Origin of the sequence: Amycolatopsis sp. cmx-4-61 (genome assembly GCF_046548775.1) — a bacterium.
Taxonomy (GTDB): domain Bacteria; phylum Actinomycetota; class Actinomycetes; order Mycobacteriales; family Pseudonocardiaceae; genus Amycolatopsis.
In genome coordinates, this window is sequence record NZ_JAEBEI010000003.1 from 227132 (window position 1) to 337398 (window position 110267).

General features: G+C 72.0%; 109 protein-coding genes and 1 pseudogene (2 of these 110 running past the window's edge). 48 read left to right on the top strand and 62 right to left on the bottom strand.

What is annotated here, in order from left to right:
- The 6 genes in view from ACLJOU_RS13430 to ACLJOU_RS13455 are tightly spaced (at most 43 nt apart) and all read right to left on the bottom strand, a layout consistent with a single transcriptional unit that may run on beyond the window.
- Positions 1 to 775 carry the 5' portion of a class I SAM-dependent methyltransferase gene (locus ACLJOU_RS13430; RefSeq protein WP_410567101.1) on the bottom strand. 374 nt of this gene lie to the left of the window's left edge, so the window shows 775 of its 1149 coding nt (coding positions 1-775); its start codon is at positions 773 to 775; its stop codon lies off the left edge, out of view.
- Between the two features lie 14 nt (positions 776 to 789).
- Positions 790 to 3852 (bottom strand): AMP-binding protein, encoded by a 3063-nt coding sequence (locus ACLJOU_RS13435; protein ID WP_410567103.1) that lies wholly within the window; start codon positions 3850 to 3852, stop codon positions 790 to 792.
- A gap of 36 nt (positions 3853 to 3888) precedes the next feature.
- Complete coding sequence (locus tag ACLJOU_RS13440; RefSeq protein WP_410567590.1) at positions 3889 to 5073, bottom strand: nucleotide disphospho-sugar-binding domain-containing protein; 1185 nt, start codon at positions 5071 to 5073, stop codon at positions 3889 to 3891.
- Positions 5073 to 6266 carry a nucleotide disphospho-sugar-binding domain-containing protein gene (locus ACLJOU_RS13445; RefSeq protein ID WP_410567105.1) on the bottom strand — a complete coding sequence of 398 codons (1194 nt, stop codon included), beginning with the start codon at positions 6264 to 6266 and terminating at the stop codon, positions 5073 to 5075. The genes ACLJOU_RS13440 and ACLJOU_RS13445 overlap by 1 nt, the downstream gene beginning before the upstream one ends.
- Position 6267: 1 nt before the next feature.
- Positions 6268 to 7395 (bottom strand): glycosyltransferase, encoded by a 1128-nt coding sequence (locus ACLJOU_RS13450; protein ID WP_410567107.1) that lies wholly within the window; start codon positions 7393 to 7395, stop codon positions 6268 to 6270.
- A gap of 43 nt (positions 7396 to 7438) precedes the next feature.
- A complete protein-coding gene (locus ACLJOU_RS13455; RefSeq protein ID WP_410567109.1) occupies positions 7439 to 8599 on the bottom strand; it encodes a nucleotide disphospho-sugar-binding domain-containing protein in 1161 nt (386 codons plus the stop codon).
- A gap of 143 nt (positions 8600 to 8742) precedes the next feature.
- Here ACLJOU_RS13455 and ACLJOU_RS13460 point away from each other — a divergent pair, with 143 nt between their 5' ends.
- Positions 8743 to 9876, top strand: a complete 1134-nt coding sequence (locus tag ACLJOU_RS13460) for a glycosyltransferase (RefSeq protein WP_410567111.1) — start codon at positions 8743 to 8745, stop codon at positions 9874 to 9876.
- Between the two features lie 418 nt (positions 9877 to 10294).
- On the opposite strand, the gene ACLJOU_RS13465 is transcribed toward ACLJOU_RS13460, so the two are convergent.
- The 5 genes from ACLJOU_RS13465 to ACLJOU_RS13485 all read right to left on the bottom strand — a co-directional run bounded on the left by ACLJOU_RS13465 (position 10295) and on the right by ACLJOU_RS13485 (position 15450).
- Positions 10295 to 11104 (bottom strand): ABC transporter permease, encoded by an 810-nt coding sequence (locus tag ACLJOU_RS13465; RefSeq protein ID WP_410567113.1) that lies wholly within the window; start codon positions 11102 to 11104, stop codon positions 10295 to 10297.
- Positions 11101 to 12078 (bottom strand): ABC transporter ATP-binding protein, encoded by a 978-nt coding sequence (locus ACLJOU_RS13470; RefSeq protein WP_410567115.1) that lies wholly within the window; start codon positions 12076 to 12078, stop codon positions 11101 to 11103. The genes ACLJOU_RS13465 and ACLJOU_RS13470 overlap by 4 nt, the downstream gene beginning before the upstream one ends.
- On the bottom strand, positions 12078 to 12908 hold the full coding sequence (locus ACLJOU_RS13475; RefSeq protein WP_410567117.1) for a class I SAM-dependent methyltransferase: 831 nt from the start codon (positions 12906 to 12908) through the stop codon (positions 12078 to 12080). The genes ACLJOU_RS13470 and ACLJOU_RS13475 overlap by 1 nt, the downstream gene beginning before the upstream one ends.
- A gap of 10 nt (positions 12909 to 12918) precedes the next feature.
- The gene (locus tag ACLJOU_RS13480) at positions 12919 to 14097 is read right to left on the bottom strand and encodes a nucleotide disphospho-sugar-binding domain-containing protein (protein WP_410567119.1); all 1179 of its coding nucleotides are present in this window, start codon (positions 14095 to 14097) and stop codon (positions 12919 to 12921) included.
- Between the two features lie 177 nt (positions 14098 to 14274).
- Entirely contained in the window at positions 14275 to 15450 is a 1176-nt protein-coding gene (locus ACLJOU_RS13485; protein ID WP_410567120.1) for a nucleotide disphospho-sugar-binding domain-containing protein, read from the bottom strand.
- 200 nt (positions 15451 to 15650) lie between these two features.
- Here ACLJOU_RS13485 and rfbH point away from each other — a divergent pair, with 200 nt between their 5' ends.
- Together rfbH and ACLJOU_RS13495 are read left to right on the top strand one after the other, a co-directional pair.
- Positions 15651 to 16958, top strand: a complete 1308-nt coding sequence (gene rfbH, locus ACLJOU_RS13490; RefSeq protein WP_410567122.1) for a lipopolysaccharide biosynthesis protein RfbH — start codon at positions 15651 to 15653, stop codon at positions 16956 to 16958.
- 491 nt (positions 16959 to 17449) lie between these two features.
- A complete protein-coding gene (locus tag ACLJOU_RS13495; protein ID WP_410567124.1) occupies positions 17450 to 19303 on the top strand; it encodes a BTAD domain-containing putative transcriptional regulator in 1854 nt (617 codons plus the stop codon).
- A gap of 357 nt (positions 19304 to 19660) precedes the next feature.
- Here the strand turns inward: ACLJOU_RS13495 and ACLJOU_RS13500 are convergent, their stop codons facing one another.
- The 18 genes from ACLJOU_RS13500 to ACLJOU_RS13585 form a co-directional block, all read right to left on the bottom strand.
- Positions 19661 to 20773, bottom strand: coding sequence for a nucleotide disphospho-sugar-binding domain-containing protein (locus ACLJOU_RS13500; RefSeq protein WP_410567126.1), 1113 nt, complete (start codon positions 20771 to 20773; stop codon positions 19661 to 19663).
- Positions 20774 to 20804: 31 nt separating this feature from the next.
- The gene (locus ACLJOU_RS13505) at positions 20805 to 23162 is read right to left on the bottom strand and encodes a PEP/pyruvate-binding domain-containing protein (protein ID WP_410567128.1); all 2358 of its coding nucleotides are present in this window, start codon (positions 23160 to 23162) and stop codon (positions 20805 to 20807) included.
- A complete protein-coding gene (locus ACLJOU_RS13510) occupies positions 23159 to 24178 on the bottom strand; it encodes an NAD(P)-dependent oxidoreductase (RefSeq protein WP_410567130.1) in 1020 nt (339 codons plus the stop codon). The genes ACLJOU_RS13505 and ACLJOU_RS13510 overlap by 4 nt, the downstream gene beginning before the upstream one ends.
- A gap of 5 nt (positions 24179 to 24183) precedes the next feature.
- Positions 24184 to 24567 carry a SchA/CurD-like domain-containing protein gene (locus tag ACLJOU_RS13515; protein ID WP_410567132.1) on the bottom strand — a complete coding sequence of 128 codons (384 nt, stop codon included), beginning with the start codon at positions 24565 to 24567 and terminating at the stop codon, positions 24184 to 24186.
- 17 nt (positions 24568 to 24584) lie between these two features.
- Entirely contained in the window at positions 24585 to 25304 is a 720-nt protein-coding gene (locus ACLJOU_RS13520; protein ID WP_410567134.1) for an SDR family NAD(P)-dependent oxidoreductase, read from the bottom strand.
- Between the two features lie 10 nt (positions 25305 to 25314).
- Entirely contained in the window at positions 25315 to 25776 is a 462-nt protein-coding gene (locus ACLJOU_RS13525; protein WP_410567136.1) for a DUF1772 domain-containing protein, read from the bottom strand.
- 9 nt (positions 25777 to 25785) lie between these two features.
- Complete coding sequence (locus tag ACLJOU_RS13530; RefSeq protein WP_410567138.1) at positions 25786 to 26091, bottom strand: antibiotic biosynthesis monooxygenase family protein; 306 nt, start codon at positions 26089 to 26091, stop codon at positions 25786 to 25788.
- The gene (locus ACLJOU_RS13535; protein WP_410567140.1) at positions 26088 to 26420 is read right to left on the bottom strand and encodes an antibiotic biosynthesis monooxygenase family protein; all 333 of its coding nucleotides are present in this window, start codon (positions 26418 to 26420) and stop codon (positions 26088 to 26090) included. The genes ACLJOU_RS13530 and ACLJOU_RS13535 overlap by 4 nt, the downstream gene beginning before the upstream one ends.
- 11 nt (positions 26421 to 26431) lie before the next feature.
- Entirely contained in the window at positions 26432 to 27166 is a 735-nt protein-coding gene (locus ACLJOU_RS13540) for an SDR family NAD(P)-dependent oxidoreductase (protein ID WP_410567142.1), read from the bottom strand.
- 17 nt (positions 27167 to 27183) lie between these two features.
- Positions 27184 to 27633, bottom strand: coding sequence for an anthrone oxygenase family protein (locus tag ACLJOU_RS13545; protein ID WP_410567144.1), 450 nt, complete (start codon positions 27631 to 27633; stop codon positions 27184 to 27186).
- A 4-nt stretch (positions 27634 to 27637) separates the two neighbouring features.
- The gene (locus ACLJOU_RS13550; RefSeq protein ID WP_410567146.1) at positions 27638 to 28105 is read right to left on the bottom strand and encodes an SRPBCC family protein; all 468 of its coding nucleotides are present in this window, start codon (positions 28103 to 28105) and stop codon (positions 27638 to 27640) included.
- A gap of 1 nt (position 28106) precedes the next feature.
- Positions 28107 to 28352 carry an acyl carrier protein gene (locus tag ACLJOU_RS13555; RefSeq protein WP_410567148.1) on the bottom strand — a complete coding sequence of 82 codons (246 nt, stop codon included), beginning with the start codon at positions 28350 to 28352 and terminating at the stop codon, positions 28107 to 28109.
- A 24-nt stretch (positions 28353 to 28376) separates the two neighbouring features.
- Complete coding sequence (locus tag ACLJOU_RS13560; protein WP_410567150.1) at positions 28377 to 29591, bottom strand: ketosynthase chain-length factor; 1215 nt, start codon at positions 29589 to 29591, stop codon at positions 28377 to 28379.
- Between the two features lie 8 nt (positions 29592 to 29599).
- Positions 29600 to 30859 carry a beta-ketoacyl-[acyl-carrier-protein] synthase family protein gene (locus tag ACLJOU_RS13565; protein WP_410567152.1) on the bottom strand — a complete coding sequence of 420 codons (1260 nt, stop codon included), beginning with the start codon at positions 30857 to 30859 and terminating at the stop codon, positions 29600 to 29602.
- A complete protein-coding gene (locus ACLJOU_RS13570) occupies positions 30856 to 31275 on the bottom strand; it encodes a cupin domain-containing protein (RefSeq protein ID WP_410567154.1) in 420 nt (139 codons plus the stop codon). The genes ACLJOU_RS13565 and ACLJOU_RS13570 overlap by 4 nt, the downstream gene beginning before the upstream one ends.
- Positions 31275 to 31571, bottom strand: coding sequence for a TcmI family type II polyketide cyclase (locus tag ACLJOU_RS13575; protein WP_410567156.1), 297 nt, complete (start codon positions 31569 to 31571; stop codon positions 31275 to 31277). The genes ACLJOU_RS13570 and ACLJOU_RS13575 overlap by 1 nt, the downstream gene beginning before the upstream one ends.
- Positions 31572 to 31742: 171 nt before the next feature.
- Positions 31743 to 32297, bottom strand: a complete 555-nt coding sequence (locus tag ACLJOU_RS13580; RefSeq protein ID WP_410567158.1) for a PadR family transcriptional regulator — start codon at positions 32295 to 32297, stop codon at positions 31743 to 31745.
- A 125-nt stretch (positions 32298 to 32422) separates the two neighbouring features.
- The gene (locus ACLJOU_RS13585; RefSeq protein ID WP_410567160.1) at positions 32423 to 33901 is read right to left on the bottom strand and encodes a peptide MFS transporter; all 1479 of its coding nucleotides are present in this window, start codon (positions 33899 to 33901) and stop codon (positions 32423 to 32425) included.
- A 174-nt stretch (positions 33902 to 34075) separates the two neighbouring features.
- Here ACLJOU_RS13585 and ACLJOU_RS13590 point away from each other — a divergent pair, with 174 nt between their 5' ends.
- Positions 34076 to 35092, top strand: coding sequence for a methyltransferase (locus tag ACLJOU_RS13590; RefSeq protein WP_410567162.1), 1017 nt, complete (start codon positions 34076 to 34078; stop codon positions 35090 to 35092).
- Positions 35089 to 36681: an FAD-dependent monooxygenase gene (locus ACLJOU_RS13595; protein ID WP_410567164.1), complete on the top strand. Its 1593-nt coding sequence runs from the start codon at positions 35089 to 35091 to the stop codon at positions 36679 to 36681. Before ACLJOU_RS13590 ends, ACLJOU_RS13595 begins: the two co-directional genes overlap by 4 nt.
- A 306-nt stretch (positions 36682 to 36987) precedes the next feature.
- Here the strand turns inward: ACLJOU_RS13595 and ACLJOU_RS13600 are convergent, their stop codons facing one another.
- Together ACLJOU_RS13600 and ACLJOU_RS13605 are read right to left on the bottom strand one after the other, a co-directional pair.
- Entirely contained in the window at positions 36988 to 38553 is a 1566-nt protein-coding gene (locus ACLJOU_RS13600) for an FAD-dependent oxidoreductase (RefSeq protein WP_410567166.1), read from the bottom strand.
- Positions 38550 to 39533 (bottom strand): tyrosine-protein phosphatase, encoded by a 984-nt coding sequence (locus tag ACLJOU_RS13605; protein ID WP_410567168.1) that lies wholly within the window; start codon positions 39531 to 39533, stop codon positions 38550 to 38552. Before ACLJOU_RS13605 ends, ACLJOU_RS13600 begins: the two co-directional genes overlap by 4 nt.
- Before the next feature lie 224 nt (positions 39534 to 39757).
- On the opposite strand from ACLJOU_RS13605, the gene ACLJOU_RS13610 reads away from it, so the two are divergent.
- The 4 genes from ACLJOU_RS13610 to ACLJOU_RS13625 are packed head-to-tail and all read left to right on the top strand — an operon-like array spanning position 39758 to position 43441.
- The gene (locus ACLJOU_RS13610; RefSeq protein ID WP_410567170.1) at positions 39758 to 40624 is read left to right on the top strand and encodes an LLM class flavin-dependent oxidoreductase; all 867 of its coding nucleotides are present in this window, start codon (positions 39758 to 39760) and stop codon (positions 40622 to 40624) included.
- Positions 40621 to 41277: an SDR family NAD(P)-dependent oxidoreductase gene (locus ACLJOU_RS13615; RefSeq protein ID WP_410567172.1), complete on the top strand. Its 657-nt coding sequence runs from the start codon at positions 40621 to 40623 to the stop codon at positions 41275 to 41277. The genes ACLJOU_RS13610 and ACLJOU_RS13615 overlap by 4 nt, the downstream gene beginning before the upstream one ends.
- Before the next feature lie 8 nt (positions 41278 to 41285).
- Positions 41286 to 42494: a cytochrome P450 gene (locus ACLJOU_RS13620; protein ID WP_410567174.1), complete on the top strand. Its 1209-nt coding sequence runs from the start codon at positions 41286 to 41288 to the stop codon at positions 42492 to 42494.
- Complete coding sequence (locus tag ACLJOU_RS13625) at positions 42488 to 43441, top strand: Gfo/Idh/MocA family protein (protein WP_410567176.1); 954 nt, start codon at positions 42488 to 42490, stop codon at positions 43439 to 43441. The genes ACLJOU_RS13620 and ACLJOU_RS13625 overlap by 7 nt, the downstream gene beginning before the upstream one ends.
- 61 nt (positions 43442 to 43502) lie before the next feature.
- Here the strand turns inward: ACLJOU_RS13625 and ACLJOU_RS13630 are convergent, their stop codons facing one another.
- A complete protein-coding gene (locus tag ACLJOU_RS13630; protein ID WP_410567178.1) occupies positions 43503 to 44228 on the bottom strand; it encodes a class I SAM-dependent methyltransferase in 726 nt (241 codons plus the stop codon).
- 55 nt (positions 44229 to 44283) lie between these two features.
- Positions 44284 to 45234 carry an NAD-dependent epimerase/dehydratase family protein gene (locus ACLJOU_RS13635; protein WP_410567180.1) on the bottom strand — a complete coding sequence of 317 codons (951 nt, stop codon included), beginning with the start codon at positions 45232 to 45234 and terminating at the stop codon, positions 44284 to 44286.
- Positions 45235 to 45363: 129 nt separating this feature from the next.
- Here ACLJOU_RS13635 and ACLJOU_RS13640 point away from each other — a divergent pair, with 129 nt between their 5' ends.
- Positions 45364 to 46422, top strand: a complete 1059-nt coding sequence (locus ACLJOU_RS13640) for an NAD-dependent epimerase/dehydratase family protein (protein ID WP_410567182.1) — start codon at positions 45364 to 45366, stop codon at positions 46420 to 46422.
- Between the two features lie 51 nt (positions 46423 to 46473).
- Here ACLJOU_RS13640 and ACLJOU_RS13645 read toward each other — a convergent pair whose 3' ends face one another.
- Positions 46474 to 47355 (bottom strand): helix-turn-helix transcriptional regulator, encoded by an 882-nt coding sequence (locus ACLJOU_RS13645; RefSeq protein WP_410567184.1) that lies wholly within the window; start codon positions 47353 to 47355, stop codon positions 46474 to 46476.
- A gap of 116 nt (positions 47356 to 47471) precedes the next feature.
- On the opposite strand from ACLJOU_RS13645, the gene ACLJOU_RS13650 reads away from it, so the two are divergent.
- Positions 47472 to 48377 carry an oxidoreductase gene (locus ACLJOU_RS13650; protein ID WP_410567185.1) on the top strand — a complete coding sequence of 302 codons (906 nt, stop codon included), beginning with the start codon at positions 47472 to 47474 and terminating at the stop codon, positions 48375 to 48377.
- A gap of 94 nt (positions 48378 to 48471) precedes the next feature.
- Here ACLJOU_RS13650 and ACLJOU_RS13655 read toward each other — a convergent pair whose 3' ends face one another.
- On the bottom strand, positions 48472 to 49998 hold the full coding sequence (locus tag ACLJOU_RS13655) for an FAD-dependent oxidoreductase (protein ID WP_410567187.1): 1527 nt from the start codon (positions 49996 to 49998) through the stop codon (positions 48472 to 48474).
- Positions 49999 to 50081: 83 nt separating this feature from the next.
- Here ACLJOU_RS13655 and ACLJOU_RS13660 point away from each other — a divergent pair, with 83 nt between their 5' ends.
- The 7 genes from ACLJOU_RS13660 to ACLJOU_RS13690 all read left to right on the top strand — a co-directional run bounded on the left by ACLJOU_RS13660 (position 50082) and on the right by ACLJOU_RS13690 (position 57161).
- The gene (locus ACLJOU_RS13660) at positions 50082 to 50702 is read left to right on the top strand and encodes a TetR/AcrR family transcriptional regulator (RefSeq protein WP_410567189.1); all 621 of its coding nucleotides are present in this window, start codon (positions 50082 to 50084) and stop codon (positions 50700 to 50702) included.
- A 218-nt stretch (positions 50703 to 50920) separates the two neighbouring features.
- Entirely contained in the window at positions 50921 to 51553 is a 633-nt protein-coding gene (locus tag ACLJOU_RS13665) for a DUF6000 family protein (RefSeq protein WP_410567191.1), read from the top strand.
- 190 nt (positions 51554 to 51743) lie between these two features.
- Complete coding sequence (locus ACLJOU_RS13670; RefSeq protein WP_410567193.1) at positions 51744 to 52700, top strand: quinone oxidoreductase family protein; 957 nt, start codon at positions 51744 to 51746, stop codon at positions 52698 to 52700.
- A gap of 26 nt (positions 52701 to 52726) precedes the next feature.
- The gene (locus ACLJOU_RS13675; RefSeq protein WP_410567195.1) at positions 52727 to 53350 is read left to right on the top strand and encodes a TetR/AcrR family transcriptional regulator; all 624 of its coding nucleotides are present in this window, start codon (positions 52727 to 52729) and stop codon (positions 53348 to 53350) included.
- A gap of 216 nt (positions 53351 to 53566) precedes the next feature.
- Positions 53567 to 54715 (top strand): M48 family metalloprotease, encoded by a 1149-nt coding sequence (locus tag ACLJOU_RS13680; RefSeq protein ID WP_410567197.1) that lies wholly within the window; start codon positions 53567 to 53569, stop codon positions 54713 to 54715.
- 286 nt (positions 54716 to 55001) lie between these two features.
- On the top strand, positions 55002 to 55694 hold the full coding sequence (locus ACLJOU_RS13685; protein ID WP_410567199.1) for a TetR/AcrR family transcriptional regulator: 693 nt from the start codon (positions 55002 to 55004) through the stop codon (positions 55692 to 55694).
- Positions 55695 to 56075: 381 nt separating this feature from the next.
- Positions 56076 to 57161 (top strand): glycosyltransferase family 39 protein, encoded by a 1086-nt coding sequence (locus tag ACLJOU_RS13690; RefSeq protein WP_410567201.1) that lies wholly within the window; start codon positions 56076 to 56078, stop codon positions 57159 to 57161.
- Between the two features lie 583 nt (positions 57162 to 57744).
- On the opposite strand, the gene ACLJOU_RS13695 is transcribed toward ACLJOU_RS13690, so the two are convergent.
- Positions 57745 to 58755, bottom strand: a complete 1011-nt coding sequence (locus ACLJOU_RS13695) for a hypothetical protein (protein WP_410567203.1) — start codon at positions 58753 to 58755, stop codon at positions 57745 to 57747.
- Positions 58756 to 58783: 28 nt separating this feature from the next.
- Positions 58784 to 59338: an RNA polymerase sigma factor gene (locus tag ACLJOU_RS13700; protein WP_410567205.1), complete on the bottom strand. Its 555-nt coding sequence runs from the start codon at positions 59336 to 59338 to the stop codon at positions 58784 to 58786.
- Between the two features lie 283 nt (positions 59339 to 59621).
- On the opposite strand from ACLJOU_RS13700, the gene ACLJOU_RS13705 reads away from it, so the two are divergent.
- Positions 59622 to 60158, top strand: coding sequence for an AAA family ATPase (locus ACLJOU_RS13705; protein WP_410567207.1), 537 nt, complete (start codon positions 59622 to 59624; stop codon positions 60156 to 60158).
- A gap of 58 nt (positions 60159 to 60216) precedes the next feature.
- Here the strand turns inward: ACLJOU_RS13705 and ACLJOU_RS13710 are convergent, their stop codons facing one another.
- From ACLJOU_RS13710 to ACLJOU_RS13720, 3 genes are all read right to left on the bottom strand, one after another.
- Entirely contained in the window at positions 60217 to 60621 is a 405-nt protein-coding gene (locus ACLJOU_RS13710) for a ribonuclease domain-containing protein (protein ID WP_410567209.1), read from the bottom strand.
- A gap of 260 nt (positions 60622 to 60881) precedes the next feature.
- Positions 60882 to 61694, bottom strand: a complete 813-nt coding sequence (locus ACLJOU_RS13715; protein ID WP_410567211.1) for a hypothetical protein — start codon at positions 61692 to 61694, stop codon at positions 60882 to 60884.
- Positions 61695 to 61902: 208 nt separating this feature from the next.
- Positions 61903 to 62511 (bottom strand): TetR family transcriptional regulator, encoded by a 609-nt coding sequence (locus ACLJOU_RS13720; protein WP_410567213.1) that lies wholly within the window; start codon positions 62509 to 62511, stop codon positions 61903 to 61905.
- A 106-nt stretch (positions 62512 to 62617) separates the two neighbouring features.
- Here ACLJOU_RS13720 and ACLJOU_RS13725 point away from each other — a divergent pair, with 106 nt between their 5' ends.
- Positions 62618 to 63109 (top strand): nuclear transport factor 2 family protein, encoded by a 492-nt coding sequence (locus ACLJOU_RS13725; protein ID WP_410567215.1) that lies wholly within the window; start codon positions 62618 to 62620, stop codon positions 63107 to 63109.
- Between the two features lie 171 nt (positions 63110 to 63280).
- Here ACLJOU_RS13725 and ACLJOU_RS13730 read toward each other — a convergent pair whose 3' ends face one another.
- Both ACLJOU_RS13730 and ACLJOU_RS13735 read right to left on the bottom strand, forming a co-directional pair.
- Positions 63281 to 64711: a carboxylesterase/lipase family protein gene (locus ACLJOU_RS13730; RefSeq protein WP_410567217.1), complete on the bottom strand. Its 1431-nt coding sequence runs from the start codon at positions 64709 to 64711 to the stop codon at positions 63281 to 63283.
- Positions 64712 to 64736: 25 nt separating this feature from the next.
- Positions 64737 to 65654: an MBL fold metallo-hydrolase gene (locus tag ACLJOU_RS13735; protein WP_410567218.1), complete on the bottom strand. Its 918-nt coding sequence runs from the start codon at positions 65652 to 65654 to the stop codon at positions 64737 to 64739.
- A gap of 137 nt (positions 65655 to 65791) precedes the next feature.
- Between ACLJOU_RS13735 and ACLJOU_RS13740 the strand changes: the two genes are divergently transcribed.
- The gene (locus ACLJOU_RS13740; RefSeq protein WP_410567219.1) at positions 65792 to 66694 is read left to right on the top strand and encodes a helix-turn-helix domain-containing protein; all 903 of its coding nucleotides are present in this window, start codon (positions 65792 to 65794) and stop codon (positions 66692 to 66694) included.
- Between the two features lie 55 nt (positions 66695 to 66749).
- Here the strand turns inward: ACLJOU_RS13740 and ACLJOU_RS13745 are convergent, their stop codons facing one another.
- Positions 66750 to 67880: an FAD-dependent oxidoreductase gene (locus tag ACLJOU_RS13745; protein WP_410567220.1), complete on the bottom strand. Its 1131-nt coding sequence runs from the start codon at positions 67878 to 67880 to the stop codon at positions 66750 to 66752.
- An 85-nt stretch (positions 67881 to 67965) separates the two neighbouring features.
- On the opposite strand from ACLJOU_RS13745, the gene ACLJOU_RS13750 reads away from it, so the two are divergent.
- Positions 67966 to 68715, top strand: coding sequence for a TetR/AcrR family transcriptional regulator (locus ACLJOU_RS13750; protein ID WP_410567221.1), 750 nt, complete (start codon positions 67966 to 67968; stop codon positions 68713 to 68715).
- Between the two features lie 146 nt (positions 68716 to 68861).
- On the top strand, positions 68862 to 69182 hold the full coding sequence (locus ACLJOU_RS13755) for a hypothetical protein (RefSeq protein WP_410567222.1): 321 nt from the start codon (positions 68862 to 68864) through the stop codon (positions 69180 to 69182).
- Between the two features lie 95 nt (positions 69183 to 69277).
- Here ACLJOU_RS13755 and ACLJOU_RS13760 read toward each other — a convergent pair whose 3' ends face one another.
- The 3 genes from ACLJOU_RS13760 to ACLJOU_RS13770 form a co-directional block, all read right to left on the bottom strand.
- On the bottom strand, positions 69278 to 69682 hold the full coding sequence (locus tag ACLJOU_RS13760; protein ID WP_410567224.1) for a hypothetical protein: 405 nt from the start codon (positions 69680 to 69682) through the stop codon (positions 69278 to 69280).
- 89 nt (positions 69683 to 69771) lie between these two features.
- Positions 69772 to 70326 carry a hypothetical protein gene (locus tag ACLJOU_RS13765; RefSeq protein ID WP_410567225.1) on the bottom strand — a complete coding sequence of 185 codons (555 nt, stop codon included), beginning with the start codon at positions 70324 to 70326 and terminating at the stop codon, positions 69772 to 69774.
- 19 nt (positions 70327 to 70345) lie between these two features.
- The gene (locus tag ACLJOU_RS13770; RefSeq protein ID WP_410567227.1) at positions 70346 to 70945 is read right to left on the bottom strand and encodes a hypothetical protein; all 600 of its coding nucleotides are present in this window, start codon (positions 70943 to 70945) and stop codon (positions 70346 to 70348) included.
- Positions 70946 to 71540: 595 nt separating this feature from the next.
- On the opposite strand from ACLJOU_RS13770, the gene ACLJOU_RS13775 reads away from it, so the two are divergent.
- Positions 71541 to 71834 (top strand): hypothetical protein, encoded by a 294-nt coding sequence (locus ACLJOU_RS13775; protein ID WP_410567228.1) that lies wholly within the window; start codon positions 71541 to 71543, stop codon positions 71832 to 71834.
- On the opposite strand, the gene ACLJOU_RS13780 is transcribed toward ACLJOU_RS13775, so the two are convergent.
- The 4 genes and pseudogenes from ACLJOU_RS13780 to ACLJOU_RS13795 all read right to left on the bottom strand — a co-directional run bounded on the left by ACLJOU_RS13780 (position 71789) and on the right by ACLJOU_RS13795 (position 75712).
- Positions 71789 to 72634 carry a hypothetical protein gene (locus ACLJOU_RS13780; protein WP_410567592.1) on the bottom strand — a complete coding sequence of 282 codons (846 nt, stop codon included), beginning with the start codon at positions 72632 to 72634 and terminating at the stop codon, positions 71789 to 71791. The two genes, ACLJOU_RS13775 and ACLJOU_RS13780, sit on opposite strands and share 46 nt — an antisense overlap.
- A gap of 77 nt (positions 72635 to 72711) precedes the next feature.
- The gene (locus ACLJOU_RS13785) at positions 72712 to 73602 is read right to left on the bottom strand and encodes a hypothetical protein (RefSeq protein WP_410567604.1); all 891 of its coding nucleotides are present in this window, start codon (positions 73600 to 73602) and stop codon (positions 72712 to 72714) included.
- Between the two features lie 283 nt (positions 73603 to 73885).
- Positions 73886 to 74614, bottom strand: a pseudogene (locus ACLJOU_RS13790) (ArnT family glycosyltransferase); the annotation flags it as partial.
- A 132-nt stretch (positions 74615 to 74746) separates the two neighbouring features.
- Positions 74747 to 75712, bottom strand: coding sequence for a TIGR03557 family F420-dependent LLM class oxidoreductase (locus ACLJOU_RS13795; RefSeq protein ID WP_410567230.1), 966 nt, complete (start codon positions 75710 to 75712; stop codon positions 74747 to 74749).
- A gap of 139 nt (positions 75713 to 75851) precedes the next feature.
- Between ACLJOU_RS13795 and ACLJOU_RS13800 the strand changes: the two genes are divergently transcribed.
- On the top strand, positions 75852 to 77435 hold the full coding sequence (locus ACLJOU_RS13800) for an FMN-binding glutamate synthase family protein (protein ID WP_410567232.1): 1584 nt from the start codon (positions 75852 to 75854) through the stop codon (positions 77433 to 77435).
- A gap of 57 nt (positions 77436 to 77492) precedes the next feature.
- Positions 77493 to 79634 carry an FUSC family protein gene (locus tag ACLJOU_RS13805; protein ID WP_410567234.1) on the top strand — a complete coding sequence of 714 codons (2142 nt, stop codon included), beginning with the start codon at positions 77493 to 77495 and terminating at the stop codon, positions 79632 to 79634.
- 227 nt (positions 79635 to 79861) lie between these two features.
- On the opposite strand, the gene ACLJOU_RS13810 is transcribed toward ACLJOU_RS13805, so the two are convergent.
- Both ACLJOU_RS13810 and ACLJOU_RS13815 read right to left on the bottom strand, forming a co-directional pair.
- Positions 79862 to 81448, bottom strand: a complete 1587-nt coding sequence (locus ACLJOU_RS13810; RefSeq protein ID WP_410567235.1) for an FG-GAP-like repeat-containing protein — start codon at positions 81446 to 81448, stop codon at positions 79862 to 79864.
- 94 nt (positions 81449 to 81542) lie between these two features.
- Positions 81543 to 83015, bottom strand: a complete 1473-nt coding sequence (locus ACLJOU_RS13815; protein WP_410567237.1) for a trypsin-like serine protease — start codon at positions 83013 to 83015, stop codon at positions 81543 to 81545.
- A gap of 727 nt (positions 83016 to 83742) precedes the next feature.
- Between ACLJOU_RS13815 and ACLJOU_RS13820 the strand changes: the two genes are divergently transcribed.
- Complete coding sequence (locus ACLJOU_RS13820; RefSeq protein ID WP_053731577.1) at positions 83743 to 84099, top strand: VOC family protein; 357 nt, start codon at positions 83743 to 83745, stop codon at positions 84097 to 84099.
- Positions 84100 to 84102: 3 nt separating this feature from the next.
- Here the strand turns inward: ACLJOU_RS13820 and ACLJOU_RS13825 are convergent, their stop codons facing one another.
- Entirely contained in the window at positions 84103 to 84939 is an 837-nt protein-coding gene (locus tag ACLJOU_RS13825) for an alpha/beta fold hydrolase (protein WP_410567239.1), read from the bottom strand.
- 1020 nt (positions 84940 to 85959) lie between these two features.
- Here ACLJOU_RS13825 and ACLJOU_RS13830 point away from each other — a divergent pair.
- The 5 genes from ACLJOU_RS13830 to ACLJOU_RS13850 all read left to right on the top strand — a co-directional run bounded on the left by ACLJOU_RS13830 (position 85960) and on the right by ACLJOU_RS13850 (position 89226).
- Positions 85960 to 86847 carry an SDR family NAD(P)-dependent oxidoreductase gene (locus tag ACLJOU_RS13830; protein ID WP_410567241.1) on the top strand — a complete coding sequence of 296 codons (888 nt, stop codon included), beginning with the start codon at positions 85960 to 85962 and terminating at the stop codon, positions 86845 to 86847.
- 65 nt (positions 86848 to 86912) lie between these two features.
- Positions 86913 to 87494 (top strand): TetR/AcrR family transcriptional regulator, encoded by a 582-nt coding sequence (locus tag ACLJOU_RS13835; RefSeq protein ID WP_410567242.1) that lies wholly within the window; start codon positions 86913 to 86915, stop codon positions 87492 to 87494.
- A 132-nt stretch (positions 87495 to 87626) separates the two neighbouring features.
- Positions 87627 to 87986 (top strand): hypothetical protein, encoded by a 360-nt coding sequence (locus ACLJOU_RS13840; RefSeq protein ID WP_410567244.1) that lies wholly within the window; start codon positions 87627 to 87629, stop codon positions 87984 to 87986.
- A 68-nt stretch (positions 87987 to 88054) separates the two neighbouring features.
- Positions 88055 to 89005, top strand: coding sequence for an SDR family NAD(P)-dependent oxidoreductase (locus ACLJOU_RS13845; RefSeq protein WP_410567246.1), 951 nt, complete (start codon positions 88055 to 88057; stop codon positions 89003 to 89005).
- Positions 89002 to 89226 carry a DUF6480 family protein gene (locus ACLJOU_RS13850; protein WP_410567248.1) on the top strand — a complete coding sequence of 75 codons (225 nt, stop codon included), beginning with the start codon at positions 89002 to 89004 and terminating at the stop codon, positions 89224 to 89226. The genes ACLJOU_RS13845 and ACLJOU_RS13850 overlap by 4 nt, the downstream gene beginning before the upstream one ends.
- Positions 89227 to 89231: 5 nt before the next feature.
- On the opposite strand, the gene ACLJOU_RS13855 is transcribed toward ACLJOU_RS13850, so the two are convergent.
- Together ACLJOU_RS13855 and ACLJOU_RS13860 are read right to left on the bottom strand one after the other, a co-directional pair.
- Entirely contained in the window at positions 89232 to 89777 is a 546-nt protein-coding gene (locus ACLJOU_RS13855; RefSeq protein ID WP_410567250.1) for a hypothetical protein, read from the bottom strand.
- A 174-nt stretch (positions 89778 to 89951) separates the two neighbouring features.
- Positions 89952 to 90779: a hypothetical protein gene (locus ACLJOU_RS13860; protein ID WP_410567252.1), complete on the bottom strand. Its 828-nt coding sequence runs from the start codon at positions 90777 to 90779 to the stop codon at positions 89952 to 89954.
- 217 nt (positions 90780 to 90996) lie between these two features.
- On the opposite strand from ACLJOU_RS13860, the gene ACLJOU_RS13865 reads away from it, so the two are divergent.
- Positions 90997 to 92664 carry a discoidin domain-containing protein gene (locus ACLJOU_RS13865; protein ID WP_410567254.1) on the top strand — a complete coding sequence of 556 codons (1668 nt, stop codon included), beginning with the start codon at positions 90997 to 90999 and terminating at the stop codon, positions 92662 to 92664.
- Positions 92665 to 92710: 46 nt separating this feature from the next.
- On the opposite strand, the gene ACLJOU_RS13870 is transcribed toward ACLJOU_RS13865, so the two are convergent.
- On the bottom strand, positions 92711 to 93958 hold the full coding sequence (locus ACLJOU_RS13870) for an FAD-dependent monooxygenase (RefSeq protein ID WP_410567256.1): 1248 nt from the start codon (positions 93956 to 93958) through the stop codon (positions 92711 to 92713).
- 103 nt (positions 93959 to 94061) lie between these two features.
- Between ACLJOU_RS13870 and ACLJOU_RS13875 the strand changes: the two genes are divergently transcribed.
- Entirely contained in the window at positions 94062 to 94679 is a 618-nt protein-coding gene (locus tag ACLJOU_RS13875) for a TetR/AcrR family transcriptional regulator (RefSeq protein ID WP_410567258.1), read from the top strand.
- Positions 94680 to 94706: 27 nt separating this feature from the next.
- Here ACLJOU_RS13875 and ACLJOU_RS13880 read toward each other — a convergent pair whose 3' ends face one another.
- Positions 94707 to 95057 carry a DoxX family protein gene (locus tag ACLJOU_RS13880; protein WP_410567260.1) on the bottom strand — a complete coding sequence of 117 codons (351 nt, stop codon included), beginning with the start codon at positions 95055 to 95057 and terminating at the stop codon, positions 94707 to 94709.
- 176 nt (positions 95058 to 95233) lie between these two features.
- On the opposite strand from ACLJOU_RS13880, the gene ACLJOU_RS13885 reads away from it, so the two are divergent.
- From ACLJOU_RS13885 to ACLJOU_RS13905, 5 genes are all read left to right on the top strand, one after another.
- The gene (locus ACLJOU_RS13885; protein WP_410567262.1) at positions 95234 to 95659 is read left to right on the top strand and encodes a MerR family transcriptional regulator; all 426 of its coding nucleotides are present in this window, start codon (positions 95234 to 95236) and stop codon (positions 95657 to 95659) included.
- A 143-nt stretch (positions 95660 to 95802) separates the two neighbouring features.
- Positions 95803 to 96711 carry an alpha/beta hydrolase gene (locus tag ACLJOU_RS13890; protein ID WP_410567264.1) on the top strand — a complete coding sequence of 303 codons (909 nt, stop codon included), beginning with the start codon at positions 95803 to 95805 and terminating at the stop codon, positions 96709 to 96711.
- Positions 96690 to 97694 carry an AraC family transcriptional regulator gene (locus ACLJOU_RS13895; protein ID WP_410567266.1) on the top strand — a complete coding sequence of 335 codons (1005 nt, stop codon included), beginning with the start codon at positions 96690 to 96692 and terminating at the stop codon, positions 97692 to 97694. Before ACLJOU_RS13890 ends, ACLJOU_RS13895 begins: the two co-directional genes overlap by 22 nt.
- Positions 97695 to 97812: 118 nt before the next feature.
- The gene (locus tag ACLJOU_RS13900; RefSeq protein WP_410567268.1) at positions 97813 to 98655 is read left to right on the top strand and encodes an NAD(P)H-binding protein; all 843 of its coding nucleotides are present in this window, start codon (positions 97813 to 97815) and stop codon (positions 98653 to 98655) included.
- Entirely contained in the window at positions 98648 to 99187 is a 540-nt protein-coding gene (locus ACLJOU_RS13905) for an anthrone oxygenase family protein (protein WP_410567270.1), read from the top strand. The genes ACLJOU_RS13900 and ACLJOU_RS13905 overlap by 8 nt, the downstream gene beginning before the upstream one ends.
- A gap of 650 nt (positions 99188 to 99837) precedes the next feature.
- On the opposite strand, the gene ACLJOU_RS13910 is transcribed toward ACLJOU_RS13905, so the two are convergent.
- Positions 99838 to 100005, bottom strand: coding sequence for a hypothetical protein (locus tag ACLJOU_RS13910; protein WP_410567272.1), 168 nt, complete (start codon positions 100003 to 100005; stop codon positions 99838 to 99840).
- A gap of 137 nt (positions 100006 to 100142) precedes the next feature.
- On the opposite strand from ACLJOU_RS13910, the gene ACLJOU_RS13915 reads away from it, so the two are divergent.
- From ACLJOU_RS13915 to ACLJOU_RS13940, 6 genes are all read left to right on the top strand, one after another.
- Entirely contained in the window at positions 100143 to 100439 is a 297-nt protein-coding gene (locus ACLJOU_RS13915; RefSeq protein ID WP_410567274.1) for a hypothetical protein, read from the top strand.
- A gap of 174 nt (positions 100440 to 100613) precedes the next feature.
- The gene (locus ACLJOU_RS13920; protein WP_410567276.1) at positions 100614 to 101558 is read left to right on the top strand and encodes an endonuclease/exonuclease/phosphatase family protein; all 945 of its coding nucleotides are present in this window, start codon (positions 100614 to 100616) and stop codon (positions 101556 to 101558) included.
- 181 nt (positions 101559 to 101739) lie between these two features.
- Positions 101740 to 102195, top strand: coding sequence for a DUF5994 family protein (locus ACLJOU_RS13925; RefSeq protein WP_410567278.1), 456 nt, complete (start codon positions 101740 to 101742; stop codon positions 102193 to 102195).
- Between the two features lie 279 nt (positions 102196 to 102474).
- Positions 102475 to 102693, top strand: coding sequence for an RGCVC family protein (locus ACLJOU_RS13930; protein WP_410567594.1), 219 nt, complete (start codon positions 102475 to 102477; stop codon positions 102691 to 102693).
- Between the two features lie 10 nt (positions 102694 to 102703).
- Positions 102704 to 102862: a DUF6307 family protein gene (locus ACLJOU_RS13935; RefSeq protein WP_410567280.1), complete on the top strand. Its 159-nt coding sequence runs from the start codon at positions 102704 to 102706 to the stop codon at positions 102860 to 102862.
- A gap of 201 nt (positions 102863 to 103063) precedes the next feature.
- Complete coding sequence (locus ACLJOU_RS13940) at positions 103064 to 103483, top strand: DUF6292 family protein (protein WP_410567282.1); 420 nt, start codon at positions 103064 to 103066, stop codon at positions 103481 to 103483.
- Between the two features lie 194 nt (positions 103484 to 103677).
- Here ACLJOU_RS13940 and ACLJOU_RS13945 read toward each other — a convergent pair whose 3' ends face one another.
- Together ACLJOU_RS13945 and ACLJOU_RS13950 are read right to left on the bottom strand one after the other, a co-directional pair.
- A complete protein-coding gene (locus ACLJOU_RS13945) occupies positions 103678 to 103929 on the bottom strand; it encodes a hypothetical protein (RefSeq protein ID WP_410567284.1) in 252 nt (83 codons plus the stop codon).
- 886 nt (positions 103930 to 104815) lie between these two features.
- Positions 104816 to 105277, bottom strand: a complete 462-nt coding sequence (locus ACLJOU_RS13950) for an ATP-binding protein (RefSeq protein WP_410567286.1) — start codon at positions 105275 to 105277, stop codon at positions 104816 to 104818.
- Positions 105278 to 105426: 149 nt separating this feature from the next.
- On the opposite strand from ACLJOU_RS13950, the gene ACLJOU_RS13955 reads away from it, so the two are divergent.
- Both ACLJOU_RS13955 and ACLJOU_RS13960 read left to right on the top strand, forming a co-directional pair.
- Entirely contained in the window at positions 105427 to 106245 is an 819-nt protein-coding gene (locus ACLJOU_RS13955; protein ID WP_410567288.1) for a SigB/SigF/SigG family RNA polymerase sigma factor, read from the top strand.
- Positions 106246 to 106301: 56 nt separating this feature from the next.
- A complete protein-coding gene (locus ACLJOU_RS13960) occupies positions 106302 to 107495 on the top strand; it encodes an AI-2E family transporter (protein ID WP_410567290.1) in 1194 nt (397 codons plus the stop codon).
- A 66-nt stretch (positions 107496 to 107561) separates the two neighbouring features.
- On the opposite strand, the gene ACLJOU_RS13965 is transcribed toward ACLJOU_RS13960, so the two are convergent.
- Positions 107562 to 108365, bottom strand: coding sequence for a hypothetical protein (locus ACLJOU_RS13965; protein WP_410567292.1), 804 nt, complete (start codon positions 108363 to 108365; stop codon positions 107562 to 107564).
- A gap of 82 nt (positions 108366 to 108447) precedes the next feature.
- Positions 108448 to 109083, bottom strand: a complete 636-nt coding sequence (locus tag ACLJOU_RS13970) for a TetR/AcrR family transcriptional regulator (protein WP_410567294.1) — start codon at positions 109081 to 109083, stop codon at positions 108448 to 108450.
- A 64-nt stretch (positions 109084 to 109147) separates the two neighbouring features.
- Between ACLJOU_RS13970 and ACLJOU_RS13975 the strand changes: the two genes are divergently transcribed.
- Positions 109148 to 110267, top strand: the 5' portion of a protein-coding gene (locus tag ACLJOU_RS13975; protein ID WP_410567296.1) for an FAD-dependent monooxygenase. It continues 425 nt past the right edge of the window; 1120 of the gene's 1545 nt are visible here — the first part of the coding sequence; it begins with the start codon at positions 109148 to 109150; its stop codon lies off the right edge, out of view.

Genomic DNA, 110267 nt, shown 5'->3' on the forward strand with positions numbered 1-110267 from the left:
TGGCCAGCGCGTCGAGCTGGGCCGGGTCGTTCTGGTCACCGCGCACCACGGTCAGCCGCGGTCCGGAGAACCGGGACTTGTCGAAGTAGTCGAGCCCGAACACCGAGGCCCGCGGGAAGTAGCGGCGCCACATCTTCAGCGAACCGCCCCCGGACTCCTCGTCCTCGTAGCCGCCGACGCCGATTTCCAGCAACCGCAGCGGTTCCTCTCGCAGCGGCGCGAAATGCCGCTCGTAGTGCTGGGTGAACCAGTGCGTCTGGCCCCACTTGTCCGAGCCGTACCGGACGGCCAGTGCCCCCAGGTCCGGCGCCCGCGCCGACAGCGCCGCGGTGAGGGTGGCCGACGCCGCCGCGATGGAGGGCTGGCGTTCGCGGGGCGGGAAGCCGGTGTCCATCGCGGTCGCCAGTTCGTAGGCGCGGGCGGGCGACGAGCGCCCGCGCGAGGGACCCCACAGTTCGGTGATCAGGTCCACGGCGTCGTAACGCAGCCGGACGTCGCAGCCGGGGTGCAGTCCCGGCAGCACGCGCACCGGCTCGCCGGCCCGCAGCACCCACGTGTGGTCCGCGGCCTCGCGGCCATCCGAAACGGACAGTCCGATGTGGATTTCCAGTGGGTTCGCGGGCGGGTCGAGCCGCAGCGTCCACTCGGCCACCGCGAGCTCGGCGACCCGGGCGAGGCCGAGCGCGTCCAGCGCGGCCCGTACCTCGTCCGGGCGGCCGCTCGCGGCCCGGATCAGGGCTTCGATATCGGGCGTAACGGTCTTCTCGAAAGTCACAGTCTTTTCAAGTGTCACAGTTTTCCCTCCAGGGCACGGACGACCTGCGTCACGTGGTCGATGAGCCGGTCGGCGAGGCCGCGGGCCTGCTCCTCGCCGATCGCGTCGGTCCGGTACCGCAGCACCCCGCCGACGGCCGGGTGCGGCCAGAGCTCCAAGGTGATCTCCGGCAGGGCGTTGCGCGGCGGCACCCGGACCAGCTCGGCCCGCGCGTCGCCGAACCGCACCGCCGCCGGGGGCATCTCCTCCTGCAGCAGGTAGGCCTGCAGCAGCGGATGCCGCTGGTGGCCCTCGGGGATCACCGGCATCACCGCGGTGAGCGGCACCAGCGGGGGCCGCATCACCTCCTGCAGCTGCCGCGCGGCCGCCGCGGCGAGCTCGGCCGGGTCGTCGATCTCCGCGGGCGGGCGCATCGGGACCATGCTCGCGAGGCACCCGATGACGTCGCCGGCTTCCTCGGTGAACCGGCCGGTGGTCGGCAACGCGACCGCCGGTGACGGCTCGCCGGTCAGTTCCCGCAGGAGCAGCACGTAGGCCGCGTAGAAGATGGCCATCACGGTGCCGCCGACCGCGGCGGCGGCCCGGCCGACCGCCGGCAGCAGCACCTCGTCGATGTCGAGGCCGACCTCGGCCGCCGGCCCACCCCACGGCCGGGGGCCGGGCAGCGGGAACTGCAGCTCCGGCGCGTCGGCCATGGCCGTCTGCTTGGTGTAGACCGCGACCGGGTACCGGTCGCGGTACTGCTCCCACTGCTCGGCCGAAACGCGGTAGTAGCTGGCCGGCCACTCGGCCAGGCCGGACCGCCCGGCGACGAAGGCGTCGTAGGCGCGGACCAGGTCCGCGGCGAAGACCTGGCCGGACCACCCGTCGAACGAGATGTGGTGGATCCCTACAGCGAGCACCGATTCGGTGGCGGACACCGGGTAGTACGCGGCCCGGATGGGGAAGTCGGCGCCCAGGTCGAACGGGCGCATCACCCAGGCACACGCGTCCCGGACCGCCTCCGCCGTCGTGGCCGCCGGGCGGTCGGTCAGCAGCCCGGCCAGTTCGGCGGCCGGGTGGATCCGCACCTTCGGCGTCCGGCCGCCCTCGGCGAACCGGGCCCGCAGCACCTCGTGCCGGGCGACGACGTGGTCGAGCGCCCGGGCGAGCGCGGTCCGGTCGACGGCGCCGCGCACCCGGTAGATCACCGGCACGACGGCTTCCTCGAGGTGGCCGGCCTGCTTCTGGGCGTGCCAGAACTCGGCGACGGTGAACGGGACGTGGGCCGGCTCGTACGCGGTCTCCGGTCCGGGGTCGTGGTGACCGGCGACGCCGGGCTCGAGGGCCGGCGCCGTGGTCACGGCCGCGGCGATGGCCCGCGGGGTGCGCGCGGCGAGGATGTCGGGCACCACGACCAGCCGGCCGAACAGCGCGCCGATCCGCGTGGAGATGCGGATCGCGGTGAGCGAGGTGGCGCCCCGGTCGAAGATGTCGTCGTCGACGCCCACCCGGTAGCCGAGCACCTCGGAGGCGATCTCCCGCAGGGTGGCTTCGAGGCCCACGCCGTCGTCGGCGGACGCCGCGGTGCCGGCACCCGCCGCTTCGGCGAGGGCTCGCTGGTCGAGCTTCCCGTTGGGCAGCTTGGGGAACTCCGCCACGGGGACGACGACGTCGGGGACGAAGCCGGCGGGCAGGACCGCGGCGACGGCCTTGCGCACCAGCTCGGGCGGCACGCCCTCGCCGACGTAGAACGCGGCCAGGCTGGTCTTCACCGCCCCGTCGAACGGCAGCGGCACCACCACGCCCGCGGTGACGCCGGGCACCGCCTCGATGATCCGCTCGACCTCCTCGGCTTCGATCCGGACCCCGCGGACCTTGAGCTGCCGGTCGCGACGGCCGACGAACACCAGCCGGCCCTTTTCGTCGAGCCGCGCCAGGTCGCCGGTGAAGTACGCGCGGCGGGGCACCCCGTCCAGGGCCAGCGTGGCGAACCGTTTCGCCGTCTCGGCTTCGTCGCCGACGTACCCGAAGCACACGCCGTCGCCGACCGTCACGATCTCGCCGGTCTGCCCGGCCGGGACGATCCGGCGGTCCTCGTCGAGCAGGTACACCGAGGTGTTCACCGACGGGGTGCCGATCGGGACTTCGTCGCCGAAGTCCGGGTCCGTGGTGGCCCACGCGGTGGTGCTCACCGTGTTCTCCACGGGTCCGTAGGCGTTGACCACCCGCAGGCCGGGATGCGCGCGCAGGCACTTCTTCACGTGCGTGGCCGAAGCCCGCTCGCCGCCGACGAACAGCACCCGCGCGCCGGCGAAGCACTCGACGTCGTCGTCCACCAGCGCGTTGAACAGCGTCGACGCCATCGCGATGAGCGTCACGCCCTCGTCGATCCGCGCGCGCACCTGCGGGCCGCTCAGGTGTCCGCCGTCGTGGAGCACGGCGGTGCCGCCCTTGATCAACGGCACCCAGAGCTCGAAGGCGAACACGTCCCACGCCGGGTTCGCCTGCTGGAGCGAGACGATCCGGCCGTCGTGCCCGTGCCGCCGGTCCAGGGCGGTGCGGGCGACGCCGCTGTGCGGTGCGAGCGCGGCCTTCGGCACGCCGGTGCTGCCGGAGGTCAGGAACACGCAGAACGGCGCCGTGCCGTCGAGTCCGTGCGCGGGCACCGGTGCCCCGCCCGGCAGTGCGTCGATGTCCAGTGTGGACACACCGGCGAACGGCTCGTGGCTCAGCAGCAGCTTCGCCCCGGTCCGCTCGATCAGCTGCCGCACCCGGTCCAGCGGCCAGTCCGGGGGCGCACAGGCGTAGGCGGCGCCGGTGCGCAGCACGCCGAGCAGCACCGCGACCAGGCGCGGGGTGCGCGGCGCCCGGACCGCCACGATGTCACCCGGGCCGACCCCGGCCGCCGCCAGCGCCGAGGCCGCCTCCGCGGCGTCCGCCACGAGCTCGGCGTAGGTCACTTCGGTTTCCCGCCACCGCAGCGCCACGGCGTCACCGCAGCGCTCGGCGGTGCGCGCGACCAGCTCTTCGATGCGCGCGCCACCGGAATACGCCTCCCGGGGGCCGTGCAGCACGGACAGCGTCTCTGTGGTCATCTGTTCCTCCTTGGCGGCCATCCTCGGCACGCGGCCTCAAGCGGCGGTCGACGCCGCTTCGCGCAGCGGCAGGCGGGCGGCGATCTGGTTCGGTGTGGGCAGCTCGTGCAGCTCGGCCGAAAGCTTCCGGGCGCCGTCGTCGAGGGAACCGGCCAGGACGGCGGCCACCTTTTCGGTCAGGAGCGCCTCGAAGCCGTCGCCGGGGAAAACGAAGTCGGCCGCACCGGCCGCGGCGAGCTGACGGGCGTTGAGGATCAGGTCCGCGCGCTGGGGCACGACGACCTGGGGCACGCCGGCGGCGACCGCCGTCAGGAGCGTGCCGAGGCCGCCTTGGGAGACCACCGCGTCGCAGGTCGGCAGCAGCGCGTGGAACGGCAGTCCCCGCACGACCCGCACGTTCGGCGCGACCGCCTCGATCGCCTCCCCTTCGGCCGCCGGCACGGCGGCCACCACCTCGGCGCCGAGCCCGGCGAGGGCTTCGACGACCCGGCCGGTGACGACGAGTTCCTTGTCGAACCGCCCGTTCGACAACCCCCAGGTGACGCAGATCCGCTTGCCGCGCCGCGGTTCGGTCAGCCAGCCGGGCAGCACGCCGGGGCCGTTGAAGGGCACGTACCGCATGGGCAACCGGGTCACCTCCGGTACGCCCGGGACCGGCCCGCCCGGCACCAGCTGCACGCTCGGCGGGCACGGATCGACGGTGACCTCCCCCAGCGGTTCCACCCCCGGCAGGCCCCACCGGGCGCACAGGTCCGCCAGTGCTTCGTCCTCGAACTCCCGGGTGAGGCAGGCGTAGTCGATGCCCCAGGTGTGCCGGACCGCGGGCACGCCGAGCAGCTGCGCCACGATCGGCCCGGCGTACGTCGTCGCCTCGAACACCACCAGGTCCGGCTGCCACGCGCGGGCGAAGTCGTGGAGCCCGCCGGTCATCGCCTCGGCCGCCGCGACCCCGAGCCAGCAGTTGCGCGGCCCGAACCGGCGCATCTGCGCCCATTCCACGAGCTGGGCGTCGTGCCGCCGCGCGCGCTGCACGTACTGCCCCATCAGCGCGGCGGTGTCGACGTCGGTGCCGACCGCGACCGCGGGCAGGCCGGTGCCCCGCACCGCGGGCACCAGTCCCGGCTGGGTCGCCACGACCACCTCGTGCCCCGCCGCGCGCAACGACCACGCCAGCGGCACCATCGGGTAGAGGTGGGTCGTCCAGTTCCACAAGGTGAACATCACCCGCACGGGCCGCTCCCTTTCACCCCGGCCAGTTCCGGCAACCCGGCGGCCACTTCGGACAGTGCCGGCTGCGCGGCGGCCTCCTCGGCCAGCGCCGCCGCGGCCTTCTCGTGCGACGCCGAACCGAGCACCCGCAGCACGGCGGCCCGCACGGAATCCGCGGTCGCGGCGTCGAGCGGGACCAGCTCTCCCGCGCCGGCGTCCGCGATCGTCCGGCTGTTGAGCACGTGCTCGCCGAAATGCGGCACGCACACCTGCGGCACGCCCGCCGTGACGGCCGACGCGACCGCACCGGCGCCACCCTGGGAGACGATCAGGTCGCAGCTGGGCAGCAGCAGGTGCAGCGGCAGGTTCTCGGCCACCCGGACGTTCGCCGGGAGCACGCCGAGCCGCGCGCGGTCCCGGGGCGACACCGCGCAGACGACCTCGGCGTCGACGTCGGCGAAGGCGCCCAGCACCTTGTCCACGCCGAACGCGCGCTCGCCGAGCACGTGCGCGATGGTGCCCCAGGTGACGCAGATCCGCTTGCGGCGCGGGGGTTCGAGCAGCCAGCGCGGGACGGTGCCGGAGCCGTTGAACGGCAGGTGCCGGGCGAAGAGCCGGCGCACGTCGTCGCGGCGCTGAAGGCTCGGCGGGCACGGGTCCAGCGTGGCCGTCCCGAGCACGTCGAGGTCGTCGAGGCCGAGCGCGGCCCGGTGGGCGGCGAGCGCCCGCGGCGCGAACCCGGTGAGGTACGAGCTGTAGTCCACGCCCCAGATCTGGCGCACCGCGGGCACTCCGCACGCGGCCGCGGCGAGCGGCCCGGCGTAGGTGACCGCGTCGAACACCATGAGGTCGGGTTGCCACCGGCGGACGAGCGCGACCAGGTCGTCCTGCATGACCTTCGCGATGAGCGCGTAGACCGCCAGCGGCTGTTCACCCGCCGCGCGGGCGGCCGCCCAGTCCGTCAGCTCGCCCGCCGCGGCCTCGTCGGCCAGCGGCGAGGCCCAGTAGTACTTTTCGATGATGGGCAGCACGTCGAAGTCGGCTCCGACGGCGGCGGCCGGCAGACCTCCGCGCGTCACCCCGTGGACCGCGCCGGGTGGCACCGCGACGAGCACCTCGTGGCCGGCGGCCCGCAGGGACCAGGCGATCGGCGTGAGCCAGAAGTAGTGCGTGGGCCAGGCCCACGAGGTCAGCAGGACGCGCACGTCAGCCTCCCACCGCGGCGAGCAGCCCCGCACCCGCCGCGGCCGGGTCCGGCAGCGCGCGGGACTCCTCGCGCAGGGCGGCCGCGGCCTCGGTGAACGAGGGGTCGGCCAGGAGCTCGGCGAGGACGTCCCGGATCGCTTCGACGGTCGCGTCGGCCGCGCCGACCCGCACCCCGGCACCGGCGCCGGCCAGCTGGGCCGCGTTCGTCTCCTGGTCCGGGATGAGCGGCAGGCACACCTGCGGCAACCCGGCGAGCACGGTGGTGAGGGCACTGCCCGATCCCCCCGGGTGGACCACCAGGTCACAGCCCGGCAGCACCAGGTTGAGCGGTTGCATCACGACCGTCTGCCAGGTCTTCGGGTACTCCGGGCCGAACGCCTCGGCGCCCGAGGTCGCGAACACGACGTCGAGGCCCAGGTCGGCGGCGGCGGCGAAGACGAGCGCGGGGAGCGAGCCGGCCGCGCCGAACTTCCCGCTGGTCGTCCCCCAGGTGACGCAGAGCCGGGGCACCGCTCGGCGGTCTGCGAGCGTGCGTTCGTAGACCGCGGTGCCGTTGTAGGGCCGGTAAGCCATCCGCACCGGGGTGTACTCCACCGGCAGCTGCAGGCCCGGCGGGCACGGGTCGAGCGTCGGGGTGTCCCCGCTGATCACGCACGCGCCGGCGCCGAGGCGTTCGTACAGGCCGGCGAAGGCGGTTTCCTCGAACATCCGCAGCGGGTAGGTGAAGTCGACGCCCCACAGGTGCCGCACGGACGGCACGCCGAGGGCGGCGGCGACGGCGGGGGCGGCGTAGGTCGTCGGGTCGTGCACGATGACGTCCGCGCGCCAGTCGCGGGCGAACCGGAGCAGGTCGCCGGCCATCGCGTCGGCGACCGGGACGAACATGTCGAGCGGGGTCCGCCGCTCCCGGCGCGGTTTCGCACCGTCCATGAAGGACTTCATCCGCGGTGCGAGGTCGACGTCGGCGCCGATCCGGGCCACCGGCAGCCCGGTCCGGGTCGCCACCGGCACCAGCGACGGCGGGCAGGCGAGCACGACCTCGTGCCCGGCGAGCCGCAGTCCCCACGCCGTCGGGGCCATCGGGAACAGGTGCGAGGGCCAGGCCCACGACACGAACAGCAAGCGCATACGGCCTCCTCGGCCGGCGACGGCCGTCGGGCGGATCACGGGGTCACCGGCTGCCGGCCAGCGCGAGCAGTTCGCCGACCGTCTCGTCGAGCGTGGCCTGCGCGGCCACCTCGGACCGCAGCCGCCGGGCGGCGCCGGCGGCCGCCTCGTCGGCGAGGACCGCGTCCACCGCGGCCCGCACCGACTCCGGGTCGTCGTCTTCGACCAGGACACCGGCGCCGGTGGCGGCCAGCCGCTGGGACGGCACGAGATCCGGGAAGTACTCGGGCACCACGACCTGCCGGACGCCGGCCGCGACCCCGGTCATCATGGATCCGGCGCCGCCGCGGGAGATCAGCACCGCGCTGCTCGGCAGCACCAGGTGCAACGGGAGGTTCTCGACCAGGCGGACGCCGTCGGGCAGGTCCGCGCCGAGGGCGTCCGTGCTCGACACCGCGACCACCAGGTCGAGGTCCGGCCGGGCGATCGCCGCCACGAGCGCCCGCATCCGCCGCGCCGCGGCGGACCATTCGCCCGCTCCCTTGAACTGCGGTGAGACGCCCCAGGTGAACACCACCCGGGGGCGGCGCGGCTCGGTCCACAGCCAGCCCGGCACGGCGCCGGCCCCGTTGTAGGGCACGTACCTCGTGCGCAGGACGCGGCCGGGCACTTCGACCTGCAACGACGGCGGGCACGGGTCCACGGTGGCGCTGCCGGCCGAGTCGAAGCCGCCGATCCCCAGTTTCCCGCACAGCTCGGCGAAGGCCACGTTTTCGAAGGCACGGGCTTGGGAGTGGAAGTCGACGCCCCACAGCACGCGCACGTGCGGCAGGCCGAGTTTCGCGGCCACCAGGGGCGCGGCGTAGGTCGTCGGCTCGTAGAGCACGAGGTCCGGCGCCCAGCGGCGGCAGAACGCCTCGAGGTCGTCGGCCATGTCTTCGGCGAGCGCGACCGACAGGCCGAGCCGCTTGCCGGTGCCGCGGCCCGGGGTGGGTTCGGCATCCGGGCCCGGCCGGATCGGGCGCAGGGCGCGGGCCAGCAACGCCGTGTGGTCGCCGCCGCCGCCCACGGACACCGCGGGCAGCCCCGCGCCGGTCACCGCGCCGGCCAGCCGGGGCTGCGTGGCGAACCTGACGTCGTGTCCCGCCGCGCGGAAGGCCCACCCGATCGGGACCAGGGGCCGCACATGGGACGGCCAGGCCCACGAGACCAGCAGCACGCGCACGTCGGTCCACCTCCGCCCAGTAGTGGGGGTCACCGTCGCCAGACCGGCTGGAGTCCGGGTCCAGGATGGGTGGGTTGCGGGCCGGTGGGCGGCGGCGAAGGAGGTTCGAGCCGTTCCCGAGGCGGGGACGAGACCGTGCGGGCATGCGAATTCTGTTCTGCACGTGGGCGTGGCCGACGCACTACCAGCCCATGGTGACCCTCGGCTGGGCCTTCCGGGCCGCGGGCCACGACGTCCGGGTCGCGAGCCAGCCGTCCCTCGTCCCGGTGATCCGGGCGTCCGGGCTGCCCGCGGTGGCCGTCGGGCGGGACGAGGAGATCGAGCCGACGGTGGCCCGGCTGCTGGCGGAGGACCCCCGGGTGCGCGGCTCGGGCAAGGAGTCCCGCACGGTGTCCGCCTACGCCGGGATAGCGGAGAAGATGGCAGGCCCGCTGCTGACGCTGATGCGGTCCTGGCGGCCGGACCTGGTGGTGTTCGAGGAGAGCACCTACGCCGCGGCGCTGGTCGCGGCCGCGCTGGGCGTGCCCGCCGTGCGCCACCTGTGGGGCGTCGACATCCTCTCCTACGTCCGGTCCTTCGAACCCGCGGCGCTCGCGGCGACCGCCGCCTCCCTCGGACTGTCCACAGTGGACGTGGCGGGCGCGGTGACCGTGGACCACTGCCCGCCCACCCTGCAGGTGCCCGGTGACTTCACCCGGCGGCACATGCGCTACGTCCCGTTCAACGGCGCGACGGTGCTGCCGGCGTGGGCGGCCGGGCCGCGGACCCGGCCGCGGATCTGCGTGACCTACGGCACGACCAGTTCCCAGCTGGCGTTCTACGAATGCGTGATCGACCGGCTCGTCCACGCGGTGGCGGGGCTGCCGGTGGAGGTGGTGGCGACGGTGGCCGGCGACGACCTGGCCGCGCTCGGCCGGGTGCCGGACAACGTCCGGATCGTCGAACGGATCCCGCTGCACGCCCTGCTGCCCAGCTGCGACCTGCTGATCTCGCAGGCGGGGCCGAGCACCGCGCTGACCGCGGTGTCCTGTGGTACGCCGCAGCTGATGATCCCGCAGTTGCCCGACCAGCGGCTCATCTCGACCCTGGTGTCGGCCGCGGGCGCGGGCGTCAAACTCGACCTCGCCGAGGCGGACACCGAGACGATCCGGACGGCGGCGGCCGAGATCCTCGGTGATGCGGCGTACCGGGACGCTGCGGCCGGGTTGGCGCGGGAGAGCCGGGAACAGCCCAGTCCGGCTGAGGTTGTTGATGGGCTCGTGGCTCTGGCTCGTTGAGTACGGGCCGCGGGAGGTTCCTTGCTGCGGCGGGTTTTCTGCCGCGGCGGGTTTCTGCCGCGGCCGCCCTCTGCCGCGGCGGATCTTGCCGCGGCCGCCCTGCCGCAGCGGGAATTGCCGCGGTCGCTTTCTGCCGCGGCCGCCCTCTGCCGCAGCCTGCGGGTCCGACCTCCCCCGCCCCTCCGTTTGGATTTTCAGCCGCCGCTCGGGTTTGTCAAGGCGGGAAAGCGTGCCTTGACAAACCCGACCGTCGGCTGAACAGCAGGCAGGGATGAGGGGCGGGGGAGGTCTGGTGACGTTGTGGTCTTCTTGCGCTGCCGGCCGGCTGTTTGCGTGTCCTCCTCCGCGCGAGGATCCCGGCCCGAGCCGGGCCGGGATCCTCGCGGTTGGGTGGCCACCGTGCGTGGTACGGGTGCGCTCAGCCCAGTACGGCTCGGTGGAACGCCCGCAGGCCGAACCAGCCCACGGCGGCCGTGCCGCCCAGGAGCACCGCCAGGACCACCCAAGCCGACAGGTGGGGTACGTCCGGTGTCAATGCCGCCCGTAGCGCCTCGCTCAGGTACACCACCGGGTTGGCCAGTACCGTGATCTGCAGCCAGCGCACCGAACTCAGTGCCGCCCAGGGGTAGTACACGCAGCCGAGCATCATCAGGGGGATCATGATGATGCTGAACAGCACGTTCACCTGCGCGGGTTCCACCACCGAACCGAGCAGCAGGCCGAGGGCGGCCGAGAACACCGAGCCCAGTACCAGCATCAGCACCAGCAGGGGCCAGTCCGAATAGGACAGATCCGGAGCTTGGCCCGGTGCGTGCAGGAACGTCACGATCGGCAGCACCAGCACCGCCGCGAACAGCGATTGCACCGCGCCGCTGACGATTCGCTCCACCCCCACCGCCCACACCGGGACCGGGGTGAGCAACCGGTCCTGGATGGACTTCGGGTAGGACAGCTCCGTGATCAGCGGCACGGTCACGCCCAGCAGTCCGGCGAACAGCATCGAGTTGGCGAGGATCCCGGGTGCCAGTACCGTGCCCGACGTCCCGCCGATGCCGCCGGAGATCGAGGGCAGCACGTAGGAGAACACGAACACCGTCAGCAACGGCTGGACCAGTACCCGGCCGAGCAGCCCGCCGAGCTGCTTGCGGAACACGACGTAGACGTCCCGTGCGAGGAAGGCGAAGAACACCCGGGCCGGGGACACCGCCGGCGTTGCGATCGTGGTCATGCCCGGTACGCCCTTCCGGTCAGGCTGAGGAACGCGCTTTCGAGGCTGGGCCGGGCCGTGGTCACGTCCAGCAGCCGGCGGCCCGCCGCGGCGCCCAGGGCGACCAGCTCCGCGATCAGCCCGTCGGTCTCGGCCGTGGACACCCGGACCGAAGCGCCGTCCCGCACCACCGGCAGTGCGCCGAAGTCCAGTTCGGACACCGGTCCGTCGTAGGTCGCGGTCACCAGCGAGACCCCGCCCGCGGAGGCGATCAGCGCCGACACTTCGTCGCACACCAGCACGCGGCCGCCGTCGATGATCGCCGCCCGGCGGCAGAACCGCTCGGCCTCCTCGATGTTGTGCGTGGTGAGCACGATCGTCTGGCCCGAGGCGTGCAGCTCGCCGAGCACGTCCCAGACGTTGACCCGGCTGTGCGGATCGATGCCCGCGGTCGGTTCGTCGAGGAAGAGGATCTCCGGCCGCTGCACCAGCGCCCGTGCGATCATCATCCGGCGCAGCTGCCCGCCCGAGAGCTGGTAGAACATCGCGCCCCGGCGGTCGCCGAGGCCGAACTGCTCCAGCAGCTCGTCCGCGCGCCGCCGCGCCGCCGCGCGGGTGCCGCCCCAGTACCGGGCCCGGTAACGCAGGTTCTCCTCGACGGTCAGCTCCCGGTCGACGGAGTTGGTCTGGCTCACCAGGCTGATCCGCCGGCGCACCTGGACCGGCTCGCGCGCGGCGTCGAAGCCGGCGATGCGCACGCTGCCGGAGGTGGGCCGCACCAGCGTCGTCAGCATGCCGATCGTGGTCGACTTCCCGGCGCCGTTCGGGCCGAGCAGGCCGAAGAACTCCCCCGCGCGGACGTCGAGGTCGATCCCGGCGACCGCCTCGACCGGGCCCCGTTTCGCCGGGTAGACCTTCCGCAGCCCCGTCGCCGTCACCACCGAGGCCGTCCGCCCGGCCACGACGGGCCGGGCGGGGGTTCGCAGTCCCGCCATCACACGGGCTTGCGCAGCACGAGCGACTGGCTCATCACCGGGTACATCCCGGAGACGAGCACTTCCGGCAGCGACTTCACCACGTGCTCGAAGTCGAACTCCGGCGTGCCGAGCAGTTCCCGCGGGTCGCCGGTCTCCAGCTCCAGCCCGCTCGCCTCGATCAGCGCGCCGACGTCCTGGTTGATGCCCCACATGTTCTTCTCCAGCACGCCGAACGGCCGGAGGTCGAGGAACGCGTCCACCGTCAGGACCAGCTTGCCGCCCGGCTTCAGCAGCCGCGTGCTCGCCCGCACGATGTCGGCGCCTTCGGCGAGGTCCACGTGCTCCAGGACGGACAGGCACAGCACCCGGTCGAACGACTCCGGCTCGAGGTCCGCGTCCTGCAGGCGGGCCGCGACCAGCTCGACGTCGGTCCCGAAGGTGGTGTTGAGCAGCTGGTGCTCGCGCGGCGACAGCGGCAGGTAGCCGGGGTCGGTCCAGACGTTGTAGTCCTCACGGGCCGACGGGTCGACGTTGACCACCGAACAGCCTTCGAGCGCGGCGACGAACTGCAGGCCGCTCAGCCCGCTGCCGACGTCGAGCACCCGCATGCCCGGGGTGAACTCCGCGACGGCGAATGCCCACGGGTACTCGTGCACCCGCGTGCCGCTCGCGTACTGGAAGGCGAACGGGCCGTAGTCCGGGTTCGCCGGGTCGGCCAGCGCCTCCAGCGGCCGCTGCATCGGCCGCTTGCCCTCGGCGAGCAGCCGCGCGGACCGGTGTCCGTAGGGCGCGCCCCACTTCTCGTTCCAGGCCGCGAACTCGGCGGGAAGATCCTTGCGTGCCAGCATGGTTCACCTCTCAGACGGTGGCGTGCTCGCGTGCGGCCAGACGTTCCAGCACCGGCACGATCTCGGTGGGCGCGGGCTGGGCGTTGGCCTCGTCGGCCAGCCGCCGGGCGTCGGCGCGCCATCGCGGGTTCTCGAGCAGGTCGGTGACCAGCCCGCGGACGGTGTCGGGCCCGGCGTCCTCGGGCAGCAGCACCGCGGCCGCCCCGGTCGGCGCCAGCTGGTTCGCGACGAACGCCTGGTCGGGGAACTGCGGCACGATGAGCTGCGGGACGCCGTTGACGACCCCGGTCATCGTCGTGCCGTTGCCGCCCTGGTGGATCATCAGGTCGCAGGTCGGCAGCAGCAGGTGCAGCGGCAGCGCGTCGACCACCCGGATGCCGTCGGGGATCGGGCCGAGGTGTTCGCGGTGCGAAGGCGCGACGGTGACGACGACCTCGGCGTCGACGCCGGCGACCGCCTCCAGCATCTGCCCGGCCAGCACCAGGTTGGGGTTCACCTTCGCCAGGGTGGTGCCCCAGGTGATGCAGACCCGGCGCCGCGACGGCGGCTCCAGCAGCCACTCCGGCACCTCGGCCGGTCCGTTGTAGGCGATGTAGCGCATGAGCTGCTTGGGGTAGTCCGTCGGGAGCTGGATGCTCGGCGGGCACGGGTCGACCGTGAGCGTCCCCTGTGGACTGAACTCGGTGACGCCGAAGCGCTCGGCGAGCGGGCGCAGGAGGACCGGCTCGATGTCCCGGCCGCGGTAGGCGATGTCCGGCGCCATCAGCACCCGCACGTTCGGCACCCCGACCGCGGCGGCGGCGATCGGGCCGGCGTAGGTGGTCGGGCCGTGCACGACCAGGTCCGGCTGCCAGGCGCGGGCGAACTCGACCAGGCCGTCGACCATGGTCTCGGCGATGTCGGCGAACATCTGCAGCGCGCGTTCGCCCTTGGGCTTGCGCAGCTGCTTCCACAGCTCCACCGTCGCCGGTGCGTCCCGGTCGATGTGCATCGTGTCGCGCGTCAGCTGGCTGAAGTCGCAGTCCTCGCCGACTTCGACGGCGGGCTGGCCGGACATGGTGATCGCCTCGGCGAGGGCGGGCGGACCGGCGACCCGGATCTCGTGCCCCGCGTTGCGCAGCGCCCAGGCCAGCGGAACCATCGGGTAGTAGTGCGGGGGCCACGCCCACGCGGAGAACAGCACGCGCATTCGCGTACTTCCTTTCTGAGACGCCGAATGTCCAGACTGTGCCGATCGTTCCCGATCGGACCACAGTCACGGCCGAACGACTTCCGTAGCAACGGTTACGTGCCGCGCGGGGGGCGGCCTGCTTTCGGTCCGATCAGGAACTTCGCAGCCGGGCTTGGGGCACGGCTGGAGGATCGCTCACCTCCCGGCGAGCGACCGCAGGTCCGCGACGAGCTCGGCGGGGGCGGGCCGGCCCTCGTTTTCCAGCCGCGCCCGGCGCGCCGCCGCGGCGAACCCGCTCCGCTGCAGCACGTCGAACACCGCGCCGGCGACCGCCGCCGCGCTGAACTCCGCGGCCGCCAGCGCGCGGCCCGCGCCCGCGGCCTCGAGCCGCCGCGCGATCGCCAGGTGGTCCGGCAGCTGCCCGACGGCGACCTGGGGCAGCCCGGCGGCGAGCCCGGTCAGGACGCTGCCCGCCCCGCCCTGCGACACCAGCACGTCGCAGTGGGCGAGGAGCCGGTCCAGCGGCGGGTCGACGAACACCGACACGGTGGGCGGCAGGTCGCCGAGCAGCGCGCGCTGCCGCGCCGAAACCGCCAGCACGACGTTCACGTCCAGCTCGGCCACCGCGCGGGCGGTCTCCCCCGCGAGGAAGTACTGCGGGCCGAGCAGTTCCATCGTGTGCCCCCAGGTGACGCACACCCGGGGCCGCGCCACCGGGCCGAGCACCACCTCGGCCCGCTCCGGACCCGAGCACGGCAGGTAGCGGACCAGCCGCCGCGGCAGGTCGCCCGGAGCGTGCAGGCACGACGGCGTCGGGTCGATCGTGGTGCCGGCGAGCGGGTCGACCGGGCCGACACCGAGCCGTCCCCCGATCGGTTCCAGCAGGCCGGGGAGGAACCGGGCGGCCCGCGCCACCAGGTCGGGCCCGTAGAGGTGGCGGACCGACGGGATCCCGAGCGCGGCCGCCACCAGCGGCCCGGCGAACGCCGTCGGCTCGGCGACCACGAGGTCGGGCCGCCAGGCCTGGGCGAACCGCACGGCGTCGCCCGCCATCTCGTCGGCCAGCCGCGCGAACAGCTTCAACGCCCGGGGCACCCCGTCGGCCGGCGGCTCCGGCGCGGGCCGGGCCTCGACGGGCAGGACGAACTTCCGGAACTCCGGCAGCACGTCGACGTCCGGACCGGCGGCGACCGCGGTCAGCCCGAGCTCGGTGATCGCCGGGCCGAGCGCGGGCTGCCCGAGCACTCTGACCTCGTGCCCGGCTCCGCGCAGCGCCCACGCGAGCGGGGCGACCGGATGCAGGTGGGTGCGCCAGCCCCACATGACGAACAGCACGCGCATCGCCCTCGGCCGCCGGCCGCCAGTGCTCACACTTCCTCCAGCACGTCACGTCCGCGGCACCCTTGCGCGCGGGCGACCTCATTGATCACGGCCACACCGGACCAAGCCGCCATCGGGCCGCACTGGATTCGCCGTCCAGCCGCCCGCTCGCGAGCCGGGGTCGAGCGGGTCTATAGCCACCATCGCGACACTTCGGCAGCTTTCCGTCACCCGAGCGCAGGGGATACGACATGGCCGATTCAGCGAGATCGCTCCTGCTGGAGCAGGTCCGCGGCTACCACGACGCACAGGCCCCCGGGCCGCAGAAGTTCGTCCCCGGCGAGACGCCGATCCTGTCCTCGGGCGCCGTGCTCGACGCCGACGACCGCGTGGCGCTGGTGGGGGCCGCGCTCGACCTCCGGATCGCCTCCGGCGGGATCGCCGCCAAGTTCGAGTCGTCGTTCGCCCGGACCCTCAAGCGGCGCAAGGCGCTGCTCACCAACTCGGGCTCGTCGGCGAACCTGCTGGCGATCAGCGCGCTGTGCGCGCCCCAGCTCGGCGACGCCCGGCTGCGGCCCGGCGACGAGGTGATCACCGTCGCGGCCGGGTTCCCGACCACGGTGAACCCGATCCTGCAGCACGGCCTCGTCCCGGTGTTCGTCGACATCGAGCTCGGCACCTACAACACGACGGCCGAACGGGTCGAAGCCGCGTTCTCGCCGCGCACCCGCGCGATCATGATCGCGCACACCCTCGGCAACCCCTTCCCGGTCGCGGAGATCGCCGAGCTCGCCGAGCGGCACGGGTGCTACCTGATCGAGGACAACTGCGACGCCGTCGGGTCGACCTACCAGGGCCGGCTGACCGGGACGTTCGGCAAGTTCGCCACCGTGTCCTTCTACCCCGCCCACCACCTGACCATGGGCGAGGGCGGCTGCCTGCTGACTTCGGACCTGAAGCTGGAGCGGCTGGCGAGGTCCCTGCGCGACTGGGGCCGCGACTGCTGGTGCGAGCCCGGCGAGGACGACCGCTGCCTGCGGCGGTTCGATTTCTCGCTGGGCGAGCTGCCGCCGGGCTACGACCACAAGTACGTGTTCTCGCAGCTCGGGTACAACCTCAAGAGCACGGACCTGCAGGCCGCGCTCGGGCTGAGCCAGCTGGCGAAACTGCCCGACTTCATCGAGGCGAGGAAGCAGAACTGGCGGCAGCTGCGCGAAGGCCTCGACGGCTTGCCGGGCCTGCTGCTGCCCGAGCCAACCCCGGGCAGCGACCCGAGCTGGTTCGGGTTCGTGATCACGGTGCGCCCGGACGCGGGCTTCACCGCCGGCGAGGTGATCGCCCACCTGGAGGCCAACGCGATCCGGACCCGGCGGCTGTTCGCCGGCAACCTCACCCGGCACCCGGCCTACCTCGACCGGCCGCGCCGCATCTCCGGCTCGCTGACCAACAGCGACATCGTCACCGAGCGGACGTTCTGGATCGGCGTGTACCCGGGCATCACGCCGGAAATGATCGAGTTCGTCATCGGCACCCTCAAGGAGTTCGTCGCCACCCACTGAACGAGCCTCCCCCGGCGCCTCTCGGAACTCCCCCGGTTCCGAGAGGCGCTTTTCTTTTTCATACTGTGACGACTTAAGATAGAATTGATATTCACGGCAATTCCCGCCGTCGCGAACACCGGGAGTGTATTTGTATTCACTGCTCGTGACACACCCGACTATCCGGATAAAACGGATCTAACGGGAAAGACGGGCGAATACGTGCGAATCCTCGGGAGACCGGGGTCGTCGCTGCTCACCGGGACTTCACCGCCTCCCAGCCGGTCGCCCTGAGGGTCTCCTCACCAACGTTTGGCCGTCTCGGGGAAATCTTGACACCGCCACGAGCGGCGAATACTGTCAGCCGCACGGTGCGAAAGTGCTAAATCTGGGGTGAGGGCAGCCCTTTTGCACCGAACTGGGGATAGCGGTCGACTATTTCGCCGTTCCGTCGGATAGTCGAATCACCATCCTCCGGTTACATGTTCTTATGCCTACCGCTGGGGGAAGTCATGAGATTCAATACCCTGGGCACCTTCGAGGTGACCCACGAGGACCGGCTGCTCACACCGACCGCACCGAAGCAGCGCAGCGTCCTGGCGCTGCTGGTCCTGTGCCACGGCGGCCTGGTGCCGGTCACCTCGCTCATCGAAGAGATCTGGCCGGAGAACCCGCCGGCGAGTGCACTGACCACCTTGCAGACCTACATCTACCAGTTGCGCAAGCTGTTCTGCGCCGCCGGCAACAGCCACGACGGCGTGCTGGTGACGAAACCGCTGGGCTACCTGGCCCGGATCGCGCCGGGAAGCGTCGACGCCGACGAGTTCGAGCAGCTGGCCGGCACCGCCAAGGACGCGCTGGAGGCGGGTGACCCGCTGCGCGCCTCGCAGCTGCTCCACCGGGCGACCGCGCTGTGGCGGGGCGACGCGTTGTGCGACGTCCAGCGTGGACCGCTGCTCGACGCGCACGCCGCGAAGCTCAACGAGGCCTGGTTGCAGGCGCTGGGGATGCGGGTCGAGGCCGACCTGCAGATCGGCAGGCACCGCGAGCTGGTCGGCGAGCTGCGCGGGCTGATCGCGAAATACCCGCTGCACGAGGACCTGTACGCGAAGCTGATGCTCGCGCTGTACCGGTGCGACCGGCGATCGCAGGCGCTGCAGGTCTACCACGAGGTCCGGCGCTGCCTCGACGACGAACTGGGGATCGACCCCTCGCCGACCCTGCAGCGGCTGCACCAGAGCGTCCTCTCGGACTCCCCCTCGCTGCGCCAGGTGGCGCCGGCGGTGCGGGCGGGGACCGTGCCGGCGCCGCGGAACATCGTCCAGGCGCAGCTGCCCGCGGACCTGTCGGACTTCACCGGCCGGACCGCCGAGCTGGCCGAGCTGGACCGCCTCCTCACCCCCGAGGGGTCGGCCGGCCGGACGTTCGCGGTGACCGGGATGACCGGGGTGGGCAAGACGGTGCTCGCGGTGCGGGCCGCGCACGCGGCCCGGTCGCGGTTCCCGGACGGCCAGCTGTTCGCCGAGTTCGGCCCGGACACCGAGCCGGTCGACGTCCTCGGCGGTTTCCTGACCGACCTCGGCGTTCCCGCGGCGGACGTGCCCGCGGGCGAGGCCGAGCGCGCCAAGCTGTTCCGGACCAGGACCGCCGGCGGCTGCGGGCTGATCCTGCTCGACAACGTCTCGTCGGCCGCGCAGATCCGGCCGCTCCTGCCCGGCGGCCGCTGGGTGGTGCTGGCCACCGGACGGCGGCTCACCGGCTCGCTGCCGGGGGTGGTGCCGATGCTGCTGGAGCCGATGTCCACCGACGACGGTGTCGCACTCATGTCCAAAGTGGTCACCTCGCGGAACATCCTGCACGAGCGCGGCACGGTGGCCGCGGTGGTCCACCGCTGCGGCGGTCTCCCGGTGGCGCTGCGCGCGCTGGGCGAGCGCCTGTCGGTCAACCGGCACTGGCCGGTGACCAAGCTGGCGGCCCGCATCTCCGGCGACGACGGGCTGCGCCCGGAGCTGCAGGCCGCGGGGGTCGACCTGCACGGGCCGTTCCGGGAGGACCTCGCCGCGCTCGAGCCACGGGACCGGCAGGTGCTGACCCGGCTGTGCGAGTCCGGACTGGACTGCTTCACGGCGAAGAACGCGGTCGCGGTCGTGGAAGGCAGCGAACGCGAGGCGGAGGACGCCCTCGACCGGCTGGTGGCGGCGAACATGCTGCGGGTCCGGGTCCAGGAAGACGGCCCGGAGTTCCACTACTCCCTGCCGCCCCTGTTCAAGGACTTCTGCAAGGGGACGGAACGGCCGTCGCACCTGCTCCAGGTGGTCGCCACCATCCCCCGCGAAGCGGAGGCCGGGATCGCCGTCCCCGGCTGAACGGGCGACCGGGACCGGCGGAGTGGGTTCGTGGAGGACCACCCCGCCGGATCCGGCGAACCACGGGCCCGCCACCCGGACGGGCGAACACGGTGATCGGAACGGCCGACACGGGGTACTCCCCGGCGTGTCGGCCGTTCCCGTCTGTGTGCGGCCGGTCCGGCCATCCCGGCCGGCACCTGGTGCCGCGCATCCGAGGTTCGTTGACGGCGACCCGGCTCAAGCGCCCCAAGGCGGCCTTGGGTGCGTCTCACGCACCGAAGGCCACCCTGGGTGCGTCTCACGCACCGAAGGCCACATTGGGGCGCTCGGGACCCGCGACGGCGGGCAACCTCTCCCCCGCCGGCACCGCCCGCCTCACCGGACCAGGAACTCCAGCTGCGCCACCACGGCCGCCGGGGCCGGACGCGAACGGTTTTCCGCCGCGATCTCCGCCGCCCGCCGGGCGTAACCCGCGTCCGCGAGCACCCCGGAAGCAGCCGAAGCCACCGCCTCCGGCGTGAGCTCGGCCGCCGGGAGCAGGACGCCGGCACCCGCGGCCGCCACCCGTCCGGCGTGCGTGACCTGGTCGCCCTTGAACGGGACCACCAGCTGCGGCACCCCGCAGGCCGCGGCCGTGAGCGCCGTGCCCGCGCCGCCCTGGTGCACGACCAGCGCGCAGCCGGGCAGGATCGTGTGCAGCGGCACCGATTCCAGGACCCGGACGCCGGTGGGCAGCTCGCCCAGCAGTGGCCGCTGGCCGCGGGCCACCGCGACGAGCACCTCGGCCCCGCAGCGGAGGAGCCCCGCCAGCGCCACCCGGACCGGGTCCAGGTTGCCCGTGGTACCCCCGAACGACGCGCCCCAGGTCAGGCAGACGCGGGGACGGCCCGCCGGGGCGGCCGATCGGGGGATCACGGCCGAGCCGTTGTAGGGGATGGTGCGCAACGGCCAGGCCGACTCCGGGGTCTCCAGCTGCAGGGCCGCCGGGCACGGATCGATCGTCACCGTGCCCGCCGGGTCCGGCTCGCCGAGGCCCCACTCGTCCCACAGCGGGGCCAGCAGGGGCCATTCCCCCGCGCGCTGGGCGTAGGTGTGGTCGACCCCGTAGAGCACGCGCGCCGACGGGATGCCCGCCACCGCGGCCGCGACCGGGCCCGCGTACTCGCGCGGGTCGAACAGGACGGCGTCCGCCCAGTCACGGGCGACCGCCACGAGCGCGCCGGCCCAGCCCTGGGCGGTCAAGCGGAACATCCGCATCGTCCGCTCGGTGCGGTCGCCCGCGCGGGGGTCGAACCCCTGCCAGGCCACCGTCCCGTCGACGTCCTCGCCCAGGGGCAGCACCGGGAGCCCGGTGCCGCGCGCCGCGGCCGCGAACGACGGCGCCGCCGCCACCCGCACCTCGTGCCCGGCGGCCCGCAGCCCCCAGGCGAGCGGCACCATCGGGTAGAGGTGGGAGACGGCGGGATAGCTGGTCACCAGGATTCGCATGGAACACTCCGGGGAAGAAGGACGTGGCCGGTCACGATCTGTCGAGGACCTCGACCGCGCCGGTCGTCCCGTCCACGGTGACCAGCTGGCCGTCGCGCAGGACCTCGGTCGCGTTGCCGGTCGCCACCACGGCCGGGATGCCGTGCTCGCGCGCGAGGATCGACGGGTGCGAGAGCAGCCCGCCGGTGTCGGTGATCAGTGCGCCGATGCCGCCGAACAGCACCGACCACTGCGGGGTGGTCTCCGGGCAGACCAGCACGTCGCCGGGGCGCAGTTTCGCGAACTCGCGCTCGCTGATCACCACCCGCACGACGCCGGTGTACCGGCCCGCCGACGCCGCCGTCCCGCGCAGCAACCGGTCGCCCGCCGCCGCCCGGTGCCCGGCGCCCAGTTCGGACACCGAGTCGATCCACAACATCGGCTCCAGCACCGCGCGATCGGCCGGGGCCAGCTCGGCCAGCACCGCCTCCCGGTCGGGCCCGCTCTGGTACTCGCCGTAGGTCTGCGGGCCGAGGTGGGCCTGCGACCACGCCTGCTGTCCGGCGCGCAGCGACACCAGGTCGTGCTGCGCCGCCCCGGAAGCGAAGGCGGCACGGGCTTCGTCCAGGGTGAGCAGGAAGATGTCGTCGACGTCGCCCAGCTGTCCGCCCGAGACGAGCCGGGCCGCCATTTCGCGCAGCGCGTACCGGACCTGCGCCCAGGCGACGTGCGCCTCGAACCCGGTGTCGTCGCGCAGCGGGAACGCGCGTTGCGCGCGGGCCAGCGCGCGTTCGAACCGGGCGAGCTCCGCTCCGGACAGCCGGGCGCGGGCCGCCACGACGGTCACCTCGCGCTCGGCGACCGCCGCCGCCGCGGCGGCCTCCGGATCGGTGCCCGCGTCGAGCCGGTCCCGGATCAGGCTCAGCACCAGCCGCGGCTGTTCCGCCAGCGACGGCTCGGCGAGGTCCGCGCCGAGACAGCGCTGGCCGTACTCGACGAGGTAGGCGTCGAACGCTTCGGCGAATTCGCCGGCCGGCTCCCGGAGCACGCCCGGGTCGCGCTCGGCGAGGCGGGCCAGCTGGGTCAGCTCTCGCGCGGGCTCGGCCGCTCGGCCGGGGAGCCCGGTCAGCATCGGGAGGATCTCCGCGGCGCCCCAGCCGAGCAGGTCCCGGCAGACGACACCGAGCTCGCCCCAGACCATGCTGGACACGCCGCCGACGAGGAAGTGCAGCCGCTGGGCCTCGTAGGCCAGCTCGACCCGCCGGTCCAGTTCCGCGAGCAGCTCCGGCCCCGCCAGCTCGCCGAGGACCACCGACCGGACTTCGGTCAAGGCGGCGCGCAGTCCCGGGAGCCACTCCGCGTACCACCGGTCGACGATCTCGCCGTGCTTGTCGGCCCGGCCGGCCTCGACCACCTCCCGCGCCCGCTCGCGCACCGCGTCCACCGAGGCCAGCGGCACGATCCGCACGTAGGACCAGCCGCCGAGGTTGCGCACCTCGACCCGCTCGCCGAACGCGTAGGTGAACAGGTTCGAGCTGGTCCGGTTGACCGCCCGGATCAAGGTGGAGGTGTTCATGGGCGACAGCGGCTTGAGCGTGTACCCGCCGCGGAGCCAGAACCCCGGCGGCACCTCGAACTCGACCGCGACCGGCTCCGGCCCCGCGGCGGGCAGCGCCGTGATCGGGCGCGCCTGCAGCAGGACGACGTCGTCACCGGCCCACGCCCATTCGATGTCCTGCGGCGAGCCGGCGTCGGCCTCGACCCGCCGCGCCAGGTCCGCGACGCGGCCGGCCTGCTCCGCGGTCAGGATCCCGTGCGGTCCCCGGACCAGGGCGGGCGTGTCCGTGACGGCCCATTCGTCCGGCACGACCCGGCCGGAGACCAGCTGGTCGCCGAGCCCCGGCACGGCGTCGACGCGGACCGTGCCCCGCGCGCCGGTGACCGGGTCGGCGCTGAACGCCACTCCGGCGGCGACGGCCAGGACCAGGGGCTGGACCAGCACGGCCAGCCCCGGCCGGTCCGCGCGGCCGCGGTACTCGCGCAGCCGGGCCGAGTCGGCCGACTCCCAGCAGGTGCGCACGGCCGCGACGAGCTCGTCGAACCCGGACACCCCGAGCACCGTTTCGTACTGCCCGGCGTGGGACTGCTCGTCCCCGTCCTCGGCGACGCCCGAGGACCGCACCGCCAGCGGCACTTCGCCGAAGTGGCCGGCCACGGACCGCAGCGCGGCCAGCACACCGGCCGAGAACTCCCCCGCCTCGAACGCGGCGACGGTGAGCACCAGCCCCGGCGGCACCGGGAACCCGGCCTGCCGCAGGCCCGCCAGCCGGGCGGCCTTGCGCCCGGCCTCGGCCACCTCGAGGCCGGGCTCGTCCAGCGACCGGACGAGCGCGGACTGGGTGAGCGTCACGCGGGACCTCCCGGGGTCTCGATGAGGATCGCGGCATCCGGGTCGGCGGCGGAGTCCGCGTCGGCGGTGTCCGCGTCGGCGGAGTCCGCGTCGGCGATGTCAGCGTCGTCCATGTCAGTGCGGACCGCGGCCGCCCGGCGGCCGAGGCCGGTCGCCTCGTCCGCGATGTCGATGAGGATCGCGGCGTCCGCGTCGCCCGCTCCGGCCGCGACCACGGCCTCGTACGCCACCGCGGCCGCGGTCAGCACCGGTGTGCCGACGCCCGCTTCGGCCGCCGCGGCGGTGCCCAGCCTCAGGTCCTTGGCCATCAGCGCGGACCGGAACGCGGCCGGCTCGTACCGGCGGGACCGCATCAGCTCCGCCCGGAACGACAGGACCTTCGAGCTGAAGCCGCTGGCTCCGATCGCCGCCAGCAGCCGGTCGCGGTCGAGCCCGGCCGCCACGCCGTAGTTGACGGCCTCGGCCAGCGCCGCGACCTGGCCGCCCAGCAGGAGGTTGAACACCAGCTTCGTGGTGGCCGCGTTGCCGGCCGGGCCGAGGTAGGACACGTCGCGGCCGATCGCCGCCAGCACGTCGTCCACCGATTCGACGCCCGGGCGGGCTCCGGCGGCGAGCACCCGCAGCTCCCCGGCCGCGGCCTGCGCCGGGTTGCCCAGCACGCACGCCTCGATCCGGGTCACCCCGGCGGCCGCGAGCCGGGCGGTCAGCGCCCGGGAGTACCCGGCCGACACGGTCGAGGTGTCCACGACGACCAGCCCGGGCCGGATCGCGGGCCCGGCCGCGGCCAGCACCGCGTCCACCGCCGGCTCGTCGGCGAGGCTCAGCAGCACGCGGTCGGCGCCGGCCACCGCGGCCTCGGCCGAAGCGGCGAGCTCGGCGCCGCGGTCGAGCAGCGGGGCCGCCTTGGCGGCGGTGCGGTTGTGCACCAGCACCCGGTAACCGTGGTCGAGCAGGCTCGCCGCCATGCCCGAGCCCATCACGCCGAGGCCGAGCACGGCGATCGTCTTGGTGTCCATCGGCCTCAGCCCGCGGCGAACGCGGCCGGCGGCACCGAGATCTGCGAGATGCACCGCATCACGCTCTTGGCGAAGTGCTGCCGGAAGCCTTCGGGCGTCTCGGTGTTGCGCTCCGAAGCGAGGTACGGCTTGAGCTGCTCCTCGACCTGGTGCACCCCCTCCTGGCGGGCCATGTGCCTGCCGATCTGGGAGAAGTCGCCTTCGTAGTGGATGAACCGGACCAGCTGCGCGTCGCGGATGAACACCGCGGTGCCGAGGAGCCGGCCGACCTCGGTGCCGCTCTCGTCGCGCATGATCGGCGAATCGGCCCGCTTGAAGTTCGCGAAGATCTCGGCGATCTCGTCTTCGAAGCCGGGCTTGATGTCGTAGGTGATGGCCGCGTAGGGCATGGCAAAAGCCTCCTGGTTCACATTCCGCCGTCGACGGCCAGCAGCGCGCCGGTGACGTAGGCCGACAGGTCACTGGCGAGGAACAGCACCGCGCCGGCGACCTCTTCCGGGGTGCCGAGCCGGCCCAGCGCGGTCATCCGCTTGACCCGCTCGGCGACCGGCGGCGGCAGCTCGTCGCCGGTGTCGATCACGCCCGGCGCGATCGTGTTGACCCTGATCCCGCCGAACTCCTTGCACAGCGACCGGGTCAGGCCGACCACGCCCGCCTTCGCCGCGGTGTAGTGGGCCGTGCCCGCCATCCCGCGGAACGCCACCGAGGCACCCACGTTGACCACGCTCGCGCCCTCGGCCAGCAGGGGCACGCACGCCTGGGTGACCAGGAACATCGACGTCAGGTCGGTGTCGATCAGCCGGGTCCACTCGGCGAGGTCCAGTTCGGCCAGCGGGGTGTGCCCGTGCACGCCCGCGTTGTTCACCAGCACGTCCAGCCCGCCCAGCTGCTCCCGGCAGGTTTCCGCGACGCGCGCCACCTCCGCCGCGGAGGTCACGTCGGCGCGCACGACGCTGCCGCCGAGCTCGGCGAGCTCCCGCCGCAGCGACTCCGCGGCGGCGGTGTCCTCCCGGTGCACGGCGACCACGGTCGCGCCGGCCGACGCCAGCCCGAGCGTCACGGCCCGGCCGATCCCGCGGGTGCCGCCCGTGACGAGCGCCCGCTTGCCCTTCAACCCCAGTTCCACGATTTGCCTCCTATCCGGTCGCGACCACGGCGATCGCGTTGACCAGCAGCGCGGCGATCGCGAGACCGGTCCGCAGCAGGTTCCAGTTGCGCCACCGCGGGCGCGGATCGTCCCAAGTGGACGGGACGGTTTCGAGCGTCTTGACCGACCGGTTGATCGGCACGTTGGCCAGGTGCGACACCGCGGACACGCCGAGCAGCAGCACCACCGCGAGTCCGAAGAGGACCGGCGCGCCGGTGATCGCCAGCACGGCGTCGGCCACCGCGGTCCCCAGCACGGTCAGCGGCATCACCGGGTCGTAGTTCTTCCCGATCAGCCGGTGGGCGGCCACGTACTGCTCGGGCTCCATCCCCCGGAACGCGGGCACCACGCTGAGCGCCACGCAGAACAGCACGCCGGCCGCGATCCCGCTGCCCGCGAGCACGAGCACCTCGAGCACGGCAACCACAATGGCCTCCACAATGGCATCCACAACGGGCTCCTAGTAGCTGGCCACGACCTGGTAGAGACCGAACGCGCTGCCCCGCGAGGCGTCCTGGTAGGGCCGCAGCGGCGAGGTCGTGCCGCGGTGGTCCGGTCCGGTCTCCCACTCCCGGAAGGCGTCCAGGTCGGCCCACTCGCTCATCACGACGAACGAGCGGGCCTCGCCCAGCGACTGCATCAGCTCGTTGCCGAGCAGGCCCGGCGTGCCGGACAGTTCGGCGCTGATGCGGTGGTAGGCCTCGGTGACGCCGCCGGCGTCACCCTCCGGCGCCGAGGCGTAGATCAGCACCCGGACCCGGCTCACGCCCGGGCCCCGGCGCCGGCCCCGGTCAGGTTGTGCACCACCCGCATCGTCTGCATGGAGCCCTTGCTGCGGTACGGGTGCAGCTTGCCGCGGTGCACCACGTGCTCCTCGCTGCGCTCGTACTCGCGGAAGAGCTCCTCGTTGACCCAGTCGCTGACGATGTAGTAGACGCCCTCCTCCTCGTCGCCGCGGGAGAGCCACTGGCCGAGGTTGGCGCGCTGGCCGGTGATCGTGCCGGCGCTCTCGTACCAGACCTTCTCGAACTCCTCGCCCTTGCCGGGCAGGACCTCCATCCGCAGCATGACGCGGAAGACCTCGTTGTCGGCCATCGTGTTCCCTTTCAGATTCCGCCGTCGACGTGGACGGTTTCGCCGGTGATGTAGGACGACAGGTCGCTGGCCAGGAACAGCACCGCGTTGGCGATCTCCGCCGGGCTGCCCAGCCTGCCGATCGCCGTGAGCTGGTGGTAACGCTGCTTGACTTCGTCCGGCAGCGGGCGTTCCGGCGTCTCGATCACGCCGGGTGCCACCACGTTGACCCGGATCCGGCGCCCGCCCAGCTCCTTGGCCAGCGACCGCGCGAGCCCGATCAGCGCCGACTTCGACGCCGTGTAGTGCGCCCGCAGCGGGATCCCGACGGTCGCCACCCGGGAGCCGATCAGCACGATGGACGCGCCGTCGGACAGCAGCGGCAGCGCCTTCGAGATCAGCAGGTAGGCCGCGGTCAGGTTGGTGTCGAGGACGCGCTTCCACTCCTCGAGCGGCAGCTCGCCGAACGGGATGTGGCTGATCGCCCCGGCGTTGCTGACCAGGACGTCCAGCCCGCCCAGCCGCGTCCGGCACTCCTCCAGGAGCGTGTCGACCTGCTCGGGCCGGGTGACGTCGGCGAGCACGACGTGGTGTTCCCCGCCGATCTCCTTGAGTTCGCGGGACATCCTGGCGGCGGCTTCGGCGTCCGACCGACCGCAGGTGACGAGGCCGGCGCCCGCCCCGGCGAACGCGTGGGACAGGCCGCGGCCGATCCCCCCGGTTCCGCCGGTGACCAGCACCCGTTTGCCGTCGAGCCTGATGCTCATCTCTCTCCTTCGAAGTGTCAGTACAGGACGGCGATGCCGTCGACGAGCAGCGCGGCCGCCATCAGGACCGTGCGGGCGGTGTTCCACGCCTTCCAGCGCGCCCGCGGGTCCCGGCTGGGCCAGTCGGGGGGTTCGTCCGCCGGGTCGAGCTTCAGCACGAACCGGTTGATCGGCACGGCCTTGGCGACCGACACCGCGATCACCGACGCGACGAGCACGGCGGCGACCACGAACCAGGCGCCCGACGGCGCGGTGATCGCGGCGACCACGTTGGCCAGCAGCGCGACCGCGTTGATGATCGGCATCGCCGGGTCGTACCGCGGCTGCAGGTACTGCACCATCTCGACGTAACGCCGGTAGGACAGCACCTGCATCATCGGCGCGAGCCCGACGGTGGTGCAGAACATGTCGCCCGCGGCGATCCCGCCGCAGACCAGCGCCAGCAGCGCGGCGATCTGGTAGCCCATGAGCTCAGGCCGGCACTTCGGCTGCGCGCGCCGCCTGCTCGAGGAGCTGCTTGATCCTCGCCTGCTGGCGGACGCTGTTCCCGTTGATCCGGGCGGCCATCGCGTGGTCGTCGAGCGGGGCGCCGGGCTTCATCTCGAAGTCCTGCACCCAGCGCAGCCGCACCCCGCCGGCGACCTCGGTGTACTCCCAGAACAGCGTCATGTACTTGAACGGGCCGGTCTCGACGCGGTGCGACAGCGTGGTGCGGGCCGCCTCGTCGAGGCGCCGTTCGGACACCCACGCCCACACCTTGCCGTTCTCGTCCGGGTGCAGGGCGAGCCGGAAGGTGATCCGGTCGTCCCGGCGGTCGAGCACCGTGGCCTCGCCGTACTCGTCGAACAGCTCGGTCCACGACTCGACGTCGTTGGTCCGCTGCCAGACCAGCTCCATCGGCGCCTCGATGAACACGCTGTTGTCCGTGTGCGCGGCCATGTCAGGCGATCCCGACGGGGTTGTTGATGTAGCCCAGCAGCTGCCGCAGCGTCATCGACTCGGCGGTGACCTCCTCCGGGATACCGCGCCCGGACCGCTGCTGCAGCCGGGCCGCGATCTCGAGCACCGCCAGCGAGTCGTAGCCGAGGTCGGCCATCTCGACGTCCAGGATGTCGCCGTCCAGGTCGACGGACTCGTCGGTCCCGCACGTGCGCAGGACCTGTTTCAGATCTTCGAGCGTGAGCACGTTCTCCTCCTTCGTGGTCAGGGATCAGCGGGTGAGCACGAGCGCCGAGTTGAACCCGCCGAAGCCCCGGGCCAGCACCAGCGCGGTCCGCACCCGGGCGGGCCGGGGCTCGGAAACCAGGTCGAGCTCGTAGGCGGGGTCGGTGACGCCGACGGTCGGCGGCAGGACGCCGTCCCGCATGGCCAGCAGCGCGCAGGCGACGTCCAGGGGCGCGCCGCCCGCGGCCAGCCGCCCGGTCATCGTCTTCGGCACCGTGACCGGCACCCCGCGGCCGCCGAACACCCCGGCCAGTGCCGCGGCTTCCTCGGCGTCGCGCTCCCGCGTCCCCGCGCCGTCGGCGAACACGACGTCCACATCGGACGGCCGCAGGCCCGCGTCCGCCAGCGCGCCGGTGATCGCCCGCAGCAGCCCGCCGGGGCGGCCGGAGCCCGGCCGGGGATCGAACGTCGCCGCGTACCCCGCGACCCGTCCGTACACTTCGGACACTCCGCGAGCGCGGGCGGCGCTCTCGTCCTCCAGCACCAGGATCGCGCCGCCTTCGCCCGGCACGTGGCCGGAGGCGCGCACGTCGAACGGCCGGTACTCGTCGCGGGTGAGCTGCCCGCCGGCGCTCTGGCACACCAGCGCGTACGGCGACAGCGCCGCCTCGGTGCCGCCGGTGACCACGGCCTTGGTGCCGGTGCGCAGCATCCGACGGCTCTGGGCGACCGCGTCCAGGCCGCCCGCCTGCTCGGCGACGACGACCCCGTTGGGGCCGCGCATCCCGTGCCGGATGGACAGCTGGCCGGTGGTCGCCGCGTAGAACCACGCGATCGACTGGTACACCGACACGTATTCCGGGCCGGCGCTCCACAGCCGCTCGATCTCCCGCTGGCCGAACTCGTTGCCGCCGGAGGAACTGGCGGTGATCACGGCGAGGTCGTAGTCGTCGAAGTCCCGCTCGCCCGCGGCGCCGATGCCCGCGTTCCGCAGTGCCTCCTCGGTCGCGGTCATGGCGAGCCGGGTCCAGCGGTCGGTCTGCACGGTGATCCGGTTCGGCAGGGAGTCCGCCTCGTCGGGCACCGCGCCGACGTGCGAGACCGGGTAGCCCGTGGCGTCGAACCGGGTCACCGGCGCCAGCCCGCTCCGCCCGGCCAGCACGTTCGCCCAGAAGTCCTCGACGCCGACGCCGTTGGGCGCGACCACCCCGATCCCGGTGATCACCGGGGCCGCCGCCGCGATCTCCGTTTCCGCTGTCATCACCGTTGTCACACCGGCTCCCGGGTCAGGACGACGGCCGTCTGGAACCCGCCGAAGCCGCTGCCGACGGTGAGCACGGTGTCCAGCCCGGTCTCCCGGGCGACGTTCGGCACGTAGTCGAGATCGCACTCCGGGTCGGGCTCGTGCAGGTTCGCCGTCGGCGGCACGACCTGGTGCTCCAGCGCCAGCGCGCAGGCCGCGACCTCCAGCGAGCCGATCGCGCCGAGCGAGTGCCCGATCATCGACTTGATCGAGCTGACCGGCACGCGGTAGGCGTGCGCGCCGAGGCTGCGCTTGACCGCGGCGGTCTCGTGCCGGTCGTTCTGCTTGGTGCCCGAACCGTGGGCGTTGACGTAGCCGACGCGCTCGCCGGGCAGGCCGGCGCGGCGAAGCGCGACGTCGATGGCCTCGGCCAGCTCGCGGCCGTCGGGCTTCAGCCCCGTCATGTGGTAGGCGTTCGCCCTGGTGGCGAAGCCGGAGACCGCGCAGTAGACGTGCGCGCCGCGCCGCCGGGCGCTCTCGGCTTCCTCGACGACGAAGACGGCGGCGCCTTCGCCGAGCACGAAACCGTTGCGCGTGCGGTCGAACGGACGGGACGCACGCGCGGCGTCGTCGTTGTCGGGGGACGTGGCCTTGATCGCGTCGAAGCAGGCGACGGTGATCGGCGAGATCGGCGCGTCCGTGGCGCCGGCGAGCATGACGTCGGCCTCGCCGGACTCGATGAGCCCGGCGGCGTGGCCGATCGCGTCGAGCCCGGAGGTGCAGCCGGTGGAGATCGTGGCGACCGGGCCCTGTGCGCCGCAGCGCCAGGCGACTTCGGCCGCGAAACTGCTCGGGACGAGGTACTCGTACAGCTGCGGGGCGGCCTTGGTGGGGTCGACCACCCAGTCGCGGCCCCCCGCGGAGACGGTGAGGTACTCGTTCTCCAGCCCGATGGTGGCGCCGACGGCGCTGCCGATCGTGACGCCGAGCCGGTACGGGTCGAGCGCACCCGGGTCCAGGCCGCTGTCGACCACGGCTTCGTCCGCGCAGACGAGCGCGAACTGCGCCGCGCGGTCGAGGCGCCCGGCCTCCTCGGCGGTCAGGCCGTTGAGCTCGCCCTCGAAGTCGCACTCGGCCGCGATGCGCGAGCGGAACCCGGACGCGTCGAAGGCCGAGATCGGCCGGGTCGCGGTGCGCCCTTCGGTGAGCAACGCCCAGAAGGCCTTGGTGCCGATCCCGCCCGGGGCGACGACGCCGATGCCGGTGATGACCGCGGTCCTCGTCACGGTGCCCCCACGGCCGGCTGGGCCTCGGCCGGCGCCGGCAGCTCCTCGGTGTCGACGTGGCCGAGCTCCGGGCGCGGGGCCAGCGGGCACAGGTGGAACACCGCCTCGGCGGGCTCGCCCGTGTGGTTCTCCACCCGGTGGCGGGCGTTCTTCGGCACGACCAGGCCTTCACCCTGACGCAGGACGTGGGCCGTGCCGTCGACGCGGGCGGTCAGCTCGCCGCGCGTGACGTAGAGGAACTCCTCGGAGTAGGGGTGGTAGTGCTCCGAGACGAACTCGCCCGGACGCAGGGTCAGCACCCCGAGGAAGCCGGTGGTGGCCCCGGCGGTCTTGGGCCCGAGGACGACCCGCAGCTCGCCGCCGCGGCGGCGGTTGGGCTCGGCGTCGGCGTAGGAAGCCACCTTCAGCTGCCCCATCAGGCGGCCCGCCAGCTGTAGAAGCGGTGCGCCATCGCGTCGGCCGGACCGCGCCAGGTCTGCGGGTCGTACGGGGTGATGAACGCGTCGAGCTTGGTGTTGATGTCGGTCCACAAGGGACTCTTGCGCGCCTCGGCGAGCCCTTCGGCCAGCGGCCGTTCGGCCTCGATGAGGTGGAAGTACAGGCCCCGGTAGGAGAACAGCGACCGCGCCGTCACACCCACCGTCGCCGGGAGCTCCCCGGCGTCGGACTCGCCGAATATCCCGGCCACCGATTCCGCCGAATCCGGATCCATGCGTGCCACGATGAGAGTGCGTTCCACCCGTGCCGCCCTTCCTGAAGCGAGTCCCGATGTTTTTCGCGGGCAGGGACGATGCTCGTCGGCCGCATTCGAGAACGGTTCGAACTCCGGTCGCACTTTTGCCGGGGCCGCGTTTTCGCGCGGGCGGCGCGCGGAATTCGCCGCTCAGCCCGCCCGGACCGGTTCGTCCTTCATCGTGGCGAGCACGCGGCGCAGCCAGTCCAGCTCGGCGTGCCCCACGGCGCACAGGTAGTCCAGCTCCATGACGCGCTTGAACTCCAGGTGCGGGCCCGCGGCCGCCAGCTGGGCGGCGTACTCGGCGAGCAGGCCTTCGAGCCGGATGCGGCGCTGCCGCAGCGCCGACACCTGCAGGTCGGCGTCCAGGTTCCCGAGCAGCGACAACGCCGCGCCGAAGGCCGGGATCTCCTCCGGCGTGGTGACCAGGCGGGACAGCTGCGTCGCCATCTCCTCACCGCCGTCGGGGGTGATGCGGTACACCGTCCGCTCCGGGCGGCGCCCCTCCCGGGTGGTCTCGACCGGCTCGATCAGCCCGTCGGCCTGCAGCCGCTCGATGGCCCGGTAGATGCTGCGCGGCAGCCCGGGGACGATGTTGTCCTTGTGCCGCTGGCGGATCAGCCGCAGCATCTCGTACGGGTGCCGGTCGCCCTCGTTGAGAAAGCACAGCACGGTCAATGCGGCGAAATCCCGGGATCGGTTCACGGCACTTCCTTTCCGAAGTATTTCGTTCCGCACTATTTCCCCGGCCGGATCTTTCGGAGCACGGGAAGGCGGACAACGGGAGGAGCGCCGATTCCGCGGGGAATCGGCGCTCCTCGGGCGGGGATTCAGCGGGCCGCGACGGCCACCGCGGGCGCGGCGGGTGCTCCGGTGGCGGGTACGGCGAGCCGGGCGGTCAGCGACCGCCGGGCGAGCACGAGCGCGAGCCCGGAGCCGAGGCCGGCGCCCGCCAGCACGAGGTAGTAGACGGGGCGCGGGAGCACCGCGGACAGGTGCACGAGCTGGCTGCCGATGCCGGCGCCGAAGGCCGAGCACATCCAGTACAGCCCCATCGTGCGCCCGGCGAAGGTCGACGGCGCGACGTCCACCGAAGCGCTGAGGCCGACCGGCGCGAGCACCACCTCGCCGAGGGCGAGCAGCAGGTAGACCGCGATCAGCCACCAGGGTGACACCAGGCCGCCCGCGGCGAGCCCCGACGCGGCGCTCATCAGCAGCATCGACCCCGCGGCGGCGGCCAGCCCGAGAGCGATCTTCACGGGCAGCGAGATGCGCTCGCCCGCGCGGGTCCACAGCACCGCGAGCACCGGCGCGAGCACGAGCATGAACAACGGAGTCGCGGAGGCGAACCAGCCGGCCGGGATCGTGAACCCGCCGAGCCGCCGGTCGGTCGCGTGCTCGGCGAACAGGCTGAGCAGGGAGTTGCCCTGGATGACGAACATCCAGAACAACGCGGTCGCCGCGAGCACCCAGCCGAACGCGGTCACCCGGCTCCGCTGCGGCACGCTCAGCGCGGGACTGCGGCGCAGGACCAGGAAGTAGGCCACCGGCGCGACCAGCGAAAGCAGGCCCATGGCGATCACGACGTGCATCAGGGTGAACGTGCCCGCCAGCACGTCGGCGACCGCCAGCGCGGCGACGACGCCGGCGGAGATCCCCGCGATCAGCGCGGCCTTGCGGCGCTCGGCCGCCGAGGCCGGGTGCCCCGGTTCCCGCCCCAGGTCGCCGAAGGACCGGCTGCCCAGCACGAACTGCGCGACCCCGAAGGCCATGCCGACGCCGGCGGCGGCGAACCCGAGGTGCCAGTCGACGGTCTCCCCCAGGAACCCGGTCACCAGCGGCGCGACCAGTGCGGACAGCTGGATGCTGACGTAGAACAGCGAGAGGGTCGACTCGCGCTGCGCGCTCTGGCCGGGTCCGTGGAACCGGCCGAGCAGCGCGAGCATGTTCGGCTTGAGCAGCCCGGTGCCCGCGGCGATCAGCCCGAGCCCGACCCACGTCGCGGCGGCGGCCGGGACGAGCATGGTGAAGTGCCCGAGCGCGATGCCCGAGCCCCCGATCACCACGGCCCGGCGCTCGCCGAGCACCCGGTCGCCGAGCCAGCCGCCGGGCATGGCGGCCATGAAGACGAGACCGACGTACGCGCCGAAGAGCGCGGCTGCGGTTCCCATCGGCAAGCCGAGCCCGCCGCGGGCGGGTGGGGCCGCGGCGTAGAGCGCGAGGATCGCGATCATGCCGAAGAAGCTGAAGCGTTCCCACATATCCGTGAGGAACAACGTGACGAACCAGCGCGGGCGACCTAGGACCATGCGGCGAGCATGCGGCGGCCGCTTCGAGCACGACTGGAGAAGGACTCGCGGCCTCGCGCGCGCGGCCGGCCACGCGCGCGAGGCCGTCCGGCCGAACCGGACCGCACGCGGACCCGAGTCTTTTTCGAGCGCCCGGTGGTGTTGTTCGGCCCGACGCCCCGAAAGGAGACCGATGTGAGCGGTCCGTCCACTTTGAACGACATCAACCGGCTGGGTATCGCGTTCGCCGAAGCGAAGGTCGTGCTGGCCGCCGTCGAGCTCGGCCTCTTCACCAGGCTGGGGGCCGGGCCCGCGACCCAGGAGGAGCTGTGCGCCGCGCTCGGGCTGCACCCCCGCGCGGCCCGGGACTTCCTGACCGCGTTGACCTGCACCGGGCTCGTGCACCACGAGGACGGCAAGTACGCGGCGAGCCCGGCCGCCGACACCTACCTCGACAAGACCAAGCCGACCTACGGCGGCGCGTTCCTGGAGCGCGCGAACCGGATGATGTACCCGGCGTGGGAGAACCTCTCGGGGCTGCTGCGCACCGGCGAACCGCAGCTGGCCGGCCGCGAAGACCAGGCCGCCGCCTTCGAGAAGATGATGGGCAACCCCGACCACCTGCGGAACTTCCTGCGGATGATGGACGCCGTTTCCGGGCCGCTGGCGCCGGAACTGGCGACGAAGTTCGACTGGAGCGCCCACCGCACGGTGCTCGACGTCGGCGGCGCGCGCGGCAACCTGCTCGCGCAGGTGCTCAAGGCCCACCCGCACCTGACCGGGACGGTGTTCGACCTGCCCCCGATCGAGCCCATGTTCGACGAGCACATCGCCGGCTTCGGGCTGACCGACCGGGCGCGGTTCGCCGGCGGCGACGCGTTCACCACCGAACTGCCCGCGGCCGACGTCGTCGTCACCGGGCACGTCCTGCACGACTGGGGCCCGGCCGAGCGGACCGAACTGGTGCGGCGGATGGCGCGGGCGGTCAACCCGGGCGGTGCGCTGCTGATCTACGACATGCTGCTGGAACCGGCCCCCGCCGACCCGTGGAACACGCTGATCAGCCTCAACATGCAGCTGCTCTCGCCCGGCGGGTCCGAGTACACCCTCGCCGAGTGCCAGGAGTACCTCGCCGCGGCCGGGCTGTCCGATGTGGACACCGTGCGCCTCGGCGACCACGACACCCTCGTCATCGCCCGGAAGCCCGCATGAGCTCCGCACGGGTGCCCGTCCTCGTCGTCGGCGGCGGCCCGGTCGGCCTGTCCACCGCGCTGTTCCTGACCCGGCACGGCATCGCGCCGACACTGGTGGAGCGCCGCGACTCCACGTCGTGGCTGCCGCGCGCACCGGGCATCCAGGCCCGGACGCTGGAGATCTTCGCCGCGGCGGGCATCGAAAAGGAGATCCGCGCGCTCGAGATGGGGGACTCCCACCCGTACTTCGAGGGCGGCATCCTCCGCACCCCGACCCTGGCCGAGATCGGCACCGCCGAGATCGTCGAGTCGCCGTCCCTGGACGGCGCGGAGATCAGCCCGCAGCGGGTGATGGGCTGCGGCCAGGACCGCTACGAGCGCGTGCTGGCCGAGGCCGCCCGTGCGGGCGGCGCGACGCTGGAGTTCGGCACCAAGCTCGTCTCCTTCACCGCCGGGGAGGACGGGGTGACCGCCGAGCTGGAGTCCGTCGCCGACGGCACGCGGCGGACGATCGAGGCCGACTACCTCGTCGCCGCCGACGGCGCGAGCAGCTTCGTCCGGCGCACGCTCGGGATCCCCCAGGAGGGCCGGGGCACGGTCTTCCACGCCCTGAGCATCTACTTCCGGGCCCCGCGCCTGGAAAGCGTCATGCACGACCGCAAGTTCATCCTGGCCTACGCCACCAAGGGCCCGACGGTGATGACGTTGTCCCGGCTGCACGGGTGCGACCCGTGGGCCGGCGCCGCGCTGTACGACCCGGCCGAGGAGTCGGCGGCCGACTTCACCGAGGAGCGGTGCGTGCAGGTCGTGCGGGACGCCGCCGGGGTGCCCGACCTCGAAGTCGAGATCGTCGGCACCGTGCCGTGGGAGGGCGCCCAGCGGGTGGCCACCACGTTCCGGTCCGGGCGGGTGCTGCTCGCCGGGGACGCCGCGCACGTCCACCCGCCCGCGGGCGGGTTCGGCGCCAACACCGGCATCCACGACGCGCACAACCTGGCGTGGAAGCTCGCGGCCGTCCTGCGCGGCTGGGGCGGGGAACGGCTGCTCGACAGCTACGACGCCGAACGCCGTCCACTGGGGACGGCCATGGCCGACCAGGCGTTGCTGCGCAACCGGATCCGGCACGGCCACGCCTCGGAAGCGGACCGGGCCCGGATGGTCGACGACATCATCGTCACCCTCGGCTACCGGTACGCGTCGTCGGCGATCGCGGTCGAGGACGACGACGCCCCGGTGCTCACGCCGCGCCTGGAGCTGACCGGCCAGCCCGGCACCCGGGCCCCGCACGTGTGGCTCCGCCGCGACGGCAAGCGCGTTTCGACGGTCGAGCTGTTCTTCGGCTCGTACGTGCTGCTCGCCGGCCCCGACGGCGAGAAGTGGCACGACGCGGCCACGGTGGTCGCCACGGAGACCTCGGTGCCGTTGCGCTCGTTCCGGATCGGCCGTGAGCTGGTGGAGGACGAGGGCGCGGACTGGGCGAAGGCCTACGGGGTCGCGCCGGACGGTGCGGTGCTGGTGCGCCCGGACGGGTTCGTCGCGTGGCGCACGACGGAGGCCGGGCAGGACCCGAAGGCCACCCTGCACGCGCTGCTGGAATCCCTGGTCTGACCGTTCCGCGGGGGGGTACCGGCGCCGTCGCGGCAGCTCCCGCAGCGGCCACCGTGCCGCCCGGAAGCCCCCCGATGAGCCTCGCGCTGGGCCGGCACCCGAGCGCCCCAATGTGGCCTTCGGTGCGTCAGACGCACCGAAGGCCGCCTTGGGTACGTCTGACGCACCCAAGGCCGCCTTGGGGCGCTTGGGGCGAGGGACGGGACTCAGCCGATCGGGCCCGAACCTCCCCGGCCAACCCCGAACAACTGAAGCGCCTTCGCCGCAAGATTCCGGCGAAGGCGCTTCAGTGTGTTCAGCGATGTATCAGACCGTCACCGGCTCCCGGCAGTGCAGTGCCGCCAGCACGTCGCCCAGATCCTCCGGCGTGAAGCCGGATTCCCTGCGCCAGGCCACGAACCCGTCCGGACGGACCAGCAGCGCGCCGGTTCCGGTGATGCCGTGGCGGGCCTGCTGGGTGCCTTCGAGCACGAACGAGCGGAGTCCGGTGTCCACCGCCGTGCCGGTGAGCAGGACGTACTCGCGGCCGTAGCGGTCGAGGGTGGACCCGCCGCCGAGCGGCACGTGCGGCGCCCGCGTGCCCGGCTGTCCGGTCAGCTCCGCGGGCTCCAGCGCCACCGGTCCGTCGCCGTCGGCGAACGGGCCCGGGTAGCGGTACCCGAACACCGCGGCGTCGTAGGGCACCAGTGCGTGCCCGGCGGGCGCGGCCACCTTGGCCCCGCCCCGCGCGTTCATCAGCAGCAGCGCCTGCCCCAGCGTGAACTCCGCGACCGGACGGCGCTCGGCGTCGTAGGTGTCCAGCAGCGCCTCCCCCGCCCGGCCGCTCAGCACGTGCGCGAGCTTCCAGGCCAGGTTGTGCGCGTCCTGGATGCCGGTGCCGGCGCCGAACGCGCCGGTCGGCGGCATGACGTGCGCGGCGTCGCCGACGAGGAACACCCGCCCGGCGCGGTAGGTGTCCGCGACGAGCGCGCCGACTTCGTAGCCGAGCACCCGCACGCCGTTCTCCAGCTGCGGGACGAGCGAGACCGGCAGGTCCGGCACGCCGGTCGCGGCCCGGATCGCGGCCACGCAGCGCTCGTCACCGAAGTCCTCGATGCGCTCGCCGCGCTCGGGGAAGTACGGGGTGTTGAACACCCAGCGCCGGTCGCCGCCGTGCGGGAACAGCACCGTGCCCTCGGCGGGCGTGGTGAGGTGGCACGACGCGACGAACCGGCCGTTCGCCGGGTCGTGGCGACCGCGCATCGGCCCGGACAGGTCGGCGTCGAAGACCATGCTCGCGACGTGGCCGATCCGGCCGGGACCGTGCCGGCCGATGCCGAGCAGCGACCGCACGGTGCTGCCGTTGCCGTCGGCGCCGATCACGTAGGCGGCCCGGATCGCGCGTTCGCCATCCACAGTGGACACGGTGGCGGTGACGCCGGCTTCGTCTTGCTCGAGGCCGGTGAGCCGGTGCCCGAACCGCACGTCCGCGCCGAGCTCCTCGGCCCGCTCCCGCAGCACGCGCTCCAGCCGGTCCTGGTCGATCATCCCCCAGCCGGACGGGCTGACCTCGGCACCGCCACCCGCGTCGGCGGGCGGTCGCTGTTCGGTGCGGCTGAGCTCCTCGCCGGCCAGGGTCACCGCGCGCAGGAGGTACACCGAGGGCAGTTCGCTCACGTAGCCGCCGCTGTCGGTGACCGCGGACGCGAGACCGACCTGGCGGAGCAGCTCCGCCGTCCGGGGGTTGATGCTGCGGGCCCGCGGGTGGATCAGCGTCCCGGAATGCCGCTCCACCACGGCGGTGCGCACGCCGAGCCAGGAGAGGAAGGTGGCGGCGGCGAGCCCGGTCAGCCCGCCGCCGGCCACCAGGACGTCCACAGTGGTCGGCTTCACCGCGGGGCCTCGAGCAACGCGTGCCGCAGCTGCCGGGTCAGCTGGTCGGTGACCCCGAGCGCGGCGAGGTAGTTCGGGAACGACCCGTAGTCGAGGTTGACCTGGTCGTAGGCCGCGTCGAGGTAGGCGCCCGTGGTGCCGGAGGACAGCAGGTAGTCCTGGCGGATCACGTCGTCGGGCACCCCGAGCACCTTCAGCAGGAGCACCGTCATCCAGCCGGTGCGGTGGTTGCCGCCGGTGCAGTGGTAGAGGACCGGCCGCTGGCGGGCGTCGGCGATGTGGGTCAGCGCGTCGACGAACTGGTGACCCAGGTTCGGGTTCGACACCAGCAGCCGGTAGTTGTCCATGATCAGGTCGCCGGTGGACGGCGGGGTCTTCGGGTCCGGCGGCACCGCCTGGTCCGGGTCGCCGACCGGCTCCGCGACGTGCGTGACGCCGGCCGGGATCGGGTCCGGGCCCTCCGCAGTCGCTTCCGCGGTCGAGCGGAAGTCCACGTCCTCCCTGATCCCCAGGCCGGCGAGCTCGTCACGGCCGGTCGCGGTGGCGGGCGTCAGCCGCGCGGTGCGGAAGATCGTGCCCCACCGGATGCGCAGCCCGTCCGCGGCCGGGTAGCCGCCTAGATCGCGGGCGTTCTTGACGCCGTCGAGGTCGACCAGCTTCGCGGCCACTCCCTCGCCGAGTCTCGCCCCGCCGGGCACGATGACGAAGTACCAACGGGACATCGGCGCCAGGCCGGTCACGGTCACCGCCCCCGTGGCGTCCTTCGCGACCAGCACGCCGTCCTGGGCCTTTTCGATCGGGTGGGTGGCGGCGTACACCGACGCCGAGCGGACGTCGTTCGCGGGTGACCAGCTCAGCTGGTAGCTGCCGTCGGCGGCCCGCACCGCCGTGGCACCGGCGATCGGCAGCGTCCGCGGAGCACAGGCGAGCGCGGAAGCACCGCCGGTCAGGACGGCGGTGGCGGTGAAGACGGCCGTCACCACCCCACCTCGCCGCAGGGACAAGCGCAACATAACGGTCTTCTTCCTCTGGATGGATACACGAGCGGGACACGCGCGCGGCCCCAGGCTCGTCACCACCGGTCGAAGCGCGTTGGGACCCGGCTCGACGACCCGGCCGGGAGTCCCAGCCGGGTCCCAACGAGGTTCGAGTCCACGCACCGACCATGCGGGGCGAAGCTGCCACCGGAAGACTGGAGACCGGCATGCGGATCGGGGTCGGCCTGCCCGCGATGGTTCCGGGCACCCGCGGCGCGGACCTGCTCGGCTGGGCCGTGACGGCCGAGGCGAGGGGCTTCTCGACGCTCGGGGTGCTCGACCGGATCGTCTACCCGAACCACGAGCCGCTCACCACGCTGGCGGTCGCGGCCGGAGCGACGCACCGGATCCGCCTGTCCACGACGGTGCTGCTCGGCGCGACCCGCAACCCGGTCGTGCTGGCCAAGCAGGCGGCGACCCTGCAGGAGCTGTCCGGCGGGCGGCTGGAGCTCGGGCTCGCCGCGGGCGGGCGGCGCGACGACTTCGACGTCACCGGCACGTCGTTCACCCGGCGCGGCCGGAACCTGGACGAGCTCATCAGCACCCTGCGCCGGACCTGGCGCGACGGCGAAATCGGCCCCGCCCCCGCGACGCCTCCGCCGGTGCTGCTCGGCGGGCACTCCGAGGCGGCGATGCGGCGGGCCGCCGCGAGCGCGGACGGGTGGATCTCCGGCAGCGGCTCGGCCGAGCCGTACGCCGACCGGCTCACCCGGCTGCGCAAGGCCTGGGCCGAGGCCGGCCGCACCGACGAACCCCGGCTGGTCGCGCTGGCCTACTTCGCGCTCGGACCGGACGGGAGCACGCTGGCCCGGGCCTACCTCGGCGGGTGCTACCGCGGAATGGGCCGCTACGCCGAGCGGGTCATCGGCGAAACGCTGCTCACGCCGGAGGCGCTCGCCCGCACCGCCGCCGAATACGCCGACGCCGGCTGCCAGGAGCTCGTGCTCTTCGCGTGTTCGGCCGAGCTCCGCCAGCTCGACCTGCTCACCGAGGCCCTGTCCGGGGCGGGCCTGCTCGGTGCGGTGCCGTCTTGAGGGCGCTGGTCACCGGGGCGGGCCGCGGCATCGGGCTCGCCGTCTGCCGTCACCTCGCCGACGCCGGCTTCGAGGTCGTCGCGTCGGCGCGGCGCCTCGCCGACGCCGAGGCCGCGGGCACCGGCCGGGCCGTGCGGCTCGACGTCACCGACGCCGGCTCGGTGGCCGCCGCGCTCGAGCAGGCCGGCCCGGTCGACATCCTGGTGAACAACGCCGGGGTGCTCCTCGACGCCGGTGCGCCGCCCGAGTCCGTCCCGCCCGAGCTCGTCGCCGAAACCGTGGCGGTCAACGCGCTCGGCGCGCTGCGCGTGTCCCAGGCCGTGCTGCCGGGCATGTTCGACCGCGGCTGGGGCCGGATCGTCATGGTGTCGAGCGGCACCGGGGCGTTCAGCCACGGCCTGTTCACCGGCGCACCGGCCTACGCGTTGTCCAAGACCGCGCTGAACGCCGTGACCGTGCTGCTCGCGAACTCCGCGCGCGGCCGCGGGGTGCTGGTCAACGCGGTCAACCCCGGCCGGGTGCGCACCCGCATGATGCCCGAGGCCGACGGCGACCCCGCGGCCGCGGCCGCGGACATCGCCTGGGCCGCCACGCTGCCCGACGACGGGCCGACCGGCACCTTCTTCCGTTCCCGCGAACCGATCGATTGGTGAGGATCCCGATGACCGAAGCCGTGACGGCACTGCCCGCGTTCCCCTTCCGCGTGCGCACCCCCGGGGAGGCGCTCGACGAGTACGCGAAACTGCGCGCGGAAGCGGCGGTGACCCGGGTGCGGCTGCCCGGCGGCCACGAAGGCTGGCTCGTCCTGCGCCACGCCGAGGTCCGGACCGTCCTCACCGACCTGCGGTTCAGCAAGGAAGCGATGACCAGGCCGGACGCGCCGAGGCTGATCCCGGTGCACCGCGGCTCGCGGTCGCTGGTGAACCTCGACCCGCCGGACCACACCCGGTTGCGCAAGCTGGCCTCGCGCGAGTTCACCCAGCGGCGGGTCGACACGCTGCGGCCGCGGGTCGAGGAGATCACCGCGGGCCTGGTCGACGCGATGCTGGCCGCCGGGACCACCGCCGACGCGGTGACCGCGCTGGCCCTGCCGCTGCCGATCACGGTGATCTGCGAACTGCTCGGCGTCGAACCCGCCGAGCAGGCGCAGTTCCGGCAGTGGGGCGACAAGGTGCTCACCGTCGGCGGACCGGGCGCGGACGCCGACGCGGCGCGCGAGGCCGCCGGCGCGCTCATGGGCTACCTCACCGGGCTGATCGAGCGCAAGCGCGCCCGGCCGGGCGAGGACCTGCTGACCCGGCTGCTGCAGGCCCAGGAGGACGGCGACTCGCTCGACGACGAGGAACTGCGCACGCTCGCGATGACGATCCTGATCGCCGGCTACCACACGACGGTCAGCGCGGTGTCGCACCTTCTCGTGCACCTGCTGGAAGAACCGGCGCGGTACCAGTCCATCGTGGACGATCCGGGACTGATCGGCACCGCCGTCGAAGAGGCCTTGCGCTACAGCCAGGTCGCCGGCGGGTTCGGTTCGCTGCGGATCGCGCTCGAAGACGTCGAGCTCGGCGGGGTGACGATCCGGGCGGGCGAGCCGGTGATCCCGCTGATCAACTCCGCGAACCGCGACGAATCCGCGTTCGCGGCGGCGGACGAGCTCCGGCTCGACCGCACCGACAACCCGCACCTGGCCTTCGGCGCGGGCATCCACTTCTGCCTCGGTGCCGCCCTCGCCCGGCTGGAACTGCGGGTGCTGCTGGAAACCCTGGTGGCCCGGCGGATCCCGCTCGCGCTGGGCACGCCGGTGGACGAGCTGCGGTGGCACCTCGCGACCGCGTTCCCCCGCCCGGCCGAGCTGCCGATCCGATGGTGACCGCGCCGAGGTTCGGCATCCTGGGCTGCGCCGACATCGCCGCGCGCAAGACGGTTCCGGCGATGGCCACCGCGGGCCTGCCGGTCACCGCGGTGGCGAGCCGGTCGGCGGCGAAGGCGGCGGCCTTCACCACCCGCTTCGGCGGCGAGGCGGTGACCGGCTACGCGGCGCTGCTGGAGCGGCCGGACGTCGACGCGGTGTACATCCCGCTGCCGATCGCGCTGCACCAGGAATGGGCGGAGGCGGCCCTTGAAGCGGGCAAGCACGTGCTGGTGGAGAAAACGGCGACGATCGGGGCGGCCGCGGCCGCGCGGCTGGTCGAGCTCGCGACCGCGCGTGGGCTGGTGGTGATGGAGAACTTCGCGTTCCCCCACCACTCCCAGCACGCCGAGGTGGCCGAGCTGGTGACCAAGGGCGTGGTCGGCGAGCCCCGCCTGGTCACCGCGGACTTCGGCATCCCGCCGACGGCGCCGTCCGGGATCAAGTACTCCGCCGCCCTCGGCGGCGGCTCGCTGCGCGAGACCGGGTGCTACCCGATCCGGGCGTCCTGGCCCTACCTGGGCACCGCCGAGGTGGCCGGCGCGGTGCTCGTGCGCTCCGGCGACGTGGACCTGTCCGGCAGCGCGCTGCTGAGCGACGGGAAGGTGGCGGCCCAGTGCTCGTTCGGGTTCGAGCACGCCTACCGGAACACGATGTCGGTGTGGGGCAGCGAGGGCCGGCTGACGCTGGACTGGGCGTTCACCCCGCCGGCCACGACGCGCCCGGTGCTGCGCCTGGAGTCCCAGGACGTGCGGGAAGAGCGGACTCTCCCGGCGGACGACCAGTTCCGCAACGTCCTGCGGCACTTCGCGAGCCTGATCGGCGACCCCGCCGGACGCGCCCTCGAGTACGAAACGCTGCTCACCCAGGCCCGGCTGCTCGACGAGGTCGTCGCCCGGGCGTCGTGAACCCGCCGGTGCGCTGAGGTCGTGGGTGGCGAGCGGACGCCCGCCACCCACGACACCGGCGTCAGGCCGTGGCCACGAAGGACATGAAGTGCGGGTGCACGTCCAGCTCCAGCACCTCGGTGAACACCTCGTTCAGGATGGCGGTGCCTTCCGCGCTGGTCAGCAGCTGCGTCCGGTACGCGCCGGTCTTCATCCGCCCGCCCGAGGCGCGGATGACCACCGCCGTGCTGAAGAACGCCGCCGTGCGGCGGAGGTGGTTGAGCGTGCCGTAGCGCTTGCGCTCGAAGTCGTGGAAGTTGTCGCCCGTCCAGAGGTTCCCGACGAAGATCCCGCCCGGCGCCATGAACGTCTTGAGCCGCTCCAGCACTTGGCGGACGTCGCCGAGGTGGTGGATCGCGTCGACGCACATCACCAGGTCCGCGGTGCCGAGGTCGTGCTCGGCCCAGAAGTCGCCCAGCACGAGGTTGAGGTCCTCGTGCTGCACGCGGCCGCGTACGATCTCGAGGCCCTGCTTGGAGATGTCGAGCGCGGTGATGCTCTTCGCCGCGGTGCGGGTCGCCGCGAGACCGGTGAACTCACCGGTGCCGCAGGCGAATTCGAGCACCCGCCCGGTGTCGGCGCCGTACTTTTCGAGGTACTTGCCGATGGTGTCCTTCTGGCTGAGGAAGTGCTCGCGCAGCAGCGGGTGCTGCTCCGCCGCCGCCCGGTCCCAGAACCGCGCCGCCCAGTACTTCCGGCCGTCCGGCGGCACGTTGTCGAGCAGTACCTTGCCGGAACGGGCGAGCATTTCAGCTAACATTCGGTCCCTCGCTCTGCAGTCGGGTTACTCCGGAACAGCCTGGTCAGATCGTCTCGAAAATCGTTTGGAGCTCGTTGACCCCGGCGGTGACGGCCGCGCCGGCGAGCCACGACCGCCAGGTCGCCGCCACGCCTTCCTTCAGCGACGTCTCGGGCCGCCAGCCCAGCACCCGCTCGGCCGCGCCGACGTCGAGCCAGACGTCCTGCCGGTCGAACAGCCGGCTCGGCTGGAACTCCACCCGCAGGTCGAGCGCCACGACCGAGCGCACCACGTCCAGCAGGTCCGACAGCGAGGTGCGCACGCCGGAGCCGATGTTGAGGATCAGGGGTTCCGCGGGCCCGGCGCCCCGCAGCCGCCGCATCACGTCGACGACGTCGTCGACGTAGACGTAGTCGCGGGTCGCGGTGACGTCGCCGATCAGCCGCAGCGGCCGGGAATCCAGCGCGGCGGACAGCCAGTGCGCGAGCACGCCCTGCCCGCGACCGGTCGGCTGGCCCGGGCCGTACACATTGGACATCCGGAGGATCACCGCCGGCAGCTCGCCCGCGTGGCTCAGCAGTTCCTCTTCGAGGGCGATCTTCGCCCGGCCGTAGGCACCCGAGGGCTTCAGCGGCGAGGTTTCCGCGTACGGCGGGGCGAACGCGGGGTCGTACACGGTGCCACCGGAGCTGGTCAGCACCACCGTCGGCGGGTTGTCCCGGCGGCGCAGCCGGTCGAGCAGGGTGCTGAACAGCACGTGGTCGGCCTCGGCCAGCTCCGGATGGGTTTCCCCGAGTGCCGGGTTGATGCTGGACGCGAGGTAGAACACCGTCCCGGCGCCGGCGATCGGGGCGGCCAGCTCGCCGTCGCACAGGAACCTCGACTGCCGCGTGAAGCACGCCGTCCGCACGCGCGCGAGGTCGAGCGTCGCCGAAAGCCGGCGTCCGATGAACCCCGCACTCCCGATCACCACCACCGTGTCGGTAGCGCCGTCCGCGACCACCCGACCAGACATGAGCACCACAGCCTCTCCCCACATCCGCGACCGGACGGCAGGACGGTATGGCGCGCGGGTCCAGCCGCATTCGAGTCCGGGCCGAGCACCGCCGAAGACCGTGGGAAGCCACGAGACGCAGGAGGCGGAATGCGAGTTCTGGTCACGGGCGGCGCCGGGTTCATCGGCCGGAACGTCGTCGAAGCACTGGTGGCCGGCGGGCACGAGGTCCGGGTCCTGGACGCGCTGCTCCCCCACGTGCACCCGGCCGGGTCACCGCCGGAGTTCCCGGACGGCGTCGAGTTCCGGCACGGCGACCTGCGCGACGAGTCCACAGTGGTCTCGGCGCTGCGCGGGGTCGACGCGGTGTGCCACCAGGCCGCGATGGTCGGCCGGGGCAAGGAAATCCGCGACGCGGCGCAGTACGTGACGTGCAACGACCTCGCCACCGCGCGGCTCGTCACCGCCATGACCGAACTGGGCCTCGGCAAGCTGGTGCTCGGGAGTTCGGTGGTGATCTACGGCGACAGCCGGTACGACTGCCCGGTGCACGGCCGGGTCCGGCCCGGCCGCCGTCCGAAGGAAGCCCTCGACGCGGGCCGGTTCGAGGTGACCTGCCCGGAATGCGGCCTGACCGTCGTGGACAGCCCGGTCGAAGAGGACGATCCGCTCGACCCGCCCCGCAACGTCTACGCGGTCACCAAGCTGGCCCAGGAACACCTGGCCGGCGCGTGGGCCCGCGAGACCGGCGGCCAAGCGGTCGCCTTGCGGTACCACAACGTCTACGGGCCCGAGATGCCTCCCGGCAGCCCGTATTCCGGCGTGACGGCCGTCTTCCGCACGGCGGTGGAGCGCGGCACGGCGGCCCGCGTGTTCGAGGACGGCAAGCCGTGCCGCGACTTCATCCACGTCCGCGACATCGCGACGGCCAACGTGGCCGCCCTGACGGCGACGCACCCGGGATTCCGCGCCTTCAACGTGGCCACCGGCGACCCCCGCAGCATCGCGGAGGTGGCGGCCGCCCTGGCCGCGGCGGCCGGAACGCCACCGCCGGTGATCACCGGCGAGTACCGCATCGGCGACGTGCGCCACATCGTGGCCTCACCGAGGCGGATCAAGGCGGAGCTGGGCTGGCTGCCCTCGATCGGCTTCGACGAAGGCATGGCGGAATTCGCCAGGGCCCCGATGCGCGCCCCCGTTCCGGCCTAGTTCTGGGTCGTAGGCGCCTGACCTCGCCCGCGCCGCGTGCCGCGTTGGCTGTCATCCGGGAAGCTCGCCGGCGAGTGCGGAGCGGGACGCGTGCAACGACGCGAGGAGCCGGAGCCGGTCCGCGTCGGCGCTGCCCGGCTCGGCGGTGAAGACCAGCATGACCGGTCCGGGGTTGCCGGGCAGCGGATAGGTGTCCCAGTCCAGGCGGATGTCGCCCACCTCGGGCACCCGGAAGGTCTTGGTACCGCGCACCGACTCGCGGATGTCGTGGCGCGCCCACATCTGCCGGAACTCGGCGCTGCGGATGCTCAGCTCGCCGACGATCGCGGTGGCGCGGGGGTGGGTGGGGTCGGCGGCGACGGCGGCGCGCAGCATGCCGAGGTAGTCCAGCGCCTGCCGTTCCCAGTCCGGACAGCTGCCCCGGCCGGTCCGCGCGTCGTCGAACAGCAGCAGGAGCATGTTGAGCCGGTCCGGTGGGTAGCCGTCCGGGTCGCCGAGCAGCGCCTCGGCCATCGGGTTCCAGTCGAGCAGGTCCAGGTGCCTGCCGAGGACGACCGCCGGCGTGTCGATCACCCGCAGCAGCCGGTGCGTGCGGTCGGGCACCCGCTCCGGCTCGCGGCGCGCCGGGACGGGCGCCGGTCGGCGGGCGGCGTGGCCCAGGGTGAACAGGTGACGGCGTTCCTCGTCGCCGAGGCCGAGCGCGCCGGCGAGCGACGCCAGGACGTCGTCGGACGGGCGGACATCGCGGCCTTGCTCGATCCGCTGGTAGTAGTCGGTGCTCAGCCCGGCCAGCAGCGCCAGCTCCGCACGCCGCAGCCCGGTGACCTTGCGCCGGCCGCCCGGCTCCAGGCCGACGTCACGCGGACGCAACCGGGTGCGCCGGGCGCGCAGGAATTCACCGAGCTCGCGAGCGTAGGGATGCGGACTGCTCATGCCACCAGTGTGGCTCCTCCGCGCGTGCCCAAGGTGGTTCTCGCAGACCCACCGAGTCCGCCCGGACTGCTCCTAACGTCGTCGGCACAGCGCACCGACCCTCCCAGGAGCCACAGATGACCGGATGGACCACCGACCGCATCCCCGCGCAGCACGGCCGCGTCGCCGTCGTGACCGGCGCGAACTCGGGCCTCGGCCTGGTCACCGCCACCGAACTGGCCCGCCACGGCGCGCACGTCGTCCTCGCCGTCCGCGACACCGCCGCCGGCGAGCGAGCCGCCAACCGGATCGACGGCGACACCGAGGTCCGGGAGCTGGACCTGGCCTCGCTGGACTCGGTACGCGCGTTCGCCGCCAAGCTGGCCGCCGCCCACCCCGCGATCGACCTGCTGGTCAACAACGCCGGCGTGGTCCTGCTCGGCCCGCGCCGCACCTCGGCCGACGGCTTCGAGCTGCAGTTCGCCACCAACGTGCTGGGCCACTTCGCCCTGACCGGCCTGCTGCTCGGCAACCTGGCCGCGGCCCACGAGGCCCGGGTGGTCAACCTCAGCTCGATCACCCACCGGAACGCCCACCTCGACTTCGAGGACCTGATGTCCGAACGCGGCTACCGGGCCACCACGGCCTACGGCAGGTCGAAGCTCGCCACCACGATCTTCGGCGTGGAACTGGACCGCCGCCTGCGTGCCGCCGGATCGCCGATCGCCGGCGTGCTGGCCCACCCCGGACTCACCCGCACCAACCTGACTCCGCGTGCCTGGGAACACCGCGGCCGGGCCGGGCGGGTGATCGCGCGGCTCGGCCTGCTGGCCACCCAGCCGGTGGAACGGGGTGCGTTGCCGCAGCTGTACGCCGCGACCGCAGCAGACGTGCGGGGCGGCCAGTTCTTCGGCCCGCGCGGGCTCGGGGAGACCCGCGGCCCCGTCACCGAGGCCCGGCTCAGCCGGGACGCCGCCGACCCCACCATCGGCAGGCGGCTCTGGACCGCGGCCGAGGAACTCACCGGCATCAGCTACCTCTGAACCCGCCACCCCACTGGCCGGCCTGCCGAGGTCATCAGCCGATCGGTGAACTACGTGAGCGCCGGGGCTCCGGGAACGCAGCCTGCGCCGGGCGTCAGCCGAACGCGGCGAGGTAGTCCGTGACGGCCTGGAGGTCGCCGGCGTCGGAGATCAGCCCGATGTAGCCGTCGGGACGGATCAGGACGAGGGTTCTGCCGGAGGGGCCATAGGCGGCCGCGAGGGTGCCGGCGGTGTCCGCGATCTCTCCTTCGCCGGCCGGCTGCGCGACGACGTGAAGCACCCGAGCTGCGGTTCCGGGAAGCGGCGTTGCCGGCGGCGGGCCGAAGTCGAGGAGGGTGAACCGGCCCCCGCCGATGAGGCCGAAGAGGCGGTGGACTCCGTCGACGGCGGCCAGGCCGGTCGCGTCGGGGGCGCGGTCTCCGGCGCGGAGGTTCGCCTGCTCGTCGCGGTCGTCGCGGGCCAGGGCGGATCCGCGGTACCCCACGTCCAGCTGGATCGTGCTCGCGTCCCGGTCGATCGGGACCGCGTTGGTCCGCATGGTCTCGGCCAGCCGCGTGTTCGAGAGCGCGAGGACGTGCGCGGCGACCGGGCGACGCTCGGCTTCGTAGGTGTCGAGCAGGGCGGGCGGCGCGCCGTCGTTCACGACGGCGGCGAACTTCCAGGCGAGGTTGTGGGCGTCTTGGATTCCGGTGTTCATGCCCTGCCCGCCGGCCGGCGAGTGGATGTGCGCGGCGTCGCCGGCCAGGAAGGCGTTCCCGACGCGGTAGTGCTCGACCAGCCGGATGTTGGCGCGCCACACCGAGGTCCACTCGGGTTCGTGGAGGCGGATGTCGGCCCGGCCCGTTCTCTCCTCGAGGGTCGCCTGGAGGTCCGCGAGGCTGAGCCGGGCCTCCGCGCCGGGCGCGAGGGTGGCGGCGTACTGGAACACCTCGGTCGAGGGAAGCGGGCAGAGACTCATGACGCCGGCCGGGTGACGCCAGGTTTCCCACGCGGCACGGCTCAGACCGGAAACGGGAAGATCCGCCAGGACCATCCGGACGTCCTCGCGTGTCTCGCCGGCGAACGCGACGCCGGTCTGTTTGCGGACGGTGCTGTGTCCTCCGTCGGCACCGACGAGCCACCGCGCGGCGACGGTCGTGGCCGTGCCGTCCGTGACGATCTCGGCCGTGACGCCGTCGTCCGTCTGCGTGAAGCCGGCCAGCGCGGTGCCGAACTCGACCGCGCCCCCGAGCTCGTCGAGCCGGAGCCGGAGCGCCTCCTCGACCCGCCACTGCGGCGTGATCAGGCTCGCCGCGTACGGGATGTCCGGCCGGTCCGCCAGGGACTCCGGGATCGCACCGCCGTGCGTCACCCGGCCGTCGGGACCCGTCGAGTTCATCGGGACGGCCAGCTGACCGTTCGCCAGCACCCGCTCGGCGATGCCGAGGTCCTCGAAGATCTCCAGAGTGCGCGGTTGCACGCCCTTGCCGCGCGAGCCCGGCCGCGGACCGGGCGCCGCATCGATCAGGCGGAACGGAACGCCGCTGCGTGCGAGCTCGACGGCCAGCGTCAAACCCGTCGGGCCGGCACCGACGACCAAGACCGTGGTGGAACCCGCTACGGCTTTGCGCGGCTCACTCATCACATCTCCCACAAAAAAGGAATCCCTTTCTTGAACTCTAACTCGGGTTGCGCGAGAAAGGCAAACCTTTCTAAGATGGCGGGGTGGCCGCCCCGGAGACCGATCCCGCCCCACCGGCGACCCGGCGGCATGGAGCGGCGCTCGAAGCCGCCATCCTCGACGCCGGGTGGGACGAGTTGGCCGAGATCGGTTATGCGCGCCTGACCATGGGATCGATTGCCAAACGCGCCCGCACCAGCGAGCCCGTCCTCTACCGCCGCTGGGCGAACAAGGACGAACTCGTGCTCGCCGTTCTCGACCGGTACCGGGCGACGCACCCCGTGGCCGTGCCCGACACGGGCGATCTCCGCGACGACCTGATCCACTACTTGACGGCGCTCGGCGACTCCCTCGCCGGCTTCTTCGCCATCGCGGCGGCCGCGGCGTTCTCGGGGCTGCTCGCCGCCACCGGCCTGTCGCCCGCGGACATCCGCGCACAGGCCATGGGAGACCAGCTGCTCCCCCAGACGCGAACGATCTACCGGCAGGCCGCCGCTCGCGGCGAGCTCGACCCGGAAGGCATTCCACCGGCGGTGCTCGCCCTGCCGTTCGACCTCGTGCGGCACGACCTGCTCATGGACCTCGAACCCCCCGGCGCCGAACGCGTCCGCTCGATCGTCGACGAGATGTTCCTGCCCCTCGTGCGGGCCCACCGCACGAGCTGAGGCCCGGCGTACCGCGGGCCCGGCCTCCGCGGCCTGCGACACCGCCTGCCTCGGCGCCTCGCGAACGTCCGCTCATACCCCCGGCCGACCACTTCGACCGGCACCAGATGCCGCTCGTCGTGTGTCCGAGACGAACTACCCCTACCACCCCGAGCCGGAAGCGCCGACACTCGGGAAACCGCTGGCAGAACCCCGGCAACAGCGGCACGATGGCAGCCGTGCACCGCCCCGACGACGTCCCCGCGCTGGCGGACCTGATCCCGCGCTACATCACGCCGGGACGGCGCTACCTCCGACTCGGCGGAGGACTGTTGCGTTCCGACGTCACCGACCGCGCGGCGTTCCTGCGGGAGCTCGCCGAGGTGGCCAGGCAAATCACCGACACAGAACTCCAGGTGCTACTGGACGACGGTGGATGGCGCGAACGCACAACCGCCGCGTGGTTCATCGCCGTAGCCGGCCGGAGCCGGTTCCGCGACAAGCTCGGCTCCCTTCTTCTCGCCAGCGAAGGCCCCCGGGCCGGCCGGGCGTACTGCATGGCCCTGACCCGCCTTGGCACCGAAGCCGACGCGGCCCACCTCATCGCCTACCTCGACCGATATCTGCTCCGGCCGGACCTCGACTACGACCAGTCCGAGGCCCTCGGCGCACTCTTGTGCCTCGACAAGGCACTCGGCACCGGCCACGCCACACGCTTCGTCGAACCCGGCGGTCTCTGGTGGCAGTTCTGCGCCGCGCTACCCGCCGGCAGCTGGGTACCGTCACCGCAGGGCGCACAGTGGTCCATCAGCCAGATGTGCGCAGTAGCAAGGGAAAGCGCGCACGCCGGACCATCCGACGATCGCCACTGACCCGACGACCTCGGTTCCGGATGCCGCTGGGCGCGGGGGATTCGGTCCGCTCATATCGCACGGCGACTGGTGCGCGAGTCGCGGCAGTGCGGACCCGGCAACAAGCCGGGTCTTCCCCACGCCGAGGGCGTGATCACCCCTTGACGAGCACTCGACTTCGACATAACGTTCCGATGCGGATCGGAACGTTATGGCGAAGGGAGATGCTGTGCGAGCAGCAGTTGTGCAAGCGTCCGGAGAACTCGACCTGATCGACGTGCCGGAGCCCACGCCCGGACCTGGCCAGGTACTCGTCGAGGTCGACGCGATCGGCGCTGGCTACGTCGACGTCATGCTCCGCCGAGGCGAGTACCGGGGAATTCCCGGCCCCGGCTCCGTGCCCGGCGCTGAGGTCGTCGGCCGCGTTCAGGCGGCGGGACCGGGGGCACGCGGTGACCTGGTCGGGCAGCGAGTGCTGGCCGTCCCCGGCTTCGGCGGCTACGCGGAGCAGGTCGTCGTCGACGTCGGCCGCGTCCTGCCCGTGGCGCAGGATGCCGATGCCTCCCATGCGGTCGCGCTGGGCGTGAACGCCCTTGTCGCCGAGATCGCGCTCCAACGCGCGGGAACCTCGGCAGGCGAACGCGTTCTCGTTCGTGGCGCGGGCGGCGGGATCGGCGTGCTGACCACACAGATCGCGCACGCCCGCGGAGCCGAGGTCACCGCGGTCACTTCCTCCCCGGCCCGCGGTGAACGTCTGCGGGAGCTGGGTGCCGCGCGGATCGTGGACCGGACCACTGCCGTTCCGGATCAGACCTACGACGTGGTCGTGGACACGGTCGCGGGCCCGGATACGGGGAGGTACCTGGGTCTGCTGCGCGACAACGGACGCTATGTGCTGTGCGGCGCCGCCGGTGGCGCCCCGGCGGAAGACGTCCTTCCTACGCTGATCCGCCGGTTTCACAAATCGCCGACGTTGCTGGCACTCAGCCTGAACTCGGTGACGCCAGCGGAGCTGAGCCGCTCCTGGCAGGAGATCACGGCGCTGTGGAAGCGAGGACTGCTTTCGCCCGTGGTCCACCGGCAGCTCACGCTCGGCGAGGCCGGGCACGCCCTGGAACTGCTCGAACGCGGTGCACCGTTCGGCAAGGTGGTCCTGTTGCCTCGGTAAGGTGGCCGACCGAGCAGGGAGGTGGGATGGCACGCCGACGTGATGACCGCATCGACCACGCCGTACTGGCCGCGGTGTCCGAACTGGTTCGCGAGGTCGGCTACTCGGCGCTGACCATGGAGGCCATCGCCACCCGCGCGGGTACCACCAAGCCCGCCATCCGCCGGCGCTGGCGGAGCCAGCAGCAGCTGGTCGTCGCGGCCATGGCGCGCGACCGTGTCGGCGTCGTGGAGATCGACACCGGCTGCGTCCACTGCGACATCGTCGGGCACTTGGACGCCTTGCGCGCCGGCTTGGCCGACCCCGCGCTCAGCCGCGTGCTCCCCGGGCTGCTGGCCGATCTGGCCGACGATCCCCAGCTGCGCGAGGAGTTCCTCGCCGTGGTCTGGGAACCCCGCAGGCAGGCCTGCCTGGTTTCCCTGCGCGGAGCACAAGAACGGGGCGAGCTGAACCAACTGGGCGATCTCGACCTCCTGATGGACCTGTTCGCCGGGCCCATCGTCTTCCGGGCGCTGTTCCACCCCGCCGAGATGGGGCCGGATTTCGCCGAACTCGTCACCCACGCGGTGCTCGCCGGGGTAGGCGGCGCCGAGACGCCCCACTGCACGAACGCCGCGGGCCGGCTGACACGACCGGCCAGTGGCCGGTGAGCTCGGCCGGTCCGGTCGGCTGCGCCGTCATGTCCACGCCGTCGGAACGACGCGGCGCCGCCTAATACTTTCGGCCGAGGTCCGCACGGCGAAAACCCTTCGAAAGGCGTGAGCCATTCCGGGGTTCCTCTCGCGGCACCGGTTCCGCCGTCGATCACCGCCCTACGGTGGCGGTGCTTCGTGATCTTGAACCGGAACCGAAGAGGGGATTTCACCTTGCCCAACCGGACCAGATTCCTCGGCAGAACGCTCGCGGCGGCGGGCACCGCGGTGGCGCTCGCGCTCGCCACGGCTGTTCCCGCGGCCGCGGACACACCGGCCACCGTCGAGCAGGACGTGGCGCAGCTGTTCCAGGACGTCGTCGATCTCTACAACGGCCTGCCCGGCAACGCGCTGCACGGCGTCGACCGGCTCATCGAATCGCCCATCCCGCGGATCGGCCCGCAGAGCCAGGCCGCGGAGGACCCGATTCCCGGCTGCACACCGGGTTCACTGCTGGCCTACGCGAACAACCTCGCTTCGCAGCTCGACCCGGTCGAGAGCGGGGCGTTGAGCACACTGTCGGCGCTCGGCCAGCTCTACGTCCAGGGCGTCGCCTCCGACAAGACCCCGCAGGTCTTCGGCACCGACGGCCAGTACACCGCGCGCGCCACCACCGCGATCGACAAGTTGCGCGGGTTCTGGGACATCGAGAGCTGGAACATCCAGCTCGTCGCCTGGAAGGGCACCGACCTCGGCAGCCAGGCGAAAATGGCGCAGACCTTCAGCCTCGGCCTCGCCCCGGCGAAGGTGCAGGCCGCCGCCGCGCTCGCCACCAAGGTGCTCTACGAAGTGCCGGTCCTGCAAGGCGGCCGCAACCCGCTGCTCACCCTCAACGCGTTCGCCTCACCGGCCGACAGCCTCGGCGGCAAGCGCGTGGCCCTCGGCGACGGCCTGCTCGACACGGTCAACGCCCTCGGGTTCGACGACGTCTCGGTGGAGTCCGTCATCGGGCACGAGTACGGCCACCAAGTCGACTTCGCCCACGACAACCACCCGCGCAACGAGTCGTCCGAAATGGGCCCCGACGCCTACGGCGGCTACTTCGTCGCGCACGCCAAGGGCTACGCCTGGAACGCCCGCACCCAGCAGGAAGTCAGCTACCTCGACGCCTCCGTCGGCGACTGCTACCACAGCCACGGCACCCCCGACCAACGCAAAGCCGCGGGCGCCTGGGGCGAGAAGCAGGCGACGAGCCAGGCCAACCCGAACCGGATCATCCCGTCCGCGACGATGATCGAGAAGTTCGAGAAGGAATACGCGAAGCTGATGCCGCCGGCCGCTGCCCAGCCGCCCGCTGCCCCGGTGGCCACGGCTCGCGGTTGAGCCTCGGTTCCCGTCAGCGGGCCGTCTCCCCGAAAGCGAGGAGACGGCCCGCTTTCCGAACGCCATCGAACGTTTCCGTCGCCGTGGACAGCCGGTGCGGGGCCTTGCCACGGGATCGTGGCCGACCAACCTGCGCACCGGGGCCGAAGAGTGTTGTCGACCGACCCTGCCGCGGTCGATCCGGCGAGTTCGCCCGGCTGAACCGCCCAGGCCGATGAGCGGCGTCGAACACGGTGCATGTCGAGGCAAAGTTGACTGACTGAGTCAGTTAAGAAAGACTGTCCGCATGGCAGGACGCACTCCCACGCGCTCGTTGGCGGACGTCGCCGACGCGGCCGCGCGAGTCTTCACCCAGCGTGGGTACCGGGAAGCCGGCATTTCCGACGTGGCGAAGGCACTCGGCCTCAGTCATGGCGCGCTCTACACCTACGTCCAGAGCAAGGAGGCGCTGCTCTACGTCGCGCTGGCCTGGACCACCGGCCCGGAACTGCTGGACGGGCTCCGGACTCCGGTGCGGCTGTCCTCCGAAGACGAGATCGTCGCACTGGCGAGGCGCTGGACCGACACCGAACAATTCCCGCGGCTGACCGCCGCGTCGGGCCGACGGCGTATCGAGTCGGTCCGGGCGGAGTTCGGCGAGATCGTCGACGAGCTCTACAGTTTCATCGAGCGCAACCGGGGCGTCCTCGCGCTCGTCGCGCAGTGCGCCCGCGAGCTGCCGGAGATGTTCCAGTTCTGGTTCGTGCAGCGCCGCCGGGGCATCTTCGACGACCTCAGCGGCTACCTGCGCAAACGCATCCGGTCCGGCCACCTGCGGGCGGTGCCCGACGTGCCCACGGCCGCCCGGTTCATCGCCGAGACCGTGGCCTGGTTCGCCTGGCACCGGCTGGGCGACCCCGACTCGGCGATGCTGACCGACGACCAGTGCCGGACCACCGTCCGCCACCTGCTGACCAGCGCATTCCTGGGGGAATCGTGAGCGCTACCGAGAACCTGACCACCACCGGGAGACAGCCGAAGCTCGCTGGGAGACCGGTGCTGGCCATCGCCGCCGTGGCGGCTGTCGTGCACCTCGTGGTCGCCGCCCGGTACGGCTGGCACCGCGACGAGTTCTACTACGTGATCACCGGCCGGCACCCCGCCTGGGGCTACGTCGACCAGCCACCCCTGACGCCGCTGCTGGCCCGGTGGGCGGCGGAGCTGCCCGGCGGCGTCCTGCCCCTGCGGGTCCTCGCGATCGCCTGCCAGGCCGGCTGCGTCGTGCTCGGCGCCAAGCTGGCCGCCGAGTTCGGCGGCGGCGCGCGCCCAGGCCATCGCCGCCGGCGCGACCGCGGCCAGTGTCGCGTTCGTCTCGGCGTCGGTGCTGTTCGGCACGACGGTGACCGATCAGCTGGTCTGGACCGCGATGTTCGTCGCCGTCGCGCGGGCGCTGCGGCTGCGCACCACGGCGGCGTGGCTGCTCACCGGGGTGCTCGGGGGCATCGGCCTGGAGAACAAGGACACCGTGGTCGTCCTGCTGCTCGGCGTCACGATCGGCTTGCTGGCTTGGCACCGGGACGCGCTGCGCACCCCGGGCCCGTGGCTCGCCGGCGCGCTGGCCGTGCTCCTGGCCGTCCCGAACGTGGTGTGGGACGCCCGGAACGGCTGGCCGAACCTGGCGATGGCGCAGGTGCTGAGCGACCGGACCGGCGGACCGCTCGGCTCGCTCGTGCAACTGCCCCTGCTGCCACTGCTGGCGGGTCCGCCGCTCATCGTGCTGTGTGTGCTCGGAGTCCGCCGGCTGGGCTGGGGACCGGGCCGCGACCACCGATGGGCGCTGGCGATCGTGGTGACCGCGATCGTCGTGTTCACCCTCGGCGGCGGCAAGCCCTACTACCCGGCGCCCGCGCTGATCGCGTTGTTCGCGGCCGGGGCGGTGCGTGCCGAGGCGACCAGCCGGGGCCGGCGCCGCTGGCCCGCCGTGATCGTCGTGTCGGCCCTGATCGCCATCGTCATCGGGTATCCCGTCCTGCCGGCCCGCGACCAGAACGGGTTGCGCGCGCTCAACCCCACGGTCATGGAGACCTTCGGCTGGCCGGAATTCGCCGACCAGGTCAAGTCCGCGGAAGACCGGATGCCACCCGGCACCCCGATCTTCACCAGCAACTACGGCGAAGCCGGCGCGCTCACCATCGTCGGCGGCCTGACGGAGCCCGTCCTCAGCGGACAGAACGCCTACAGCTTCTGGGCACCACCGGCCGGCCGTCCGGACACGGTGCTGTGCGTCGGCGAGTTCAAGATCTCGTACCTGCGGCGGTTCTGGTCGGACGTACGCGAAATCGGGCGGATCACCATGCCCGACGGTATCGGCAACCAGGAGACCGACCACCACGCGGCGATCTACGAATGCCGGGAGCCGCACGGCACCTGGCAGCAGCTCTGGCCGTCCCTACGACACTACGACTGAGAAGACCGCCGCTTCGCGCGACATCCGCTCATGCCCGAGGAGCGGATGAATGGAGCGTGGTGCTACCGCCGGGCAGGATCAGTGTTAGCGCCTCGGATTCGCTCGCGGCGCGCCTCGCCAGCCCCGTATCCTGCGGCGATGATCGCACCGGACGACGGCACCCGGACCACGGCCCTGCTTCGAGCCCGTTCAGACTGACCGTTCGGCTGCCTGGCCTTCCCTGCTGCGGGGGCTGCTCGACCTGGTCGGTGCCGACCTTCCGGCCGCGGACAAGACCGAAGTTCAGTCGCAGTGGTATCACGACGCCCGCAGATCGATCGGCGACATCGTCACGCGCCGCGCGAAAGCGGCGGGTGAAGCGGCTCCCGTTCCCGAGGAATGCTTCGAGCCGTTGATGCGTCGCGCGGTCCACGAACCGAATCCGAGCTTCAACCTCCGGCAGCGGGTGGAGATCCAGGTCGCTCGTCGCGAGTAACAGCCGCAGGGCCGGAAGCGTGCGTCCGCTTCCCCGTGTCGCACAGGCAGAACGATCCTGGGTGGGCCGAGATGATCTCGGTCCACCCAGGACAGTTCGGTACGAGGATCAGATCTTGCCCGCAGCCACATCGGCGAGGGTCACGCGGGCGGACTTGTAGTTCACCACGTAGCGCTTGGACGATTCCGCCGAGGTGATCTCCTCACGGATCGGCAGGCCGTTGTCGGCGTTGATGGTGAGGACGTCCGCAGCGCCGCCCAGGATGGCGGGGGGCGCCGTGAGGGTCAGCGCGGCCTGGCCGCCGACGTTGGTCTTGCCGACGACCATGTCCGGGATGGTCGCGTACAGCTTCAGCACGCCCGCGCGGACCTCCGCGTCGGCGGCGTTGGCGAACAGCGCATGTTCGGCGTTGCTCCACAGGTGGTTGTTGACGAGGTTGTCCAGGTCCTTGCCCGTCGGACGCGGCTTCGGGGCCGGAACCGGCTTGCCGATCTTGCGGAACGTCTCCGCGGTCTCCGCTTGGGCGGCCGCCCAGGCCTTGTCGGCCTCGGCCGGGCTGAGGCCGACTCCCAGCGCATTGCCGCCCGCGGTGATCATCGCGATCCTGGCCTTGTCCACGTCGCCGTGCGCGGCGAGACGGGCCGCCGCCATCACGTTCCCGTCGTACGGCGTCGCCGGCTCGGCGTGGCCTCCGGCGACTGCCTCCGCCAGGGTCTTCGCCGAGTCGCCCGTGAACTGCTGGCCCTTGTCGGTGTAGACGGTGTAGTAGAGGTCCGGTTTGTTGTCCGGCCCGAACTTCGTGTTGACGATCAGCGACGCGTCCCCCGGCTGCGTGCCGGCCGCCTGGACCGCGGAGGCCAGCTTCACCAGCGGTGCCTCGACCGCCTGCGGGGCCGCGTCGGACGGGACGGCCGGGACGTTGCCGCTTGACGTACCCAGCACCACAGCCGCCGCGACGGCGGCCGCGCCCACGGCGGCGACGCCGACCTTGGGCCAGGAAAACCAGCGCTTCGGTCGCACGACCGTGGCCTCGGGTTCCCCCATCGCCGTCCGCAGTGCCGTGCGGGCACGGTCGTAGGCCTCGGGACCGGGGGGCGGCACGTCACGCAGATTCTTCATGAGATCCATTTCGTCCATGGGTTGTCTTTCACGTTGTCGGGACTTGCAGCAGCGCAATCACTTCGGGGGCTTCACGCAATGCCTTACGCGCCTGGTGCAACAGGCGCCGTGCCGTGCCGGCCGGGATGTCGAGCACCCGCCCGGCCTCGGCGACGGTCAGGTCCTCCCAGGCGACCAGGCCCAGCACTTCCCGCTCTTCCGGTTTGAGCCGAGCCAGTGCCCTGCCCAGCAGTGCCTGCGTGTCCACGCGGGCATCCACCGCCGGCCAGGGATCCCAGTCACTCGCCACGCCGGTCAGGTCCGACGCCGGCTCCTCGGCCGGCGCGGACCGCCAGTGCCGGCGCAGCCGGTTCAGCGCGACGCCGTACAACCAGGGCCTGGCTTCGGGATACGAACGGTCATAGTTCGCACGGGACTCGTAAGCCGCCACCCACACGTCGCCGAGCACGTCCTCGGCGGCCTGCCGCCCCACTCTGCGCGCCAGGTAGTTCCCGATCGCGGTCTCGTGCCGGCTGATCACTTCCACGAAGGCATCGGTGTCTCCGCGCAGCGACCGACCGATCAGTTCCGCGTCTGACGACATGAAGCTCCTCGGGTTTCGCTTCGCCCTGACACCCCGTCTTTGCCAACGTGCACTAAAAGCGTTCAAGCTACGTCACCCACGACGAACATCGCTGGTCAGGCGAGGTGCGCGAGCGCCGGCCGAACCACTCCCCAGCGTCCGCTCATGACGTGGAGAGCCGTCGCCGAGCAAGTCGATAGCCTGCTCACGTGAAGTTCGCAGTCGCCGATGACGAGGCCTGGCTTTCCGTGTTCAGTGCCGCCCCGCAAGCTGAGGAGGCGTCCGCCGGGGCAGGAGACCGGCGATGAATGACCAACGTCAGTCGAGATTCCTGTTCGTGCTGATAGGCGGATGGCCCGGGGCGGGGAAAAGCACACTGGCGGCCGCGCTCGGTCCACAGCTGGGACTGCCGGTGCTCGCCAAGGATGAGATCAAGGAAGCGCTCGCCGAAGGGCTCGGCCATCCCCGCACGGTCGACGAGTCACGGCGACTGGGCCGGGCGGCGGTGCTGACGGCTCTGCGGATAGCCCGTCGCTGCCCCGGCGCGGTCCTGGACAGCACCTGGTTCGACTACACCCAGCCCCTCGTGGCGCAGTTGCCGGGCCGGGTGGTCGAAGTGCGGTGCGTGGTGCCCCTCGAGATCGCCCGGTCGCGCTACTACGCACGTGCCTCCCATCGGCACGCGGGCCATCTCGACCTGGCACGTGAAGAAGCCGAACTGTGGGGCGAACCCGTCCCCCCGCTCGGCGCCGGCCCCCTGGTGGAGGTCGACACCACCGCCGAGCCGGACATCCTCGCGGTGGTCGCTGACATCCTCCGCGCGGCCGAGAAACCCGAATGAAATGCCGCGACCGTGCTCCGGCGCGCGGACGCCGGAGCACAGCCCCGCTCGACCGGTCTCAGAGCCTGTAGAAGTCGGTGTAGTGGTTGGGCGAGAACCAGACCACGCCGGTGTTGAGGTCGACGATGATCCGGTAGGCGTCGCGGGCCGCGCCGCACGTGCGCGGGTAGACGTCGAACTCGCGGAACGAATCGCCGGCGGGCAGCTCGCCTTCGCGGTTCTGGTAGGTGCCGCCCGCGTAGTTGCACTTGCCGCCGGGCCAGTCGTACCAGCCGCGCGTGCCGGGGTAGCCCTTGCTCTGCCAGGTCGTGTTGGCCGAGCGGGCATCCGAACAGCGGGTCTGCGTGCAGGAGCTGTACACGCTGGCGTCGGCGACCGTGGTGCAGACACCGAGCGTGGCAGCCACCGCGGTGACGGTCACGGCGAGCCGCTGCGCGGTCCGGGTAAGCAGGGATGCGGGCACGGAACCTCCTCGTCTCGTACAGGTCACCGGACATGGTCGCTGGCCCGCCTCGCCGAGAGGAGACCAACCACGTGCCGATCCGGTGAACTTCCGGCAACGGATGTGGCGCGCACCCTCGGCGACCGGCCGCGGTCGGCCGCCGAGGTGACAGCCATCGTGGACCCGTCGGCACCACTCGACGCAGCGTTATTGCGTTGCGTGGCAACGCACTTACCGGCTCAGGCTGCCATCCCCTGCCCCACCGGAAGCACGCACGCGCCTCAGGCCGCCTCAGTGGTCACGGCGGTCACGCTGTTGCCCGACAGGCAGGTTCCGCTCGAGGTAGCCGGAGCCGTCACGGCCGGCGCGTACACCACGTAGTCCTGCCCGGTCTGGACGTTGTGGCAGGCGAGGCGGGCCTGGTAGCGGCCGCTGTCGCACTGGGCACTGCCACGGCCGTAGTACATCGTGCTGCCTTGGACGATCCACGCACTCCACGTCAGGCAACCGGCCAGTCCGGTGGCGGCCGGTTCGGCGACGGCCTGGACGACCTGGGCGGTGTTCCCCGTGTTGCAGGTGATCGAGACAGCGTCCGGCGCGGTCACCGCCTGGGTGCCGTACACGAGGTAGTAGTCCCCGGTCTGCTCGTTCTTGCACAGCGACTTGACGCGGTACCGACCCGTGTCGCACTGCGCCTGCCCGCGGCCGTAGAACAGGTTGCTGCCCTGGGTGACCCACTCGGTCCAGGAGACACACCCGGTGAGCCCGGGGTCCGGCGGATCGGTCACGGCGGACACGGACAGCCCGGAGTTCCCGGTGCGGCACAGCACCGTGGCGGTCGCGGGAGCGTTCACGACCTGGGTTCCGTAGATGACGTACCCGGCGCCGGTCTGGTTGTTCAGGCAGACTTCCTTCGCCTGGTACCGCCCGCTCGTGCACTGCACGCTGCCGAGCCCGTTGAAGTAGTCGCTGCCCTGCTGCACCCACTGGATGGAAGTCGTGCACCCACTGGGCGCGACAGCCGCGGCCACCGGTACCGGCCCGGCCAGCCCGAGGGCCGCTGCCACGAAGACGACGAGCCACCGCTTCACCACGATTACCCTCCAGAGCCGGCGATCAACACCGGCGCTGGACGCTATCACCGAAACCGACGGGAAACCGACGCGCGCGCAAGGCATTCAGCCCACCAGCGCAACGACTGCGCCACCCAGGTGACGGTAATCGGGCACCGCGAAAACACCCGAGGCAGGATGACGTTCACGGATCGGGGTCGAGGGAGGCGCCGGGTGCGGCCAACCCCTGTCAGCTCACGTCGATTTCCGGCCGCCCGCCCGTCAAACGCCGTGCCGCCTCGACCACGAACGCGCGCCGCCGGGCCTGCTCGCCCGCGTCGCCGGCCGCCGCGCCGGTCATCATGGTGGCGAGCTGCGGGACGCTGAACCACCAGGCCGCGAGCCCGATGACCATGAACATGAGGTGGCCGGCGTCGATCGCGCCGTCGATGACGCCGTCCCGCTGCGCCTGCGCCGCCGCCGCGACCTTGCGGCCGTAGTGCGCCACGCGCACCTCCGCGTTGACCGGTGGCGCGCCGCGCAGGCCTTCCCATTGGAGCAGGCGGGCCAGTTCCGGGTGCCGACCGTAGTAGTCGAAAGTTCGTCCCGCGAACTCGCCCAGGTCGTCGAAGCGGAGACCGTCCGGCGCGACCACGCGCGAAAGCTCCTCGAGGGCGTCGGTGAGCACCTCGTCGAACAGAGCGTCCTTGTCCCCGAAGTAGGCGTAGAGCCGCTCCTTGTTGACTCCGGCCCGGGCGGCGATGCGGGTCACTGTCGTGCCTTCGGGCCCATACGCGGCGAACTCCACCTTCGCCGCGGCGCGCAGACGGTCCCGCGTTTCCTCGACAGTGCGCTTCATGAGCCGAGAGTACCGCCGCCAACGTTGCCGTTGGTGACAGCGGGTGATAACGTCGGCCTTGCCAACGACAACGTTGGCGTTGGAGACGTGCGAAGTGAGGACTCTGATGAATCTGACCGAGACGACGGCCTACACCGACCGCGACGGCATCGTGGACGCGGTCACCCGCATTGTCGAAGGGATCGACTTCGGCAACGAGGAACTGCTGCGCTCCGCGTTCACCGAGGACGCCGTGTTCGACCTGTCGGGCATCGACCACAGCATCCACGCGTTCGAGCCCTACGTCGGCCGCGAGACCGTCGTCGAAACCCTGATGAGGACGGTGGGAACGGCGATGGACACGTTCCACGCCCTGTCCAACATCCGCGTCCTGGTCGACGGGGACACGGCCAAGCTGACGTGCTACCTGATCGGGCAGCACCACCGGAGCGGCGAGGGGCCGTCGGTCGAGACCCAGGACCACCTCCTGCTGGGCAACCGGTTCGAAACCGACCTGGTCCGCGACCACGACCACGTGTGGCTCGTGCGCCGCAACCGCATCAGCTCGCGCTGGTCGGTGGGCAACCCCGCGGCGGCCGCGATCCGCGTCGCGGACTGACTGTGCCGGACCGGCAAGCAGCCTCGACGACCACGTTCACACCACCTGACGGCTCCGCCGAAGAGCGGCCTGAGTCAGCGGTCCGGGCCACGACGCCCCGCGGCTGAACCGGAGGTCCGCGGCCGGCAACCTCAGCATCCGCGGCTCGGCTCAGCTCTTCGGACGACGAGCTCATCCGAGGTTCTCCGCCACGGGCCGCTGCGGGTCGTACGCGGCCCAGCCCGGGTCTCCGGTCGCGGCGAAGGCGATCCAGGCCGCGTGCACCCGGGCCGCGAGGCCGTCCGGAGCGGGGCCGGGGCCGAGCAGGCCGGTGTCGCCGTGCAGCCAGGGCCGGTCGGCGGTGTCGAAGACGAAGGGCAGCTCGACGGTGTGGGCGGCACCGAGCCGTCCGTTCAGGGCCGTCGAGCGGTACCCGAACGAGTAGAGGTGGGTGCGGCCACCCGAGATCCTTGCGTGGGCTCGGGCCATGCGGGCCGTGCCCGCCCCGAACAGCGCCTTTCCGAGCACCGCGGAGCGCAGCTCGCCCGGCGTGGCGTCCGGCAGTGCGGCGCGGTGTGCCGCGACCGTGGTCTCCGGGTCCGTGGACACCCTGGCGGCGACGGCGAGCACGTCCGCTTCCGTGGCGGACTCCAGGTTGCCCTGCGGCACGACGTAGAGGTGCCCCTCTTCGGTGTTGGTGCCGATCAGCAGGTCGACGTCGCGGGCGGGGCCGTCGGGGAGCCCGTCGGCGGGCTGGACCTCGAGGACCACGCTGAACGGGCTGAGGCCGGCGAGCGGGTCCACGGCGGTGCTGGTGCGCAGGTCGAGGCCGGCCAGCGCGGGCAGGATCTGCAGGAAGCGCTCGTCCGGGATCGCCGCGAACGCCTCGGCGGTCGGCTCGGCCCCCAGCGTGGCGGCCGCGGTGGCGGTGACCCGGTGCGCCTGTTCCGGGGTGAAGGCGCCGGTGCCGCTGCCGCTCTGGATGATCGCCCGCCGGAATAGGCCGTTGGCCGCCGGCGTCGCGAGGAGCGCGCCGACGAGGGTGGCCCCCGCCGACTGGCCGAAGACCGTCACGTTGCCCGGGTCGCCGCCGAACGCCGCGACCGTGGCCCGCACCCAGCCGAGCGCGGCGACCACGTCGAGCAGCCCGCGGTTGGGTGGAGCGCCGTCCAGGTCGAGGAAACCGGGGATGCCGAGGCGGTAGTTCACCGTCACGAGAACGACGCCGTCACGGGCGAACGCGCTGCCGTCGTAGAGCGCCGCGCGGGTCGAGCCGGTGACGAATCCGCCACCGTGCACGAAGACCATGACGGGTCGCCTGCCGTGGTCGGCGGCGGGCGTCCGGACGTCGACGGTCAGGTACTCCTCGCCCCGCACCCAACCCGGCCCGAAGTAGGGGGTCATATCGAGCCGGCCGAAGTCGCGGGCCGGCTGGGGCGCGGTCGGCGAGGGTCGCGTGCCGTCGCGGACGCCGGACCAGCCCGGGTGCGGCGCGGGTGCGGTGAACCGGCGAGCGCCGGTCGGTGCCGCCGCGTAGGGAATGGCACGGTAGATCTCGCCGAAGTCGTCGCGGACGCCGCGCACGGCGCCCGCCGGGGTCTGCACGACCGGGTGTTCACTCACGGGAAGCGCTTCCTTTCCAGAGGTGTCAGGAGATGCGGGAGAAGGCCGCCCACTCCTTGATCGCGAACTTCGACCCGGTGCGCTCGACCTCGGCCGCGCCTCGGCCGCCGAAGTGGGCCGGGAAGACGAGTGCGTTGTTCTCGGCCGCGTGGCCGAGCAGTTTGTGCCGGGTGGCCCGGGCCTCGGCCGGGTCCTCGCAGAAGCAGGAATTGGTGTCCGGTTCCACGATCTGCAGCGGGGTGTGCACCAGGTCCCCGACGAACAGCGCCCGGTCGCCACCGGACTCGAGGGTGAGCACGGACGAGCCGGGGGTGTGCCCCGGCGCGAGATCGAGCCGGAGGTTCTTGTCGATCCGGTAGGACTGCTCCCACAGGTGGGTCAGGCCCGCGTCGTGGACCGGGGTGACGCTGTCCTCGAAGACGTTCTGGTTGCCGCGCCCCAGCACGGGCTTGTGCTCGTTGGCCGGGTCCCAGAACTCGAAGTCCCGCCGCGTCATCAGGTAGGTGGCGTTCGGGAAGGTCGGCACCCAGGTCCGGCCGTCGAGGCGGGTGTTCCAGCCGACGTGGTCGATGTGCAGGTGCGTGTTGACCACGATGTCGACGTCCTCGGGCCGGACCCCCGCGGCGGCCAGGTTGCCGAGGTAGCCGGTGTCCCGGCGGCTCCACACCGGCGCGTAGGGCCGGTCCTTGTGGTTGCCCACGCCGGTGTCGATGAGGATCGTGCGCCCTTCGCTGCGCAGCAGCCAAGACTGGATCGCCGAGTGGCACTCGTCCGTCCCCGGGTTCCAGAAGTCGGGCGCCAGCCAGCCGCGGTGCTCGTCCCAAGAGCCGTCGGGACGGCCCGGGAAGAACTGGTCCGGCGTCATCTCGACCGAGCCGTAGAACTCCTTGATGCGGGTGACGGTGACCTCGCCCAGGGTGATCTGCTCGGGGTGCTGTTCCATGTGGTCCGTCCTCGGTTCGGGGCAGGTGGCCGATCGAGACCGAGCCTGGCCGCGCGGGCGGGCACGAACCACTCCCGGCCTGTCCTACCCCTCGCAGGGGGTGGCTGGGAGCGGACCATGCCGCGAATACTGGGGACATGGACGGACCTGGCCCACTCGGCGACTTCCTGCAGGCCAGACGGGCGCGGCTGCGACCGGAGGACGTCGGTCTGCGCGACTGGGGACCCCGCAGGCGGGTGGCCGGGCTCCGGCGCGAGGAACTGGCCCAGCTGGCGGGCGTCAGCGTTTCGTACTACACCCGGCTGGAGCAGGGGCTTTCCCGTGGAGCCTCGGCGGAGGTGCTCGAGGCGATCGCCCGCGCGCTGCTGCTCGACGACCACGAGCGCGAGCACCTCGACCGGCTCGCCGGGGCCGCGCGCCACACGCCCCGGCCGCGCCGCCCCCGGCCCGAGAAGCTCGCCGACGAGACGCGTGATCTCCTGCGCGCGGTGGACGGCGTCCCGGCGCTGGTGCTCGGCCGGCGAACGGACGTGCTGGCGTGGAACACCCTCGGCCACGCCCTGCTGGCCGGCCACCTGGACTTCCGCAGCCCCGACCACCCGACGGGACGGCCGAACCTGACCCGGATGCTGTTCCTCGACCCGCACTGCCGAGAGCTGTATGCGGACTGGAAGCGTAAGGCCCGGGCGGTGGTCGGCAACCTGCGGATCACCGTCGGCAAGCACCCCCAGGACCCCCTGCTCGCCGAGCTGATCGGCGAGCTGACGATGAAGAGCCCGGAGTTCGTCGCGCTCTGGGGCGACCACCGCGTGAAACCCTGCGACGCCGCGTCCTACGAGCTGCACCACCCGGTCGTCGGCACCGTGACCGTGACACAGCAGACACTGTCGATCGCCCGCTCACCGGACCAGACGCTGATCGTGTGCACGACCCCGGCCGGCTCCCCCTCCGCGGAGGCTCTGTCCCTACTCCGGCAGACGAGCAGCGACCAGCTGCCGTGTGCGGACAATGCCGGCGCTCCCCTCAGGACGCTGCGCTAGGTGCTGACGGGTGTCAGTGCTCAGCGCGCCCGGTTCAGTGCCGACGCGCGTGCGGTCAGCCCCGCTGCGGTTTCGAGTCCGGGACGAAGGCGGGCAGGGCGGCGAGGCTGTGCTGGACGGCTTCGGCGCCGTACTCGAACATCTGCCGCTCGTAGTCGGCGACCGCGTCGATGAGGTCCTGGCGGCCCTCGGCGGCGTCGACCAGGCATCGGCGCAGCAGGTCGGCGTCGCGCAGGGCGGTGTTCGCGCCGTTGCCGCCGGTCGGCGAGGTGGCGTGGATGGCGTCGCCGAGCAGCGTGACCGGGCCGGGCGCCCACCGCTCCCGGGGCCGGACCACCCGGATGGACAGCAGGGCGCTGTTGTCCGGGTCGCCCTGCTCGATCAGCGCCTGCAGGTCCGGGTGCCAGTCCGCCATCATGGACAGTGCCGCCTCCCGCGGGCCCCGGACGCCGGGTGAGCCGCCGGGCGGCAGGATCATGGCCCAGCGCACGTAGTCGCGGACATCCGGCAGGGTCACCTCGGGAGCGAGCTGCTCGGCCGCCTCCTTCGGCGGGGTGCGGAAGCGCATCGCACCGAGCAGCAGGCTGACCCCGTCGCCGGCGATTTTCGAGCCGAAGGCCCGAGACAGTCCGGCGAAGCGCTCGGTCAGCGGGGTGCGGCCGATGACGAACCGGACACCGGTGTCGGCCGGGACGGTCGGCGGCGACAGCACCGCGCGGACCGCCGAGTGCACCCCGTCCGCCCCGACGAGCAGATCGGCGGTGGCCGGCGCACCCTCGGCGAACCGCGCCCGGACCCTGCCGTCGTCGAGCACGTCGTAGCCGGTCAGCGCGGCTCCGGTGTGCACGGTGAGCCCGGTCAGCAGCAGGTGCCGCAGCACGTGCCGGTCGACCACGATCCCGGTCCTGCCGGGGCCGAGCTCACCGATCCGGTTCAGCTGCGGATCCAGGACCAGGCGCTCGCCGTAGGCGTCACCGACGATCGCGTCCAGCAGCGGGTGCCACCGCGGCGGCAGGCAACCGCGCAACGCCGCGAACCCCACCGGGTTCAGCACGAGTCGGTAGCCCTGGAACCGCGCCGTGATCGCCGGGTCCCGCTCGTGGACCTCGGCGTCGATGCCGGCCTGGCGCAGGCCCTGTGCCAGGCACAGACCTCCCAGACCGGCTCCGGCAACAGCAACACGCATCACAACCTCCGAAGCGAACTAAGTTCGTCATAACGATCTAAGTCCTACTTGACGAACTTAGTTCGTGTCAAGTTAGGATGACGTCGTGGCTTCCGATCCCCGGCACCGCCGCGCTGCGCGGCACGCCCAACCCGACGGCGGTCCAGTGGCGTCCGCACCCGCCAAGAAACCCATCACGGTCGACCGGATCACCGACGCTGCCCTGCAGGTGGTGGCCACCGAAGGCTACGACGCCCTGACCGTCCGCCGGATCGCCGCGGTACTCGGCACCGGGCCGTCGTCGCTGTACGCGCACATCGTCAACAAAGACGACATCGACGACCTGCTCGTCGGCCGGATCTGCGCCGAGATCGCGCTACCCGAACCGGACCCGGCCGGATGGCGCGACCAGATCGTCGACGTGTACACGCAACTACGCGACCAGTACCTGAAGTACCCCGGGGTGTCCCGCGCCGCGCTCGGCACGGTCCCCACCAACCTCGACGCACTTCGCGTGCGTGAAGGGCTCCTGGCGATCCTGCTCGCCGGCGGAGTGCCACCGCAGACCGCGGCCTGGGTGCTGGATGCGATGTCGCTCTACGTCAGCGCCTACGCGCTGGAGCAGTCCTTGGTCCAGCAGCGGCGGAAACACCCCGACCAGGAATGGGTCGTCAGCCGCGAGGAACTGCTCCGCCGATTCACCGCACTGCCGGCCGAGACATTTCCCCAAACCCGCCGCCACGCGGCCGAGCTGACCTCCGGCACCGGACACGACCGGTTCGAGTTCACGTTGACCCTGTTCCTGGACAACCTCACCGGTCTGCGGCCACCACCGGTATCCGACAACACCGCGTGAACAAGCCGAGGGGCCGGGGCGCGCGATGCCGAGCGCACGCGCATGCCACTGAGAGCGATGAGTGCGGCGTCGGTCTTGGAGCCGGTAACGCGGCAGGGACGAGACGCGACTGCTGGACGTGAACGGCCACGACAGGGAAGAGACCGATGCCACCGAGGAAACGGTCGCGAAAGTACGTCTGGATCGGCAGCCTGCTGGCGGGTGCTCTGGTCATGGCCGCGCTGGGCAATGCCCTGCTGTCCGGCCTGTGCTTGTGGTCGGCCATCATCACGGCCATCGTGGCGGCCGTGAAGTCGTCGCCGAAGCCGGTGGCCGGAGTCGCCGGCGTCGTGGCCGACCAGCCCGACGACGAAGGCGATGCCTCGCGCCGCCGCGAGCGGGCCCGAGATCGGCGGCGCGAGGAGGAGTACTACCAAGCCGGCTTCGACGCCGAGCAGCGAGACCACGAAGACCGCGGCGAGGTCTGAAGTCCGTCGCAAGCGAGGGAGCGCCGTCGCCGACGCCCGTCCACAGCTTCCGCGGGCCCGATGCGCTCCGAACCCTCGCCGCCCGAGCTGAGCCGTCAGCCGGCGCCGCCGGCCCGCTCGATGATGGCGGGCAGGGCACGGCCGAACGAGCCCAGGCTCTTGAACGGCTCACCGGAGAGAACCCGCTCGGCGACGGCGAAGGGAAGCGCCGTGTTCCCGCTCACCACCACGACGAAGGCGCCGGGCGCACGCTCGGACGTGCCCCACTGTCCACCGTGGACACGGACGAGCACCTCACCGGTGTAGGCCCCGATCAACTTCCACCACAGTTCGAAACGCTGTCCCTCCAGCGGTCCCCCGGCCAGCAGTTCGGCACACACGCCGTCGAGTTCGTCCAGGCTCGCCAGGCTCCAGTCCAGCTCGCGGCCGAACTGGGTCGCGACCAACTTGACGCACCCCTCGGCGATGTTGCGCAAGTCGTCGGCCGGTTTCGTGGTCATACGCACGATCTTGCCATCAGCCGGCACCTTGCACGACCGACTTTCCCCGGCTGCGTCGTCGTACGAGGTGTCACGACGGAAGACAGCCATCAGGACGTCACGTGGGCGATGACGCGCCGGACGTACTCTTGGCGATTGCGCAGCAGATCCAGGCTGACCATGACATGCAGGTTCGCGGTGGGCAGGAACAACTCTCCCGCCACGGGTAGCGCTGTCACTTGGAGCCGGAATCCGCCGATCCGGGTTCCCGTTTTCCTTTCGTGTTCGTGAACCGCGTCCCGCATGCGCGGAGCATTGGTGAACGGGTTGCTTGCCCGCGCCACTTCACGCTTGTGCCCCGAACTCCAGCGGTGCAGCGTTTCGCGATTGTCCTCGACGACAGGTGCCAGCGGCCCGCTCGGCGACAGTGGTATCGACGGTGCATCCTGCCGGGTGAGGGTCACCGTGTCCTCCCACCACTCCTGCCACAGAGCCGGGAGGCGATCGGCCGGCACTCCCGGCGCAGCCAGCGCGGGAGGCTGAAGCACCGGAGGAATTCCGAGCACGCAGGGGATGTCGAGCGCGTCACGAACAGCCAAGGCGAAAGCCAGCGGATGCGAGTATCCCAAAACGACCGTCCACGGCGCGCTCGACATCGAACCCACGTGCTACCTCCCGGGTTGGTCAGACGATGTCCTCGGTGTCGCTGGGTCCACCGCTGGCGCAGATGTCACCATCCCACAGCAGGGCGTCACTGACCGGCGTCACGACGCCGGCGGTTTCCCACCCGGGGCCGCCGCCGTGCACGTCCCATTCCCCGGTCCACGAGGTGTCCAGCCCCAGACCGCCGCCCCAGGAGTTGCTGTCCGAGCCGTAGGGGTCGGAGCGGTTGACCCGCCAGTAGAACGCGATGGCGGCATCGTCGAGGTCGAACCCCGTCTCGATCTCCGAGACGTAGCCCCCGACGGCGTGGATCCACAGGTAGGAGTCCCCGCAGTCGCCCTCCACGACGTTGTCGGGATGGACCTTCGGCCGGTACGGAGTTCCGTCCGGGTTGACAGCCGCCGGCGTGGGCACGGCGTGCTGGATCCCATCGGGTCCGGTGACGACCTTGAACCCGTGGGCTTCAGCGACCTGCCGATTCACGCCGGAGACCCTCATCTTGGTGACCTTGGCGCCGGCCGGCAGTACACGCGTTGACACCGAAGCCGATCGGTGCGGCGCGGGCGAAGCCTGCGCAAGACCGCTGCCGACGATGACCGCCGACGCGGCCACGGCGATCACGAACGCCGATCTCACAATTCTGGACTGCATTGCATCCCCTCGAATATCGCTACATCAGAACACCGTGGTTCGTACACCCCCGCGGAAGTGCAGGATTTTCTTCGGCAGCGTTCGCGGTCGCCGAAGCGTGAACCAGAGAACCAAAGGCTCAGGAAATCTGAGCGAGACTCGAATCAACGAGGAAATCTTCAGGTGGCACTGACAGCAGACAATTCACCGTCCACCCCTCCCCTGCGCTCAGCAATTCCCCCTACACCCCTTGCGCGAGCAACCCCTAGTGAATCAGGGACCAAGTCACAGACAGTACCGCCGTCCGGGGGTAAATATACCCGTTGCACACAAAATGGGCATAATAGTCAGTGATCGCACTATGTCCACAAACAGTTGATATTGCCGCGCATCGACCCTCTATATAGTAGCAATTCGTGGGCAATCTTCGAAGAAACGCTTCAAACGCGAGCTCACGCATCGAAGAGCAACGCTTTTCGCATCTTCGCCCAGTATTCCGCCCCTGTCGACTGTCGTAACGGTCCGGTCGACGTGAACCCCGGACGACCCGGCGAACAGCAGGCGGTCGCGGATCGCCGGGTTCAGGATGAGCGGCGACCTGCCCGGCCGCTCGCGTCAGGACGGGGGCACGATCACGCCGGAACAGGACGACGTCGACGGCGCGAGCGTGCTCAAGCTCACCCAGCGGACTCCGCCGCGGTACGAGCAGATCCTGAAGCTGCCGTTCACCATGACCATCGGCCGGCCCGACTCCCGGCGTGAGCCGCTGGTGCTGGTCACCAAGCCCCCGGCTCTGCTGGTCGGCCAGTTCTCGCAGTACCCCCCCCCGCTCGCTCACGCAGCGGAAGTACTGGGCTCCGTCCGATGGGCGGCCGCGTAGTGCGCGGTGCCGATCGCTCCCGCCACCGCCAGGACGAACCCCGCCGCGGCCGCGGCGGTGAAGCCCTCGCGGACCCGGTCGTTCAGCACCACCAGGCCGATGAGCGAGGACACCGCCGTGTTGGTGGTGAACATGATCGCGGTGACTGCCGTCGCCCGGCCGCGTTGCAGGGCCATCGCGAACGCCACCGCCGCGACGAGCCCGTTGGCGATCATCGCCCAGAGCGCCGGTTCCAGGACGAGGCGCCAGACCGGCCCGGACGCGTCGAGCGTCCGGGCCGCGACCCCGACGGCGCTGAACCCCAACCCGGCGCAGAACCCCAGCACGATCGGCGACCAGCGGCCGTCGCGGCGCTGGGCGGTGAACGCGATCGTCGCGATCACCACCGCCACGCCCACCAGCAGCAGCTTCCACCCGGACGGCAACAGGCGCGCGGGGCCCGGGTCCGCGGACACGCCCAGCAGGACCAGGCCAACCGCACCCACGCCCAGCGCGGCCCACCCGGCGCCGGCCAGCCGGACACCGAGGATCGCGGATACCGTCGCCGTCACGCCGACGCTGAACGCGAGCACCGACTGGACCAGGAACAGCGGCAGGCGGTGCAACGCGGCGGCGGCGCACACGAACCCGAGCAGATCGACCCCCACCCCGAGGAAGTAGAGCGGCTGCCGGCGCAGCGCGACCAGGTCCTGGGGCGAGCCGCCGAAGGCGCCGGCCCGCCGGACCCCGGCCGACTCCAGGATGGAACCGCTGCCCGAAGCTACGGCGGCCAGCACGGCGAGGACGTATCCGAGGATCACCGCCCGAGTGTGCCAGCCCGGCCACGACCGGTGTCCCGGGACCGGGCAACGCCCCCGACGTCCGCACTCCCCCGCGATCAGGGTGTAGCGACGCCGCAGTCGAACAGCACCCCGGCCGTCGCCGCGTCCGGGCCGATCCGCGTGGGGGGCACCGGGCGGCAGTGCTTCGCCTCCCACCTGACCCGCCCGGTCAGTTCCCCCGCGTCGGCCGCCGACGCGGTGGTCCGCCCCGCCCCGGCGCGGGCGATGTCGACGAACACCTTCGGCAGCAGCACGAACCGCAGTTTCCCGGCCGCGACCCACTGCGGGAGCTCCGCGGCCGACGGCGCCGGGTCGAAGCCGAGGTAACCGCCGAGCGGCGCGACGCGCGCCTCGGTGTTCAGCACGAACGGGTCCGCGCCGTACGTACCGCCCTCGACGGCCAGGGTGATGCCGGCGGACGACGCCTGCGCGAACGCGAGCACCTGGCGCTGACCGGGGCTGAGCCGGTACGCGCTGTCGATGAACCGGACGTACCCGGCCGCGGCGCCCGCACCGGTGGTGTTGACGCTGAAGACGGTATGCAGCGCAGCCGTCGACGGTGGCCCGGCGACCGGGTCGGCGCTCTCCAGCACGCTCCTCGGCCGCACCGCGGTATCGACGACGAAGGCCGCGGGCCCGGCCACGACGGCGGCCAAGCCGATCACGGCCGCGACGCGGGCCGCCCGCAGCAGTACCGCGACGACGGAGAGCAACGCCAGGGCCAGCACGGTGTACCGCAGCCACGGCAGCCAGTCCGGCGTCCGGTCGAGCAGGACGTAGGCGAGCACCGCCGTCCCCGCGACCGCGGCCGGCAGGACGAACCGGGCCCGGCCCCGGGACCAGCTCGAGGCCGTGACCAGCCCCGCGGCGGCGAGCGCCGCGATCGCCGGGGCCAGCTCCGCGGTGTAGTACGCGTGGAAGATGCCGCCGGTGAACGAAAAGACCACGGCTCCCCACGATCAGCCAGCCACCCCACAACGCCCAGCCCGCCTTGGCCCGCGGCGCTGCCCCGCTTGCGCGGCACGCGGCGACGACCAGGGACACCACGGCGAGCGGCAGCAGCCAGGCGATCTGCCCGCCGACCTCGGCGTCGAACAGCCGCAGCGGACCCGCCTCGCCGCCGAGCGCCGCGCCGGCCGTGGCGCTGTAGCCGCCGCCGATGCCGGTCGTGCCGCCGACCAGCCGCGTCAGCCCGTTGTAGCCGAAGGCCAGCTGCCACACCGAACCGTCCGTGGTGCTGCCGACGAACGGCTTGACGCCGGGCCAGACCGTGACGACGACGGGCCACGCCAGCGACACGAAAAGCGTCACCGCGCCGGCCACGCCGAGCCACGCCAGCCGCCGGCCGCGTGAGCCGGGCGCCGCGACGAAGTACGCCAACGCCAGTCCCGGCAGCACGATCCACGCGGCGAGCATCTTCGTCAGGAAGCCCAGTCCGACGAAGACCCCCGCCCACACCAGCCACCGGGCGTTGTCGATCGCCCGGGTGACGCAGTAGGCGCCGAGCAGCAACAGGAGCACCAGGAGGGTGTCCGGCAGGTTGTCGCGGTTGATCGCCGCGGTGATCGGCGTCAGCGCGAAGAGCGCTGCGGCGAGCAGCGCGGTCCGCGCGCCGGCCCAGCGGCGCGCCACCCGGTGCAGCACGAGCACCGCGGCCACGCCCTCGACCACCTGGACCAGGGCGATCGCCCACGGGTGGAACCCGAAGACGGCCACGCCGAGCACCTGCGTCCAGAAGGCGAGCGGCGGTTTGTCGACCGTGACGACTCCCGCCGGGTCGAACCCCGCGAAGAAGAACGCCGTGACGTCGTGCGACATCGAGTGCACGGCCGCCGCGTAGTACGGCTGCAGCGGCCGGCTCCACAGGGCCCAGCCCCACGACACAGCGGCGACGGCCGAGATCACCGCCACCGCGATCCGCTCGCCCCGCCCGGTCCGCACCTCGGCCACCACCGTCATGTCTCCCCCTCCGGCTACCGCCAGAACGCTAGGAGAACACGCCGCCGGAATCCTCAAGCCCCGGATTGAAGTGGGCGTCCACCCGGGGGTGGAACGAGGCCGTACGGGAATCGTCCGCCGCTGCGGCGGCCGTCAGTGGAACTCGGGCAGGACGTGCTCCTGCCAGCCGCGGAAGAAACCTTCGTGGTCGTCGCCCACCTGCTGCACGTAGATCTCGTCGACCCCGGCGTCGACGTACTGGCGGACGCGTTCCGCGTGCGCCTTCGGGTCGTCACCGCACACGATCGCCTTGCCGACCTCCTCGCGCGGGACGAACGACGTCGCGGCTTCGAAGTCCTCCGGCCGCGGCAGGATCTGGGCCAGCTGCCCCGGCAGGACGTCGTTGGCCCACAGCCCGTGCGCCCGGTCCAGCGCCGCTGCCGCGTCGGCGTCCCAGCACACCTTCATCCCCGCCTGCACCGGCTTGTCCCCGCCACCGGCTTCGCGGAAGGCGCGGACCAGGTCGGCGTCCGGCAGGACCGTGCAGTACCCGTCGCCGATCCGGCCGGCGAGCTTCGTGGCCTGCGGCCCGAACCCGGAGACGTAGATCGGCACCGGGCGGTCCGGCACGGTGTAGATCCGCGCGTCCTGCACCTCGTAGTGCGTCCCGTGGTGACTCACCGCTTCGCCGCGCACCCCCGCCGCGTGGAGCTTGCGGATGACCTCGACGGCCTCCTCCAGCATCTCCAGCCGCTGCCCGGCCGAGGGCCACGGGTCGCCGAGGATGTGCTCGTTCAGCGCCTCCCCCGAGCCCACGCCCAGCACGAACCGGCCGTCCAGCTGGACCGCCGCGGTGGCCGCGGCCTGGGCGAGCACGGCCGGGTGGATCCGGACGGTCGGGCAGGTGACCGCCGTCGTGATCGGCAGCGAAACGGCCTCCGACAGGGCGCCGATCACCGACCAGACGAACGGGCTCTGGCCCTGCGCGTCGTTCCAGGGGTGGAAGTGGTCCGAGATCCACAGCCGCTGGAACCCGGCGCGCTCGGCCGCCCGGGCCTGGGCCACGAGCTCGCGGGGACCGTACTGCTCGCACGAGAGGAAGTAGCCGATCGACGTCATGCCGGCCGGATACCCCGGCCACCCGCTCCGCACACCACCGCACCGGTGATCGCGGCGGCGCACCGGACGAATGCCCCATCGGTGGCGTGATCGCCCTGCTCACCCTGCGCCCGGCCGGTGCCGCCGTTAGCTTCGTTCCGTGCTCAGATTCGGTGTGGTGGCCGTGTTGTCGCTGCTCTCGCTCGGCGTCGCCGCGCTGGCCCTGTTCGCCGGCCCGTGGTGGTGGCTGCTCGCCGTACCGCTGCTCCTGCTCGCCGGCGTGGGGTGCTGGGACCTCGCGCAGCGCAAGCACTCGGTCCTGCGGAACTACCCGATCCTCGGGCACCTGCGGTTCCTGCTCGAAGCGTTGCGGCCCGAACTGCAGCAGTACTTCGTCGAGCGCAACTTCGACGGCCGCCCGTACGACCGGGACATCCGCAGCATCGTCTACGAACGGGCCAAGGGCACCGACGCCGAAGAGCCGTTCGGGACCGAACGGGACGTCTACGCCGACGGGTACGAGTCCCTGGTGCACTCGATGGCGCCGGTGGCGCCGCCCGACGATCCGCCGAAGATCCGGATCGGCGGCCCCGACTGCACCAAGCCCTACGACATGGCGCTGCTGAACGTGTCGGCGATGAGTTTCGGCTCCCTGTCGGCGAACGCGATCCTGGCCCTCAACAAGGGCGCCGCGCTCGGCGGGTTCGCCCACGACACCGGCGAAGGCGGGCTGTCGGAGTACCACCTGCGCCACGGCGGCGACCTCGTCTGGGAAATCGGTACCGGCTACTTCGGCTGCCGGACCTCCGACGGCGGTTTCGACAAAGCGGAATTCGCCGACAAAGCCGCGCACGACGCGGTGAAGTGCGTGTCGCTGAAACTGTCCCAGGGCGCGAAACCCGGCATCGGCGGCGTGCTGCCCGGCGGCAAGGTGAACGCGGAGATCGCCCGCGTCCGCGACGTCCCCCAAGGCAAGAGCGTCATCTCCCCGCCCTACCACCGGGTCTTCTCCACCCCGCGTGAGCTGGTCCGGTTCATCGCCTCGATGCGCGAACTGGCCGGCGGCAAGCCGGCCGGGTTCAAGCTCTGCCTCGGGTCGCGACGCCAGTTCCTCGCCGTCTGCAAGGCCATGCTCGCCGAGGGCGTCACGCCGGACTTCATCATCGTCGACGGCGCCGAAGGCGGCACCGGCGCCGCGCCGCTGGAGTTCGCCGACCACGTCGGGACCCCGCTGACCGAAGGCCTCATCACCGTCCACAACGCACTCGTCGGCACGGGCCTGCGCGACCGGATCAAGCTCGGCGCCAGCGGCAAGGTCGCCACCGGCGCGGACATCGTCAAGCGCCTCGTGCAGGGCGCCGACTACACCAACGCGGCGCGGGCGATGATGTTCGCCGTCGGCTGCATCCAGGCCCAGCGCTGCCACACCAACCGCTGCCCGACCGGCGTCACCACCCAGGACCCCCGCCGCGCCCGCGCGCTGGACGTCGAAGACAAGTCCCTTCGGGTGGAACGGTTCCAGCGCTCCACGGTCAGCGGCGCGCAGCAGATCATGGCGTCGATGGGCGTCCGGTTCCCCGCCGAGCTGCGACCGCACATGCTCCGCCGCCGCGTCGACCCCCACCAGGTGCTGTCCTATGCGGAGCTCTACGACTGGGTCGGGCCCGGGCAGCTGCTGTCCGAACCCCCGCCGGACTGGGCGGCGGACTGGGCCGCGGCCGATCCGGACCGCTTCACCGTCTGATCGGCGGCAGTCTCCCATCAGGACGATCGCGACGCCGTCGCCGTCTATGCTCGGCGCGTGGCGATCGACTCCCCCGCTCTGAAGACCCGCCGGGCCGCGCCCCGGGACTGGATCCCGCGGTGGTCGGCGAGCGCCGCTCTGCGCGCCCTCCGCGCCACCCTGGTGGTCCCCGTCCTCTTCGCGTTCAGCATCACCGTGCTCGGCGACCTGCAGGTCGCGACGTTCGCCGCCTTCGGCGGGTTCGCCACGCTCGTCATGGCGTCGTTCGGCGGCGATCGGCTAGACAAGCTGCGCGCCCACTTCGGACTCGCCGTCACGGGCAGTGTCCTGCTGGTCGTCGGCACCGCTGCCAGCGCATCGCTGCCATTGGCGGCGATCGTCACGCTCGTCGTCACCTTCCTGGTGCTCTTCGGCGGAGTCGCCGGACCGAACGCGGCCGCCGGGGGCGTCGCCGCACTGCTCGCCTACGTCCTCCCGGCCGCCTCCCCCGGCACGATGAGCATGGTGCCGGCCCGCCTCGGCGGCTGGTGGCTGGCCTCGGTGGTCGGCACCGCCGCCGTCCTGCTGCTGTCGCCCCGGTCCCCCGCCACGGCCCTGCGGGACGCGGCGGCGCGGGCGGCCGGCGCGCTGGCCGACCACCTCGACGCGGCACTGAGCGGCGGCGCCGACACCGCGCACGAGGCGGCGGTCGAAGCCAAGCACCACCTGATCGACGAGTTCACCGCGACGCCCTACCGCCCCACCGGGCTGGCCGCCGAAGACCAGGCCTTCGACACCCTGGTGGGCCTGCTCGAATGGTGCGCTTCGGTCATCGCCGACACCACGAGCGAGTACCCGGACCTGAGCGGGGCACCCGAGGTCGAACGCGCGCTCCTCATCGAGACCAGCGCCGGCCTGCGCGAGGTTTCGCGGCTGATGGCCGGTCAGCCCGGCTCCTTCGACGCCGGCGAGCTGGACCGCCGGATTCAGGCGAGCGTGGCACGGCTGCGCGCACTGGGATCCGGTGATCCCGGCTACGTCGACGCGGTGCACCTTTCCTTCCACGCCCGCACCGGGGCTTTCGCCGTCCGCGAGGCGGTGACCCAAGCCCGTGCCGCCGTACCCGGCGGACGACGAACGCGCTTCCCCGGTGGGCTTTCCATGGCCGCGCTGGCCCGGGTCGCCTCGCCGCACACGAGCCTGCGGTCGGTGTGGTTCGTCAACAGCCTCCGCGGCGCGGTGGCCCTGACCGCGGCGGTCGTCGTCGCCGGGGCCAGCGGCGTCGAACACGGGTTCTGGGTGGTGCTGGGCACGTTGTCCGTGCTGCGCGGCAACGCGGCGGCGACCGGATCGACCGCGCTGCGAGCGCTGATCGGCACCGCACTCGGCGTCATCGTCGGTGCGGGGCTGCTGCTGGTCATCGGCACCAGCGCGCCCGCGCTGTGGATCGCCCTCCCGATCGCGGTGCTGGTCGCCGGCTACGCGCCGGGCGCGCTGCCCTTCACCGCCGGCCAGGCGGCCTTCACCGTGACGGTCTCGGTGCTGTTCAACCTGCTCGCACCGGCCGGCTGGCAGATCGGGGTCGTGCGGATCGAGGACGTCGCGATCGGCTGCGCGGTGTGCCTGGTGGTGGGCGCCCTGTTCTGGCCCCGCGGCGCCCGGGCCGTGGTCGCCGACGACCTCGCCGACGCGTTCCGCACCGGCGGCGCGTACCTGTCGGCGGCCGCGAACTGGGCGCTCGGCCTCCGCCACGACCCACCCTCCCCCGCCGCGGCGACCGCGGCCGGAGCCCGCCTCGACGACGCACTCCGCGGGTTCCTCAGCGAGCAGGGCACCAAGCACGTCCCCAAGCCCGACCTGTGGCGGCTGGTCATGGGGACCGTCCGCGCGCGGCTCACCGCGCACTCGCTGGCCGGGCTCCCGAACCCCCACGTCGACCCGGACCCGTTCCGCCGGCTCCTCGGCGACCAGGCGGGCCAGCTCGCCGCCTGGTACGACCACCTGGCCTCCCGCCTGGACCGCACCGACCACGGCGAGGTTCCCATACTCGCCCCGCCCGCCTTCCCGGACGTCCTCCAGCAGCCCGGCGCCTCGGTGCGCGACCTGGCGTGCGCGCTGTGGGTCCACGAGCACATCAAGCACATCTCCGCCCGGCTCGCCGAACTCGTCGAGCCGGCCGGCGTGGTGGCCACCCAGCGCCATCGCCCTTGGTGGCGGTGAGCAACCGCCTGCCGACACCGCACCGAGACGTCGCCGACGCGGTCTTCCGGCGCGGCCGTTGGGTTACTTCACCGCGACGGGGCCGTGACTGCTCCGGACGAACATCTCGGCTCCCTCGTCGTAGCGTCCGCAGGTCGGCGACTACCAGGCCCCGCGGCCCGGCTCATCCCGGTGATCGGGCTGGTACGCGCCGGACCCACCGGCGCTGGCAGGTGGTCTGCCGGGCACTAACCGAAGTGGTCCCAGCCGGTGCCGCCCTCGAAAACCTGCGTGAAGGTGCCGTGGCCGTCGCCGGTGTAGGCGCGGAGAGCACCGTTGAAGACCGCGTACAGATCGGCCTTCCCGTCGCCGTTCACGTCACCCGCGCCGAGTTTCGTCGCGCCGTTCCAGCCCGCGGTCTCGCCGGCCGCGGTGAATTCGCCGGTACCGTCACCGTGGTAGTAGCGGAGCTTGCCGTCGGCGATGCCGAGGAGGTCGGCCTTGCCGTCACCGTCGACGTCCGCGGCGCTCAACTGACCGACCTGTTCCCAGCCGCTGCCGGTCTTCTTGGCCGGGTGAAAGTTCCCGGTCCCGTCGCCGAAGTCGACCGCGAGTCCGGTGCCGTCGACGGTGACGAGGTCCGCCTTGCCGTCGCCGTTGACGTCGCCGAGTTCCAGCTGGCTTCGGCGGTCCCAGCCGGTGCCACCCCGCCATCCGAAGTGCACGTTGCCGGTGCCGTCACCGAAGTCGTACTCCAAGGCACCGCCGACCACCGAGACGAGATCGGCCTTGCCGTCCCCGTTGACGTCGCCCAGGTCCAGCTCGCCGTGGGCGTCCCAGCCGGTGCCCCCCTGCCAGGCGAGGTGCACATTGCCGGTGCCGTCGCCGAAGTCGGCCTGCAGCGCTCCGCCGACGACGCCAACCAGGTCGGCCCGGTGATCCCCGTTGACGTCTCCCACGCGCAACTTGTTGCCCGGTGTGGTCGTGGTGACCACCTCCGTCGCCGGACCGTCCTGGCCGGCCGCGGTCACCGGGACGACCCGGTAGCGCCAACTCACGCCGGGCTGCAGCCCGCTCTGGACGAAGGGCGCGGCCGCAACCGTGCCGAGCAGGGTGGACGGATCCCCGGTCGCCGACCCGTAAACCCGGAACGAGGCGTAATGCACACTGGCCACGTCGATCCAGCTCAGCGTGACTGCGTGCGGCGCCGGGTAGGCGGCGAAGCCGAGCATCCGGCCGATGAGCCAGTCGCGCAGATCGTCCACCCGCGTGGCCGTCGTTCCCTGCCGCGTCTCGGTCTCGCCGAGACATCTGTGCTGCCACGACGCGCCGACAACGCCGATCAGGTTGCCGGTGCCATCGGTCACCGGGCCGCCGGCGTCACCTTTGCAGGCGTCGCCGCCATTGTCGCCGGTCATCGACATCGTTGCGTCCGTCGCGGTAGCGATCGTGAACGCTGCTGCGTGCGGCACGTCGGGAAGCCACTCGCTTTCCGTGCGACCGAACCCCGCGACTTGGACCTTCGTGCCGGGGCCGGGCTGGGTGCCGGCGAGCGGAACCGGGAGTACGCCGGTCATCGCGGCGTCCAGCCGGATCAGCATCAGGTCACGACTGGAGGCGGGGATCAGCTGCGCGGCGTGCGCAGTCGCGGTTCCGACGGACACCGTGGCCGGGCCGCTGCCGGTGAAGCAGCTTGCCGCGCTGAGCACCCACCACGGGTCGACCAACGCACCGGAGCAGGCGCGGCCGTCCATGGTGATCTTCGCGAGATACGGGAGGCCCGTCGCCGGCGCCCCCAGCGCCACTGCCGACGAGGCCGGAGCGATTCCGGCCACCAACGCAGCCGTGAGGGCAGGAACAAGCAGGCGTGACATGCGCATGAGGTGTCCGTCCGTTCAATCGGCTGCGCTGCAGCAACTCGCTCTGAGGTCAGGGAAGGTAGGGGGTCGCGATGGTGGCAAGGCCGTCCCACGGCATGACGGCATAGCCTGCCCCGTTGTGCCAGGCCCGCACTTGCCGTTCCGGGTCGATGGCCAGCGCGTCGGCGCGGTGATCGCCGTCCAGGTCGGTGAACCGCAGCGGAGCGACGTCAGGAAACCCGGTGGCCACCACGATGCTCGCGCCCTCCCACGGCATCGGGGTGAATCCGCGGACGTTGTGCCAGGCGTGCCCTTCGCCGTCAGGCCAGACCGACACAATGTCGGTCTTGCCGTCGCCGTCGAGGTCGGTGAAGAACGTGGTGCCCGGCTTCATGCCGGTGGCCACCACGATGCTCGCGCCCTCCCAGGGCATGGGAGCGAATCCGCGGGCGTTGTGCCAGGCGCGGACGTCGCCGTTGGCGTCGACCGACATCGCCTCGGCTCGGCCGTCACCGTCGAGGTCGGCGAACTTGAGCCCCTGCGGGTCGAGGATTCCGGTCGTCACCACGACGCTCGCGCCCTCCCAGGGCATGGGAGCGAATCCGCGGATGTTGTGCCACGCGTGTCCTTCGCCGTTGTCCCACAGGGAGACGATGTCGGCCTTGTGGTCGCCGTCCAGGTCGGCGAAGTACGTCCGGCCGGGCACCATCCCTGTGGCCACCACGACATCGGCCGGGTTCCACGGGTTGCTGCCGAATCCCCCGTCGTTGTGCCAGGCGTGCACGTCCCCGTTCGGGTAGATCGCCATCAACTCGGCCCGGCCGTCACCGTCGAGGTCGGCCAGCAGGATCCGCGACGGCGTGGCGGTCAGCGGCGCGGTCTGCTGGTGGATCCAGTCGGCCAGATCGTCGACACGGGTCTCCACGGCGCCGCTGCGCGCCTCCGTCTCGGCCAGGCAGCCGTGCTGCCAGGACGTGCTGGTGACACCCACGAGCTCGACGTGGTCGCCGCTCGCCCTCAGCGCCGGGCCTCCGGCGTCGCCCTTGCACGGATCGTCGGCACCACCGGTCGCGGCGATCGACACCGAGGTCGGCGTGACGCCCTGCACGGAGTAGTTCGCCGTGTTCAACCGAGTCGGCACCCATTCGGTGGCGGTCCGCCCGAAACCGCCCACTCGCAAGGTTTCCCCCGGCGCCGGGGCCGTCGTAGCGATCGGCACCGGCGTGCCGGCCGGCAGAGAACCCGGACGGGCGGGAGTCAGATGCGCCAGCACCACGTCCCGGTCCGGGGACGGCACCAGCCGGTCGACCACCGGCAGTTCCAGCAGTTCGCCCGGCCCTGGCGTGGGAACCTTCGGTCCCAACGACACCGTCGTCGGCTGCGGCGGCTGCCCCTCCACTACGTCGGGGCCGAAGCATCGCTTCGCGGTGATCACCCAGCCCTGCGCCACCAGCGCTCCCGAGCACCCCGCGGTCGTGCCGTTGACCACGATTCGCGCGGCGTAGCCGTAACTGCCGTCCGATGCCGCGGTTCCCCCGCTCACCGCGTCGGCTGGGGCAGCCGGGAAAACCACCACTCCAGCACTCAGCACGACCGCCGAAAGCACTATTTTCCGAATTCGCACCCGATCCGCTCCCTCGTCCCCGGTCCGGTACCGGCAGTCGTCGTCGGGAGGGTGGCAAGTGCCGGCTTCGCCGGATCAGCACCGACCGAAGCCGTCGATTCGATCCGCGCCGTGAACGTCCACGACCGTGGTGACCACAGCCGCCGCGCGGTCGCTGTGGTCATCGGTCCGGGCCACGCACGAATTCCCCCGGCACAGGCCCCTCCCCGTCGCCAGTTGCCCGGTTCCACCCTACCTGCTCGCTGGCCGGATCGAAGCAACCCGCCAGCACCCACCTCGACACCTCACTCGGCCGCGATCTCCGGAAGTCCTTCCGCGCTACTCCAGTGGAACAGCCACCTCCGGCCACGACCACGATTATCAACCCGAACCGTCACCCTGAGACCGCCAGCCGGCGCAAGTGGAGTGGTCCGCACCGAGCCGATGTGCTCGATGTCCCGCGACCCGCGACGCGAGGAGTGCACGATCTGCACCGCCCTGGCCCCCGACGCCGTCTTCACCGCGCGCACCTACGCCACGAGAGACAGCCTAGAACCGGCCGCTTAGTGCGCAGATTTTCGCCGTTCACACGACGAAACCGCAGCTCAACAGCCAGCACTTTACCCAAGATCAGGGATCTTGAGCCAAAGTCAGGTAAGGTGACGGAATGGTCATGCGGGTGGCGGTTCCCGTGCTGCCGTGCCGAGATGTGCAGGCAGCGCGGTCGTACTTCACGGACGTGCTCGGATTCGACACCATATTCACCTGGGAGACCCCACCTAGCTACGCGGCCGTGATCCGCGACACCGCCGAGTTCCACCTGTACGCCGAAAGCAGCGTCGGCCCGGCCAGGGTGACGGTTGTCGTCGACGACGTCGATTCCTGCCACGACGAGCTGCGCGCCCGCGGCGCCGACATCGTCGAGCCACTGGCTGACCGGCCCTACGGGATGCGCGACTTCAACGTTCGGACACCCGATGGGCACTTGTTGATCTTTAGCCAGCCGCTTACCGAGTACGGGTGACCATCAGCGGACCAGCCGGAAGAATGACCGGACCTCGTCGACGAACAACGCCGGCTGCTCGAACGCCGCGAAGTGGCCGCCCTTGCCGGGCTCGTTCCAGTACCGGATGTTCGGGTCGGCCGGCGCTCCGCCCACCGCCGAGACGGGCGCTGCAGCTCCTTGGGGAAGACCGAACAGCCGGTGGGTACGGTCACCGTCGCGCCCGGCCGACCCGGAGATCCATTCGTTGACCTGCTGGAGGCTTTCCCAGTACAGCAGTGCGGATGAGGCACCGTTGCCGGGAAGCCAGTAGAGCATCAGGTTGTCGAGCAGCTCATCCCGGGTAATAACCCGATGCAGGTCGCCACCGGAGTCGGTCCACGACCAGAACTTCTCGACGATCCAGGCGCAGAGGGCGGCCGGCGAGTCGACCAGCCCGTAGCCGACCGTCTGCGGCCGGGTCGACTGCTGCGTCGAGTATCCGGAGCCCCATTCGTCCGCCTCCCGCAGTGTCGCGAGCGCCGCCCGCTCGGCACCGGTGAGGTCGTCCAAGGTGGCCGGATCGGGCGGTGCGAGCGGCGGCATGAGATGGATGCCGGCGACCCGATCGGGTTGCCGTTGACCGATGCTCGTGGCGATGCTGGTGCTCCAGTCGCTGCCCTGGGCGCCGAACCGCCGGTAGCCGAGCCGGGCCATCAGCTCGCACCACGCGTCGGATATCCGCTCGATCCCCCACCCCGGCGCGGCCGGCTTGTCGCTGAAGCCGTAACCGGGAAGCGATGGGCAGACCCCTCGAACCGGCCGCTTAGTGCGCAGATTTTCGCCGTTCACACGACGAAACCGCAGCTCAACAGCCAGCACCCCACCCAAGATCAGCGATCTTGAGCCAAGTCAGGTCATCGCGTTTCCACCCTGGCCGCGGTCCTCCTCACCGGCAGCCAGACAGCTGCCGTACCCGCAGCGGCGCGCTCGTCGAACCCACACTCGTGCTCATCGCGGGCGAACTGCTTCCCGAAACCCAGAAGGCGGTATCCCAGCGAAAGCGACCACCGTCATCGTCGGCCGCCCGGACCTGACGATCGCCACCGGGACGGTTGCGAAGGTTACTCAGCTCCACGTCCATACCGACCGCGACGTCGCCCCGGCCGGGACCGACACCATCGCCAAGGGCGCAACCCCGCCGCCACTGGCCGTCGCGTCGGGCGTGCCGGGCTCCGCGGAGACCGTCAACCTCATCGGCTGAGGCCGCACCGGCGACGACTGGGTACCGCACAATGTCCGCCGCCCGGTTCACAACGACCGCAAGCACCCGGTTCCTCCACTCGGCCACAGCCCACAAGATCTGGTTGTACCTGGCGGTGGCCTCGACGGCGCGGCGAGCGCGTACCGGCCGGTCTTCGCGCTGCACTGGCTGGGTGCAAACAGCACGATCTTCGTTGCGCCTTCGGGATTCAACATCGGTGGGGCGAACTCCGACGGTCAGGATGCGACCTTCGTGGACGACATGATCAAGCAGATCGAAGCGCGCTCTGCGTCGGCACGGCAAGCGTCTTCTCGGCCGGCTTCAGCTACGGCGCGGGCATGAGCTACGCACTCGCGTGCGCGCGGGCGAACGCACTCTGCTCGAGCGGCCACCAGTGAAGGACCGCTCGACCTGGCTCCCGACGGCCGGCCATCGAACGACCGGTCACGCCCCAGCCTGCTCCCGCTCCAGGTGCGCTTCACCAACGCGCCTCCTCATCGACGGCCGTGACCTCAATGAACGTCGCACACCGGCCGGCGCGCGATGCACAAGTCCGCGATAAGTGGATAACTCATCCGGTAACCTGCTATGGTCGTCCTAAGCGGATAGGTCATCCGCATAGCCGGAAGGGACGACACATGAGACGCACAGCTGTGCTGACGGGCGGGACGGCGGGCATCGGCCTGGAGACCGCGCTGGGCCTCGCCGCCGCGGGGCTCGCGGTCACGGTGGTCGGCCGCAACACCGACCGGGGCGCACGCGCGGTCGAGCTGATCAACGCGGCGCGGCCGGCGCACCCCGCCCGGTTCCTCCGCGCGGACCTGGCCTCGCTCGACGAAGTCCGCTCTCTCGCCGACCGGATCGCCGCCGACCACGCCGGCTCGGGGGACGCGCTGGCGGTGCTGGTCAACAACGTCGGAGCGATGTTCGCCGAGCGGCACTCCTACGACGGTGTCGAGGCGTCGTTCGTCGTCAACCACCTCTCGCCCTACCTGCTCACCGAGCTGCTGCTGCCCACGTTGCAGGCCGGTGCGCCGAGCAGGATCGTGAACGTCACCTCAGGCGCCGTCGGGGTCGCGAAGCGGGTGTTCGACGCCGTCGAGCCGCCCGGGGGCTACTACGGCTTCCACTGGTACGGCCGCGCCAAGCTCGCCAACCTCGCCTACACCCTCGACCTGGCCGCGCGGCTGGACGGAACGGGTGTCACCGTGTTGGCCGCGGACCCCGGGGGTGCCGCCACCGACATGACCGACCACATGCTCGACCCCAAGATCGTCTCCCCCGGCCTGCGTCTGCTCTGGCCGCTCGTGCGCCGCAAGTTCCGGCGCTCGACCTCGGGCCCTGCGTCGGTGGCAGCCCAGCCGTCGATCGTCGCCGCCACCGACCACGCGCTCGCCGGCCGGACCGGCGTCGTCATCGGCCCGCAAGCACGCCCGGTAGCAGCATTCCGCCCGGCGGCCGACCCCCGAATCGCAGCCGCCGTCCGCCGGCTCAGCGAACGTCACGCACCGCTCACGGTGGCATGACCCGACCGGCGGGCGTTCAGCGCAACTCGCCGGATCCGGATGCGCGATCCGATTAGGCTGTCCCCATGACGACCATGCCGCTGCGCAAGGACGCCGCCCGCAACCGGGACCGGATCGTCGCGATCGCCCGCACCTTGGTCGACGAGGGCACACCGCTGCAGCTGAACGACGTCGCCCGCCGCGCCGGACTCGGCGTCGGCACCGTGTACCGGCATTTCCCGACCGCCGAAACGTTGCTGGAAGCCGTCGCCACGCCCTGCCTGGAGGCCCTCACCGCGCACGGCAAGCAGGCGCTGACCGATCCCGATCCCTGGCGCGCGCTGGAAACCTTCCTGTACCGCACCGTGGAAGCACAGGTCACCGACGCGTCCCTGTCCCCGGTCACCGTCGCACCCACCGACGCCCTGCCGCGCACCACAGAACTCAAGGAAGAGCTGCAGTCGTTGGGCCTGACGCTGCTGGACCGGGCCCATGAAGCCGGGTTGGTCCGCCGCGAAGTGTCCGCTGCCGACCTGACTTCCCTCATGTGCGGCATCGCCTACGCAGCGCAAGTCCACAGCCGTGACCCCGGCGACCTGGTCGCCACCGCCCACCGGTACCTGACCACCCTGCTCGAAGGACTGAACGCCACAGCACCGAAGCCGTGAGCCGGCGGACCATCCAGGAGCGGATGGGCTACCGGACGAGGAGCCGCTCACGCAACCGCACCTGCATCGGTTTCGCAACGGTTCGGGCGGGTAACCCCTGGTTGTCCCAGCTCGACGCGAAGGAAGTGCCCGATGCCCGCATTGACCCGCGTACTCGGAGCGGCGACCGCCGCTTACAGCGTGACCATCATCGCCGCGCCGAAGGTTCTGGCGAAACCGTGCGGCCTGACCTCGGCGACCGGTGAGGTCGCCGGCGACGTGCGGACGCTGATCGGCGGGATCGGCGCCCGGGACGCCGCCATCGGCCTCGCCATGATGTTCGCCCCGGCCGGGCGGGCCCTGCAGCTGGCCCTCGCGGCGCGAGTCGCCTCCGACACCGCGGACGCGCTGGTCTTCGGCACCGGGCTGCCCGATCGCTCGGCCCGGAAGAAAGTCGCGGTGTTCGCCGCGGGCTGGGCCGCGTTGTGTGCGGCCTCCGCCCTTCTCCCCTGACCGTCGCAGCGGCCGCGACCGTGTCCGGCCGAACCTGCTGCCCGCCGGGCGGCCCCCATTGGAGCGTCATGCACAGTCTCGTCAATCCGAAAGAGGCCCGCGCGGCGACCGGCCGGGTCGTGCTGATCGTCGGCGCCACCAGCGGGATCGGCTTGGCCACCGCGGTCGCGTTCGCGGGCCGGGCCGGCAAGCTCGTCCTCGTCTCCCGCAGCCCCGAAGCGCTCGACGCCGCCGAGGCGGCCTGCCGACGTGCCGGCGCCGACACCGTGGACACCCTGGCCGAAGACGTCACCGACCCCGTGGCCGCCGACCGGCTCGTCGCCCGGACGGTGGAGCGCCACGGCCGGATCGACGTCGTCGTGCACACCGCGGCGGTGATGGGGTACGGCAGCGTGGAAGCGATGCCGGCCGAGGTGTTCACCGCCGTCGTCGACACCGCAGTGCACGGCACCCTCCACGTGGCCCGGGCGGTGCTGCCGGTCATGCGCCGCCAGCACGCGGGCACGTTCATCGGCGTCAACTCGCTGCTGGGGTCGGTCACCGTCCCGCAGATGGGCGCCTACGCCACGTCGAAATGGGGCCAGCGAGCCGTGCTGCGCACCCTGCAGCAGGAAACGCGCGACGAACCCGGGATCTCGGTGTGCATCGTCAGCCCCGGCAGCATCAACACCCCCATCTACGACCAGGCGGCCAACTACACCGGCCACGCGACCCGGCCTCCCTGGCCGGTCCTGGCCCCCGAACGGGTCGCCGCGGCGATCACGCGGCTGGCCGACCGGCCCCGCCGGCACGTGTCCGTGCCGATCGGTCCCGGCAACCCGCTCATCATCACCGGTTTCCGGCTGCTGCCCCGGCTCTACGACCGGCTGGTCGGCCCCCTGCTGCAGCTGGCCGTCCTCACCCGCGAACGGCTGCGGCCCACCCCCGGAACCGTGCACCACCCGGAGCCCGCCCGGGAACGCATCCACGGCCGCTGGCCGGCCCCGCACCCGGCGGAAGCCCCGGCGGTGCGCTCGTGACCGCGCCCGGCCCCGAGCCCGACGAGGTGCCCGGCCTGGAGCGCGGCGGTTCGGTCACCCCGGGCGACACCCCGCCCGACGCCGGGCAGACCTCCGGTCTGTCCCACCCCCAGCCGATTCCGTCGAAGAAGGGACCCGTTCTCGCGCTCGTCGTCATCGGGATCATCGTGGCCGGGGTGGCCGCGTTCTTCGTGGTGCGCGCCTTCGCCCTCCTGGACTGACCGGCTCAAGCCCGGCGCAGCGACAACCTGGTCCTCCGCGATTCGCGATCCGGCTCAGTCCCGGCGTAGCCGACGATCAGAGCAGCCGTGAGTGCGGGCACGGCCCACTGCACCCAGCCGAGCCCGCGCTCGGCGCGCACCAAGCGTTCGTGGCGTTCTGCGCTCAGGTCGGCCTCGGTGGACACACCGTCGCCGCCCAGGGCCGCATGCTGGATCCGCTTGCCGACCAAGTAGCTGTAGGTGGACGCCGCCATGGCGGCCACGGTGGTCGCCGCCTTGATCGCGGTCGCCGGATCGGGCAGCCGCTTGCCCCGGCGGCGGCCGCGCTGAGTCTTGACCGTGCCGGCCACGCCGACGAGGTGCAGGCCGATCGCCCCCGCCCCGACGGGTGTCCACCGGGACCAGCCGGTACTGGTGATCCGCGCCGCGGCGACCCGATCCGCGGCACGCGCCGCGGTCCCGTTCAGCCCGACCGCGCCCATCAGCGCTCCGCCGAGCCACACGGCCAACCCGAGGTCACGCGCACCACGCCAGGCCAGCTCGCTCTTCATCGGTACTACCTGCCCTTCAGCGTGCGCAGAGGTCGATTACCCGCCTCTGCGCACGCGAAGGCCAGGAGACGGTCATCTGAACGATCCGGGCGCGAGTACCCGGCCGAGGCAAGCCGAACCGTCACCCGCAACGCCGCGGCCGCCCCGTCCGGCGAAGGCGGGGTGGCTGACCTCTTACGCATCGGAAGCCGGGATCTGGTCCGGCGTGGTGGCCGGTGCCCCGGCGAGACGGCGCTGGAGGTCGAGGACGGCCTTGGCCCTGGCCAACTCCGCCGGGGCGAACGGCAGCAGCGACCGGGTCACCACCAGGCCACCGTCGGCGTCGGCCAGCCGCATCACCGTTCCGTCGATGCCTTCTCCGGCCCTCTTCCCCCGGCGGTCCACCGGTTTCCGTGCGATTTCGCAATCGCCCAGTACCGCCAGCAGCAGCTGGTCCGGATCCGTTTCCCGGGCGGCCGCCATCGTCAGCACGCGGGTCGGCAGGTCGACGAACTCGTGCACGTCCGCGGGTACGACCCGCACCTCGCGGCCGCCGCCGAGTTCGGTGACCGTGGCGATGTCCGCCGCGGTCGCGCCGGCCGGCGCGCGGACCAGGAACTCGTCCACCACGCCGTCCGGTACCGCGAGCACCTGCAACGAGACGATGTCGTAGCGGTGCGCCGCCAGCGCGGCCGTCACCCCCGCCAAGCTCCCCGGCACGTCGCGCACCGTGGCGCGCACCCGCCACGCCACCCCGGTCCGCGATGGATGTTCACCCGTGCTGCCGCGTGCCGGGTTCGGTCGCGGGCGGTGCGTCCACCACCGGCGCCACGCGGCGGTGGCGATCAGGAGCCCGCCCAGCCCGAACAGCATGACGGGGCCCACGCGGTTGTGCGACAACGTGCTGACGAACAGATCGGCGACCCCGGTGGCGATGAACAGGGCCGCGAGCTCGATCAGCTCACGGCTCATCGAGGTCCTCGCTCGCTGGACGGTCTTCGGCTGCGCCTCGGCTTCGGTCATGCGGCCAGCATCCGTGCCCTCTCTTACGCCGCCTGCGCCCGTCTGTCACGGTTCAGTTAACCCGAGGCACGCGGGCCCGCGCAAACAGCTGCAACGGATTTGCGGCCTGATGTACGAAAATTTCTGAAATCAGTTCGTCCATTGCCAACTGTTGTTGAGCAGCCTACAGTCTCGTCACCGACGAACGTCTTCCGGCAGCGTGGCGAGAGGAACTGACATGGCGGTCTCGCGCAGGACCTTCCTCGGATCAGCCGCCGCCGCGTCGGCGTGGGGTGCGCTTTCCCTCGCGGGCGCGCCCGACGTCTCCGCCGCGGCGAGCCCGCCGGGGGACGTCGTCGGCAAGATCACCGTCGGGTACCAGGGCTGGTTCGCCTGCGCCGGAGACGGCGCGCCGATCAACGGCTGGTGGCATTGGAGCCAGGACTGGAGCCGCACGCCGTCGCCGGCCAACAACGTCATCAAGGCCTGGCCGGACATGCGCGAATACACACGCACCTACCCCACCGCCTACGGCAACCTCGGAAACGGCCAGCCGGCCACGCTCTTCTCGTCCTACGACCAGCAGACGGTGGACACGCACTTCCGGTGGATGCAGCAGTACGGCTGTGACACGGCCGCCCTGCAGCGGTTCAACCCCAACAGCAGCGAGGGCCCCACCCGGGACGCGATGGCCGCCAAGGTCCGCAGCGCCGCCGAGGCGTACGGGCGGAAGTTCTACATCATGTACGACGCCACCGGCTGGGCGAACATGCAGACGGAGATGAAGGCCGACTGGTCGGCGAAGATGTCCGCGCACACGGCGTCGCCCGCCTACGCCCGCCAGAACGGCAAACCGGTGGTCTGCATCTGGGGCTTCGGCTACAACGACGCCAACCACCCGTGGGACGCGAACACCTGCCTCGACGTCGTCAACTGGTTCAAGGCCCAAGGCTGCTACGTCATCGGCGGCGTGCCCCGGGAATGGCGCACCAGCGACGGCGGCTCGCGACCGGGCTTCGGTGGCGTCTACCGCTCTTTCGACATGATCTCGCCGTGGATGGTCGGCGCCGTGGGCGACGTGGCCGGCTCCGACTGGACATACCAGAACCTCACCGTGCCCGACCAGGCCGACTGCACCGCCCACGGCATCGACTACCAGCCGTGCGTGCTGCCCGGCGATGTCTCCGCGCGCCAGCGGGCCCACGGCGACTTCATGTGGCGCCAGTTCTACAACATGGTGCGCGCCGGCGTGCAGGGCATCTACATCTCGATGTTCGACGAGTACGGCGAAGGCAACCAGATCGCGAAGACCGCGGAAAACGCCGCGATGACCCCCGCCGGTTCCGGCTTGTTCGCCCTCGACGAAGACGGAACGGCGTGCTCGTCGGACTACTACCTGCGGCTGACCGCCGACGGCGGCCGCATGCTCAAGGGACAGCTCCCGCTCACCGCGGTCCGCCCGACTCCACCGATCCCCACCACCGGCGGCTCCACCGACCTGGCCCGCGGGCGCACCGCCACCGACAGCAGCCACACCCAGAACTACAGCGCCGGCAACGCCGTCGACGGAAACGCCGACACGTACTGGGAAAGCGCGAACAACGCCTTCCCCCAATGGCTCCAGGTCGACCTCGGCGGCCCGGCCATGGTGACGCGAATCGTGCTGGCCGTCCCGCCGTCGAGCGCGTGGGGCACCCGGACACAGACGCTGACCGTCTCCGGCTCGAACGACGGCACCGCGTTCGACACCATCGTCCCGGCGACGGGGTACGGGTTCGACCCCGTCCGGGGCAACAGCGTCACCATCAGCATTCCCCCGACCGCACGCCGGTTCCTCCGCCTCACCTGCACCGGCAACACCGGCTGGCCGGCCGCCCAGATCGCCCGGCTCGAGGTCTACGGCTGACCGCGACGCCAGCGCCGGGACAGCCGGGGGAACCCGGCTGTATCGGTCACGGCCCCACCCGCAAGGACGGTTCGCCGGTCGCGGGCAGGTCCTGCCGCAGCGGACTGCGGCCCAGGCCGCTGACCCACATGGTGATCCGCCGTTGCAGGGGCCAGGGGAACCTCAGGACCGTGCCTGCGGCGACCCGCCGGCCGAGCCGGGCCAGCGGGTTCTCGAGCATCGCCAGCTTCGTCAGGCGATCGGTGAACGCGAGGACTTCCAGCGCGGCGGCTCGGCGCTGTCGTTCGTAGCCGTCGAGGACCGGCTCGTCGGCGTGGCCGGTGAGCACCGCGCCCAGGCGGGTCGCGACGTCGTAGGCGTCGGCGATGCCGGTGTTCATCCCCTGCCCCGCCGCCGGGCTGTGCACGTGAGCGGCGTCGCCGGCGAGGAACACGCCGTCCACGCGGAACCGGTCGGCGACCCGGTGGTGGACGCGGAACCGGGAGGACCACACCGGTTCGGCGGTCGACCGCGCGGCGATTCCCCGCTGGGCCAGCAATGCGTCGACGAACTGCCGGTCCGGTGCCTCCGGGACGGTCGCGGTGGGGCCGACCGTGGCGATGATCCGGTGGTTCGGGCCGGGGAGCCGGCCGAGCACGGTGACGCCCTCGGGTGACAGGTTGATCGTCGCTTCGTCGTCGGGGCCCGCGGCGGTGGACAGCGCGACGTCGGCGAGCACGAACTGCGAAGGGTAGGTCTCACCGGGGAACCCGACTCCGGTGGCCGAGCGGATGGTGCTGTGCGCCCCGTCCGCGCCGATGACGTAGCGCGCGGAGACCGCGAACCCGGCGGCCCCACCGTCCGGCTCCACGGTGCCGGCCACCACGTGCCGGGTGCCTTCGGTGCGCACGGAGGTGACTCGGTGCCCACGGCGAACCGAGCCACCGAGCTCGGCCAGCCGGTGCAGGAGCAGCTGCTCGGTCGTGCTCTGCGGCACGCCCAGTGCGAAGGGGTAACGGCTCGGCAGCCCGGTCAGCCCCACCCGCACGAGCGGCCGTCCCCGGTCGACCATGCCGATGCGGTGCACCCGGCGACCGGCGCGGACCAGTTCCTCGCCCAGGCCGAGCGCCGCGAGGAGTTCGATCGTGGCGGCGTGGACCAGCGCGGCGTTGGACGTCCGCGTCGGCTCCAGCGCGCTGTCCAGCACCACGTGCGGCACGCCGAGCGCGGCGAGGCGCACCGCGGCGGTCAGGCCCGTCGGGCCGGCCCCCACGATCACCACCTCCGTCCGCTCGACCACGGAGAGCGGTTCCACCACCCTGACCTCCAAGAGACAGTTTGTATCTTATTTTGGCAGGCTAGCACTTCCAGACGGGTTCCAGTTGTAGAGGTTGTGCCTCTTGTGGTCGAATCATGGGATGGCCGATGTGGATCCGCCGCCGGGGCGCGCGACGCGTCGCCGCGGCCACGAACTCGAGCAAGCGATCTACGGCGCGGTGCTCGACGAGCTGATGTGCGCCGGTTACGCGAACCTCACGCTCGACCGGGTTGCCCAGCGCGCCAGGACCGGACGGGCGACGCTGTACCGGCGGTGGCCGAGCAAGCGTGAACTGGTCGCCGACGCGGTGGCCGACGCCCTCCCGCCGCTGGAGGAGCGACCCGACACCGGCGACGTGCGCCAGGACCTGCTGATCTGCTTCACCCGCATGCACGGCCTCATCGAGGGGGTCGGGCGCCTGGCGATGCAGGCGGTCGCCGCCGAGTTGCACAGCCGCAACGACGACACGCTGGTCGACCTCGTCCGCGAGCAGGTGCTCGGGCCTCGGCTGCAGGTCGTGCTCGACGTCCTGCTCCGCGGGGCGGCCCGCGGGCAGATCCGGGCCGAGGCAGCCGTGCCGATACTGGCGCGGACCGGGCCGGCCCTGCTGTTCCAGCACCTGCTCATGTTCGGCAAGCCCCCGCCGGCCGCCCAGGTCGAGGACATCGTGGACCGGGTGGTCCTGCCCGCGGCGGGCTTCGTCCCCGGCTCGGCCTGAGGTGCGCGTGCCCCTTGGACGGCGTGCTCAGGCCGAGGCCACGCGCAACGCCAGAGAGCCGCCGGCCAGCACGAGGAACGACACGGGGTACAGAAGGTGGGAGTACCAGTGCGCCCGCGTGACGGTGACGACCGCACCGAGGAAGAACAAGATCAGGCCGACGGCGGCGGCGATCCCGAGCACCGGCACGGCGAGGCCGGCCAAGAGCCCGACGGCGCCCACCGCCTTGAGCAGGCCGAGGGGCAGCAGCCACGACGGCGGGACGCCGTACTTCGCCATGTTGTCGAGGACCCACCCGGCGCGGAGGATGTCGACCGCGGCGGCGTAGAGGCAGGCCGCGGCCGCCACGAGGGTGAGCAGAAGGTATGTCGTGAACACGGAAGTCCTTTGTGGTCAGAGCCTCGCCGGGTGGGCGAGGGTGCGGCGCCGGGAGTCACCCGCGGGCGTCCGACGCCGGTCCCGGAGTTGATCGGCGGTTCTTCCTTCGTCGAGACGAGCCGTCCTCGGCCACCGTGGCAGCTCAAGTGCACTTGAGCGCAAGAGAAGGGGAAACGATGCCTGCCGAGCTGTACTCGATCCGCGAAGCCGCCGAAGCCTTCGGCGTTCCGGTGTCCACATTGCGCTACTACGACGACATCGCCCTCGTACCCGCATCGGCCCGCCGTGCGCGGGTGCGGTGCTACGACCGCACCGCGTTGGCGCGCCTCGCCTATGTCCTGTTGTGGCGATCGGACGCGATGCTCAGCGTCGATCACACGATGGCCATCGTGTCCAGCGCCGATCGCGGCCACCGCAACGAGCTGCTCGAGCGCAGCCTCGCGGACCTCGACGATCGGATCGCCCGGCTCACCCGCGCGCGGAACACCCTGCAGCAGATGACGAACTGCCCGGACGACGATCCGGTCAACTGCGTCGTGACCGGGGCACGCATCCGGCGCGAGGTGGACGCGGCGCTGTGCTCGATCGGTGCCGGGGCGTGAACGGGCCAGCCGACCGGACCGGCGCACCGCGGCCCGCCGGACGATCGCGCACCATTCCCGGACTTCCGATGATCGACGGTCCGCTCCCCCGGTCCGCAGACTGGCTCACATCACCCACATGACCGGATCGAGGAAGTGACCCTGTGCGAACCGATGTCGAGTTCCCGTCCGCGGACGGCACGCGCACCCTGCGCGGTACGGCCCACGTACCCGACGACGCCGACGGCCCGGTGCCCGCCGTGGTCGTCTCCCCCGGCTTCGGTGACGTGGTGGCCCGCCTGCAGCCCGTCGTCGACGCACTGCTCGCGGCCGGGCTCGGCGTGCTCGCCTACGACCACGGCACCTTCGGGCTGAGCGACGGTGTACCCCGGCAGGAGGTGGACCCGGTCGCCCAGCACCGCGACCTGCGGATGGCCGTCACCGTCGTCCAGCACCAGGAGGGGCTGGACCCGGACCGCATCGGTCTGTGGGGCATCAGCTTCAGCGGCGCGCACGTGCTGACCGCCGCGGCCTGGGACCGGCGGGTCAAGGCGGTGGTGTCGCAGGTGCCGTGGATCGCCGGCCGGGAGAACGTGCTGCGGATGGGCGGCGAGCAGGCTCTCGCCACCTTCGGCGCGCTCCTCGACCGTGAGCGGGAGTCGCTTGTGGACGGTGCCGCCCCGTCCCGCGTGACGATCGCGCGGCGCACCGACGACGATTCGCCCGGGTTCGCGCTGTTCTCCGACGACGAGAGCGCCGCGTACTTCGAGAGCGGCCTCGCCGGCGTGCCGGTGCCGTGGGAGAACACGGTCACGGTCCGGTCGATCGCCTCCGTGCAGGAGTACGACGTCCGCCCGCTCGCCCCGCTGGTCAGCCCCACCCCGCTGCTGCTGGTGGTGGCCCGGCACGACACCGCGATGCCGGCCGATCTCGCCATCGGGTTCCACGACGCGGCCCTCGAACCCAAGGAGCTCGTCGTCGTGGACGGCGGGCACTACGACCTCTACCCGGCCGGCGACGCCTTCGACCAGGCGATGGACGTGACGACGCGATGGTTCACCAAGCACCTCTGACCCGTTCGCCGGCGCCGGCTCAGGACCGGGCGATTGACCCGTACGAGGAGCTCATCGCCCTGATGCACCTGCGCACCGTGATGTGGAAGCGGGTCGAGGGCCGGGGCCGGTGGACGCTTCGCTTCCGCGGCAACGGCCACGTCAAGTTCGGCGTCGTCGCCGCCGGAACATGCGTACTGACCGGCGTCGGACCGCCGCGCGAACTCGCACCGGGGGACTTCCTCCTGCTCGCCGCGCCACCGGAGGACGCCTTCGTGGGTACCGCGGACGTCGAGGCGGCCGGAGGCGACGAAGTCCCGTCCCACGCGTCCGGCACGGTGCTCACGCTGGGTACGGGCGGCGGGGAACCGGCGCAGCTGCTCTGCGGCCACGTGGAACTCGCCACGGCCAACGCGAACCTCCTGCTCGACCTCATGCCCGACGTCATCCACCTGCGCGCGGCGGACCGCGCGGCCGAGCGGCCCACCCGGCTGATCCACCTGCTGAAGGACGAAGCGCTCGCCGACCGGCCGGGCAGTGGCCTCGTCCAGGAACGGCTGGCCGAGGTGCTGCTCGTCGAGGCGCTGCGCAGCAGGCCGCCGGCGGCGGGGCCGATCGCGCCGGGGCTCCTGCGCGGGCTCGCCGATCCGCAGATCGCCGCGGCGCTGACCGCGTTGCACGCCGACGTCCGCCGCCCGTGGACGGTCACCGAGCTGGCCGCCAGGGCGCACCTGTCCCGGTCGACGTTCTCCCAGCGCTTCCTGGACCTGGTCGGCACCCCGCCGATCGACTACCTGGTGGCCTGGCGGATGGCGTTGGCCAAGGACGCTCTCGCCCGCGGCGCGACCGCGGCACAGGTCGCCGGCGCCGTCGGCTACGGATCGCCGAGCGCCTTCAGCTCCGCCTTCCACCGGCACGTCGGGATCCGCCCCGGCCGCTTCGCCCGCACGGACGAACGCCGGGGCCTCGCCGGTCCGCTCAGCGCGGCGGTGAGCCCTGCGTGAGGCCGTGAAGCAGGCACGGCCACTTCGGACACCCGAACCATTCGGCGGGCGCCGCGCCCGAGCGCGTCGGCGTCCCGGTGCGGTGGACGGCATGACGTCCACCCGAGAGGAGAACGTCTTGATCTTGATCACTGGTGCGACGGGAACGGTCGGGCGCGCGGCGACCAGACTGCTGCTGGCACAGGGGGAAGCGGTGGCGGCGGTGACGCGCGACCCCGCGCGGGCCTCGGTTCCCAAGGGTGCGCACGTCGTCGCGGGCGACCCGGCGCACCCCGCATCGCTCACCGACGCCCTTTCCGGCGTCGAGGCGATCCTGTTGAGTCCGCGCGCCGCCGGGGGTGGCGCGCGGGAGCTCCTGGCCCGCGCGGCCGGGCGCGGGGTGAAACGCGTGGTGGTGTTGTCGGCGACCACGGTCGAACACCCGGCGGGAGAGCCGCGGTTCGCCCAGGAGTTCGCGGCCGCCGAAGCGGTCGTCCGGGCGTCCGGTCTGGAGTGGACGGTCCTGCGGTGTGCGGACTTCGCCGCGAACAGCCTCGCGTGGGCTCCGCAGATCCGGTCGGCCGGGATCGTGCGCGGCGCCCACGGTCGGGCGGCGACCTCGCCGATCCACGAGCGGGACATCGCCGCGGTCGCGGTCCGCGCACTGGTCGACTCCGCCCACGCCGGGCGTTCCTACCTGCTCACCGGCCCGGAGTCGCTGACCCAGTACGACAAGGTGCGGCTGATCGGCGCGGCGATCGGCGCGGACGTGCGCTTCGTCGAGCTGCCGCCGGAGCAGGTTCGCCAGGGGATGCTCGCCGCCGGGCTGCCCGAGGAGGTCCCCGACCGGCTGCTCGGGTCCCTCGCCGACTACGCGCGGCGCCCTGGCCCGACGTCGCAGGTCGTCGAGCAGGTGCTCGGCCGGCCGGCGCTGACCTTCGCCGACTGGGTCGACGACAACGCCGGTGCGTTCCGTGGCTGAGACGTCCACGCGAACCGAAGGACGGGCGGCGGTCCGCACCGGGCGCGCGGCTCAGGGCCGCCTGCGCGCCGCCGCCCTGCTGTTCGGCGGCCTCTTCGCGGGGTTCATGGCCACCGTGCTGGTGCTCGAATCTTCGCTGCGCTCCTTCGACGGCACCGTCTACACCCAGGTCCGTCAGGTCGAACTCGTCGAGCTCGACACGTTCGCGACCGCCACCCTGATGCCGGCGCTGGTCCTCACCGCCCTGCTCGTCGTCGTGGCCTTCCGCGGTCGGGCGGGCCGCCGCTGGGTGCCGGCAGTCGCGTTGACCCTCTGGGTACTGGTGCTGGGCACGACCCTGGTGGTCAACCTTCCGATCAACGCCGACCAGCTCACGTGGAAGGTGCCGGCACCACCCGCCGACTGGGCGCACGTGCGCGACCGCTGGCAGGGCGCCCACGTCCTGCGCACCGTGGCGGCCGTGCTCGCGTTCGGGCTCCTCATCGCCGTCCCGGCACGCGGGGAAACGGAGGTCGGACCAGCACGTCCGTGAAGCACACGCTCGCGTGGCGGTGCCGACACAATCGGAGCAAGGCGCCGACCGGGAAGTAGCGGAATCGGGCCGCACAGCCACACTGACGGTTCGACCTCGCAAGCCACGCGTTCGGCCTCGGTGTGGCGAGCTCCGAGGACTTCGCCGGGGAGCGCCGTGAGGAGGCGCTCAGCCTCCGGCGGGACGGCTTCGACCTGCAGGGGCACATCCGTGGATGCGGCCGAACCACGTGTCGACAGGAGAACGCGGGGTGTCGCAGTGGCGCACCCTGGTGGACGTCTACGAGCGCCTCGGGCACCGGCGGGATTGCTGGAGAGCGCGACTTTTCCCGCCGACAGCATCAACTTCGCCGACCGCCTGCTCGATCGGGGCTATGAACCGGCCCCCGTCGACCTGTCCGAGTTCCGGCGTCCGGCGGCGGCCCCGAGTGCTGCACCCTGGAACTGCACCCGGCGGACGGCGGGTCTTCGGCGGCGACGGGCGCTGAAGGAGTTCTTCTACGGTGAGGACCCGAACGCCCCCCGCGGCGCACCTGTTCGGCAGGATCCCCGGCTGACCGGTCCGCAAGTGCCGCACAAGCCGCCGGTCATCGGCGGCGGTCCGTAGGCGCCGCAGCGTAGGTCCCGGCCGAAGCCGCAGGCCGCCCGCGTTCACGCCTCGGGCGCGTCCTCGGCGTCTTCGTGCGGGAGGATCACGTCGGGTCCGGTCTCCCCGGCCCCGAAGCCGTCGGCGGTGTCGGGCGCTCCTCGGCCGGGGTCGGCGGCCGCGATCTTCTGGTGTCCCGCTTCCGGATTCGGCTCGAACGGCGAAGTCGTCATGCCGCGGGCATACCCAGCGACCGGCGTTTCATTCGTCGGCGCGGTCAGCGACACGGTCCGGCCGGTCAGCCCGGACGTTGTTCAGCTGAGATTCACCTGCAGCTCACCCGAGGGCTCCGGCGTGCGAGGCTGAGGACATGGTCGACGAACAGCCGGACAGCCGCGCACCACGGTCGGTGGCCGAACTCGCCTCGGATCCCGCGTGGACGGTCACCCGCACCGGGACGAGCGGTCGCTGGCTCACCGCGGAGCGGGTCGTCGAGCTGGACGGGTGTCGTCGGCTCGTCGGGCTCACCCCGATCCGGCCGGGCACCGTCGCCGTCATGCTCTGGTCCGACGACGAGGTCGTCGAGCACGTTCGCGGCAGCGAAGCCGAGGCCTGCGTGACCGCACACCGCTGGGTGTCGAAGCTCCTGGCCGGCCACCAGCCCTGACCAGGCGCAGGCCGGGCTCGAAGGCGGTCCGCGGTCTCCGTTCGTTTCCGGGTTCGCCGCCTTGCCCTACGACATTCAGGTGAAGCGTGTAACCGCGTGGCGCAGTTCGACGAGTTCCCTGGTACGCGGCGTGCCGGATGATCCGGTGACCGACAGGAGGCCCGGGGAGGCGCCATGGTCGTCATCGGCACGTGGAACCTGGAGAACCTGTTCCGGCCCGGTGCTGACGGACCGCCCGATCAGGCCGCCTACAACGCCAAGCTCGAAGCGCTGAGCGCCACCATCACGACTGCGGATCCCGACGTGCTGGCGGTGCAGGAGATCGGTGACCCGGTCGCTCTCGAAGAGCTGGCCGCGAAGCTGCCTGGGCACTGGACGTGCACGACTTCCCAGCACCCCGACTCACGCGGGATCCGGGTCGGCTTCCTGTCACGGCTACCGCTGGCGGTGGTCGAGGACAGCGCGACCCTGCCACCGAAGCTGGCACCGGTCCAGGTCGCCGACCCGCCGGCCGCGCGCAGCGACCAACTCGGCCGTGGCGCACTGGTGGCCGGCGTGGAACTCGAGTCCGGCGGCGCGCTCACCCTGATCACCTGCCACCTGAAATCCAAACTGCTGTCCTACCCCGGTGGGCGGTTCGTTCCCCACGGGGAGGACGAGCGGGCCCGGTACGGCGCCTACGCCCTCTACCGCCGGACCGCCGAAGCCACCGCCGTCCGCGACCTCGCTACCACCTGCCTCAAACCGAGCGCGACCGAACGGATCATCGTGCTCGGCGACCTCAACGACGAGGCCACCGCCGCCACCACGCAGATCTTGACCGGCCCGCCCGGCTCCGAGATCGGCACCCCGGGCTTCGGACGGCCCGACGCCGGCGACCGCTGGCGCCTCTGGAACCTCGCGCAGCTCATCCCCGAAGACGAGCGCTACTCCCGCATCAACAACGGCCGCCGCGAACTCATCGACCACATCCTCGTCAGCCACGCACTGGTCGATCCGCTTCCCACGGTCCACGTCGTCCACGGCCAAGGCCTCCCGTCGGTTACCGACAGGCCGTCCACGCACGTCAGCAAGTCCGGTTCGGACCACGCGCCCGTAGTCGCCTCCTTCCCGATCTAGCAACGGAATGCGGACGGACGCAGCGTCGGCCCCTTCGCCGGAACACCAGTCCTGACACACTCAGCGCAGTCGTCGTGTACGCTGGGTGTTGTCCGAGAGCATCTCGTGCGCGAGTGATCGAACCTGCGCCGTCCTCGGCCCCAATCCGGCCGATCGCACAGCCGGGGACGGGAGCACCGGCATGCTGTCGGGCTCGAACACCACCTCCACCACCTCCACCCCCTTCGCGCCAACGGCCTCCGAGCCACGGCTGCGGCTGAAGCCGACGGGCCCCACCATCGGACGCGTCGACGGTGCGTGGTGGCCCCGCACCCGGGACCTGTCCGCCGAACTGCCTTCGCTGCTCGTCGCGGTGGCCGCCCGGCTGGGACGCATCGACCGGGTCACCTACCACCTCGGCGAGTGGCCGGCGTCCCCTCGCCGGCTCTCGCTCGACGACGGCGTCGTCCGGCTCGAGGGATTCCGGTCGCAGCACCCCGGAACCCTGACGGTGATCGGCTGGGACCGGCTCCGGCTGACCCTGCTGGTCGTGCCGCCGGAAACCGGTCCCGACGCCGCGCAGCGCGCCCTCACGGCCGCCGCGGACCGGGACAGCGCCGACGACGGATCCGCGCGCACCGCAGCGCTGCCCGCCTGAACCGCGCCACGTCCAGTGGCGTCCACGAAAGGAAATCCTGATCAGTACCTCCACATCGGACAGTTTGCTGTTCAGCCACCCCGACACCGAGGAACCCCGTCCCGGCGCACTCGCCGCGCCCCGGGGAGACCGATACGGGAGCTTGTTCCTCCAGCCGGCGGGCACAGCCGCACAGCCTTCGGGCGGCACCGCCGAACCCGGTCCGCAACGACGGCCGCGCGCGGCGAACACACGGGCACACGACCGGTCCGGACACCGAACCCGATGACACCGCACCCGATGACACCGGCACCGCTGCGAGCCGACCTGACGAAGGCCGACGTGCGATCGGGCCGCCCCGGCCCGGAAACCGGCGACACGGGCGGAGTGGCGTGTGCGGCCTGTGCCCATGCCCAGAGCTCACACGATTCGATCGCACGCCGTTACTGCACGGCCACCACGGCGGGCGGCTTCAACCGCGGATGCGTCTGCATCGGCGACACGACGAACGACAACTGAGGGAAAGATCATGACGACGGATGCCGCTTTCGTCTCCCGCTACGACCTGCGAGTCGAACTCGTGCGAGACGTCCTGAAGGAGAACACGGAACTGTCCGGACCCGCCTGCCAGGCACTCGCCGTGCAACTCCTGCACACCATGGACACGGTTCCCGAACGAATGCGGTGATGAGCGTCCACCGCACTCGGGCGGCAGGCCGAGAGTTCACCACGGTTTCCCAGCACGTGTCGTCCCCGCCGGCGTTACCTGGTGGCCGGGGTTCCGGGACAACCAGGTCCGACGGTAGACCGCCGATCGCGCTTGGAACGTGCCGCGCCGATCGCGCCGGCCGTCCGGCACGCCGACCAGCGGCCCTCTAGCGTGGCGGACATGGAGCACTCCGAACCCGACACCCGAACCCTCGAACTCAGCCTCGGCGAGTACGTGCGCGCGGTCGCGGCCGCGGTCGGTGTCCCGGACGAAAGCACCACGGTCGAGATCAGCGACACGGCGACCGCCTACCTCGGGCTGCCTCGGCGGTGGCTCGACCGGCCCGACCACGACGTCATGCTGGTGTGGAGCGAACGACGGGGGTGGTCGCTCGCGGTGGAAACCGAACCTGCCGAAGACCCGGTCGTCATCGCACGCCAGGGCGGCGACGACCTCGTACCGAGCCCGCGAGCGGTCGCGCGGTTCGTCGCCGATGCCGCCGCCGGGCGCCACACCGGCCAGGAGAACCCGGCCTCGACGACCGTGGCGACCCGCAAGTCGCTGGCCGAGCGGTTGCGGCCCTACCTCCGCCCTCGGTGACCCCGAAACACCGAGGGACGCCACCGGCAGCGGACCCCGGCGTGGGCGGTGCCTCGACCTGAGCGGCGGCGCCACCGGAGACCCGCGACCGGAATCACGTCACGACGGTCGGATGACCGTCCTCACGGAGCAAGCGCTCCTGCTCCGGGCCCGTCGGCGGCCGACCCGCGGCAAGCGCGTCCAGGAGCCTGCGCTCAGGCACCGAGGCGGCTGTAGATCCGGCTGGCCATGGTCGCGGCGAGCTGGTGCAGCTTGTCCGTGGGGTCGAGCTGGGCGTACTGCCCGAGCAGTTCGGCCACGGCGTAGGCCTCGGTGCCCGACAACAACGCGATGCAGCGTTCCCGGCGACCTCGGTCGATCAGCCGGGTGAGGGCGTCGGCGTAGTCCTCGCGGTTGCGCACCTCGGCGAGCTCGACCGGTTCCTGCCCGGCGACCTGGTCACTCATCGCACTGTCCTCCCCTGTCCCGTGCACTGCGGGCCTCGACCGAGGCGCTCACCTGCGGTCCCGCGGAAGCGGGGTACCCCGATCGGGTCGCGACGTAAAATCTATGGCCACTGGGTTAGACATTCGACGCCGGGTGTGTGTAGAGTCCTCCTCGGATCGAGAGAGACAACGTCAAGCAGGCGCGGGAGAGGACGTAACTACCCGCGAAGTGAGACAAGGCGGTCAGGCAGCACGGGGCCAATCGGTGAACAGGTCTCGGCTGGTGACCGGAGCAGTACTCAATCAGTTGGCAGTATCGGCAGTACCCGCAGTTGGATAGATCGCAGTAGGCAGTGCCAGCCAGGTGGCCGGGGCCGATCAAGGTAAGGGGTTCCGGGCAGTGGCTCGCGGCGTTACGCGTGCTGGGGCCGATCGGTGCAAGGGTTCCAGCCGGTGATGACCGCGGACGCAGTACGCAGCAAGAAGGAAACACAGGAAAGAAGGGAAAGGGCACATCATTGGATCGCCCGCAGCGGCTGGGCAGCAGCGCCGCGCGGGTACCGCAGTCCCATCGGATTGGCAGGTGGTTCTCGGTTACGAGTAAGCGATCCTCGCGTCGTCCGCCTCTCGGCCGGGCGACGCGAGTACAGGAAGCCGGCGGTCGCGCCGGTTGACAATGGTGAAACCCAAACCCCGGGACCCCGGGTGCCGTGCATGGCACCCGGGGTCCCTTGTGCTGCGGAGGGGGAACTTCGGCGGCGGACCGGACCGGCCTTCGAAGGGAACACCGCGGGCAGATTTGGTCAGCACGGGCAAGAACGTGCACGACAGCGAAGGACTGATCCAACGGCTCGAGGCCGTGGTTTCCGTGCTGCTCCCGCGCTCCACCACGGACACTCGTTCGCGGTCAGTTCGCCGCGCGGCAATCCCAGGTCATCTCGACGATGGTGCCGTCCGGACTGGCGGTGAGGGACACCTCGTCGGCCAGGGTGCGAATCAGCGGCAGCCCCCGTCCGTGCAGCAGCCCGCGGACCGGCGTGGGCTCCCAGTGCCCGCGATCCGCCACCGTCACGGTGAGGCGGTGACCATGATGCCGGGCGCTCAAGTCGAGCCGCCCGGCGTGGCCTTCGTAGGCGTGGACGACGACGTTGGCCATCGCCTCGTACACGGCCAGGACGAGGTCCGGCACCCGCCCCATCGCCAGCCCGGCACGCCGAGCCCAGTCGGCGACCTGGCGTCGCAGGCGGGCCAGCTGGTGCGGGGTCGCCTCCAGGCCACGGCGGTGGAGGTCTTCGACCTCGCCGTCGCAGGATCCGTCGAGGTCGTCTACGGGCGCGTCAGGCGAAGGGTCGCCGGAGTCGGTGGTCATGCACGAACCCTTTCTCTAGTTCGTACCGGGTACCCCAGCTCCGGAAATTCACTCGTCCGCGGACCGCGGCACCGCAGCCCGCCAGTTCGACGCGAGAACATCATTCACTCTTTAGTGTGAACCGCGAGGCCGATGGGTATCTGGCGCGCATGCCCGCCCTGACCGCACCCCCAGCGCCCCCCGTCGACAGTGTCGTTGTGACGGCGCCGCGCCGGTCCGGCGATTACGGTCACTGCGCCGAGCTGTTCGCCGAACGCGCCCGCCTGGCTCCCGACGACCCCCGCCGAGCGCACCTGCGCAACCGCCTGATCGCCGCCTACCTGCCGGTGGCCGGCAACGTCGCCGCCCGCTTCCGCGGCCGCGGCGAATCCCTCGACGATCTGGTCCAGGTCGCCCGGACCGGGCTCATCCGCGCGGTCGACCGGTTCGACCCCGGCCACGGCAGCGACTTCCTCGCCTTCGCCGTCCCCACGATCATGGGCGAGGTCCGGCGGCACTTCCGCGACAGCGGCTGGTCCATGCGCGTGCCGCGCGGGCTCAAGGACCTCCACCAAGCGCTCGCCAAGGCAGCGGACACGCTGTCGCACGAGCTGGGTCGCGCCCCCACTCCGCGGGAGATCGCCAGGCACCTCGACCTCGACCTCGACACGGTGCGCGAGGGTCTGCTCGCTGCCGACGCCTATCGGCCGGCCTCCCTCGACGCGCCGCGAGGCGGCGATACCCAGAGCTTCGCCGATCAGCTCGCGGACGACGAAGCGCCCTACAGCCGGTTCGACGACCGCGAGGCGCTCGGCCGGGCCCTGTCGGTGCTGTCCGCGCGGGACCGCGACATCGTCCGGATGCGCTTCCTCGACGAACTGAGCCAAAGCGAGATCGCCGCCCGGATCGGCGTCTCCCAGATGCAGGTGTCGCGGCTGTTGACGAAGGCCCTCGAGAAGCTGCGGGCGCACCTCGTCGCAGACGAGTGAGAGCGGCCGACGCGGCCACAACTCGCTCACCGGGCACGAGACGGAAAGGCACCCACATGGCAGCATCGTCCGACGCGGGCTCCGAGCACCACGAGGACGCCGCCGAGGAGGGGCACCACAACCTGGTCGCCCAGCCTCACACCGAGGACGAAGGCACGGTGGCCGAGGCGGAGGCGGAAGCCGCGCAGCTGAGCACCCGGGCCCAGCCGCTGGGCGAACCCGGCCGCCGCCTCGACCGCAAGTCGCCGTTCTTCGTCGGCATGCTCGGCGCCGCCGGGGTCGCGGTCACCTACGTCCTCGCCCAGGCGATCGTGACCGCGCAGGACACCCTCGTCCTGATCGGGCTGGCCCTGTTCCTCGCGATCGGCCTGGAACCCGCGGTGTCGTGGCTGGTGGGCCACCGCTTTCCCCGGTGGGCGGCGGTACTCGCCGTGCTGCTCGGGCTGCTGGTCGTCGGCGGCGGGTTCCTCGCCCTAGCGATCCCGGTGATCGTCGAGCAGGCGACGGCGTTCGCGCACCAAGCCCCGCGGTACCTGCAGACGTTGCAGGACCACAGTTCCCCGCTGGGGCAGCTCAACGACCGCTTCGGCCTGCAACAGCACCTGCAACAGCTGCTCAGCGGCGGGTCGGGGGTGCTCGACACCGCGTTGTCGGCCGGCAAGGCCGTCCTCGGGACGCTGGGCGACCTGCTGATCGTGATCGTGCTGACCATCTACTTCCTGGGCGACCTGCCGCGCATCCGCCGTGGCTTCTACCGGCTGGTGCCCCACTCGCGCCGGCCGCGGGTGATCCTCATCGGCGACGAGATCTTCGCCAAGGTCGGCGCCTACGTGCTGGGAAACGCGCTGATCTCCCTGATCGCCGGGTCCGTGACGTACGGCTGGCTGCTGATCTTCGGGGTGCCGTACGCGTTGCTGCTGGCGATCCTGGTCGCCTTGCTGGACCTGATCCCCGTCCTCGGCACGGCCATCGCCGGGATCACCGTGTCACTGGTGGCGCTGACGGTGTCGTGGCCGGTCGCCCTGGCCACCGTCGGGTTCTTCCTCGTCTACCGGGTGCTCGAGGACTACCTGCTGGTCCCGCGGATCATCGGGAAGGTCGTCAAGGTGCCCGCACTGGTCACCGTGGTCGCCGTCCTGCTCGGCGGCGTCCTGCTCGGGGTGATCGGCGCGCTCGTCGCGATCCCGATCGCCGCAGCAGTGCTGCTGATCCTCCGGGAAGTGGCCTACCCGCGGCTCGACCAGGGCTGACCCCGCGACCCGGGTTCCACGGAACCGGCCGAAGTCCACGCCCCTTCGACACCATCCGAGAAGGACTCAGACATCGGTGCCGAAGTCGTCGCCGCCACCGAAATCGTCACCGCCGTTGATGTCGCCGCTGTAGTCGCCGTTGTAGTCGCCGTTGTAGTCGCCGCTGTAGTCGCCGCTGTCGTCGAAGCCACCGTAGGCCGCATTCCCTTGGTCATAGCCGCCGTCGGCCGCCTCCCCCCGGTCGTAGCCGTCGTCGTAACCCGCCGCGTACGCCTCCTCGTCGCCACCGCCGAACAGGCCTCCGTCGCCCAGACCCGTGTCGAACAACGCGTCGGCCACCGCCGAGCCGACGACCACGCCGGCCACCGTGCCCAGCAGGCTGCCCCCGATCAGGCCGCCCATCCCCATGCCGAACCCGCCCCCGCCGTAGCCCGGTCCGTAACCGCCGCCGTAACCGCCGTAACCGCCGCCGTAACCACCGCGGCCGTAACCGCCGAAGGTCCGTTCCAGGAACCCGGGCTGGCGGAACTCCGCCCGGGTGGCGACCCGGGCCAGGCCCTGCGGGTCGTCCGTCCGCGGCCGCTCGGACTCCGGGACGGCGTCGGCCAGCTGCTGCAGGACCTGCTGCCGCTGCTGCGGGGTGAGCTTGGCGAACGCCTCGGCGTGCGCGGCCTCGACCTGGTCCGGCGGCGCGGTGCGCAGCAGGTAGCGGTACCGCTCGATGGCGCGTTCGTCCTCGGACCGCACGGGACGCCCGCCCGGTTGACCGTTGTACTGCTCGGGCGGGTAGCCGCCCGGGTCAGGCCGGTATGGTGCCCGGCCGTACTGCTCCGGCGAGCGACGGCCGAAGAGCCGGTTCAGGAGTCCCACGGCGGATCCCTTCCTCGTTCGAGTCGGACGGAGCCCGCCGTCCGCCGGGCCGCTCGGTCGGGATACCCGTTTCGGGCGTTCTTCAACTCCTTGAACCGGCCTGCCGAGCGGGAGGAGGGTGCGCCTGCCGGTCGTCGTCTCGGCGGGACGAGACGCGCCAGCCGTGTTCGAGGATGGCGAACGCGGCTTCGACCGTGCGCGCCGGGTCTTGCGAGCGCATGGCGAGGGCCGAGGTTTCCAGGGCGAAGTGGGCCAGCGCGGCGCAGGCGGGATCGGCGTCGGGTGCACCGGTTTCGGCGGCGAGGGCGCGGGTGAGCGCGTCCTCGTGCCGCATCCACATCCGGTGCCAGTACTCGGTCAACGCCGGGGTACCGCGCACGAGGGTCATGAACTCCGCTCCCCCGCTGTCCGCGACGCCGCGCTCGACGCGGGCCAGCGTGTGGTCCCGCAACGCGGCCAGCACCGACGTGCCGGGCGCGCGCTCGCGTACGGCCGCGACCAGGGTCTCCTCGATGGCGGCGTCCCGGTCGAAAACGAGGGATTCCTTGCTGGGGAAGTGTTTCTGCAGCGTCGTGGTCGAGACGTCGGCGGCGTCGGCGATCTCGCGGACTCCCACGTTGTCGTAGCCACGCTCGAGGAACAGCCGAAGTGCCGCGTCGGCCAGCGCCTGGTGGGTGGCCGCCTTCTTGCGCTCCCGCCTGCTCGTCGGTGTCGTCATGGCTTGACGATACCACTAGTTGCACGGTGTACTTAGTTGTACCGTGTCACTTTAGGAGGCTGCCATGACCACTCGTGTTCCCGTCCTGATCAGCGGCGGAGGAATCGCCGGCCTGACCGCTGCCCTGCTGCTCCAGCGCGAGGGGGTCTATCCGGTGCTGGTGGAGAAGCACGCCGGGTTGTCCCCGCAGCCGAAGGCGCGCCGGTTCAACCCGCGCAGCACCGAGGTGTTCCGCCTGCTCGGCCTCGCGGCCGAGGTCGCCGAGGCGAGTGCGCCGCTGGCTTCCTTCACCGAGGTCCTGACCGGCCCCACGCTGGTCGAGGCCCGCGCGCGGGAACTGAGCGGCACGATGCGCGAGCGGCGGCGGCAGCAGGCGCGGATCCCCGAACTGAGCCCGGGACCGAACGTGCTGTGCCCGCAGGCCGTGCTGGAACCGATCCTGCGCCGAGCCGCCGGAGAACGGGGCGTGTCCGTCCGGCTGGGTACCGAACTGGTGTCCTTCGCCCAGGACGACGACGGCGTGACCGCGCGGCTGAAGCCCGCGGGCGGCGAGCCGTACGAGCTGAGGGCGGACTACCTGATCGCCGCCGACGGCGCGCGCAGTCCCATCCGCACCGCGCTCGGCATCCCGCGCAGCGGCCACGGCCACCTGGCCGACAACCTCGACCTCTACTTCCGCGCCGACCTCACGGACCTGGCGCGCGAGAAGCCGTTCAACCTGTGTGAGATCACCAACCCGGTGGCCTCGGGCGCGTTCCTTTCGGTCAACGGCACGGATCGCTGGCTGTTCTCGACGGCCGACTTCCCCGACGCCCCCACCCTCGGCGACGGCGACTGGCACGACGTCCTGCGCATCGTGCTCGGCCTGCCCGATCTCGACGTCGAACTGCTCAGCCGGTCCCCGTGGGAATCGGCCATGCGCGTGGCCGACCGCTTCCGCGCCGGCCGCGTGTTCCTCACCGGCGACGCCGCGCACATGATGCCCCCCATGGCGGCGGCCGGAGCCAACACCGCCATCGCCGACGCCGCCAACCTCGCCTGGAAGCTCGCCGCCGTACTGGCCGGAACGGCGGCGCCCACCCTGCTGGACACCTACCACGCCGAACGCCACCCCGCCGGCTACGCCATCGCCGAAGCGTCCAGCACGGTCCGCGGCCACGTCGGCGACATGCTCGCCGCCTACC

What these genes read in the sequence shown, in the direction of transcription:
- ACLJOU_RS13435 (WP_410567103.1), bottom strand. Translation starts at nt 3,852, where the DNA reads ATGACCACAGAGACGCTGTCCGTGCTGCACGGCCCCCGGGAGGCGTAT.
- ACLJOU_RS13440 (WP_410567590.1), bottom strand. Translation starts at nt 5,073, where the DNA reads ATGTTCACCTTGTGGAACTGGACGACCCACCTCTACCCGATGGTGCCG.
- ACLJOU_RS13450 (WP_410567107.1), bottom strand. Translation starts at nt 7,395, where the DNA reads ATGCGCTTGCTGTTCGTGTCGTGGGCCTGGCCCTCGCACCTGTTCCCG.
- ACLJOU_RS13460 (WP_410567111.1), top strand. Translation starts at nt 8,743, where the DNA reads ATGCGAATTCTGTTCTGCACGTGGGCGTGGCCGACGCACTACCAGCCC.
- ACLJOU_RS13465 (WP_410567113.1), bottom strand. Translation starts at nt 11,104, where the DNA reads ATGACCACGATCGCAACGCCGGCGGTGTCCCCGGCCCGGGTGTTCTTC.
- ACLJOU_RS13470 (WP_410567115.1), bottom strand. Translation starts at nt 12,078, where the DNA reads ATGGCGGGACTGCGAACCCCCGCCCGGCCCGTCGTGGCCGGGCGGACG.
- ACLJOU_RS13475 (WP_410567117.1), bottom strand. Translation starts at nt 12,908, where the DNA reads ATGCTGGCACGCAAGGATCTTCCCGCCGAGTTCGCGGCCTGGAACGAG.
- ACLJOU_RS13480 (WP_410567119.1), bottom strand. Translation starts at nt 14,097, where the DNA reads ATGCGCGTGCTGTTCTCCGCGTGGGCGTGGCCCCCGCACTACTACCCG.
- rfbH (WP_410567122.1), top strand. Translation starts at nt 15,651, where the DNA reads ATGGCCGATTCAGCGAGATCGCTCCTGCTGGAGCAGGTCCGCGGCTAC.
- ACLJOU_RS13495 (WP_410567124.1), top strand. Translation starts at nt 17,450, where the DNA reads ATGAGATTCAATACCCTGGGCACCTTCGAGGTGACCCACGAGGACCGG.
- ACLJOU_RS13500 (WP_410567126.1), bottom strand. Translation starts at nt 20,773, where the DNA reads ATGCGAATCCTGGTGACCAGCTATCCCGCCGTCTCCCACCTCTACCCG.
- ACLJOU_RS13510 (WP_410567130.1), bottom strand. Translation starts at nt 24,178, where the DNA reads ATGGACACCAAGACGATCGCCGTGCTCGGCCTCGGCGTGATGGGCTCG.
- ACLJOU_RS13515 (WP_410567132.1), bottom strand. Translation starts at nt 24,567, where the DNA reads ATGCCCTACGCGGCCATCACCTACGACATCAAGCCCGGCTTCGAAGAC.
- ACLJOU_RS13535 (WP_410567140.1), bottom strand. Translation starts at nt 26,420, where the DNA reads ATGGCCGACAACGAGGTCTTCCGCGTCATGCTGCGGATGGAGGTCCTG.
- ACLJOU_RS13540 (WP_410567142.1), bottom strand. Translation starts at nt 27,166, where the DNA reads ATGAGCATCAGGCTCGACGGCAAACGGGTGCTGGTCACCGGCGGAACC.
- ACLJOU_RS13545 (WP_410567144.1), bottom strand. Translation starts at nt 27,633, where the DNA reads ATGGGCTACCAGATCGCCGCGCTGCTGGCGCTGGTCTGCGGCGGGATC.
- ACLJOU_RS13550 (WP_410567146.1), bottom strand. Translation starts at nt 28,105, where the DNA reads ATGGCCGCGCACACGGACAACAGCGTGTTCATCGAGGCGCCGATGGAG.
- ACLJOU_RS13560 (WP_410567150.1), bottom strand. Translation starts at nt 29,591, where the DNA reads ATGACAGCGGAAACGGAGATCGCGGCGGCGGCCCCGGTGATCACCGGG.
- ACLJOU_RS13570 (WP_410567154.1), bottom strand. Translation starts at nt 31,275, where the DNA reads ATGGGGCAGCTGAAGGTGGCTTCCTACGCCGACGCCGAGCCCAACCGC.
- ACLJOU_RS13575 (WP_410567156.1), bottom strand. Translation starts at nt 31,571, where the DNA reads ATGGATCCGGATTCGGCGGAATCGGTGGCCGGGATATTCGGCGAGTCC.
- ACLJOU_RS13585 (WP_410567160.1), bottom strand. Translation starts at nt 33,901, where the DNA reads ATGGTCCTAGGTCGCCCGCGCTGGTTCGTCACGTTGTTCCTCACGGAT.
- ACLJOU_RS13595 (WP_410567164.1), top strand. Translation starts at nt 35,089, where the DNA reads ATGAGCTCCGCACGGGTGCCCGTCCTCGTCGTCGGCGGCGGCCCGGTC.
- ACLJOU_RS13610 (WP_410567170.1), top strand. Translation starts at nt 39,758, where the DNA reads ATGCGGATCGGGGTCGGCCTGCCCGCGATGGTTCCGGGCACCCGCGGC.
- ACLJOU_RS13620 (WP_410567174.1), top strand. Translation starts at nt 41,286, where the DNA reads ATGACCGAAGCCGTGACGGCACTGCCCGCGTTCCCCTTCCGCGTGCGC.
- ACLJOU_RS13625 (WP_410567176.1), top strand. Translation starts at nt 42,488, where the DNA reads ATGGTGACCGCGCCGAGGTTCGGCATCCTGGGCTGCGCCGACATCGCC.
- ACLJOU_RS13630 (WP_410567178.1), bottom strand. Translation starts at nt 44,228, where the DNA reads ATGCTCGCCCGTTCCGGCAAGGTACTGCTCGACAACGTGCCGCCGGAC.
- ACLJOU_RS13635 (WP_410567180.1), bottom strand. Translation starts at nt 45,234, where the DNA reads ATGTCTGGTCGGGTGGTCGCGGACGGCGCTACCGACACGGTGGTGGTG.
- ACLJOU_RS13640 (WP_410567182.1), top strand. Translation starts at nt 45,364, where the DNA reads ATGCGAGTTCTGGTCACGGGCGGCGCCGGGTTCATCGGCCGGAACGTC.
- ACLJOU_RS13645 (WP_410567184.1), bottom strand. Translation starts at nt 47,355, where the DNA reads ATGAGCAGTCCGCATCCCTACGCTCGCGAGCTCGGTGAATTCCTGCGC.
- ACLJOU_RS13650 (WP_410567185.1), top strand. Translation starts at nt 47,472, where the DNA reads ATGACCGGATGGACCACCGACCGCATCCCCGCGCAGCACGGCCGCGTC.
- ACLJOU_RS13655 (WP_410567187.1), bottom strand. Translation starts at nt 49,998, where the DNA reads ATGAGTGAGCCGCGCAAAGCCGTAGCGGGTTCCACCACGGTCTTGGTC.
- ACLJOU_RS13670 (WP_410567193.1), top strand. Translation starts at nt 51,744, where the DNA reads ATGGCGAAGGGAGATGCTGTGCGAGCAGCAGTTGTGCAAGCGTCCGGA.
- ACLJOU_RS13675 (WP_410567195.1), top strand. Translation starts at nt 52,727, where the DNA reads ATGGCACGCCGACGTGATGACCGCATCGACCACGCCGTACTGGCCGCG.
- ACLJOU_RS13685 (WP_410567199.1), top strand. Translation starts at nt 55,002, where the DNA reads ATGGCAGGACGCACTCCCACGCGCTCGTTGGCGGACGTCGCCGACGCG.
- ACLJOU_RS13695 (WP_410567203.1), bottom strand. Translation starts at nt 58,755, where the DNA reads ATGAAGAATCTGCGTGACGTGCCGCCCCCCGGTCCCGAGGCCTACGAC.
- ACLJOU_RS13700 (WP_410567205.1), bottom strand. Translation starts at nt 59,338, where the DNA reads ATGTCGTCAGACGCGGAACTGATCGGTCGGTCGCTGCGCGGAGACACC.
- ACLJOU_RS13705 (WP_410567207.1), top strand. Translation starts at nt 59,622, where the DNA reads ATGAATGACCAACGTCAGTCGAGATTCCTGTTCGTGCTGATAGGCGGA.
- ACLJOU_RS13720 (WP_410567213.1), bottom strand. Translation starts at nt 62,511, where the DNA reads ATGAAGCGCACTGTCGAGGAAACGCGGGACCGTCTGCGCGCCGCGGCG.
- ACLJOU_RS13725 (WP_410567215.1), top strand. Translation starts at nt 62,618, where the DNA reads ATGAATCTGACCGAGACGACGGCCTACACCGACCGCGACGGCATCGTG.
- ACLJOU_RS13735 (WP_410567218.1), bottom strand. Translation starts at nt 65,654, where the DNA reads ATGGAACAGCACCCCGAGCAGATCACCCTGGGCGAGGTCACCGTCACC.
- ACLJOU_RS13740 (WP_410567219.1), top strand. Translation starts at nt 65,792, where the DNA reads ATGGACGGACCTGGCCCACTCGGCGACTTCCTGCAGGCCAGACGGGCG.
- ACLJOU_RS13745 (WP_410567220.1), bottom strand. Translation starts at nt 67,880, where the DNA reads ATGCGTGTTGCTGTTGCCGGAGCCGGTCTGGGAGGTCTGTGCCTGGCA.
- ACLJOU_RS13755 (WP_410567222.1), top strand. Translation starts at nt 68,862, where the DNA reads ATGCCACCGAGGAAACGGTCGCGAAAGTACGTCTGGATCGGCAGCCTG.
- ACLJOU_RS13760 (WP_410567224.1), bottom strand. Translation starts at nt 69,682, where the DNA reads ATGACCACGAAACCGGCCGACGACTTGCGCAACATCGCCGAGGGGTGC.
- ACLJOU_RS13775 (WP_410567228.1), top strand. Translation starts at nt 71,541, where the DNA reads ATGAGCGGCGACCTGCCCGGCCGCTCGCGTCAGGACGGGGGCACGATC.
- ACLJOU_RS13795 (WP_410567230.1), bottom strand. Translation starts at nt 75,712, where the DNA reads ATGACGTCGATCGGCTACTTCCTCTCGTGCGAGCAGTACGGTCCCCGC.
- ACLJOU_RS13820 (WP_053731577.1), top strand. Translation starts at nt 83,743, where the DNA reads ATGGTCATGCGGGTGGCGGTTCCCGTGCTGCCGTGCCGAGATGTGCAG.
- ACLJOU_RS13830 (WP_410567241.1), top strand. Translation starts at nt 85,960, where the DNA reads ATGAGACGCACAGCTGTGCTGACGGGCGGGACGGCGGGCATCGGCCTG.
- ACLJOU_RS13835 (WP_410567242.1), top strand. Translation starts at nt 86,913, where the DNA reads ATGACGACCATGCCGCTGCGCAAGGACGCCGCCCGCAACCGGGACCGG.
- ACLJOU_RS13840 (WP_410567244.1), top strand. Translation starts at nt 87,627, where the DNA reads ATGCCCGCATTGACCCGCGTACTCGGAGCGGCGACCGCCGCTTACAGC.
- ACLJOU_RS13845 (WP_410567246.1), top strand. Translation starts at nt 88,055, where the DNA reads ATGCACAGTCTCGTCAATCCGAAAGAGGCCCGCGCGGCGACCGGCCGG.
- ACLJOU_RS13855 (WP_410567250.1), bottom strand. Translation starts at nt 89,777, where the DNA reads ATGAAGAGCGAGCTGGCCTGGCGTGGTGCGCGTGACCTCGGGTTGGCC.
- ACLJOU_RS13860 (WP_410567252.1), bottom strand. Translation starts at nt 90,779, where the DNA reads ATGACCGAAGCCGAGGCGCAGCCGAAGACCGTCCAGCGAGCGAGGACC.
- ACLJOU_RS13865 (WP_410567254.1), top strand. Translation starts at nt 90,997, where the DNA reads ATGGCGGTCTCGCGCAGGACCTTCCTCGGATCAGCCGCCGCCGCGTCG.
- ACLJOU_RS13875 (WP_410567258.1), top strand. Translation starts at nt 94,062, where the DNA reads ATGGCCGATGTGGATCCGCCGCCGGGGCGCGCGACGCGTCGCCGCGGC.
- ACLJOU_RS13885 (WP_410567262.1), top strand. Translation starts at nt 95,234, where the DNA reads ATGCCTGCCGAGCTGTACTCGATCCGCGAAGCCGCCGAAGCCTTCGGC.
- ACLJOU_RS13895 (WP_410567266.1), top strand. Translation starts at nt 96,690, where the DNA reads ATGGTTCACCAAGCACCTCTGACCCGTTCGCCGGCGCCGGCTCAGGAC.
- ACLJOU_RS13910 (WP_410567272.1), bottom strand. Translation starts at nt 100,005, where the DNA reads ATGACGACTTCGCCGTTCGAGCCGAATCCGGAAGCGGGACACCAGAAG.
- ACLJOU_RS13915 (WP_410567274.1), top strand. Translation starts at nt 100,143, where the DNA reads ATGGTCGACGAACAGCCGGACAGCCGCGCACCACGGTCGGTGGCCGAA.
- ACLJOU_RS13920 (WP_410567276.1), top strand. Translation starts at nt 100,614, where the DNA reads ATGGTCGTCATCGGCACGTGGAACCTGGAGAACCTGTTCCGGCCCGGT.
- ACLJOU_RS13925 (WP_410567278.1), top strand. Translation starts at nt 101,740, where the DNA reads ATGCTGTCGGGCTCGAACACCACCTCCACCACCTCCACCCCCTTCGCG.
- ACLJOU_RS13930 (WP_410567594.1), top strand. Translation starts at nt 102,475, where the DNA reads ATGACACCGGCACCGCTGCGAGCCGACCTGACGAAGGCCGACGTGCGA.
- ACLJOU_RS13935 (WP_410567280.1), top strand. Translation starts at nt 102,704, where the DNA reads ATGACGACGGATGCCGCTTTCGTCTCCCGCTACGACCTGCGAGTCGAA.
- ACLJOU_RS13940 (WP_410567282.1), top strand. Translation starts at nt 103,064, where the DNA reads ATGGAGCACTCCGAACCCGACACCCGAACCCTCGAACTCAGCCTCGGC.
- ACLJOU_RS13945 (WP_410567284.1), bottom strand. Translation starts at nt 103,929, where the DNA reads ATGAGTGACCAGGTCGCCGGGCAGGAACCGGTCGAGCTCGCCGAGGTG.
- ACLJOU_RS13950 (WP_410567286.1), bottom strand. Translation starts at nt 105,277, where the DNA reads ATGACCACCGACTCCGGCGACCCTTCGCCTGACGCGCCCGTAGACGAC.
- ACLJOU_RS13955 (WP_410567288.1), top strand. Translation starts at nt 105,427, where the DNA reads ATGCCCGCCCTGACCGCACCCCCAGCGCCCCCCGTCGACAGTGTCGTT.
- ACLJOU_RS13960 (WP_410567290.1), top strand. Translation starts at nt 106,302, where the DNA reads ATGGCAGCATCGTCCGACGCGGGCTCCGAGCACCACGAGGACGCCGCC.
- ACLJOU_RS13970 (WP_410567294.1), bottom strand. Translation starts at nt 109,083, where the DNA reads ATGACGACACCGACGAGCAGGCGGGAGCGCAAGAAGGCGGCCACCCAC.